This window comes from Hydrogenophaga sp. RWCD_12 (assembly GCF_046604225.1).
Taxonomy (GTDB): domain Bacteria; phylum Pseudomonadota; class Gammaproteobacteria; order Burkholderiales; family Burkholderiaceae_C; genus Hydrogenophaga.
Genome location: NZ_JBKIXC010000004.1, coordinates 489,899 through 599,103, shown reverse-complemented (window position 1 = coordinate 599,103; position 109,205 = coordinate 489,899). Strand labels below are relative to the sequence as shown.

Sequence of the window (109,205 nt, the reverse complement as noted above, 5' to 3'; positions counted from 1 at the left end):
GGTGGCCTGAGGTGCATTGGACGGGCCGGGTTTGAACCGGAGTTGAACGCCACATGAGCAAGGCCTGACGCCAACATGAACATCAGATGAAAAGCTCGCAGGGCAGGAGCGCTTGGCGACAATGCGGCCATGTTTCGATTTCGATTGGGTCTGGTGCTGCTGCTGTTGGCCGCAGCGGTGGTGCTGCAGGGCGTGGCGGCGGTCTTTGCCGTTCGCGAGGCCGAGCGGCAGGTGGTGCGCGGGCGGGTGGCGAGCGACATCCTGCAGCGCTTCGTGGAGCTGTCTGCGACCAAGCAGCGCCTGCGCGCGTGGGTCACGCAACACCAGATCGGGGCGGGCGGCCAGGTGGCGGAACGGGACGCGCTGGCGCAGCGGATGCAGACTCTGCTGGGCGAGTTGTCCGGTCTGACGCAGCGGGCCGAAGACATGGGGCTGGCCGCGGAGGCGCCGGCCGAGCACGCGCAGCGGCAGGACGCGCTGCGGGTGCTGACGCAAAGCGTGGCGACCCTGGGCACGGCGGTCAAGCAGCTGCAGCCTCTGTCTCCTGAGGTGCAGGCGAGTCAGGCCTGGGACGCTTTGACGGCGGTGTTCGAGCAGGCCGACGGACGCGACCTGCGCAAGATCGTGGCACAGAGCATCGACCGGGAAAAAGCGGCGATGGAGCGCGAGCGGGCGGCAGCGGATGCGTCGCTGGCGCAGATGCGCGCCCTGTGGATCGGCACCGCGCTGATGCTCGCACTGGGGGCGCTGGGTGCCACGGCCTACTTCGGGCGCGCGCTGCGTCGGCCGCTGCACGCGCTGACCGCCGGCGCGCAGGCGCTGCAGCAAGGCCAGCTGCAGCACCGCATCGACCTGACCGGCCGCGACGAGTTTGCCGAGGTAGCGCGCAGCATGAATGCGATGGCGGAAGAACTGGAGCGGCATCGCCGCGGCGAGGCCCAGCAGCGCCAGGTGTTGGAGGCGACGGTGCGCGAGCGCACGGCGGATCTGCACCAGGCCAATGCCTCGTTGCGGCGCACGGACGTGCGGCGGCGCCAGTTGCTGGCGGACATCAGCCATGAGCTGCGCACGCCCACCACCGCCATCCGCGGCGAGGCAGAAGTGACGCTGCGCGGGCCGGCCCGGCCGGCGGACGAGTACCGCGAGGCGCTCACCCGCATCGTCGAAATCTCCCGCCAGCAAGGCAAGGTGATCGACGACCTGCTGGCCATGGCCAGCACCGACATGGAGGCGTTCAGCCTGGAGCGGGAGCCCGTGGTGGTGCACCAGCCGCTGCTGGATGCACTGAGCCAGGCGGCCGCGCTGGCGGGCGAGCACGGGGTGCGCCTGCAGCCGGAAGGGCAACCGCCGGGGCAGACCAAGGTGTTTGGCGATGCGCAGCGGCTGACACAACTCTTCCTGATCTTGCTGGACAACGCAATCCGCTATTCGCATCCGGGCGGTGTCGTGCACTGGCGGCTGACGGTGCGCGGCGGTGCCGTCGAGCTGCAGGTGCGCGACGAAGGCATCGGCATTCCGGCCGACGAGCTGCAGCAGGTGTTCGAGCGGCATTTCCGGGGCGGTGCTGCCCGCCAGCACCGAGCCAGCGGCAGCGGGCTGGGCCTTCCGATCGCGCTGGCGCTGGCGCAGGCCCATGGCGGAACGCTGACGCTGCAAAGCCCTTGCGAGGAAGCTCCCGAGGGCCTACGCGGCACCTGCGCGGTGCTGAAGCTGCCGCAGTGGCACGATTCGGACCCGGTGCTGACCGGACTGGAACTGGGCCTAGGGAGCGCCACACAAAAATGAACATTCTGCTGGTAGAGGACGATCCGCGGATCGCTGATTTCCTTCTACGCGGCCTGAGGGCCGAAGGTCACCAGGTACAGCGCGCGGCCAACGGGCTGGAGGGGCTGGCGCTGGCGCAGGACACGGCGCGCCAGTCGCACCCCGGTGATGCGCCAACGGTGCTGGTGCTGGATCTGATGCTGCCGGGCATGAACGGCATGGAGATCTGCCAGACCTTGCGTGCCGCCGGGGTGGCGCTGCCGATCCTGATGCTCACGGCGCTGAGCACGCTGGAGGAGCGCGTTGCCGGGCTGCGCATGGGCGCGGACGACTATCTGTGCAAGCCCTTCGAATTCGAAGAGTTGCTGGCGCGGCTGGAAGCACTGGCCCGCCGCGCACGCCCGCTGCAACCCGGCCGTGCCTCGCGCCTGCAGGTGGACGACCTGGTGCTGGACCGCGAGAGCATGAAGGCCAGCCGCGCCGGTCAGCCACTGACGCTGACCGCGCGCGAGCTGGCGCTGCTGGAGCTGCTGATGAGCGCGCCGGGGCGGCTGTTCAGCCGGGAGCGCATTCTGGCCAGCGTGTGGGGACACAGCGAGGACCCTCTGACCAATGTGGTGGATGTCTACATCCGCCGCCTGCGCAGCAAGATCGACGAGGGGCACACGATGGCGCTGATCCAGACCGTGCGCGGACTGGGCTACCGGCTGGAAGCGTCGGCTCCGTCGACTGCCCCCTGAAGCGGCAGCGCCGAGGCGGGCAGGCCGAACACGGTGTCGAAAGCCAGGTTGAAGAGGAAAGCGTAGACAAGGAAGAACAGCGAGAGGCCGACGTCGAGCAGCAGCGCCTGCCCCAGGCCGATCTGCAGCCACCAGACGAACAGCGGCACGAGGCAGACGCTCAGGCCGAGTTCGAAGCCGATGGCGTGGGCGGCGCGGCGGCGGAAGCTGCGGCCGCGCACGGTCTGGCGCGATTCCCAGCGCTCGAAGGCGGTGTTGTAGGCGAGGTTCCAGAGCACGGCGATGACGGAGGATGCGACCGCAGCCACGCCGGCGTGCTCCAGGCTGCTGCCCGAGCCGGCGGACAGGCCGTTGCTGGTGACGGCGATGGCGATCGCTTCGAAGAGGGCGACGTAGACGATCTTGCGGCGAATGCCTTGCATGGGATGGGACAGTTCTCGGGCTCGGCGGTATGCTCCTGCGATTGTGATTGACGTCAGGAGCGCCGAGGATGTTGCGAGTGGTCTGTCTGTGTGCCGAGTGGTGCAGCGCCTGCCGGGCTTGGCGGCCCGAGTGGGACGCGATCGCGGCGCGCTACCCGCAGCTGCAATGGCAATGGCTGGACATCGAGGACGAGGTCGACCTGATGGACGAGGTCGGGCTGGACATCGAGACCTTCCCGACGGTGCTGATCGCGCGCGGTGACCGGGCGCTGTTCCTCAGTGCGATCCCGCCGCAACCCGCGTTCCTGGACAACCTGATCGCGCGCCTGAGCCCCGAAGGGGCGGCACCGCAGGGCGTGACACCCGAAGCCGTCGCGCTGGCACAGCGGCTGGCGGCGCGGGGCGGCTGAGCGCCCCTTTTTTCTTTCCCGCAGGCACCGGAACCGGGCGGCCCCATGGGCCGGATCGGGGCGCGCGGCCGCGTTCGCGTCCCGATGTGCACCGGACTGATGCGCGAATCTTGCATACAAGGCCTGTAAACCGGCTGGCACGGTTCTGGCAAGAGGGGTCGGCAACCACCCTTGCCCACCATGACCTCCAGCGACATCGCCGACCGCATAGTTGAAGCCATCCTGGCGCAGAAGCTCGCGCCGGGCGCGCGCCTGGGCGAGCAGGCGCTGTCGATGCTGTTCGACTGCAGCCGCACACTCGTGCGCGAGGCCATGATGCAGCTGGCCGCGCGCGGCATCGTCACCGTCAGCTCGCGCCGCGGCTGGTTCGTGGTCGAGCCGTCGGAGGCGGAAGCGCGCGAGGCCTTCGAGGCGCGGCGCGTGATCGAGACCGGGCTGATCCGCAGCGCCGCGCCGATGGACAAGGCCAAGCTGGACAAGCTCAAGCGCCACATCCGCGACGAGAAGCAGGCGCTCAAGGGCAGCGACGTGGGCCGGCGCAGCTACCTGCTGGGCGACTTTCATGTGTGTCTGGCCGAGTGCCTGGGCAATCAGCTGCTGGCCGACACGCTGCGCGACTTCACCGCGCGCACCACGCTGATTGCGATGCTCTACCAGAGCACGCACGACGCGGCGCATTCGTGCCAGGAGCACGTCGACATCGTCAAGGCGCTCGAAGCCGGCGACACCGCGCGCGCCGAGGCGCTGATGGCGCAGCACATCGGCCACGTGCAGCAGGCGCTGCGTCTCAACACCCCGGCGGCCGACCCGCTGGCCGGTCTGCGCGCGGCGCTGGCGCCCGTGTCGGGCCCGCGCGAGAACCCCGATTCCCCCACCTCTTCCACCTACCTAGGAGCTGTTCTATGAAGACCACCAAACGCCACCTGCTCGCCCTCTCGGCCGGCCTTGCCCTTGCTGCCCTCACCGGCGGCGCGCAGGCACAGACCGCGCTGGACGACGTCATGAAGGCCAAGGCGATCAAGATCGCGGTCCCGACCGACTTCCCGCCCTACGGCTTCGTCGGCACCGACCTGCAGCCGCAGGGCCTGGACGTGGACATGGCCAAGTACATCGCGATCAAGCTGGGCGCCAAGGTCGAGCTGGTGCCGGTGACCAGCGCCAACCGCATCCCCTACCTGCAGACCAAGAAGGCCGACCTCGTCATCTCGACGCTGGGCAAGAACCCCGAGCGCGAGAAGGTGATCGACTTCACCATCGCCTACTCACCCTTCTTCCAGGCGGTGTTCGCCGCCAAGTCGATGCCGCTCGCCTCGTTCGCCGATCTGGCGGGCAAGTCGGTCGGCGTCACGCGCGGCGCCATCGAAGACCAGGAGCTGAGCAAGGTCGCGCCGGCCACGGCCGACATCAAGCGCTTCGAAGACAACAACGCCACCGTCTCGGCCTTCGTGTCGGGCCAGGTGCAGGTGATCGCCACCGGCGCTTCGGTGGCCGGCAACATGATGGCGCGCAACCCGCAGCTGGGCACCGAATACAAGCTGCTGCTCAAGGACAGCCCGAACTTCATCGGCGTGGCCAAGGGCGAGGACGCGCTGCGCAGCAAGGTCAACGAGATCATCCTCGGCGCGAAGAAGGCTGGTGATCTGGATGCGATGGCGAAGAAGTGGCTCGGTCGCCCCGCAGGCACCTTGCCTGAATAAGCACTGCTGACGCACACGAAGGACAGGCGCCATGCGCATCGAGTTCGATTTCCCGGCCGTGCTGGCGCAGTGGCCGCTGCTGCTGCACGGCGTGGGCTGGACGCTGGGGTTGACGGCGGTGTCGGCCGTGTTGGGCGTAGCGCTGGGCGTGGCCTGCGCCTGGGCGCGCAGCCACGGACCGGTGTGGCTGCGCTGGGTGGCGGGCACGTATGTGGAGCTGATCCGCAACACGCCCTTCATCGTGCAGCTGTTCTTCGTGTTCTTCGGTCTGCCAGCTGCGGGCGTGAAGCTCACGCCCGAGATCGCCTCGGTGATCGCGATGGTGATCAACCTCGGGGCGTATGCGGCCGAGATCGTGCGCGCCGGCATCGAGGCCACGCCGAAGGGACAGTACGAAGCGGCGGCCAGCCTGGCGCTGACGCGGGCGCAGACCTTCATCCACGTGGTGCTGCCGCCAGCGCTGCGCAAGGTGTGGCCGGCGCTCACCAGCCAGATCATCATCGTGATGCTGGGCTCGGCGGTCTGCGGCCAGATCGCGACCGAGGAGCTGAGCTACGCGGCCAACCTGATCCAGAGCCGCAACTTCCGCGCCTTCGAGGCCTTCATCATCGCGACCGGCATCTACTTGCTGCTGGCGATCGGCGTGCGTGCGCTGCTCAACTGGGTCGGCCCGCGTTTCATCTTTGGCAAGGGAGGCGCCCGTGGTTGATTTTTCCCTCTGGGACATCCTGCGCAATCTGCTGCTGGCCGCGCGCTGGACGGTGGCGCTGTCTCTGATCGCCTTCATTGGCGGCGGCCTCGTGGGCCTGTTGCTGCTGGTGGCGCGCATGGCGCGCTGGCCGGGGGCGCAGCGTTTCGTCGCCGGCTACGTGCAGCTGTTTCAGGGCACGCCGCTGCTGATGCAGCTGTTCCTCGCGTACTTCGGTCTGGCGCTGTTCGGCGTCGACACCTCGGCCTGGGTCTCGGCGGCGCTGGCGCTCACGCTCTACACCAGCGCTTTCCTGTGCGAGATCTGGCGTGGCTGCGTGGCGGCCGTGCCCAAGGGCCAGTGGGAGGCTGCGCAGAGTCTGGCGCTGAGCTTTGCCGAGCAGCTGCGTTACGTGATCCTGCCGCAGGCCACGCGCATCGCCATCGCGCCGACCGTGGGCTTTCTGGTGCAGGTCATCAAGGGCACGGCGCTGGCCTCCGTCATCGGCTTTGTCGAGCTGACCAAGGCCGGCACGATGATCACCAACGCCACCTTCCAGCCCTTCCTGGTCTACAGCTGTGTGGCCATGATGTATTTCGCGCTGTGCTTCCCCGTGAGCCTGACCGCGCGCCGCCTCGAAAGGAAACTCAATGCCGTCCGCTGAGACCGCCACCCCCATCGTCGACATCCGGCAGCTGCGCAAGTCCTATGGCAGCAACGAGGTGCTCAAGGGCATCGACCTGCAGGTCAGGCCCGGCGAGGTGATCGCCATCATCGGCAAGAGCGGTTCGGGCAAGAGCACGCTGCTGCGCTGCATCAACGGGCTGGAAGAGTTCCAGTCGGGGGCGCTGACCGTCGACAGCCAGCCCCTGCTGCACGACAACGCCGCCGCCATGCGCGCGCTGCGCCAGCACGTGGGCATGATCTTCCAGCAGTTCAACCTGTTCCCGCACCTGAGCGTGGGTCGCAACGTGATGCTCGCGCCCGGGCTGGTGAAGAAGACCGCGAAGGACACGGGCGAGCAGCAGGCACGCAAGCTGCTGGAGCGCGTGGGCCTGGGCGAAAAATTCGACGCGTTCCCCGACCAGCTCTCGGGCGGTCAGCAGCAACGCGTGGCGATTGCGCGCGCACTGGCGATGGAGCCCAGCGTGCTGCTGTGCGACGAGATCACTTCGGCGCTCGACCCTGAGCTGGTGGGCGAGGTGCTGCGCGTGGTGGAGTCACTGGCCGACGAGGGCATGACGCTGCTGATGGTCACGCACGAAATGAACTTCGCGCGCAAGGTGAGCGACCGCGTGATCTTCATGCACCAGGGCCGGGTGCATGAGATGGGGCCGCCGGCGGAGCTGTTCGCGGCGCCGAGGACGCCTGAGCTGCAACAGTTCCTCGCGTCGATCCACTGAGCGGTCTTTCTTACCCTCGAAAATATAAAGCTATCTTTATATTCAACAAGGGCATATGATGCGGCGGTGAGCGAGGTTCGCTGGCATGCGCCAACCGAAGCCTCAAGGCTTGAAGACTCCCGTCTGCCAGCCCGTCTCCGTGTCATGTGCGGCCCTTGCGGCCCACGCGGCATCTGTCCTTGCGGCATCCCTTCGAGGCCGCTCCTCTCTGCGTCGCCGGGCAGTGTCCCGATCACGGCGCCATCTCTCTGAAAGGCTCGTCATGAGCACCAAACTGTACGTGGGCAACCTGCCCTATTCCGCCGACGACCACTCGTTGCGCAACAACTTTGCCGAATTCGGCGACGTGGCTTCGGCCAAGGTCATGATGGACCGCGACAGCGGCCGTTCCAAGGGCTTCGGCTTCGTGGAAATGGGCACTGCCGAGCAGGCAGAAGCCGCCATCAAGGGTCTGAACGGCATGTCCGTCGGCGGCCGCAACATCGTCGTCAACGTGTCGCGCCCGAAAGAGTCGACCGGCGGTGGCTACGGTGACCGTGGCGGACGCGGCGGCTACTAAGCCCTCACGCTCCTCGCGAAGAAGCCGGCCCTCTGGGCCGGTTTTTTTTCGTCTGGTCGCTGCGCCCGGATGTCAGTGAGTCAGGCCGAGGAAGCTGTCGAGGATGTGGAAGTGGTCGTCGTGGAAGCGGTCTTCCATGGCGGCCAGGTCGGCCATCGGCACCCACTGCGCCGAGCGCGCGTCGTCGCTGCCCTGCACCTCGGGCAGCGGGCGAGCGCCCAGGTCGAAGTAGTGGGCGTGGGTGATGACGCGACCGCGTGCGCTGCGGTCGGGGTGGTCGAACACGCGCACACCCTTGAGCGCGTGCGCGATGTCGCCGGGCAGCAGGTGCAGGCCGGTCTCTTCCTGAAGCTCGCGCAGGGCCGACTGGTAGACCGTTTCGCGCTGCTCCAGGAACCCGCCAGGCAGGGCATAGAGCCCTTGACCCGGTGCGCGGCCGCGCACGATCAGCAGCACGCGGTCGGCGCATTGAATCAACGCGTCGACCGTGACGAACACCGGCGCATACGGCGCGCTGGCCCACTGGGCCTTTTCGGCGCGCAGGCTGGCCCATTCGCCGGCCAGTTCCCGGTAGCAGGGCAGCTGGGCCCAGGCCCGCAGGAAGTGGATGGTTGAGGGCGGCACCTGGCTGACCAGCGCCGCGAGCGCGGGCTCCAGCGGGTGGCCGGCGGCGCTGAAGAGTGCGTCGCGCACGGCGCTCGAATGCAGCTCCCCCTGACTTCCCACGTCGTCGAACATCCAGCCGGGGAAGTCGTCGAGGTAGGTGCTGGTGGCGTCCTTGTGGTGACCGACCAGCACGGTCTGCCCCGGCGGCAGGGCGCCGACCTGCGCCTGCACACCGTCGCGCACGGCGTTCACCCAGCGCTGGCTGTCGAAGTAGTCGCGCACGGCCACGAACCGCACCCGCGCCTTCTCGTCGGCCGTCAGCGCCAGCCGGACCATCTCGACGCGTTCGGCCCAGGTGAACGGGTTTTTGGCGGTGCGCGCCTGATGGGCAGAGCCGATCACGATCACCACGCGCGGCGCGAGCGCGAGGGCGCGGTGGATGACCGCGAGCTGGCCCAGGTGCAGCCCCTGGAAGCGGCCGATGCAGACGGCGGCGGCGTAGGTCGGTGTGGTGGTGTTCATGGGGTTCAGAAGTGTTGGGCGGCAATGGGCATCTGGCGACCGGAGCCAAAGGCGCGCGCGCGCACGCGGATGATGGGCGGGGCCTGGCGGCGCTTGTATTCGCTGCGCGCGACCATGCGGCGCACGCGGTCCACCAGCGCCGCGCCTTCGGGCTGTTGCACCAGGCGGGCCACGAAAGCCTCGACATCGATGCGTTCCTCCCGCGCCAGGCCGTGGCCTTCGATCAGGTGCTTGAGCACCTCGTCGAGCACCTCGTAGGGCGGCAGGCTGTCGGTGTCCTTCTGGTCGGGCGCGAGTTCGGCGGACGGTGGCTTGTCAATGATGGCCTGCGGGATCACTTCGCGGCCGGCCGCTTCGTTGAGGTGGCGGGCCAGCGCGAAGACTTCGGTCTTGTAGAGGTCGCCGATCAGGCCCAGGCCGCCGTTGGTGTCGCCGTAGAGCGTGCAGTAACCGACCGACATCTCCGACTTGTTGCCGGTGGTCAGCAGCAGATGGCCCCAGGTGTTGGAGTACTCCATGAGGATGGTGCCGCGGATGCGCGCCTGCAGGTTCTCCAGCGACAGGCCTTGCAGCGGCGCGCCGAACGCGGATTCAAAGCCGGCGCCGTAGCCTTTCACCAGGTCGGCAATCGGGTGGCGGTGCAGGCGCACGCCCAGGCCGTCGCACAGGCGCTGAGAGTCGTCCACCGAACCGGCCGACGAAAACACCGAGGGCATGGTGATGGCGGCCACGCGTTCCGGGCCGAAGGCCTCGGCCGCCAGCGCGATGGTGATCGCGGAGTCGATGCCGCCGGACGAGCCGATCACCGCCTGCGTGAAGCCGCAGCGGCGCGCGTAGTCGCGCAGGCCCAGCACGATCTGCTGGCGGTAGAAGGCCATGGTGGACAGTCCCGCCGCGGGCACGGCGGGCAGTGCTTCATCGCGGGCGCCCCGAAAGCCGCTGGCGCCGATGCGCAGCGTCTTCACGTCTTCTTCGAAGCGGCGCGCTTCAAACACCACGCCGGCCCCGGGCTCGACCGCGAAGGAAGCGCCGTCGTAGACCAGCTGGTCGTGGCCGCCGACCTGGTTGACGTAAAGGATGGGCAGGCCGTGGCGGCGGCTGGCGGCGGCGAAGATCTGGTGGCGCTGCTCTCGCTTGCCGATGTTGGACGGGCTGGCGTTGATCGAGACCACGAGATCGGGCGCGGCGTCGCGCAGCCGGTCGAACGGGTTGACGGCGTAGTCGCTGCCGTCGTCGTTCCAGCCGTCTTCGCAGATCAGGAAGCCGACCTGCGCGGTGCCGATCCGCAATACCTTTGCCACGTCGGGGCCGGGTTCGAAGTGGCGCCGCTCGTTGAAGATGTTGTAGGTGGGCAGCAGCTGCTTGGCGTATTCGAGCAGCACCTCGCCGGCCTTGACCACGCGCAGCACGTTGCGCAGGGGTTTGCCCGGCCCGCGGTACGCGACCGGCATCCCCACCACCCAGTGCAGCGCAGGCATCTGCCGGGAGGCCTGGCACAGGGCCTCGAAGCCGGCGTCCACCCGGGCCATGAAGTGCGGTTCGTCCAGCAGGTCGCCGGGGTAGTAGCCGGTGAGCGAGAGTTCGGAGAAGACGACCAGATCGGCTCCGTCGTCGCGGGCGCGCTGCGCGGCGGTGACCATCTTGCGCACATTGCCGTCCATGTCGCCGATGGTGACGTTGAGCTGGGCCAGGGTGATGGTGATCATGTGGCCTCCGTGAGCACCGGAACGTTGAACACCTGGCGCAGGTAGGCCAGGAAGGTTTCGTCGTCGCACAGGGTCTTGCCCGGCGAGTCGGACAGTTTGGCCACCGGCTGGCCGTTGGCGCTGGTGAGCTTCATGACGATGTTCAGCGGCGTGAGGCCGACGTCGTTGGAGAGGTGCGTGCCGATGCCGAAGCCCAGCTGCGTGCGGTCGCCCAACGCACGGTAGAGCCCGATGGCCTTGGTCACGGTCAGGCCGTCGGAGAACACCAGGCGCTTGGTGTGCGGGTCGATGCGCAGCTTCTCGTAGTGCGCCAGCGCCTTGTTCGCCCAGACCAGCGGATCGCCCGAGTCGTGGCGCAGGCCGTCAAACAGCTTGGCGAAGTAGAGGTCGAAGTCCGACAGGAAGGCGTCCATGCCGACCACGTCGGTCAGCGCGATGCCGAGGTCGCCGCGGTATTCCTGCACCCAGTCTTCGAGCGCGGCCTTCTGCGAATCGCGCAGGCGCACCCCCAGCGCCTGGTAGGTCTGCAGGTATTCGTGCGCCATGGTGCCGATGGGCACCAGCCCCAGGTCGCGCGCCAGCAGCACGTTGGAGGTTCCCTTGAACACCTGGGGGATGCGCGCGCTGAAGGCCTGCACCACCTCGCGCTGCCAGGGCCGCGAGAAACGGCGGCGTACGCCGAAGTCGAACAGCTCGAAGGGGTGGCGCATTGCCGGCTGCTGCACGAAGGCTTCGATGTCGGCGATCTTGGCGTCCAGCCGGCGGCGCCCGCCGACTTCGGCGGCGGCGCGGTCGAAGCGGCGGAAGTACAGCTCGTTGACGATGGCGAGCACGAAGATCTCGAAGGCCATGACGTGGACCTGCGGCCCCTTGGCAACGATGCGCAGCTGGTCGCCGTCGGCGCGGGCCTCGATGAAGGCGCGCTGGAAGCTGAAGATGCGCAGGAAGTCGACGAAGTCGCTCTTGATGTAACGCAGGCCGCCGAGGTAGGCGAGCTCGTCTTCGCGGAAGCTCAGCGCGCACAGCGCGTCCAGCTCGGTGTTGACCTCGTCGAGCAACTGCGTCAGCGGATAGGCGGGCTGGTTGCGGCAGACGAAGCGGTACTCGGCCTGCGTCTGCGGGTGGCGGTGCAGCATGGTCTGCCACATCGTGAACTTGTAGAGGTCGGTGTCCAGCAGGCTGGTGATGACGGGTTCCATGGTGGCTCCGGGTTCAGGCGTCGGCCTGAAGAAGGGAAGGGACCTCGGCACAGGTGGTCAGGCGTGCACCTTGTCGCTGCAAGTTGTCCAGGAAGGCCCGGGCCTGCGCCTCGAAACCGGTGACCGGGCTCATCGCGTCGGTGACCAGCAGCAGCTTGTCGAGCCGGCGCGAGGGCAGGTGCTGCGCCAGGTGTTCGACGGTGGCCTTGACGCAGTGGCTGCTGGCTTCGCCCGCGATGACGATGCGGTCGGCCTGGTCGAGGCTGGCGATCAGCGAGCGGTTGAGCTGCGTGTCGTCGTCGGCCGGATCGGGCACCTCGGCCTGCAGGGCACTGTAGTGCTCGGTCCAGGGGTTGCTGCCCTTGGTGACCTTCTGCACCACGCCCAGGCGCCGGTCTTCCCAGCGGTTGTAGGCGGCCTTGACGGCAGGGTGCACGTTGTGGCCCCAGCTGCCGATCTCGCAGTGCACCGGCCAGACCATCAGGGTGTAGCGGCCGGCCTGTTCAAGTGTGTCGAGATAGGCGAGCGTGCGGGGCAGGGCGGCGGCGTCGCGCGGCCGGTAGGCGCCCGCACGCACCTGTGCCGCGGTGATGGCGGTGAACGGGCCCACATCCGTACCGTCGCCGGTCTGCCAGAAGGTGGGGTGGGCGATGTCGACGCGCTGGTGGGAATCGAGCGTGACGACGATGCGGCCGATGCCGTCGCCACCCGCGTCGATGAGCGCGGCCAGGCGCAGCATGTCGGCGTGGGCGCCGCCGACCGGCAGCGCCGGCGCCAGGCTGGCATTGCGCAGCGGATCGGTGCCGCGCCAGTCCTCGGGAAGGTCGCAGAAGTCGTTCTGCGGGTCGATGATCAACAGGGTGGTGCGGCTGCTCATGGTGTCCTCCAGGGTCGATGGTAGGCGAAGGATCTGCCTTCACCCGCCATGTAAGTTGCACTGTACAACTTACATGGGTTGTATAGTACAACTTAAATCCGGAGTGTCAAGTCATGTCCAACGCGCGTGTGGGTTCCAGGGGTCTGGGCTTCGAGCGGCCGCTGGTGACGGTCGATGTGGTCATCTTCACCGTCATCGAAGAAAAGCTGCATGTGCTGCTGGTGCGCCGGCCCGACGGCGAGCAGGAACCTTTCCCGGGGCGCTGGGCCCTGCCCGGTGGCTTTGTCGATGTGCAACAGGACGCCTCGCTGCTGGCCTGCGCCGAACGCAAGCTGCTGGCCAAGACCGGCGTGGCCACGCCCTACCTGGAGCAGCTTGGCAGCTGGGGCGACGCGAAACGCGATCCGCGCGGCTGGTCCAGCACCCATGCTTATTTCTCCCTGATTCCGCGGCCGGACACGGTCACCGATGGCCCGCTCGCGACCGAGTGGGTGACCTGCGAGCCCGCCATGCGCCGGCGCCTGGCCTTTGACCACAACACCATCCTGGGCGCGGCCATCGACCGTCTGCGCAGCAAGGTGGAATACACCTCGCTGCCTGCCTTCCTGCTGGCGGAGCCGTTCTCCCTGCCACAGCTACAGCGGGTGTACGAGATCGTGCTGGACCGCACGCTGGACAAGAGCGCGTTTCGCAAGCGCATGCTGGATGCGGCCTACCTCGAAGAAACCGGCATGGTCACCGGCGACCACGGCCGCCCGGCCATGGGCTACCGCCTGCGCGAGCGCGAGCACGCCACCGTGTTTCCGCGCACCTTCCGCTCGGGGGAGTGAACCTCAGGCCTGGACGGCCCGGTCCAGTGCCTGGTCGATGTCCCAGAGGATGTCGTCGATGTGTTCCAGGCCGACCGAAATGCGCACCATGTCCGGCGGCACGCCGGCCGCCAGCTGCTGGGCTTCGTCGAGCTGGCGGTGGGTGGTGCTGGCGGGGTGGCTGATCAGCGTGCGCGTATCGCCGATGTTGACCAGGTGGCTCATGAACTGGGCGCTCTCGATGAACTTCACGCCTTGCTCCATTCCGCCTTTGACGCCGAACGCGAGCAGACCGGAAGCGCCGCGCATCTGCTTTTTCATGAGCGCGTGCTGCGGGTGGCCGGGCAGGCCGGGGTAGTTGACCCAGCCCACGCGCGGGTCGTCTTTCAAATACTGCGCTACCGCCAGCGCGTTGGCACAGTGCCGCTCCATGCGCAGCGGCAGGGTCTCGACACCCTGCAGGATCTGCCAGGCGCTGGTGGGCGCGAGCGCGGCGCCGAACACGCGCAGGCCTTCCATGCGGCAGCGCATGGTGAAGCCGAAGTTGCCGAAGGTCTCGTAGAACTTCACGCCGTGGTAGCCGGGCGAGGGCTCGGTCATGCCGGGGAACTTGCCGTTGTCCCAGGGGAAGCTGCCGCTCTCGACCACGAGGCCGCCGAGCGTGGTGCCGTGGCCGGCGAGGTACTTGGTGGCACTGTGCACCACGATGTCGGCCCCGAACCGGATCGGGTTGCACAGGAAGGGACTGGGCACGGTGTTGTCCACCACCAGCGGCAGGCCGTGCGCGTGCGCCACGTCGGCAATGGCGGTGACGTCGAGCACCACCATGCTGGGGTTGCCCAGGGTTTCGGCAAACAGCGCACGCGTGTTGGGGCGGATGGCGGCGGCGAAGGCCTCCGGCTTCGTCGCATCGACAAACGTGGTCTCGATGCCGAACTTCTTCAGGTTGACGGCGAGCATGGTGACGCTGCCGCCGTAGAGCGCACCGGCCGCCACCACGTGGTCGCCCGCCTGCAGCAGCGTGGTCAGCGCGAGCGCCTCGGCCGCCATGCCGCTGGCCGTGGCCACGGCGGCGCGCCCGCCCTCGAGCGCGGCCACACGCTCCTCCAGCGCCGCCACCGTGGGGTTGGACAGGCGCGAATAGACGTTGCCGAAGGTCTGCAGGTTGAACAGGCTGGCGGCGTGGTCGGCGCTGTCGAACACGAAGCTGGTGGTCTGGTAGATCGGCAGGGCGCGCGCGCCGGTGGCGGCGTCGGGGATCTGGCCCGCGTGGATGGCGAGCGTCTCGGACTGGAAGTTGCGGTCGGCCATGTTGTCAGCCCTGCTTCGGTCGTTGCGAAGAAATGACCTTGGTGTTGACGCCGGCCCAGTTCAGGCCGCCGAACAGGCGCGCGTGTTCGATCTTCACGCAGCGGTCCCAGACCGAGTCCAGGCCCGCCTCGGTCGCGATGCGGTCGGCCTCTTCGCTCATCAGCCCCAGCTGTTGCCATAGCGACTTCGCGCCGATGGCGACCGCGCTTTTCGCAATCGCCGGAATCTCTTCGACCTTGCGGAACACGTCGACCATGTCGACCGGAAACGGAATGTCTTCCAGCCGCGCATAGCTGGTCTCGCCCAGGATGCTCGGATAGCGCGGATTGACCGGCACGATGCGGTAGCCGCGCTCCTGCATGTACTTGGCGGCGAAGTAGCTGGGGCGGTGCCATTCGGCCGAGAGACCGACCACGGCGATGGTGCGGTCGCGCGCCAGGATGCGGCGCAGGGTGGGGATGTCGTCTTGCATGCCCTCCACAATAGCGCCATGGCGACCGAACGCAAGGCATTGCCTGTCATCGACAAGACCCGCTGCACCGGCTGTGGCTGGTGCGTGGCGGTGTGCCCGCCACACGTCATGTCGCTCGACGTGGAGAACTGGAAGAAGTTCTCCCAGCTGCACGACGAGCCCGGCTGCACCGGTTGCGCCAAGTGCGCGGTGAAATGCCCGTTCGACGCGATCGCGATGCGGCGCGTTGGCGAGAAGCCCTAGTCGTCGCCCAGGTCCTTGCCACGGTTGCTGCGCCAGATCGCGCGCAGCAGGAACAGCGCGCCGAAAAAAGCACTGGCAAAGCCGATGAAACCGAAGGCCGGCAAGCCGAACAGCAGCGGCCCGCCCTGCACGGTCATGACGATGGACGAGCCGACGATCAGCGCGGCGATCAGCAGCGCCATCGCCAGCCGGTTCGCGGCGCGGTCGATCTGGTCGCCCACGCGCTTGAGGTGGGCGATGTCGATGCCCACATGCACCTTGCCGCGCCGCGCGTTGCGCAGCAGCCGCGTCAGGTCGTCGGGCAATTGCTCGGCCACCGAGAGCGCGCGCCGCAGCGTCTTCCACGCGCGGGTGGCCATGGCCTTGGGCTTGTACCGCGCGCGCACCACCTGCTTGAGCAGCGGCAACGCTTCGCCGGTCATGTGGAAGGCCGGATCGAGGCCGCGGCCCATGCCTTCGAGCGTGATGAAGGCCTTGATCAGCAGCGCCAGGTCGGACGGCAGGCCGAGCTGATGGCCGCGCAGGATGGCCGTCACGTCGCCCAGCATCTGACCCAGATTGAGTTCGGCCAACGGCGCGCCGTGGTACTGGTCGACGAAGGTCTCGATCTCGGTCTCCAGCGAGGAGAGGTTGGCGCTGTGCGCATCGCCGGCCCAGTCCAGCAGCACATCGGCCACCGTCTGGGGATCGCGCTCGACCAGTCCCATCAGCAGCTGCAGCAGTTCCTCGCGCCGCCGCGCCGAGAGCCGGCCGACCATGCCGAAGTCGATGAAGGCGATGCGGTTGCCGTCGAGGTAGATCACGTTGCCGGGGTGGGGGTCGGCGTGGAACAGACCGTCCTGCACGATCTGCTTGAGCACCGCCTGGGCGCCTCGACGAGCCAGCAGTGTCCGGTCCAGCCCCTGTTGGTCGAGTTTCGCGAGATCGTGGCCGGCGATGCCGGCGACATAGTCCTGCACGTTGACGCGCGCGTGCGTGAAGTCCCAGTACACCCGTGGCACCACGATCCAGGGCAGGCCGGCCATGTTGGCGGCGATGCGCTCGGCGTTGCGGCACTCGCTGGCCAGATCCAGCTCGCGGCGCAGCGACTGCGCCAGCTCGCGCACCAGCTGCTGCGGCCGGTAGGGCTTGAGCGCCGGCAGCTCGGACTCGGCCAACGCCGCCAGACGGCCCAGCAGGCGCAGATCGGACTCGATGATGCGGTCGATGTCGGGCCGGCGGATCTTCACTACCAACTCGGTGCCGTCGTGCAGCTGCGCACGGTGGACCTGCGCGATCGAGGCCGCCGCCAGCGGCTCGGTGTCGAAGCGGGCAAACACCACCTCGGGCTCGCCGCCGAGGTCCTCGCGCAACTGCGGCCGCAGCGCATCCAGCGGCAGCGCGGGCACATTGCTGTGCAATTTCTCGAACTCGGCGATGTACTCGGGCGGAAACAGGTCGGCGCGCCCCGCGAGGATCTGGCCGAGCTTGACGAAGGTCGGCCCCAGCTCTTCCAGCGCCAGCCGCAGCTGCACCGCTGGCTCCAGCTTCGCGAGGTCGGCCGCGTGCTCCCAGCGCAGCGCGTGACCGGCGCGCTCCAGCCGGTCGGCCAGGCCCAGACGGCGCACGCTGTCGCCAAAACCGTGGCGGATGAGCACGCCCAGAATCTGGTTGAGGCGGCCCATGTCGCGGGCCGAACCCAGGGTTTCGATCAGCATGCAGCCATCATAGGCTTGGCACGAAGCGCACGCACCAGCGGGAAGCCGCCTCCTGGACCAGCCCGGCATTCACCGGCAGAAACCGCTGGATCACGTCGAGGTTGGTGCGCAGATGCTCCGTCACCTCGCTGCAGGTGTAGGCCGCCGCCTGACCCGTCTGGTGCACCGCCAGCGCCCAGGGCAGGGCCAGCTGGTCCGCCAGGTGCGGCCCCGCCGCCGCCGTGCTGGCCTGGTAGGCCTGGACTTCACGCAGCAGGCGCATGGCCACCTGTTCCGAACTGACCGACTTCTCGCCGAAGGCCGTGAACACCTCGGTCACCTGCTCGTGCTCCAGCGTCGCCATCAGCGCATTGCCCGGGCCTTCGTTCTGCCGCACCACGGGCACCCGCAGCTGCTCGCCGGACCAGCCCAGCGCCGCCTGCAGCAGCGACAGCTCGCGCTCGGCCACGCGTCGCGGCACCGCCGCCACCAGCGACTCGGCAAACGAATCCGATACCGCCCCACGCTCCAGCAGATCGAACGGCCGCAGGCCGCCCACCACCGGTGTGATCACAGCCCGGATCTCGCCGCCGCCCGCGGGATAGAAGCCGTGGCGCCGCAACGTCGCCTCCACCTTCACGCCCAGGCGCGCGAGCAACGGCAGAAACGCCCGCTCAATGAAATGGAAGTTGGGCGCCAGCGGGTTGTGCGTGCCGCCCGACAGCGTGAGCCGGCTGGGCGCCGATGCCAGCATCAGCGCAGGCAGTACCGTCTGCAGCACCAGCAGGCAACTGCCTGCCGAGCCGATGGCAAAGCTGTGGTCACCGGGCCGCAAGGCGCCCGGTTCGAACACCAGTGCCTGCGAACCCAGCTCGGCGCCGCTGACCTGTGCGCCGCTCACCGCCTGCGCGGCCAGTACGCAGGCCAGGTGCTGGCGCATCAGACCGGGCTTGGGTCGCTTGGCACGGATGCGCTCGATGCGCACGGGCTGGCCCGTGATCATCGAAAGCGACAGGCTGGTGCGCAGGATCTGGCCACCGCCTTCGCCGGTGGAACCGTCGATAACAATCATCTTGTCCTATCCCTTCACACACAGCACCTGCTTGAGCGTGTACACCACCTCCACCAGGTCCTTCTGCGCTTCCATCACCGCGTCGATGTCCTTGTAGGCCATCGGGATCTCGTCGATCACGGCTTCGTCCTTGCGGCACTCCACGCCTTCGGTCGCCTTGATCTGATCCTCGACGGTGAACATCTTCTTGGCCTTGGTCCGGCTCATCACGCGGCCCGCGCCGTGGCTGCAGCTCTCGAAACTCTCGGGGTTGCCAAGGCCGCGCACGATGTAGCTGCGCGCCCCCATGCTCCCGGGGATGATGCCCAGCTCGCCCTTCTTGGCGCTCACCGCACCCTTGCGGGTCACGAAGACGTCTTCACCGAAGTGCGTTTCCTTCTGCACGTAGTTGTGGTGGCAGTTCACCGCCTCGACATGCGTCTCGAACGGCTTGGTGATCACCTGGCGCACGGTGGCGACCAGGTTCTTCATCATCACCTCGCGGTTCAGGCGAGCGAACTTCTGCGCCCAGCCCACGCCGCGCACGTAGTCGCCGAAGTACTGAGAGCCTTCCTCGAAGTACGCCAGGTCCTGGTCGGGCAGGTGAACGTTGTTGCGTTCGGCGTCCTTCTTCGCCAGTTCGATGAAGGTGGTGCCGATGGCATTCCCCACGCCACGCGAACCCGAGTGCAGCATGAACCACACAGCGCCGCCTTCGTCGAGGCAGACCTCGATGAAGTGGTTGCCCGTTCCGAGCGTTCCCAGGTGCTTGTGGTTGTTGGTGTTCTTCAGGCGCGGGTACTGCTCGCAGATCGCGTCGAACTCGTCCTTGAGCGTCGCCCAGGCCTGGTCCACCAGAGAAGGCGGGTTCTCCCAAGTTCCCTTGTCGCGCCCCGCACGCTGGCGGATCGGCGTCATGCCGTGCGGCACGGCCTTCTCGATCGCGGCGCGCAACGGCCCCAGGTTGTCGGGCAGGTCTTCGGCACGCAGCGTGGTCTTGCAGGCCATCATTCCGCAGCCGATGTCCACACCGACCGCCGCCGGAATGATCGCCTTGAAGGTCGGCACCACCGAGCCCACGGTCGCACCGATGCCCAGGTGCACGTCGGGCATGGCCGCGATGTGTTTGAACACGATGGGCAGGCGCGCGGTGTTGGCCAGCTGCTTCTTCGCTTCGTCTTCGACGGGCACGCCGCGCGTCCACATCTTGATGGGCACGCCGCCTTCGGGTTGTTCGGTGTTGTAGTTGTTCATGTTGTTCCTCGCATCTTGATCAAAAGGCATGTCCCCCGGCGACAAGGGTTGGTGAAACGTTTTCGTGCTCTACCTGACTGAGCTACGGCCCCCCAGTGATGGAGCCGACGGGATTCGAACCCGCGACATCGAGCGTTATAGGCTGTAGTTCCACCGGCATTCGCCGCGAGACATTCCAAAACAAAAGAGCGCGACGAGGGTTGACAAGACTCTGCCATGCCGGTTTCCCGGTTGAGGATTCGAACCCCCGGCGTACCGATGTAGTCCTGTCCGCATTCGCGCAAAAACACATCATTCGTTCAACGGCCCCCGCGTGGCGACCAACAGGTGGTGAGACGAGACAGTTTGGATGTAGTCCCACCGGCATTCGCCACGCGACGACGCATTCTTCGTTCTACTGCTGGACCAGCGAGACCTTCTCGATCTCACCCACCCAGTGGTCTGCGCCGGCGTTGCCCTTGGCAAACTGCGCCAGCATCGTGAACACCGCATCCGAGAAGCCGCCGACATTCAGGATGTCGGCACGCTCCACGGCCTGCGTAGTGCGGCAGGGCTGGATGTCGATGCACACCAGCTTGGCCTGTGGGCAGCGCTGCTTGAGCTTTTCCCACTCGATCAGCGTCTGGGTCGCACCACCGCGCCGCGCATCGACCCACGACTCGTTGTCCGAGACGAGGACCACCAGATCCACCTTCGCACGCTCCTTGTTCAGCAAGGCCAGCGGCGCGCTGCAGTTGGTGCCACCGCCGCCGATGGTGGCCAGCGCCTGGGCGTTGGCCATCACCGAGTCGCGGGGGTTCAGCGCAAGCTTCACCACATCGCGTTCGAACGGCAACACACGGGCCTGCGGGTTCTTTCGCAACACCGCCGCCGCCACGAGCGCCGCCACATCGATGCAACGCACCGACGAGGTGGCACCCACGCGGTGGCCGGTCACGGGCGAACCCATGGAGCCCGACACGTCGGGGCACACCACCACCTGGCCGGCCAACGCTGGCACGTTCACCAGCGCGGCTTCCATCGCGTCCTGCAGCGCTTCGCGCACCGCCGCCGGCACGCCCTCACCACAGGCCTTGAAGGCCGCCATCAACTGGTACGGGAATACCCGCGCCTTGGCCACCGCCACCGGATCGCGCAGCTTGGCCGCGACCGCTTCGGTCAGACCGGGCGGCTGGAACACGCCATGCCGCGCAAAGGTGTTCAGGTTCTGACGCACCATCTGCCACGAACCGGCGCGGGCGATCTGCGCCCACTGAGCGGCTTGCAACTCCAGCGCGGTCAGCATCTGGAACGGCACATCCGGCACCTCGATCACTTCACCCTGGGCCAGAGCGCGCTTGAAACGCTCGAAGGCTTGCGTGGCGGGCGGCAAGGCGGCTTCGTCGAACGGCTTGCCGATCAGCCAGGCGAACCAGGCCGCGCGCCAGGCTTCGGCGGGCTTGGGGTGCACCATCTTCACCACGTCGGCCAGCGAGGGCGTGTTGCCCACGGCGGCGTTGAGCAGCTGCTTCTCGGTGGCGTTCAGCAACCATTGCTGCACCAGCTTCTTGGGCCGGGTACCCAGGGACTTTCGACCCAGGGCACCGCTGCGCAGCATCTGCACGAAGCCGCGCAACGTCTTGCCGTTGTCCACCACGCGACCAAACACCTGCGACAGCAGGGTGACATCGCGCACCGCCAGCAGCGAAGCCAGCAGCACGGGCATGTCCTTCATGAAGGCAGCTTGGCGGGCGTACACAGCAGTCTTCGCCACGAACGCGGGCTCCACCTGTGCGGCCAGCACAGTCACGGCGTCGAGCTGCGACTGGGCGTCGGCATAGAAGGTCTGGCTCAGGCAACCAGTGGCAGCAATCTGCGCCAGCTGGTGCTTGGGGCTCAGGGCGTAGGCGGGTGCGCCCGCCTGGTTCTGGGCCGTGGCCTGAGGCAGCAGCTGGCCCTTGAGCGTTTGAAAGAGTTGGGTGTTGACCATGGGGTTCTCCGTGTGCATTCAACTTGTGTGCTCCTTCCTTTGCAACGGGTGTGCCAGGTCCAGAACGGATCAACCAGCTTTCCCTTACCCCATTGATTTCATTGGAAAACATCTACAGCGCAACTGGTTTTTCTCAACGACACCCGAACATAAACATTTCCATTGCTAGAATTTGAGCTAGCTATTTATCTGGCAAGCCATGTCCCTCAAAACCGTCGTCATCGGATTTCTCGGCACCCAGCTCGACAGCGGGCGCGGCGCGGGGCGCTGGGAGAAGTGGCGCCCCACGGTCTCGCTGGTGCAGCACGAGGACATGCAGGTGCACCGGCTGGAGCTGCTCTACACCCAGCCGCACCAGGCGCTGGCCGACCAGATGAAGCAGGACATCGAAACCGCCTCGCCCGAGACCGAGGTGCGGCTGGTGCTGCTGGCCATGGCCGACCCCTGGGACTTCGGTGAGGTCTACGGCGTGCTCTACGACTGGGTGAAGCAGTACCCCTTCCAGCCCGAGCAGGAGCGCTACTGGACGCACATCACCACCGGCACGCACGTCGCGCAGATCTGCATGTTCCTGCTCACGGAGGCGCGCCACATTCCCGGCGTGCTGCTGCAGACCTCGCCGCCGCGCAAGCAGCGGGCGGGCAACCCGGGCAGCTATGCGCTGATCGACCTGGACCTCTCGCGCTACGACACGCTCGCGCAGCGCTTCGAGCAGGCGCAGCGCGATGCGCTCGACTTCCTCAAGAACGGCATCGCCACGCGCAACCCGCACTTCAACGCGCTGATCGAGGAGATCGAGCGGGTGGCCCTGCGCTCGAAAGCGCCGATCCTGCTGACCGGGCCGACCGGCGCGGGCAAGTCGCACCTGGCACGGCGCATGTTCGAGCTCAAGAAGTCGCGCCACCAGGTGGCGGGCGATTTCGTGGAAGTGAACTGCGCCACGCTGCAGGGCGAGGGTGCGGCGTCCACGCTGTTCGGCCACAAGAAGGGCGCGTTCACCGGCGCCGTGAGTGACCGCGCCGGCCTGCTGCGCACCGCGCACGGCGGCGTGCTGTTCCTCGACGAGATCGGCGAACTGGGCCTGGACGAGCAGGCCATGCTGCTCAAGGCGGTGGAAGAGAAGCGCTTCTACCCCGTGGGCAGCGACCGCGAGGTGAGCAGCGACTTCCAGCTGATCGCCGGCACCAACCGCGACCTGCGGGTGGATGTGCGCGAAGGGCGCTTCCGCGAAGACCTGTATGCGCGGATCAACCTCTGGTCGTACACGCTGCCAGGGTTGGCGCAGCGGCCCGAAGACATCGAGCCCAATGTGGACCACCTGGTGACGCGCTGCGCCGCCGAGCTGGGCCGCGCCGTGCGCTTCAACGCCGAGGCCAAGGCGCTCTATCTGCGGTTCGCGCAATCGCCCGAGGCGCTGTGGAGCGGCAACTTCCGCGACCTGGCCGCGAGCGTGACGCGGCTGTGCACGCTGGCCGAAGGCGGGCGCATCGCGGCGCCGCTGGTGGAGGCCGAGCTGCAGCGCCTGCGGTGGCTCTGGCAGATGAATGGCGCGGAGGGCGCTGCCGCCGTGTCGGAAACCATCGACCTGTCCGATGTGATGGGCGCAGAGGCCCTGGACCAGCTCGACCTGTTCGACCGCCTGCAGCTGTCGGCCGTGGTGCAGGTCTGCCGCGCCTCGCGCACTTTGTCGGAGGCCGGGCGCACGCTGTTCCACCGCTCGCGCACCCAGCGCACCGTGGTCAACGACGCGGACCGGTTGCGCAAATACCTGCAGAAACACGGCCTGCGCTGGGACGACGTGTCGCGCTGAACCGGCGCACGCGTATACCCGATCCGCCGCCCGCGCGCTGCGGCTTCGGTACATGGGCGTTCCATTCCGGCCGTTCCGCCTGGGCGACATCGCGTCTTGCTGCGCTGCGGCATGATCCGCCCATGTGCCCGCACGGTGCGGGCATTCCCCCCCTTCCGGAGAACTGCATGAGCGACCTGTCGCAACCCCAAGCCCCCGTCCTGATCGACAAACTGCAATGGCGCTACGCCGCCAAGAAGATGGACCCGGCCAAGGCCGTGCCGCAAGAGAAGGTGGACCGCATCATCGAGGCCGCCCGCCTGGCGCCCACCTCCAGCGGCCTGCAGCCGTTCGAGATGATCGTGGTCACGAGCAAGGCCGTGCGCGAGCAGATCCAGCCGATCGCCTGGAACCAGGCACAGATCACCGATGGTTCGCACCTGCTGGTGTTCGCCGCCTGGGACAACTACACGGCCGAGCGCATCAACCACATGTTCGACCTGACCAACGAGCAGCGCGGCTTCACCAACGAAGGCTGGGAAAACTACCGCCAGATGCTGCTCAAGAGCTACCCGCAGCGCGACGCCGAGCTGAACTTCAACCACGCCGCCCGCCAGGCCTACATCGGCCTGGGCGCCGCGCTGATCGCCGCCGCGTTTGAAGAAGTCGACGCGACACCGATGGAAGGTTTCGACCCGGCCAAGCTGGACGAGATTCTCAAGTTGCGCGAGCGCGGCCTGCGCAGCGTCGCCATCGTGCCGCTGGGCTACCGCGCCGCCGAAGGCGACTGGCTGGTGAACCTGAAGAAGGTGCGCCGCCCGCTGGAGCAGTTCGTCACCGAAGTGAAGTGATGTGAACCGTCTGCGCCGCTGTCAGAGCGACAGGTCGGCGCAGACCGCGAAGTGGTCGCTGGGCATGACGCCGTGGGCGTCGGGCTGGTCCAGCACCACGGCCGCAGACCGCACCGCGACCGGCGGCGCCCCGTCTGCGGTGCGCACGAAGATGTGATCCAGGTTGCAGGCCACACCAGCTTCCGTGTGGTGCGTGACCTTGGGGCGGCCGGCGAACACATCGGCCAGCGGCCCGCGGGGTTGCAGCCAGAGCGCGATGTCCGCCTGCTCGGGCGAGGCATTGAAGTCGCCGCACAGCACCACCGGTAGCGTGCCCGCCCACCGGTCCACCCCGTCCAGAACCTCCTGAACCTGCGCGCGCCGCAAATCGGCACGGTCGGGCAGGTGCGTCAGGTGCAGGTTGACCAGCCACCAGTCACCGCCCTCTCCCGCTAGTCTCAAGCACTGCGCCACGCGCTCGCCGTCGCGCGCGTCCTGTGGCAACCCGATCACCCGCTGCTCCAGCACCGGCTGCCGGCTGAGCACCGCCAGGCCGGAAGTCGTCATGGTCCGGCGCATGCCAACATCCCGCGGCTTGGCCCGCGCCGGCACCCAGGCCAGGTGCATGGCCAGTGCCCGCCCCAACGCGAGCGCCGTGTGCGTCAGGCCGTCGGCGGTGCGCAAGTCTTCCTGCAGGGCGATCACGTCCGCAGACAGGGCCGCCAGCCCGTCGGCCATCGCGCGGACCCGGCGCGGGTAGTCGCCGTCCGCCTTCCAGGTATTGAGCGACACCAGCCTCATCGGGCAGTCACCGCCTCCGCACCGAACCGCAACTGCAGTGCCACGCGGAGCATGTCGACCGCGTCGCCGATGGGCCCGTCGTTGACGATGCGGATCGTGTCTTCGGGCAGCGCCAGATCGACGCCGCGGGCCAGCCGGTCGGAGATCGCCTGCACGCTTTCCCGCTGTCTGGCCCGCAGCCGCTGGAGCAACACGTCCGAAGGCGCGGTGAGGTGAACCACGGTGGCCTGGGGCCACTGCCTGAGCACCTGCGGCAGATAGGCCCGCGAGCCATTGACGAACACACATTGGCCGCTGGCGAGCGGGACGAGCTCGGTGCGGCGCACGCCGTACGAGAGCCCGTTGGCCTGCCAGGCCATGGCAAACGCCTGCGCCTGTTGCAGGCTCAGGAAGCCATCGTCGCTGACGCTTTCATGCGCCTCGCCCCCGGCCTGCGCGGCGCGGGTGATGGTGCGGCGTGCCCAGTGGGCCGGAGGCAGTCCGGCCCAGTCCGCGCGCAGACCGTGCAGCACGCTGTCCTTGCCGGCGCCCGAAGGCCCGACCACGTAAATGAGACGTTGGGTCATGCGCCCAGCTCCAGCTGTTCGAGCAGCACGAAGTCGGCGCCCGGGGTCGGTTCGATGAAGATCGAGAGACGGTCCAGCCGCCACGGTGGCAGACCTTCGAAGTGGGCGCTGGCCGCCTGTTGCAGCCGCTCCACCGCCCCGTCGGGAATGCCGCCGAGGGCACCGGTCAGCGAGAAATGGAACCGGAACCTGTGCAGCACCCACGGGTAGCCCCAGGCCAGCATCAGCGCGTCTTCCTCGGGGGTGAGCGGCGCACGGCGGCGGCGCACGAGTTCTGCATCGTCCAGCGGCGCGGCCAGCACCTGCAGGCGCTGCACGCAGTCGTCGGCCAGGGCGCCGAGCGCCGGCGGCGGAGCAGCCGGCCGCAGGGCCAGAAAGGACCCCAGGCGCGCCACCTGCAGATCGGGCAGGCCGAAGGGGCGGTGGTCGCGGCAGATCTCGGCCACCCGGTCGCGCAGCGCCTCCAGCCCGACGCCCGGCGCCAGACGGAACGGCGCCTTGAGCGTGGCATGCCAGCCATAGCGGCACGGGTCTGCAGTCACCCTGGTCTGCATCGAGGCGTCAACGCCATCGATCACCGGCTGGGGCAGGGCGAAGCGGCGCATGGCGCAGCGCCCCAGCCACGAACTGCCCTGCGCCCACCAGGCGGAGCGGGGATCGGGGGCCGCGTAGATCGCCACGCGGTGGGGCTGCAGCACATCAGCCGACATGGTCGTGGTCCACGGTGAGGGTGACGCGGTCGCCGGCGAACCAGGTGCAGGCGTACTCGATCGGTGTGCCAGCAGGGTCGACGTTGACGCTGCTGACATAGAGGGCCGGGCGCGCCGCCGGCTGCTTCAGGTGTGCGGCCACCTCGGCCTCGGGCAGGCGCGCCGAGATGCGGCTCTGGCGGCGCGTGTAGTCGGGCACGCCCAGCGCGGCAAAGGCCTGGGTGATGGAGCCGCTCTGCCGCACCAGTTCATCGAGACCCGCGAAGCGCGGGCAGGGGAAGTATCGGTCGCTGACGTGCAGCGGCTGACCACCACCGTCGCCCACCACCTGCAGATGCAGCACCGTGGCACCGGTGCGGATCTCGAGCGCCTTCGCCACATCGGCCGTCGCGCGCACGGTCTGCGCATCCAGCACCTGCATGCCGCCGGGCAGGCCGGCCTGCGCCAGGCTCTGGCGGTGCCGCGTGCGGCGGCCCAGCACGAGGTCGACCGCGAAGTCTTCGACGTAGGTACCGCTGCCCTGGCTCGATCGCACCAGGCCGATCTGGCCGAGCGAGGCGAGTGAACGGCGGATGGTGTGGCGGTTGACGCCGAACTGCTCGGCCAGCGAATGCTCCGACGGCAGGCGCTCTCCGGGGGCATAGATGCCACTGCCGATGGCGTCGGCCAGTTCGTGGGCGATGCGGGCCCAGAAGCTGTGTGCGGGGTCGGGCAACAGGAGCGCGGTGGTAGCGATGGTTCTTGTCATGAAAGGGACACAGGTGAAACCTAAGCTGGGTGGCGACAACAAGTTGTCTACACAGATTTCAGACTATCACCAAGATGTTTCACGCGTTTGACAACACAGGGCCGAACCGGCCCACACCACGCCCCGAATGGATGGCCCTGCTGTCGCGGGCGCCGCTGCCGCTGCTGGAACGCGCACTGGCCGATCAGACCGGCGCACCGCCGCAATGGCTGCGCAAGCCCGAGACCGGCCTGTACATGGTGCAGGGCCGCGCCGGTGGCACAGGCGAGCGCTTCAACCTGGGCGAGATCACGGTGACACGCTGCGCCCTGCGCGTGGGTGGCGAAGGCAGCGCCGTGGGGGTGTCTTATGTGATGGGCCGCAACCACCGCCAGGCGCAGCTCGCCGCCATCGCCGATGCGCTGCTGCAGGACCCGGCGCGGCACGGGGCGATCGACGACACCGTGCTGCAACCGGTGCGTCAGCACCTGGCACTGCAGCAGGCGCAGCAGGCGGCACGCGCGCAGTCAACCAGGGTGGACTTCTTCACCGTGGCGCGCGAGGCCGGCTCGCCCGACGAAGGAGAAGACGCATGAAGACCGACGAACTGCAACAGGTGCGTCCCGGATTTCACGACGCCGCGCTGGGCAGCCAGGCGGTGTTCCGCACCGCGCTGTCGGCGCTGTCGCACCCCGGCCGCGTGATCGAGATGCCCGAGGTCTCTGCCCTGCCGCGCCACGGCCACGGCGCCGCCGCAGCGCTGCTGCAGGCGCTGGTGGACAGCGACTGCAGCGTCTGGCTCTCGCCTTCGCTGGCCGGTACCGACGCCGCTGCGTGGCTGCGGTTCCACACCGGCTGCCGCTGGGCCGCGTCTCCGGCTACCGCGCGCTTTCTCTGGGTGGCAGAGGGCGACGCACTGCCCGCGCTGGCCTCGCTGGATGCCGGCACCGACGAGTACCCGGACCAGTCCGCAACCTGCGTGGTCGAGGTGGGTGCGCTGAACAGCCCCTGCGCGCTGGACATCGTTCTGACCGGCCCCGGCATTGCCGCCGAACAGACCTTGTCGGTGCACGGCCTGCCCGATGACTTCGCGACGCAATGGGACGCGAACCACGCCAGGTTCCCGCGCGGTGTCGACCTGTTCCTCGCCACCCCTACCCACATCGCGGGCCTGCCCCGCACCACGCGCGTTCGCGCCATGCAGGAAGCCTGAACATGTACGTGGCCGTCAAGGGCGGAGAGACCGCCATCCTCCACAGCTACCGGCTGCTGGCCGAACAGCGCCGCGGCGATCCCCGCGCCCCCGAACTGAGCGTGGACCAGATCCGCCAGCAGATGAAGCTGGCGGTGGACCGCGTGATGACCGAAGGCTCGGTCTACGACCCCGAGCTGGCCGCATTGGCGATCAAGCAGGCGGCGGGCGATCTGGTCGAGGCGATCTTCCTGCTGCGCGCCTACCGCGCCACGCTGCCGCGGCTGGGCACCACGCGGGCACTGTGCACCGAAGCCATGCGCCCCGACCGTCGCATCTCGGCCACCTTCAAGGACCTGCCCGGCGGCCAGATCCTGGGCCCGACCTACGACTACACCCAGCGCCTGCTGGACTTCACGCTGATGGCCAACGCGGCGGCGCCGGGCACCGACGCCGCGACCGCCGCCGTGCCCGCGCCAGCCCCGCGCGTGGTGGACCTGCTCAACCAGGAAGGCCTGATCGAGACCCACCCGGTGCCCGAGGGCGACCCCGAACCGGTGGACCTGACGCGCGAGCCGCTGCGCTTTCCGGCCGACCGCGCGACGCGCCTGCAGAACCTGGCGCGCGGCGACGAAGGCTTCCTGCTCGCGATGGCCTATTCGACCCAGCGCGGCTACTCGCACACCCACCCCTTCGTGGGCGAGGTGCGGCTGGGCCAGGTGGCGGTGGAGCTGACGCCGGAGGAGCTGGACTTTCCGATCTCCATCGGCGACATCGAGATCACCGAGTGCGAGATGGTCAACCAGTTCGCGGGCAGCAAGACCGAGCCGCCGAAGTTCACCCGCGGCTACGGTCTGGCCTTCGGCCACAGCGAGCGCAAGGCGATGGCGATGAGCCTGGTGGACCGCGCGCTGCGTGCGCCCGAACTGGGCGAGACGGTCGAGGCGCCCGCGCAGCAGCAGGAGTTCGTGCTCTCTCACAGCGACAGCCTGGAAGCCTCGGGCTTCGTGCAGCACCTGAAGCTGCCGCACTACGTCGACTTCCAGTCCGAACTGGAGCTGGTGCGCCGCATGCGCGCCGAGATCACCGAACAGGAGCGCGCATGAACGCCCCACTGCACCCAGAACTGCTGCATCCCGCAGCGCCCGCCACCGAACCCGGCGTGAATTTCGCCTACCTGGACGAGCGCACCAAGCGCATGATCCGCCGCGCCATCCTCAAGGCGGTCGCCATCCCCGGCTACCAGGTGCCGTTCGGCTCGCGCGAGATGCCGCTGCCCTACGGCTGGGGCACGGGCGGCATCCAGGTCACGGCCTCGGTGATCGGGCCTGAGGACACGCTCAAGGTGATCGACCAGGGCTCGGACGACACGGTCAACGCGGTCAACATCCGCCGCTTCTTCCAGCGGACCACCGGCGTCGACGTCACCACGCGCACGACCGAGGCCGACATCATCCAGACCCGTCACCGCATTCCCGAAACGCCGCTGCGCGAGGGCCAGGTGATCGTCTACCAGGTGCCGGTGCCCGAGCCGATGCAGCGGCTGGAGCCGCGCGAGACCGAGACGCGCACGCTGCACGCGCTCGCCGAGTACGGGCTGATGCACGTCAAGCTCTACGAAGATATCGCGCGCCACGGCCACATCGCCACCACCTACGACTACCCGGTGATGGTGAACGACCGCTACCTGATGGCGCCGTCGCCGATCCCGAAGTTCGACAACCCCAAGATGCACATGAACCCGGCCCTGCAGCTCTTCGGCGCGGGGCGCGAGAAGCGCATCTACGCCGTGCCGCCGTACACGAAGGTCGAAAGCCTGGGCTTCGAGGACCACCCGTTCGAGGTGCAGAAGTGGGACGCCGCCTGCGCCCTGTGTGGCGCGACCGACAGCTTCCTGGACGAGGTCATCACCGACGACCAGGGCGGCCGCATGCACGTCTGCTCCGACTCCGACCACTGCCAGGAGCGCCAGGAGCGCCAGGCCGCGCAGCTCGCCACGGCGGAGCGCGCGCATGACTGACCCGTTGGTGCTGCGCGAAGCGACGGCCGAGGATCTGCCGCAGGTGCTGGCGCTGTACGCGCAGCCGGGCCTGGACGACGGGAAGGTGCTCGACCTCCCGCGCGCCCGCGACATCCACGCGCAGTTCGCGCGCTATCCCAACTACCGTCTTTTCGTCGCCTGTGACGCCGACGACCGAGTGCTGGGCAGCTACGCCCTGCTGGTGATGCACAACCTCGCCCACATGGGCACGCCGTCCGCGATCGCCGAAGACGTGGTCGTGGACCAGAACCACCGCAGCCAGGGCATCGGCCAACAGATGATGGCGCACGCCCTGGGGCAGGCCCGCGCGGCCGGCTGCTACAAGTTCGCGCTCTCTTCCAACCAGAAGCGCGAGCGCGCACACGCCTTCTACGAATCGCTGGGCTTCCAGCGCCACGGCATCAGCTTCGTGACCACACCATGACCGCCTCTTCCACCCCCCTGCTGCGCGCGCAAGGCGTCAGCAAACGCTACGGCCAGCAGGTCGCCCTGCACGAGGCCTCGTTCGAACTCTGGCCCGGCGAGGTGCTGGCCATCGTCGGCGAATCCGGCTCGGGCAAGACCACGCTGCTCAACACGCTCGCCGCCCGCCTGCGCCCCGACGCCGGACAGATCCTGTTCCAGGGCCGCGACGGCCAGCTCGACGATGTGCACGCCATGAGCCAGACCCAGCAGCGCCTGCTCGCCCGCACCGACTGGGGCTTCGTGCACCAGCAGGCGGCCGACGGCCTGCGCATGGACGTCTCGGCCGGCGCCAACGTCTGCGAGCGCCTGATGGGCCTGGGCCAGCGCCACTACGGCGACCTGCGCACCCACGCCGAAGAATGGCTGCAGCGGGTGGAGATCGACCCGATCCGCATCGACGACGCGCCGCGCACGTTTTCCGGCGGCATGCGCCAGCGGCTGCAGATCGCGCGCAACCTGGTGACGCAGCCGCGCCTGGTCTTCATGGACGAGCCGACCTCGGGCCTGGACGTGTCGGTGCAGGCCCGGCTGCTGGACCTGCTGCGCCAGCTCACGCGGCAGATGCAGCTGGCCGTGGTGATCGTCACGCACGACCTCGCCGTGGCGCGCCTGCTGGCGCACCGCATGGTGGTGATGCAGCGCGGCCGCATCGTCGAGTCGGGCCTGACCGACCAGGTCCTCGACGACCCGCAACACCCCTACACCCAGCTGCTCGTCTCTTCCGTCCTCCAGCCATGAACACACCCGTCCTCACGCTGCAAGGCGTCTCCAAGCGCTTCACGCTGCACCACCAGCACGAGGCCCAGCTGCGCGTGCTCGACCAGGTCGACCTGGACCTGCACGCCGGCGAGTGCCTGGTGCTCGACGGCCCCTCGGGCATGGGCAAGAGCACCCTGCTCAAGCTGGTCTATGCCAACTACCGCGCCAGCAGCGGCCGCATCACGCTGCACCACGCGGGCGGCGACACGCTGGACATCACGCAGGCCTCCCCGCGCGAGCTGGTCACCATGCGCCGCGACAGCGTGGGTTACGTCAGCCAGTTCCTGCGCGTGATCCCGCGCGTGCCGGCACTGGACGTGGTGGCCGAACCGCTGCTGGGCGACGGCACGCCGTCGGCCGAGCAGGTCGGGGCCGCACGGCAGGAGGCCGGCGCCTGGCTCACGCGTCTGCGCATTCCCGAACGCCTGTGGCCGCTGCCGCCGGCCACGTTCTCAGGCGGCGAACAGCAGCGCATCAACATCGCGCGCAGCCTGATCAAGCCGCGTCCGCTGCTGCTGCTGGACGAACCCACCGCCTCGCTGGACAAGGCCAACACCCGCACCGTGATCGAACTCATCCACGACGCCGTCGCCCGCGGCGCCGCGCTGATGGGCATCTTCCACGACCCCGAGGTGGGGGCCGCCGTCGCCACCCGCCGCATCGACATCGCCCGCTTCCGGAGTGCTCCATGACCCCCACCGTGTTCCGCAACGCCCGCATCGTGCTGGGCGACGAAGTGGTCGAAGGCAGCCTCGCGGCGGCCGGCGGCACCATCGCCTCCATCGACCCCGGCCACCGCCAGGGCCACGTCGGCCTGGACCTCGAAGGCGACTACCTGCTGCCCGGCCTGGTCGAGATCCACACCGACAACTTCGAGCGCCACCTGATGCCGCGGCCCAAGGTGCAGTGGGCCGAAATGCCGGCCCTGCTGGCGCACGACGCCGAGGTGGCCGCCGCCGGCATCACCACCGTGTTCGACGCGCTGGGCGTGGGCGACGCCGACCCCGACAGCCTGCGCGGCAGCACCTGGCACGGCGTGGTCGACACCATCGACACCTGCGCCCGCGAGGGCCTGCTGCGCGCCGACCACCACCTGCACGTGCGCTGCGAACTGCCCGCGCCCAACACCATCGACCTGTTCGAACCCTTCCACGGCCACCATCGCCTGTCGCTGATCTCGCTGATGGACCACACCCCCGGCCAGCGCCAGTGGGAGAACATCGATGTGGCCAAGGTCTACTACACCGGCAAGAAGGGCTGGAGCCTGGAGAAGTTCCTGCGCCAGGTGGAGCACGCGGCCGAACTGCAGGCGCGCTACGCCGACCCGCACCGCCAGTACTTCGTGGACTACTGCCGCGCACACGGCATCGCGATGGCCAGCCACGACGACACCACCCTGGCCCATGTCGAGCAGGCACACGCCGAAGGCGCCAGCGTCTCCGAGTTCCCGACCACCGTGGTCGCCGCCCGCGCGGCGCACGAACGCGGCCTGCTGACGGTGATGGGCGGGCCGAACGTGGTGCGCGGCGGTTCGCACTCGGGCAACGTCGCTGCGGCCGAACTGGCGCGACAGGGTCTGCTGGACATCCTCTCGTCCGACTACGTGCCGGGCAGTCTGCTGAGCGCGGTGGTGCGGCTGGTGGACGACGGCATCCTGGACATGCCCACCGCAGTGTCCACGGTCACGCGCAACCCGGCGCAGGCCTGCGGCATGGACGACCGCGGCGAGATCGCGCCCGGCAAGCGGGCCGACCTGGTGCGCGTGAAGCTGGTCGACCTGCCCGACGGCCGGCGACAGGCCGTGGTGCGTGGTGTCTGGCGCGAAGGCGAACGCGTGCTCTGAGCCAGGCCGCCCTCCGCGCCATCAAAACTTCCCGCCGCCTTCAAACAGTTGTCACACAAGCCCGGGACACTGCGACTTGTCTAGATAACTTGCAGCACGGAGCAAGACCATGTCCTCAGCCCTTCGCATCCAGAACCTCAGCAAGCGCTTCGCCGGCTGCAAGCTCGCGCTCGACAACGTGAACCTTGACATCCGCCCCGGCGAAATGGTGGCGCTGATCGGTGCGTCCGGTTCGGGAAAGTCGACCCTGCTGCGCCACGTGGCCGGCCTGATGGCCGCCGACGGCACGCCCGGCTCGGTGATCGAGGTATCGGGCCAGTGTGTTCAGCGCGAAGGCCGCATCCAGCGCGATGTGCGCAAGATCCGTTCGCAGATCGGCTTCGTGTTCCAGCAGTTCAACCTGGTCGACCGCCTGCCGGTGATGGTCAATGTGCTGGTGGGTCGCCTGCATGGCATGCCCTGGTGGCGCGCCTGGACCCGCTGGTTCACCCCGCAGGAGCGTGCGCTGGCGATCGAGGCCCTGGGCCGGGTCGGCATCGCGGAGTGCCATGCGCAGCGCGCCTCCACGCTCTCGGGCGGCCAGCAGCAGCGCGCCGCGATCGCCCGCACCCTGGTGCAGGGCGCCAAGGTGGTGCTGGCCGACGAGCCAATTGCGTCGCTCGACCCCGAAGCCTCGCGCAAGGTGATGGAGATCCTCGCCCGCATCAACCGCGAGGACGGCAGCACTGTGGTGGTCTCGCTGCACCAGGTCGACATGGCCATGCGCTACTGCCCGCGCGTGATCGCCCTGCACCAAGGCCGCGTCGTGTTCGACGGCCCCTCGCGCGAACTGACTCCCGCCCTGCTGCGCAGCCTCTACGGCATGCAGGCCGACGAAATCCTCAACGGCAGCTCTTCGCTGCACACCTTGCCCTCGCCCGCACCGGCGCCCACCGTGGTGCCCTGGCCGGCCCCGCTCGCGCACGCCGCCTGAGCACCCTCTCCGTTTTTGCCTCCTCTCTTTCCGTTCCACCCCAAGGACCCACCCATGATCAAAAAGACCCTCGCCGCCGTCGCACTCGGCCTGACCCTGACCGCCTCCTGGGCGCAGGAAATCAACTTCGGGATCATCTCGACCGAGTCCTCGCAGAACCTCAAGTCCGACTGGCAGCCGCTGCTGGACGACATGGCCAAGCAGACCGGCCTGAAGGTCAAGGCCTTCTTCGCTTCCGACTACGCCGGCATCATCGAAGGCATGCGCTTCAACAAGGTGCAGGTCGCCTGGTTCGGCAACAAGTCGGCCATGGAAGCCGTGGACCGCGCCAACGGTGAAGTCTTTGCCCAGATGGTCAACGCCGACGGCACCCAGGGCTACTACTCACACCTGGTGGTGCACAAGGACAGCCCGATCCAGTCGGTCAACGACGTGCTCAAGGAAGGCAAGAACCTGGCCTTCGGCAACGGCGACCCGAACTCGACCTCGGGCTTCCTGGTGCCCGGCTACTACGTGTTCGGCAAGAACAAGATCGACCCCAAGAGCTTCTTCAAGGTCGTGCGCAACGCCAACCACGAAACCAACGCGCTCGCCGTGGCGAACAAGCAGGTCGACGTGGCCACCAACAACAGCGAGAACCTGGAAAAGCTCAAGGAACGCCAGCCCGAGAAGTTCAAGGAGCTGCGCGTGATCTGGACCTCGCCGCTGATCCCCCTGGATCCGCTGGTGATGAGCAAGGAAGTGCCGGCAGCCACCAAGGACAAGATCAAGAACTTCTTCTACAACTACGCCAAGACCGATGCGCGTGAGAAGGAGATCGTGATGAAGATCTCCAAGCTGTCGGGCTTCAAGCCGTCGACCAATGCGCAGCTGATCCCGATCCGCGAGCTGGACCTGTTCAGCAAGCGCAACAAGATCGACGCCGACACCACGCTGGCCGCCGCCGACAAGGCCGCCAAGCTGGCGGAGATCGACAAGCTGCTTGCCGGCCTGCAGTAATCGCCTCCTTCCAGGGCCCGCCTCACGGCGGGCCTTTTTGCGACCGGAGAGACCCATGACACCTGCTTCCACCCTTGCGACGTCCGCCGGGCTGAACGACGCCGCCCAGAAACACAGCCTGGCCTGGTACATCGGCTGGGCCGCGGTCCTGCTGGTGCTGGGCGCCTCCTGGGAAGGCGCCGACATGCGGCCGATGGACCTGCTGCGCGACTCGGGCAACATGGCCCGCTACGCCAGCGAGTTTTTCCCGCCCAACTTCGCCAGCTGGCGTTTCTATGTCGAAGAGATGGTGGTCACACTGCAGATCGCCGTCTGGGGAACGGCACTGGCCGTGGTCTCGGCGGTGCCGCTGGGACTGCTGGCGTCGTCGAACATCACGCCCTGGTGGATCTACCAGCCGGTGCGCCGCGTGCTCGATGCTTTCCGCGCCATCAACGAGATGGTGTTCGCGATGCTGTTCGTGGTCGCCGTTGGCCTGGGCCCGTTCGCGGGCGTGCTGGCACTGTGGATCCACACCGCCGGCACGCTGGCCAAGCTGTTCTCGGAAGCGGTCGAAGCAATCGATCCGCAGCCGGTCGAGGGCATCCGCTCCACCGGTGCGTCGGCGCTGCACGAGATCGTCTACGGCGTGATCCCGCAGGTGATGCCGCTGTGGATTTCCTACGCGCTGTACCGCTTCGAGGCCAATGTGCGCTCGGCCTCGGTGGTGGGCATGGTCGGTGCCGGCGGCATCGGCGTGGTGCTTTGGGAAATCATCCGCGGCTTCCAGTACGCCGAGACCGCCGCCGTGATGCTGATCATCATCGTGACCGTCACCGCGATCGACCTGGTTTCGGCACGCATCCGCAAATTCATGATCTGAGGAGACCCGCCATGTCCCTGACCCTTCAAGACATCCAGCACCTGCTCGGCGAGCGGGGTTCGCAACAGTACGGCCTCGAAGCGGTGAACCAGCGCGAGCACGCCCTGCAGTGCGCGCACCTGGCCGAGCTGGCCGGGGAATCCGATGAACTGGTCATCGCCTGTCTGCTGCACGACCTGGGGCACATGATCGATGCGCAAAAGGCCGGTACGATCGAAAGCGACATGAGCCGCGACGACCTGCACCAGTACAACTTGCTGCCCTTCCTGCGCGGCATCCTGCCCGACGCGGTGCTCGAACCCATCCGCCTGCACGTCGACGCCAAGCGCTATCTCTGCCAGGCCGAGGGTGGCTACTTCGCGGGGCTCTCGGCCGCGTCGGTGCACAGCCTGGCCCAACAGGGCGGCGCCTTCACCGAAGTGGAGTCGCGCGCCTTCCTGCGCCAGCCGCACGCCGCCGATGCGGTGCGGCTGCGGCGCTTTGACGACCTGGCGAAGACGCCGGGTCTGGTGGTTCCGTCGCTGGAGCACTACCTGCCCCGTCTGGAACAGCTGATGCTCCAGACCGCATGAGGTGAGAAGACCCGGCCAACGCGGTGTGGTGGCTGCCCTGGGCACCACGCAGACCCTGGCCTGGGCATCGTCGTACTACCTGCCTGCCCTTTTAGCGGCGCCGCTGGCCGCGGAACTGGGCATCCCCGTCACCCACGTGTTCGGCGCCTTCACGCTGGCGCTGGTGATCTCGGCCCTGGTCGGGCCACGCGCCGGCCGGGCGCTGGACGAGCATGGCGGCCGGACGGTCCTGCGTGTCACCAATCTGCTGTTCGCCGTCGGCCTGGCCGCACTCGGGCTCGCGCAGACCGAGTGGCAGGTCTGGGCCGCATGGTGCGTGATCGGAGTGGCCATGGGGAGCGGCCTGTACGACGCGGCCTTCGCCACGCTGGTGCGGCTCTACCCGGTCAGCGCCCGCAACGCGATCACCGGCATCACCCTGATCGCCGGCTTCGCCAGCACGGTTGGCTGGCCGCTCACGCAGTGGGGCCTCGGCGCGTTCGGCTGGCGCGGCACCTGCCTGGGCTGGGCCGCACTGCACATCGTGCTCGGCTTGCCGCTGCACAGCCTGCTGCCCAAAGGCCGTGTGGAAGAGCCACCGCCACCGCAAGCCGTGACCGCCGCCGACGCCACCTCCACGACGCCCCCGTCCGCGTCGCCAGCCGCTGCCGGCAACGGCGTCGCTGTCGTGCTCGCCGCCGTGTTCGCCATCGCCTGGTTCACCAGCACCGCCATGGCGGCCCACCTGCCGCTGCTGCTGCAGGCGCAGGGACTGTCGGCCCAGGCCGCGCTGGGCGTGGCCATGCTGGTCGGCCCGGCGCAGGTGGCGGGGCGTCTGCTGGAGTTCGGCTTTCTGCGCCGCGCGCACCCGCTGCTCTCGAGCCGCTTTGCGACCGCAGGGCACCCCATCGGCGTGCTGCTGCTCGCGCTGGGCGGTCCGCTGGGCGGCTGGCTGTTCGCGGTGATGCACGGCATGGGCAACGGCATCCTGACCATTGCCAAGGGCACGCTGCCGCTGGTGGTGTTCGGCGCCGCGGGTTATGGCGAGCGCCAGGGCTGGCTGATGGCGCCTGCGCGAGTGTCGCAGGCCTTTGCGCCGGTGCTGTTCGGCCTGGCGATGGCGCACTGGGGCGGGCACGCGCTCTGGCTCACCGCAGGCCTGGGCCTGGTCGCGCTGGGCCTGCTGCAGGGACTGGCGCTGCACATGGGGCGCACCGCGCGCGGCTGACCGGAGGCGGCTACTGGCCGACGGCCTGCCGTGCCAGCTTGAGGAAACGCGCGCGGTCGGCGTCGCTGAGCGAGAGCAGGATCTCGTCCTGCAGACCGCGCACCACCGGGACCAGCGCCTTGAGGATGCGCTGCCCTTCCGGGGTCAGCGACAGTTCACGCGCCCGGCGGTCCCGCTCACTGACGACGCGGCGCACCCAGCCCTTCTGCTCCAGCCGTTCGATGACCCCGCCAATCGTGGCGCGGTCGTAGGCAATCAGTTCGGCCACCGTCGCCTGGTCCGTGCCCGGCTGGTTGGAGATCGCGTCCAGCGCGGCGAACTGGATGGGCGTCAGGTCAAAACCCGCTTCCTGCGTGCGCTGGACGAACACCAGCGTCGACTGCTGGTGCAGGCGGCGGATCAGGTGCCCGGCCATGTCGAGTGAGTCCATGCTCGCGCTCCGTTTCAAACAATGATTGATAAGTATACGTACCGTCTTGACAGACATTAGTAAGCATAGATATCATTTGTTCACACACCAATCGTTCGTGGTGTCCGATCACCCAGGAGACAACCCATGCAGTTCTACAAAGACGGCTTCCGCGGCGGCAATCCCGACATCAAGGAGGCCGCGCCGGGCCGCCGCAACCGGGGCACCAACGAACCCCTGCCCGAGAAGGTCGACGTGCTGATCGCCGGCACCGGCCCGGCTGGCCTGTGCCTGGCCGCACAGCTGGCGCAGTTCCCGCAGATCGAGACCATGATCGTCGAGCGCATGCCCACGAACATCATCAAGGGCAAGGCCGACGGCATCAACACGCGCACCATGGAGATGTTCCAGGCCTTCGGTTTCGCCGACAAGGTCAAGCGCGAGACCTACTGGGTCAACCAGACCAACTTCTGGATGCCCGACCCCGTCAACCCGCAGCACATCCAACGCGTCGGCCGGGTCCAGGACGTGGCGGACGACAGCTCGGAGATGCCGCACATCCTGATCAACCAGGCGCGGCTGCACGAGCTGTTCCTTGAAGTCATGAAGAACTCGGCCTCGCGCCTGGAGCCGGACTACGGCTGGGAGATCGTGAGCCTGACGGTCGACCCGACCACCGACGACCACCCGGTGACCGTGACGCTCAAGGACGCCAGCGGCATCAACTGGTGGGCCACGCGCACGGTGCGGGCCAACTACGTGGTCGGCTGCGACGGCGCGCACTCGGCCGTGCGCAAGGCCATTGGCGGCGAACTGCACGGCGACGCGGCGCACCAGGCATGGGGCGTGATGGACATCCTGGCCAACACCGACTTCCCCGACGTGCGCCAGAAGTGCCTGATCTCCTCGGCCAACGAAGGCAACGTGCTGATCCTGCCCCGCGAAGGCGGCTACGTGTTCCGCATGTACGTCGAACTCGACAAGCTCAAGGACGGCGAGAAGGCCGCGAGCCGCAAGTTCACGCAGGACGACATGATCGCCGCCGCCAACCGCATCATCCGCCCGTACTCGATCGACGTGAAAGAGATCGTCTGGTGGTCGATCTACGACATTGGCCACAGCCTCACCGACAAGTTCGACGACGTGCCCGAGGGCTCGGACTGCGCCCCGCGCGTGTTCACCGCTGGCGACGCCTGCCACACCCACTCGCCCAAGGCCGGGCAGGGCATGAACGTCTCGATGCAGGACACCTTCAATCTCGGCTGGAAGCTGGTGCACGTGCTGCAGGGCCGCGCCGACGCCAGCCTGCTGCGCAGCTACTCGAAGGAGCGCCTGACCGAAGCCAAACGCCTGGTCGAGACCGACCACGAGTGGTCGCGCATCATGTCCGCGCCGACCACGCAGGCCGAACGCGACGGCACCGAAGAGCCGCGCATCATCCGCCAGTTCAAGGCCAACCTCGAGTTCACCGGCGGTACCGCGGTGAAGTACGACACCTCGGCCCTCTTCGCGCCCGGCACGCACCAGGCGCTCGCCAAGGGCGAAGAGATCGGTCGCCGCTTCCATTCGGCGCCCGTGGTGCGCCTGTCGGACGCGAAACAGATGCAGCTCGGCCACGCGGCCGAAGCCGACGCGCGCTGGCGCATCTACGCCTTCGCGGGCAAGGCCGACAGCTCCAACCCCGGCTCGGCGATCCACAAACTGGCCGACTGGCTGGAAACCAACGCGCAGTCACCGGTCGTGAAGCACACCCGAGAGGGAGAGGACATCGACGCCATCATTGACGTGCGCGCCGTGTTCCAGCAGACCTTCGACCAGTTGGCCTATGAGCGCATGCCTTCGCTGCTCAAGCCGAGGACTGGCAAGCTCGGCCTGCAGGACCACGAGAAGGTTTTCTGCGTGGACCACAAAGGCCTGGGCGACATCTACGACATGCGCGGGATCGACCGCGAACGCGGCTGCCTCATCGTCGTGCGCCCCGACCAGTACATCGCCAACGTGCTGCCGCTGGACGGGTTCGAGGAACTGTCGGCGTTTTTTGCCGGCGTGTTGTGCTGAGGTGACCCCGGGCTGCGCCGCTACTGCGGCACCAGCCCCGCCGACTTGACCAGCTCGGCATGCAGCTTGATGTCGGTCGCGATCAGGCGCTGGACTTCCTCGGGCGAGCTGGTCGCCACCTCGATGCCGCTCTCGGCCAGCTTGGCCTTGAGCTCCGGATCGAACGCGGCCTGCACGGCGCGGTTGAGCTGGTCGATGATGGGGCGCGGCGTCTTGGCGGGTGCCAGCAGCGCCATCCAGGCGGACAGATTCATGTCGGCCACGCCCGCTTCGCTCATGGTGGGCACCTGCGGCATCACCGGCGAGCGGGTGGGGCTCATCACGCCCAGCGCAAACAGCTTGCCCGACGACACGTGGGGCACCGCCTCGGGCATCACAGCGAACATCACGTCCACCGTACCGGCCAGCGTGTCGTTGATGGCCAGCGCCCCGCCCTTGTAGGGCACGTGCAGCATCTTGACCTTGGCGCGCGATTCGAACAGCACGCCACCCAGATGCTGCGGGCTGCCGTCGCCGGAAGAGGCGTAGGTGATGCTGCCCGGCTTGGCCTTTGCAGCTGCAATCAGCGCCGCGACCGTGGGGTACTTCTGCTTGTCCTTGACGATCAGCACCATGGGCTGGTTGACCAGCCGCGAGACGGGCATGAAGTCCGCCTCCGGGTCGTAGGGCAGGGACTTGAAGACGCTCTTGTTCGTGGTCAGGAACGAGGCCGGCGACACGGTGAGCGTGTAGCCGTCGGGCGCGGCCTTGGCCACCATCGGCATGCCGATCTGGCCCGATGCGCCGCCGCGGTTGTCCACGATGAACGGTACGCCGAGCGAGGCATTCAGCTTCTGGCCCAGCGCACGCGCGATCATGTCCACGCTGCCGCCGGCGGGCAGGGCGACGATGAGCTTGACGGTCTGGTCGGGGTACTTGCCCTGCGCGGCCGACAGACCGGAGAAGGACAGGGCGCCAAGGGCGGCAGCGCAGGCGAGGGTGGTGCGACGGGTGACCATGATGGAGTCTCCGAAAGAGTTGAAGGGCACGCACCGTGCCAGTGCGCGCAGGGGCGGGGCACCGGCTTCGAAGCAAGACACGCGCCTGCCTGGCGCTGGACGGGCGCGGCGGTCTAGGCCTGCGGCCTTGGCCTGGGGCTCAGCCCGAGCACCGCATCGCAGGCGGCCTCGACACCACCTCCTGTCGACAGCCTGCGCGCCACCTCGGCGCAACGTGCGCGCACCTCGTCGCTGCCCGTCAGGGATCGCAAAGCCGCCGCCGCGCTGTCCGGCCCGTAGCGCCGCGGCAGGATCTGCTGGGCCACGCCCAAGCGCTTCGCGCGCAATGCGTTGTCGAACTGGTCAAAGCCCATCGGACGGATCAGCTGCGGCACACCGGCCCGCATGGCGTGGCTGGTGGTGCCGATGCCGCCGTGGTGGATCAGCGCCGCCACCTTCGGCAACAAGGCCTGGAAGGGCACGTAGTGGAAGTGGGCCATTCCGGCGGGCAGGGTGGCCGGCAACTGCGCGGCGTCCTGCGTCAGCAGCAGGGCGCGCTGCCCCGACTGTTGGCAAGCCCGGATCGACGTGTCGAAGAACGCGCTCTGCGACTGGGTCGCGGTACCCGCGGTGACGAGTACCGGCGCTTCGCCCGCCGCGAGGAACGCCGACACCGCGTCGGGCAGCGGCGAATCGTGGCCGTGGTCGTACAAGGGAAACCCGGTCAGCTGCACCGGTGACGGCCAATCGGGCTGCGGTGCGGCGAACCACTCTGGAAACATGCCCAGGACGGCATCGGCCTGGTGGATCCACGCGTGAAAACTGCGCTGCACCGGCGCGAGCCCCAGCTCGGCCCGGAACTGGTTGAAGGGCGCCGTGAACAAGGGGTCGAGAAAGCGCTTGTCCATGCCCGCGAACAGCCAGCGCTTCATCCAACGCGGCGCACGCTCCAGATGCCCCAACGGCCCGAGGCTCGGAGCCACGTGCTCCGACCGGAACCACGAGGGCGCGAGGTGCACGACCGCCACCGGCGCGGCGTGCGTTTCCGACAGCAGGCGCGTCGCCCAGCCCAACGAGGTGCCCACCGCGATGGTGTTGCCTGGCTCGAACTCGCGACACAGCAGCGGATAGGTCTGGCGGATGCCCTGCATCACGACCCCGGCCATCAGAGACATGCCTTTCCTCGGATCCGCGGCGTCGCGGTCCTTCAGCAGCCGCGCGAGGTCGTCGGCCGCGCCCGTGGCGGAGAACGGCAGGCCCGCCTCCTGCGCCATCGTTTCGAAGGCCCCGTTGGCGAACAGGTGCGGGCGGTGACCCCGACGCAGCAACTCCCGCCCCATCGCGATCAGGGGCAGGACATCGCCATGGCTGCCCACGGCATTCAGCAAGATCTTCATGGCCGGATTCGATGTGTACGCTGTAAACTTTGCGCACTCTAGTTGGAGATGTGCACAGTGTCAACATCAAAACGCGGCGCTCCCAAGGCGTACCACCATGGCGATCTGAAGGCCGCCCTGCTGCAGGCGGCGGCCGCGCTGCTGGATGAAGGCGGCGAAGCCGCCGTCAGCGTTCGGGAAGTGGCGCGCAGGACCGGGGTGACCCCGACCGCGACCTACCGCCACTTCGAGAACAAGGAGGCGATGCTGGCCGCGCTCGCGACCCAGGGATTCGATGCGTTCACCCAGGCCATGCAGGAAGCCTCCACCGGCGCACCGCAACCCTTCACCGCCATGGGCATCGCCTACGTGCGCTTTGCGGCGGACCACCCCAACATGTTCCGACTCATGTTCGGCCCCGCAGTGGCCGACCGCAGCCGCAGCCCGGAACTCGTCGCGGCCATCGCCCGGGCCACCAGCGTGTTCGACCAGGGCATGCAGTCGCGCAGCGACGTGACGGCCGATGCCAGGGTGGCCGCGCTGCGCGCCTGGTCGCTGGTGCACGGCCTGGCGACACTGGTCCTCGACGGCATGTTGCCCGGCCAGGACCCCGAGGTGCTGGCCCGCGCGGTGCTGGACAGCAAGGGTGTGGTCAAGCGCAACCCCGGCGCGCGCTGACACGGGTCGTCACAACCGGCGCCCGTAGACGTGGCCGTTCGGTAGCATCCAGATGAACATCACGGCGTGCCCTCGAATCGACAGCCCCAGACTGGAGGCCGGGTCGTTGGGCAAGCTCCACACCTTGAGCACCTCCGTCTCGGATTGCGGCGCGCCCAGCACCGACCGCAGCGTCGCCTCCGCATTGGTGGCCGTCATGCCCTGAAGCCGGTCGAGCAGCGCGCGCTGGTCGGGCGTCATCGCTGCAAGCGCCTGGGCGTTGCGCGCCTCCATGGATGCTCTCGGGTCGACACCGTGGCGCCACTGGCTCAGCAGACCGTCCGAGCTCTCGATGCCAAAGATCTCCATGAGCTCGTCGAGGTACAGCAGGAACCGATCCTGGTCCTCGACCTCGGCGGTGTCGAACTTCTTCATCACCGGCTTAAACATGCCCAGCACGACCGGCTTCGTCTGCCTGGACGGCGCCAGCCGGCGCAACGCGTGCGCCAGCTGGTTCACCCAGGACTCGTACCGGAGGCGGTCTGGTTCGTCCAAGTCGACGGGATAGAACGGTTCCTTGACAAACTTCTTCTTCGCGATGAACCGGCCCAAGGCTTCGCGGCGCTCGTCGGGGGTCATACCCTGGCCTGCGGGCCTGGCCCATGCATTGAGGGACGCCGCACCCAGCAGTGTGGACAGGAGAAGGGCTCGGCGGGAGTGGGTGGGCATGTATCTGCGTGTGGATGAGCAGTCAGTGAAACGTTGATCTGCCGGTCGTGGAGGCTCCGCCACCTTCGCCGTAGCAATGCAACGCACGAAGCGCGCTGACGGCGTGGCGCCCCCAGTGACTGTCAAAGGTGAGCTTCCAGGTCCAGACGGCTGCCACCGCGTGACCATGCTCCAGAAGCCATAGCCCATCGACCAAATCCTTATAGATGTCTGCCAGGTCGTCTGCGACATCGCCCACGACCGGCCCCTCCATGCCTTCAATCGCCGGGTCAAAGACCTCGCGGTAGTAGCCGAACGGCAGCGTCCCAAAACTCTTGAACATGGCATCCCAGTCCGCCTTGGGCAAGTCCGGCGGATCTGGGTGATCGACAAACTCCACGTCAGGCAGCTCCAGCGCTGTCGCGCACAGGCGAGCGACGTGGCGCGTCGCCTCCCGCAGCAGTTGCATCGGATCGGTTGCCCGAGGCCCTTCGCACCAGGCGCGGTAGTCGCGGGCGACATCGGCGAAGGCACGAACGCAGAGGAGGTGAACCGGCAGGGTGTGCTCAGGTTGCATGGAATTCAGGTTGGGTTGGGACCGCTACGAACACACGCGTTCGAACCATTCGCACGCCAAAGCCGCAGTACGCCCCGTGCGCGCGGGGTCCGCCAGCAAGCCCATCCTCTCTGAAGCAATCTGATCGAGAAGGGCTGCGACCTCTTGTTGCGTGGCTCCTCCGGTCAGCTTGCCGACCACCAAGGGTACATATATGTCGTACTCGTCACGAGCATTCAACATGTCCGAAACACCGATGGGGTCCCATTGGTAGAACAGAACCTCACTGATCCGGTTGTTCAGCTCGCTGAGGGCGTCGGACTCAAAAAAAGACCCGGAAAGCACCTCTGCCTGAACTACCGGTTCCTCTTTGGTCAGTACCGACGCGCACTTGTCACGCCCAATCACGAGGTATTCGCGAACCCAGGACAAGCGTCCGGTGGTGAAGGACGGTCGGGTGCATTCAAAGTCTTTCCAACCTCCACAGGCCACTTCAAACAACCACCCATCTGCCAGGCAGCATCCCGAAAGATGCTCGGCCATGTCCAGTTCGTCGAGGACCCGAAACCCGTAGGTCTGAGCGAAAACAACTTTCGCACGCCAACGTGAACTGACCATAGTGAACGACAGCCCGTCGGGAGTGAAGCGAAGCGACTCCATATCGGTATCGTCATCCGGAGGGAACGAGGTTTGAACCACGTGACACTTTTGAGCGGCGCTTGACATTGCGGGATCCTGTCTTTCTCTTTAGTACCCCTGCATAACAAAGTCACTGCATGGTTGTAGTTCATGGTAGCCGCACCATGGACTCGAACATCGCTTGCCATTGCTTGGATTGACGTTCCCAGACTTCGGCCCACACCGAAGCATCCTTCACCCCAGCCGCGGCACAGTGAACACCCTGTTCCACCACCGTGTGCCCCCATGCCCATCACCTGCTTCATCCGCTACCAGATCGACCCGTTCCAGCGCGAGGCGTATCGCCGTTACGCCGAGGCCTGGGGTCGCATCATTCCCCGTTGCGGCGGCAACCTGCTCGGCTACTTCCTGCCGCACGAAGGCAGCAACGATATTGCCTGGGGCCTGATCGGCTTTGACGATCTGGCCGCCTACGAGCGCTACCGCGCCGTGCTGCGCGCCGACCCCGAAGGCCGCGCCAACTTCGAGCTGGCGCAGGCGCAGCGCTTCATCCTGCGCGAGGAGCGCAGCTGGCTCGAAGACGTGGCCGGCACGGTCCACCAGCCGCGGCAGGTGGCGCCGTGATCGCAGTCATCTTCGAGGTCGAGCCGCAGGAAGGCGCCGCGCCGCGTTACCTCGACATCGCGGCCAGCCTGCACCCCGAGCTGGAAGCCATCGACGGCTTCCTCTCGGTCGAACGCTTCGAAAGTCTGGCCCGACCGGGCCGCTATCTGTCGCTGAGCTTCTGGCGCGACGAGGCGGCTGTGCGAGCCTGGCGCAGCCAGGAACACCACCGCGCCGCGCAACAGGCCGGGCGGTCGGATGTCTTCGCGGGCTACCGCCTGCGGGTGGCTGAGGTACTGCGCGACTACGGCCTGCACGAGCGCACTCAGGCGCCCGAAGATTCGCGGGCTGCGCTACGCTGAGGGCCATGACCCGCACCCCGCACGAACCCCGCCTCGCCCGCGTGGCCGCCATGGTCGCCGACCCGGCGCGCTCGCGCATGCTGGCCTACCTGCTCAGCGGCGAATGCGCGAGCGCCAGCGAACTGGCCAAGGCCGCGTCCGTAACGCCCGCCACCGCCAGCGGTCATCTCAACCAATTGCTCGAAGCCCGCTTCGTGGTCTGCGAACCGCGCGGCCGCCACCGCTACTACCGGCTCGCCGACGCCGACGTGGCCCACGCGCTGGAAGCCCTGGCCGTGGTGGCCGAGCGCGGCGAACACGAGCAGCAGTGGGCCTCGCCCGAACGGGCGCGCCTGCGCGAAGCGCGCTGCTGCTACGGGCACCTGGCGGGGCGACTGGGGATTCAACTGTTCGACGGCTTGATGGCGGCCGACGGGCTGCAGCCGGTGAGCAGCGGCTACACGCTCACCGACAGCGGTCGCGCGTGGCTGCTGCGCCTCGGTTTCGAGGCGCCCGAGCCGGGCAAGAAGCGGCGCTACGCCTACCCCTGCCTGGACTGGTCCGAGCGGCGCGACCACCTGGCGGGTGAACTGGCCGACCAGCTGTACCTGCATCTGGTGGCGCAGGGCTGGGTGCGGCGTGGAGCGGGGCGGGATGTGGCAGTGACGCCGCTGGGGCAGAGGGGGTTGGCGCCACTTCTTGCTCAGAAGACATCTGCGCCTTTGGCTTAGCGCGAATCAGTTTTCGAGCGGCGCTGCACCAGTTTCGGAATCCAAACGAACCATTGCTTGTAGCCGAGAAATGCAAACACGGGCAACAGCGCCCCGACAGCCTCAAACGGCGTCGCAATGCCCGGTATCACCATCAGCACCCAAAGAGCGACCGGAACAATTCCAACCGGGAATGTGAGGACGGCAAGTGCCAACAATCCCCCGAGCGCCCTGACGAAATCGAGTGCCCCGCTTTCCAGCGCCGGGTAGTTCGCTAATTCCAACGCTGGCGGAACCAGCGAAGCCGCCACGCAAAGGAGAACGTACAGGGCGACACGCAGCCGACGCCCGGGCCGCTTGTCCGGCGCGACGAGCTGGTCGTTTTGGGGTGAGGTGTCGAGGGCTTTCATTCAGGTATCGGGCATGTGCCCGGGATCGCTCACACCGGGTAGTTCGTTGGAAGAATAGATGTGACCTTGATCGGATGCACCCGTGAATGAGGCGTCCGAAAGCGATGCTCCGTCAAATCTCGCACCATCGATGGCAGCGCCTTCAAATGACGCATCCAGAAGATTGGCTCCGGAGAAATCGCATGTCTTGACGTTCGCGTTTCTGAAACTGGCTCGCTGCAAGCTGGCGCCCCGGAAGTCTGCAACGATGAAGCACCCAGAAAAGTCGGCATCATCCAGCGTCGCGCCAGCCAGATCATGGGTCTCGTCGCCAAAGTCATCCGAGGCAAATGAGCGCTCGCCTTCGGCATACCGTTCAAGGACGGTGCTTGGGGGTTTCGGCGGATCTTCTTGCTGCATGTACTGCGCGAAGTTGCCGATGTAGTCATCGAGGTTCTCCTCGAGCATGGTCTGGTATTGCTCGACAAAGTACTTGACGGTCTCATTGCGCCTGGCCTTCATGTCTTCGACATTCTTGGCCCAGGTTGCTGCGTTCCATGCCTGGAACCTCGCGCAACCGTACATCAGCGATGCGCTGACCTTGCCTCGCCCGGTGTCGGCGCAGTGTTCGTTGGCCAGTCGGATGTGAGCATCCGCCCGATCAAAGAAGGTGGGATCTTTGTTGAGGTCGATACCCATTGGGTTCTCCTGTAGGGCGCTGAAGGATGTTCGGCGGGTTCTTGAAGGGGATGGAGAAGCGTGGCCTGGGCGTCAACGGTCGTCGAGCCACCCGAGAATCTCAAGCGCGAGTCCGGGAGACGACATTTGGAGGATGACCTCGGCCATTGCGTGCTGCCCCAGCGCGGCAGCGACGGCGGCCGTCGCACTGGCAACAAAGTCCGGTTCGTTGCGCCCGGGAACAGCTTCCGCCACCAGCGCCGGGAGGCGCTGCAGTGCTGCAAAGTAGGCGGCCGCCAAGTCGGTTGGAATCTGAGCCTCCTGTTTGACCCGGCAGATTTCCACCCAGGCGGGGAAGTGGAAGAACGATGCGTCGGCCTTCGCTGGCGCCGATGCCAAAGCGTCTACGACATGCGGAACCGCTGCGAACGACGCTGAGTAGACATCGCCCTGATGGGCCAGCGCACTCCACAGGGTGAACCACGGCTCCGACTCACCGATGGATGACGGCATATCACGAAGGCGCCGCAGAAGTGGCGGAATGTCGGAAGCGTGGCCGTATGCATGCTCAAGCTCCGACCATCGAGCGCTTTCCAGACTCAGCATCAAAAACGTCTCCCTTTGGGCATTCGAGTCGCCTGTCCACGGAGCACCACTGTCTGCGGTCACTGGACAAAGGCATTGTTTCTTCTGCCGACGATTATTGCCCCACACAGGTTGATGCTCGGGGCGAACGTCAACCCTTGTGTCAGTCCTTGGCCTTCGGTTTGAAGATGTGAATCGTCTCGCCGCGCGCCAGCATGTCCACCAGCTGCGCAATGCGGCGGGCGCGCGTCTCGGGCTTCACGGCGGTCTGGATGCGCCACAACACCGCGTAGCGGTTGCTGGCGTTGATCGTGGCGAAGAAGGCCTTGGCGGGCGGCTGCGCGTCCAGCGCCGCCTGCAGGTCGTCGGGCACCATCGACGTGCGTGCGCCGTCGTAGGCTCTCGCCCAGCGGCCGTCGGCCTTGGCCGCTTCGATCTGAGCGAGGCCCGGCGCCTGCATGCGCCCTGCGGCGATGAGTACCGCGACCTTCTCGACGTTGACCTTCGACCAGACGCTGCGCGCACGCCGCGGCGTGAAGCGCTGCAGAAAGTGCTGGTCGTCCAGCCCCTTCTTCTGTCCGTCGATCCAGCCCCAGCACAGCGCGATCTCCACCGCTTCGGCGTAGGTGACGCTGGGCTGATCCGCGCCCCGCTTGGCGATCTGGAGCCAGAGGCCGTCGGAACTGGCGTGGTGCTTCTTGAGCCAGGTCTCGAACGCCTTGGCGTTCTTGAACAGGCTTAGAGCAGGCAACGGCTGGTGGTCAGTTTCTCGGGTGCTCATCGCTGCGTGTGCGGCGCCTAGGCCGCGTGCGCGCGAAGCCAGGCCACGATGTCGGCGGTCACCTCGTCGCGGTTGGTCTCGTTCAGGATCTCGTGGCGGGCGCCGGGGTAGAGCTTCACGGTCACGTCGGCCAGGCCCGCATCGCGGTAACGCTGGCCCAGCAGCTGGATCAGCGCGCCGCCACCGGCCAGCGGATCGGCGTCGCCGGAAGCGATCAGCACCGGCAGGTCGCGGCGGATGCCGGCCAGCAGCGCGGGGTCGGCCACCCGGGGCGCGGGCGCGAACAGGGCGGGAATCACATCGGCCGGCACGTCCCAGCCGCACCAGGGGTTCGCCACGTAGGCGTCCACCTCGGCGGGGTCGCGCGACAGCCACTCGTAACCCGTGCGGTGCTCGAAACCCGCGTTGAAGGCTTCGAGGCCGGCGGGCCCGTCCGCGGGCGCGTTGGCCATGGCCGCGGCAAACGCGTCCAGCGCGGTCGAGCCGGACAGCACCACGCCCGACCAGGTGGACGAGTGGTCGAGCATCGCCGCCTGTGCGGCGAACGAGCCCATCGAATGTCCGACCAGGAACACCGGCAGGCCGCCGTGCTGCGCGCGCAGCGCGGCGCCGAACTGGGCCACGTCGGCGATCAGGCCACCGAACCCGGCGGCGCCGAAGTCGCCCAGCCGCCCGTTGGCGGTGCGCCCGTGCCCCCGGTGGTCGACCGCGTGGACCACGAAACCGGCCGCATTGAGCGCCCGGGCAAAGCGGTCGTAGCGTTCGCCGTGCTCGGCCAGCCCGTGGGCGATCTGCACCACGCCGGTGGGCGCGCCGGCCACGTCGGCCCAGGTGTAGGTGACGACCGGGGTGCGGTCGGCGTCGGAGAGGAAGGAGGAGGTTGAGGTGCTCATCGATTCATTCTCTCCCCGCAGGCGTTCGGCCCGACTTAGTGAAAACGGCAGGAAGTGCAGCCGCACGGGCTGGTGCACACCGGCCACCACTGGTACCTGGTGGCCTGGGACCCGGCGCGCGACGACTGGCGCACCTTCCGCATCGACCGCGTGCAGGGCACACCCCGCACCGGCGCGCACTTCGCGCCACGTCCGCCGCCACGCTGGAAGCGATCGACGACGCGCACTGCCTCATGCTCTGCGGCACGGGCCAGTTGGACTCGCTGGTCTACTGGCTAATGGCGCTGGACGTGAAGTTTGATGTGCTGGAGCCGCCCGTGCTGAAGGAGCGGCTGCGCAGGGCGAGTGAGCGGGTGGGGAGGAGCTTGGCGCGGGGTGGTGGGTGAGGCAGTTTTCGACCGGCGATGCACGAACTTCGGAGTTCACGCCACCCACTGCATTCAGACGAGAACAACAAGCATGGGCAACAGCACCCCAAAGGAATCAAGCGGCATCAAGAGACCCGTTCGGGCGCATGTACTGCTCGAAGTTGCCGATGTAGTCATCGAGGTTCTCCTCGAGCATGGCCTTGTATTGCTCGACAAAGTACTTGACGGTCTCATCGCGCCTGGCCTTCATGTCTTCGACATCTTCGGCCCAGGTCGCAGCATTCCATGCCTGAAACCTCGCGCTTCCGTACATCAGCGATGCGCTGACTTTGCCTCGCCCCGTGTCGGAGCAGTGTTCATTGGCAAGTTGGATGTGAGCATCCGCTCGATCAAAAAAGGTGGGATCTTTGTTGAGGTCGACACCCATCAGGTTCTCCCGTATGGCGCTGAAGGTGGTCCAGCGGGTTATTGAAGAGGATGAAAACACAGGGTAGCTTGGGCATCAACGGTCGTCGAGCCATTGAAGGACTTCAAGCGAGAGTCCGGGTGTCGACATTTCAAGAATGACCTCGGCCATCGCGTGCTGCCCCAACGTAGCTGCGATGGCAGCTGTTGCGCATGCAGCAAAGTCTGGATCGGTGCGCCCGGAAGCGGCTTCTGCCACTAGCGCAGGAAGGCGCTGAAGAGCTGCAAAGTAGCCGTCCGCCAAGTCAGGCGGAATTGGAGTCTCCTTCTTGGCCCGGCAGATTTCCACCCGCGCAGGGAAATGAAAAAGGACACATCGGCTTTTGCCGGTGCCGATGCCAGAGCGGCGATGACATGCGGGACCGCTGCGAACGAAGCTGAAAAGACATCGCCCTGATGGGCCAGAGCACTCCAAAGTGCTGAACCACGGCTCAGACTGCCCTACAGACCCTGGCAAATCCTGGAGTTGGCGAAGCAACGGCGGGATGTCGGAAGCGCGGCCGTAGGCATGTTCAAGCTCGGACCAACGAGCACTTTCAAGACTCAGCATCAAGGCATGCTCCATACGGCCAAGGTGTCACCATCAGTCCCACCACACGCGAACCCTGCGTCCATCCGCACCAAACTCATCCGCCTTCAACTCATCGACAAACACCTGACGCAGTTCCTCGACGAGCCTGTCGTTCTCGGCGTCTGTGATCCTGGTGCCTTGAACACTGGTGTCAGCCTCTTCACGCTGATGACTCCAGTGCGGCAGCTCGATATAGAGAACTGGCGAACCTTCACGGCCGAACTCCAAACCCGAAATCCGGCCTCGCAGCTTCTCGACCGCTGCTGCGACCCGCTCCCCGTTGAACCCGTTGTACTGCTTAATCAGCCGTATCAGCGGAACAGCTTGCGCTGTTCGAAGGCGAGGCGTCAAAAATTCATAGGATTGGAAGCGCTGGTCCTTTTTCAGTCCAAAGCCAATGCGAACGAAGGATTCAGCGACCTGAAGGTCCACCTCAAGCGGTAGCGTGAGATTGTGTCTGTCTGACGATTCCGCCGCAGCGGGGGGAACAGACTTCACTTCGACCAGGTACCCACCACCTTCAGTAGAGGCCCCCAGCAATAGCAGCGTGAAAAGCGCCATGATCGGCTTCATCGCTTTTCCCCGATTCCAACATTGAGTGGAAGACGACTGGATATCCTTCGCACGAGCGCTCCGTTCAGGTCGCAAGGAAACCCGCCACTTGTGCATCTTCCAGCAATGCGGTAGCAAAGACGGGCAGCCGCTCGTACTCCACAAAATCCAGCAGAAACAATTCTTCAGCTGCGTGGCCTGCCGGTGTGACGTATGCGTACTCGACCTCTAGTTGGAAGTTCTCCTGGATCTCAATTGGTTCGCGTTGCCCGTCAAAGTCGGCGGCGTACAGATTGTCAAATGAGCTGCAAACAACAACTGGGAAATCCAGAGTTGCCAACACTCGAGCTGACGATCTTTCGGGGCGACTTCCCTTCACCGGCTGCGTGCGAAGAGAAACGAGTCCATTGAGGGCCTGATTCAATGCCTTGTAGAACGGTTCGGCCTCTTGTCCGCGGTTGTTCGATGAAGTGAATAGCTTCGCGACTCGGTCACCAACAAGGTAGTGATGTTTGTTGGTGTACAGGTTGTTTGCCTTGAAGGGGCCGCTGTTGCATACGACGCGTTCAACTGCCGCCTTGTTCTTGCTGGTAAACCAGAAGACCGAATAGCCGGGGACAAACTTGCATTCGACGAAAAGACGGACGATAACGTCGCCAACCAGATCGCCAAAACTCCCCCGTACCGGCATCGATTTTTCGACAACAAGATCGAGTTCTCTGGCCTTTTGCTGAGTCTGGTCCATGTAGTAAGGGCTGACGCTGACCCTCCAGCCCTCTGCTATGAACCAACGAGCGACCTTGGCATGAAAGTTGTTGCCACTTCCATCGATCAGTTCTTGAACTTGTGTGGGGATTGACATTGATCCTTGCTCCCATGAAGCCAATCGCTTTGGCGTTGAGCACACAGGATATCAACACGCCCATGTTCAAGGCCCCATCAACGCGGCTGTTCGGTCAGCTGGCACGCGCCAACCACCCCCGCCAACTCCCCAGCTGAGTAATCTCGGTCCCACCCTCGACCCCAACCGCCTCGCACACAAACCCGCTGACCCACGTCCCATCGGCCAGCTTCACCTTGCCGATGCCCAGCGGCGCGGGGATGCCGTCGACGAAGCTGCCGAAGTGTTCGGCGGGCAGTTCCCAGACTTCCATGGCGATCGCGGCGCCGCCTTCGTTGACGCGCACCATGCCGGGCCGCTGGACCGGGCCGCCGGCGAGGGCGTAGAACTTGTATTCGGGTGCGGACTGCACCGCGCCGAGCAGGCGCGCGCCGCGTTGGGTGAGTTGCCAGTTGAGCGGCAGGCCGCTGAGGTGTGCGCCACAGACGGCGACCTTGACGGTGCCGGCGGTGTTGCTGCCTTTGGGCAGCCCGGTTCCGATGGCGGGGGTGTCGGCCAGCGTCGCGGCGGTGGCGCCGAGTGACAGCGCCGCCTGCGCGCGGTGGAAGCGGTCCGCCAGGCGCAGCAGGGGCACGTCCTTGAAGGCGGGCGCGGCCAGGGTCACGCCCCAGGGCAGGCCTTGCGCGTCGCCGCTGGCCTGGAAGCCCGCGGGCACCGCGACAGCGGCGTAGTCCAGCAGGTTCATGAAGTTGGTGTAGTAGCCGAGGTTGCTGTTCAGGCGGATCGGGTCGGCCTGCATGTCGGCGATGCGGTAGATCGTCCCTGCCGTCGGCGTGAGCAGGCAGTCCACGTCTTGCCACACGGCGTCGCACACGCGCTTGAGGGCCTTGAGCTTGTAGCTGGCGGCGAAGGCGTCGGCGGCGGTCTTGCTCTTGCCGCCTTCGATGATGGTGCGCACCGGCGGGAACACGGCCTCGGGCTGCGCTTCGATGAAGTCCTTGATCGCCACGTAGCGCTCGGCCACCCACGGGCCTTCGTAGAGCAGGCGCGCGGCGTCGAGGAAGGGCGTGAGGTCGATCTCGACCGCGGTGCCGCCGAGGGCGTGCAGGCGTTCGATGCTCTGCGCGAACAGCCCGATGGCAGCCTCGTTACCGAAGAAGTTGAGGTCCTGCGGGCGCGGCACGCCGAAGCGGAAGGGGCCGGCGGAGAAGTCCACGCCGAAGGGCTTGGCGGCGCGGCTGAAGGCGTCGGCTTCGTCGGGCACCGCAGCGACGGCCAGCACGGCCTGTGCGTCTGCGGCGGTGAGGGCGAAGATGGACACAGTGTCCACCGACCGGCAGGCTGGCACCACGCCGGTGGCCGAGAGCAGGCCGATGCTGGGCTTGAGGCCGATGAGGTTGTTGAAGCTGGCGGGCACACGGCCCGAGCCGGCCGTGTCGGTGCCCAGCGAGAAACTGACCCAGCCTTTGGCCATGCTCACGGCCGAGCCGGAGCTGGAGCCGCCCGAGACGAAGGCGGGGTTGAACGCGTTCTGGCACGCGCCGTAGGGCGAGCGCGTGCCGTTGAGGCCGGTGGCGAACTGGTCGAGGTTGGCCTTGCCCAGCGGCACCGCGCCGGCCGCGATGAGCTGCTGCACGAGGAAGGCGCTCTCGCCGGGCGTGTAGGCGTATTCGGGGCAGCCGGCGGTGGTGGGGATGTGCGCGAGGTCGATGTTGTCCTTGATCGCGAACGGCACGCCGTACAGCGGCAGGCTGGCCGGGTCCACGCCGTCGAGGTGGGCCACGTAGGGCTCGATCTCCGCGTCGGTCAGGCGGTGGATGAAGGCGTGGTTCGCGTCGGTGGCGCAGCGGCGCTGGGCCTCGGCGATGACGGCACGCACGGGGGTGCCGGCGGCGTAGGCGGCGCGCAGGCTGGCGAGGTCGAAAGACAGGGTGCTCAGGTCCATGAGGGCTCCGTGAAAGTTCTTTGAATCCCGGCCGTGTCAGGCCGCTTCGGCGTGGGTTTCGGCGTCGACCAGCACCAGCACGTTCTGGCCCGCCGACACCGGCGCGCCTTGCTGGCACATGAGCCGGTGCACGGTCGCGTCGGCCGGGGCGAGCAGGCTGAATTCCATCTTCATGGACTCGATCACCATCAGCACCTCGCCGGCTCGCACCTGCTGGCCTTCGGTCACCGCCACCTTCCACACGCTGCCGGGCACGCTGGTCGCCAGCGCGCGGCCGCCCGCGGGCAGGTCCAGCTCGCTCTCGGGGCCTGCGGCGGCCACGTCGGCGTCGCTGGCCACCACGTCCTGCCCGGCGGCGGCCCAGCGCTCGCGTTCGGCGTCGAAGGCGGCCTGCTGCTGCGCCTTGAAGGCGCCGATGCCGGTCGCGTTTTCTGCCAGGAAGGCGCGGTAGTCCTTCAGGCTGAACGTGCCCTCTTCCGTGCGCAGCGCATAGCCGCCGTGCGGGAAGGCGGCGCGGATGCGCAGCAGCTCGTCCTGGTTCACCGGCACGAAGCGGATCTGGTCGAAGAAGCGCAGCAGCCAGGGCTGCGTGAACACGCCTTCGCCGTGGCGCCAGCGGTTCCACATCTGCAGCGTGCGGCCGACGAACTGGTAGCCGCCCGGGCCTTCCATGCCGTAGACGCAGAGGTAGGCGCCGCCGATGCCGACGGCGTTTTCGGGGGTCCAGGTGCGCGCGGGGTTGTACTTGGTGGTCACGAGGCGGTGGCGCGGGTCCAGCGGCGTTGCGACCGGCGCGCCCAGGTACACGTCGCCCAGGCCCAGCACCAGGTAACGCGCGTCGAACACGGTGCGGAACACGTCGTCGATGCTGTCCAGCCCGTTGATGCGGCGGATGAACTCGATGTTGCTCGGGCACCAGGGCGCGTCGGGCCGCACCGACTGCATGTACTTCTCGATCGCCAGCCGGGTCTGCGGGTCGTCCCACGACAGCGGCAGGTAGACCGTGCGGCTGGGCACCACCATGTCGTCGACCGCGGGCAGCGCGGCCTCGGCCTCGATCAGCACGGCCAGCAGCGTTTCGCGCGAGACCTTGGCCGGGTCGAAGTGCAGCTGCAGCGAGCGGATGCCGGGCGTCATGTCGATGATGCCCGGCAGCGTGCCGGCGTCCATGCGCGAGCGCAGCGCCTGCATCAGCACGTGCACGCGCAGGCGCAGTTCAATGTCGAGCACCAGCGGCCCGAACTCGACCAGCAGGTAGCGGTCGCCGGCCTGGCGCACGACCATGGCGGGCACGCTGTCGTCTTCGCGCGCCGGGTCTTCGTGGATCACCGGCGAGGTGTGCGCGAGCGAATCGTCCACCGGCGCGGCGGGCAGGGCGCCGGCCAGCGTGGCGATGGCGGTTTCGACAGCGGCCTCGCGCGCGGCGGCCTGCGCCAGCGAGAGGCGGTGGAAGCGCACCGTGTCGCCCGGGCGCAGCTGGCCGAGCTTCCAGAGTTCGGCGTTGACCACCACGGCCGGGCAGACGAAGCCGCCCAGGCTGGGGCCGTCGGGGCCGAGGATCACCGGCATGTCACCGGTGAAGTCGATGGCGCCGATGGCGTAAGCGTTGTCGTGGATGTTGGACGGGTGCAGGCCCGCCTCGCCGCCGTCGGTGCGCGCCCACTGCGGACGCGGGCCGATCAGGCGCACGCCGGTGCGGCTGGAGTTGTAGTGCACTTCCCAGTCGGTGGCGAAGAAGGTGGCCACGTCGCCTTCCGTGAAGAAGTCGGGCGCGCCGTGCGGGCCGTAGAGCACGCCCACGTCCCAGTGGTGGGCGTGCGCGGGCACGAGGGCGGGCGGCAACGCAGCGGGTGCCGTAGTGGGCGCGGCGGACAGCAGGTGCAGCACGTCGCCGGTGCGCAGGTGGCGGCCGGCGTGGCCGCCGAACTGGCCCAGCGTGAAGGTGCTGCGGCTGCCGAGATACAGCGGCACGTCGAAGCCGCCGCCGACGGCCAGCGCCAGGCGGCAGCCCGCTTCGGCGCGGCCGATCGCGAGCACGCTGCCAGCGGCCACGCGGTGGCTCTGCCACATCGCCAGCGGCGCGCCGTCGAGCGTGACGGGCGCGGGCGCGCCGGTCACGGCGATCACTGCGTCGGCGTTGAAGCGCAGCGTAGGGCCGGAGAGCGTGATCTCCAGCGCGGCCGCGTCGTCGGCGTTGCCCACCAGGCGGTTGGCCATGCGGTGCGCGTAGGCGTCCATGGGGCCGCTGGGCGGCACGCCCACGTCCCAGTGGCCCAGGCGGCCCGGCCAGTCCTGCACGCTGGTCTGCACGCCGGGCTCGACCACCTCGACGGTCGCGGGGCGAAAGTGGAAGCTGTTGAGAAAACGCGTGACCTGCCGGCCTTCGCGGAACACCGGGTCGCGCACCACCTGGCGCAGGTAGCCCAGGTTGGTTTCGATGCCGGCCAGGCGCGTGGCGGCCAATGCGTCGTCGAGTTTCTGCAAGGCCTGTTCGCGGTCGGGCGCGGTGACGATGAGCTTGGCCAGCATGGGGTCGTACCAGGCGGGCACCTCGGTGCCGCGTTCGACCCAGCCGTCAACGCGGGCGTCTGATGGAAAGAACACTTCGGTCAGTAAACCGGCGCTCGGCTGGAAGTTCTTCGCCGGGTCTTCGGCGTACAGCCGCACCTGGATGGACGCGCCCTGCGGCGTGGGCGCCAGCGTGGCCAGCGGCGGCAGATCGCCCGCGGCGAGTTGCACCATCCACGCCACCAGATCGACGCCGGTGACCTGCTCGGTCACGCCGTGTTCCACCTGCAGGCGGGTGTTGACTTCGAGGAAGTAGAACTGGCCGGTGGCCGCGTCGCAGACGAATTCCACCGTGCCGGCCGAGCGGTAGTTCACCGCCTGCGCGAGGCGTACCGCGGTGGCGTGCAGTTCGCTGCGCTGCGCATCGGTCAGGCCCGGCGCGGGCGTCTCTTCGATCACCTTCTGGTTGCGGCGCTGCACCGAGCAGTCGCGCTCGCCCAGCGCGAGCACCGTGCCCGCGCCGTCGCCGAACACCTGCACCTCGATGTGGCGCGCCTGCTCGACGTACTTTTCCAGGAAGAGGCCGGCGTCCTTGAAGTTGGCGCTGGCCAGGCGCTGCACCGAAGCGAAGGCGTCGCTGAGTTCGTCTTCGCTCCACACCAGGCGCATGCCGATGCCGCCGCCGCCGGCCGTGCTCTTGAGCATGACCGGGTAACCGATGCGCAGCGCCTCGGCGCGGGCCTGCGCCGCGTCGGCCAGCAGGCCGGTGCCGGGCAGCAGCGGCACGCCGCGCTGTTCGGCCAGGTCGCGCGCCGTGTGCTTGAGGCCGAAGGCGCGCATCTGCTCGGGCGTGGGGCCGATGAAGGCGATGTCCGCGTCTTCGCAGGCCTGGGCAAAGCCCGGGTTCTCCGACAGGAAGCCGTAGCCGGGGTGGATGGCCTCGGCGCCGCAGTCTTTGGCAATCTGCAGGATGCGGTCGGCCCTGAGGTAGCTCTCGGCCGCGGGTGCGGGGCCGAGCAAATAGGCCTCGTCGGCCTCGCGCACGTGGCGGGCCTGCGCGTCGGCTTCGGAATACACGGCCACGCTCTGCACGCCAAGGGCTTTGAGCGTGCGGATGATGCGGCAGGCGATGGCGCCGCGGTTGGCGATCAGGACCTTGCGGAACATGGGCTCTCCGGTGGCAGGCCGTCCTGCCGAGGGGTGTCGCGCAGCAGGCCGTCCTGCTGGCCGGTTTCACAAGGGTTCGGTCAGGCGGGGTCCCAGACGATCAATTGAATGGGCGTCGGGTTGTAAGCGTTGCAGGGGTTGTTGAGCTGCGGGCAGTTGCTGATGAGCACCCACAGGTCCATCTCGGCGCGCATCTCGACGTACTTGCCCGGGCCGGACACGCCGTCGTCGAACTTCAGCGCGCCTTCGCCGGTCACCGGCACGTTCATGAAGAAGTTGATGTTGGGCACCAGATCGCGCTTGGTCAGGCCCATGTCGGCGCGCTGCAGGGCGATCAGGTAGTTGTCGCGGCAGCTGTGCATGAACTTCTTCTGCAGCGCGTAACGCACGGTGTTGCTCTCGGCCGCACAGGCGCCGCCGAGGGTGTCGTGGCGGCCGCAGGTGTCGGCGACGATGGTGAGCATGGGCCGCGCGTCGTTGCTGCGGATCACCGAGCCGGTGGTGAGGTAGATGCCGCCCTGGTGCAGCATGGTGTCGGTCGCGCTGTAGTGCTCGGCCAGGTCGTCGCGGTTGTAGAAGATCACGTCGGCGGCCTGGTTGCCCTCGAGGTCGACGATGCGCAGCGTCTGTCCCTTGTTGACGGCGAACAGGATGGGCTCGCCCGCGGGGTGGCGCTGATTCATCACGGCAGCGGCCGGATCGAGCGAGCTTTCCTGGATGCGGATGTCGGTGGCGGTGATGGCGTTCATGTCGGTCTCCTCGCTCACAGGTAAAGCATGTCGCTGTTGTGCAGGGCGCGCGCGTTCTCGGGGCGGAAGGCACGGCAGGCGTCGTTGGCCGGCGCGGCGCCGCAGCGCCAGGCCAGCAGGCCGACCTTCTTCGGCGCCCACTCGGTCGACGGGTCCAGCGGGTGCGGCGCGCTGGAGACCGCGACGATCACGTCCATGTCGAAGCGCAGCTCGACGAAGTCGCCCGCGCGGCTGTGGTCCTTCGCGAAGTGGAATCGGCCCTGCTCGTCGACGCTGACCTTGCTGAACAGGTTGACCGGTGCGACGAGGTCGCGCCTGGTGAGGCCGTACTTGCCGATCTCGATCAGCAGCCCGTCCTTGCCCGAGCGGTGCATGGCGTTGCGCGCCTGCTCGTAGGGCAGCGCGCCGTACTTGGCGTCCATCAGCTCGTTGTCGAGCAGCGCGCCCAGCGGGTCGTGCCAGCCCAGGCTGTCGGCGGTGACGCTGGCCATGCTGCGGCCCATGTCGCTCATCAGCACATGGCCCTTGCCGTAGTGCGCGGTGTGCTGCGCCTTGAGGCTGTCGGGCATGTTGTAGCGCTCGAGTTTTTCCAGCGCCGAGTACATGACGAGACTGACGTTGGCGCCGGCCTCGAGCGCGACGAAGCGGATCGCGCTGCCGCGCGGCATGCGCCAGCTCCAGTGGCTGCCGCCGGGCATGACTTCGCTCCACATCGCGTGGCCGGTGTGCACCCCCGCCAGCGCGGCCTGCGGAAAGCGCTGCCACAGCGCGGGCGCGTCGACCGGCATCGCGGCCGGCGGGTTGGACGGGATCACGCTCAGCGGGTCGCTGAGTGTCTCGGGAACGGGGTAGGTGCTGGTGGGGCTCATGGAGTGTCTCCGCGGGTGGTCACACGGTTTCGGCGGTCAGGCCGGAGAGGCGTTGCAGCTGTTCGAGATCGGTCTTCATGCCCGAGGTCTCGCGGATGCGTTCGAGGATCTCGCGCTTGAGCGCGAGGAACTCGGGCGCGTGCTTGAGGTCCTGCGTGCGCTGGTCGCCGAACGGCACGTCGTAGACGGTGTCGATGCGGCCCGGTCGCGGCGCCATCAGCACCACGCGGCCGCCGAGGTAGATCGCTTCCTCGACGTCGTGGGTGACGAAGACGATGGTCGCGCGTTCGAGCTTGTGCACGTGGCGGATCAGGTCGTGCATCACCTCGCGCGTCTGCGCGTCCAGCGCTCCGAAGGGCTCGTCCATCAGCAGGATGCCGGGCCGGCCCATGAGTGCCCGCGCGATCGCCACGCGCTGCTGCATGCCGCCCGAGAGCTGGTTGGGCCAGGCGTCGGCCGAGGCCTGCAGACCCATCAGCCGCAGCAGCGCGTCGGCGCGGCCCGAGGCCGCTTCGACATCGGCCGAGCTGCGGTTCTTCGTGTGCGCGGCGAGCTGGCGACAGAAGCGGATGTTGTCGAGCACCGACATCCAGGGGTAGAGGCTGTAGTGCTGGAACACCATCGCGCGGTCGATGTCGGGGCCGGCCACCGGCTTGCCGTCCACCAGCAGTTCGCCGCTGGTGTGCGTCTCCAGCCCGCCGATGGTGCGCAGCAGCGTGCTCTTGCCGCAGCCCGAGGCGCCGACGAAGGTGACGAACTCGTTGGGCAGGATGTCGAGATTGATGTGCTCCAGCGCATTCAGCGGCGCGCCGTCGAAGCGCTTGAACAGCTCGCGGATCGCGATCTTGGGTTTGGTGGGGTCGTAGGCAGGAAAGCGCATGGCGGTCAGCCTTTCAGGTAGAGCCACGGAAAGGCGCGGCGGTGCAGCCAGCGGAAGGCCTGGTCGGTCGCCAGGCCGATCAGGCCGATGACGATGATCCCGGCGAAGATGGTGTCGGTCTGCAGGAAGCGCTGCGCGCGCAGGATGGCGTAGCCCAGGCCCGAGTTCGCCGCCACCAGCTCGGCCACCACCAGGTAGGTCCAGGCCCAGCCCATGGTGATGCGCAGCGTGTCCAGCAGCGCCGGCTTGGCGCTGGGCAGGATGACTTTCTCGATCAGCTCGGCGCGGTTGGCGCCCATGGTCTGCGCGGCCTCGACCTGCGCGGCCGGCACGCGCCGCACGTCCTCGGCCACCATCAGCACCATCTGGAAGAAGGTGCCGATGAAGATGATCGCGATCTTGGAACCCTCGTCGATGCCGATCCACAGCATCACCAGCGGAATGAAGGCCACTGCCGGCATGTAGCGGATGAAGTCGGTCAGCGGCTCCAGCAGCGCCTGCACCGAGCGGTAGGAACCGATCAGCAGGCCCAGCGGCAGCGCAAACACCGCCGACAGCACGAAGCCCGCCACCACGCGGTAGATGCTGATGCCCATGTCGCGCATCAGGTCGTTCTCGGTCAGCCAGATCCAGGTCTTGGACAGCACCGACGCGGGCGCCGGAAGGAAGGTCGGGTCCAGCCCGCCCCAGGCCGCCAGCATCGCCCAGCCCAGCAGCGGCGCGATCAGGCCGGTGAGCGCGAGCACCCAGTAGGCGCGGCGGTTGATCGGCGCACGCACCGTCCAGAGCGACGACAGCGGACGGCGCGGCGGTGGCGGAATCACCAGCGGCAGCGAAGGGGGCGACGTGGACATGCGCGGGCTCCTGTTCCGGGGGGACGACGGCCAGAGAGGCTCGCGCACACGCCGCAGCGCGTACCAGCTTCTCCCGGGCTTTTGTCCCTCCGTGGAGCCACACGATCGTGGCCGACCGCTCTCGGACCAGGCGGCGCTGCGGACGACATATATATGTGTGCAGCGCCCGGAACCCTAGCGGTCATTCAAGGCTGCGAGTCACGGTTTTGGTGCACTCGCCTCTCTGTGCTTGGGTTAAAGCAGGTTTGGTGCCAGGACACCGAGCTGCCTCTTTTGAGAGCGTTCCCAGAGGCCTACTTGAAGAAAGTTACTGTGCCCAAGAACCACCAAGAACTTTCATCAAATTTTGAGGTTGGTCCGGAATTCGCCCATTTCCGCAAGTTCTCCGCCCATTGCTTCATCATATCGGTTCGTTCGCTATCCGGCACCAAATCATAAATTCGCAGCACCTCGCGTTGCAGCTCGATATATTTTTTTCTATCTCGACTCCAATCCAACGCTCCCGCGTAAAGAGTTAGGGCCGACAAATAGAGTTCTCTGGAGGTTCGATTCATTCTTCCGCGTTTTTCAATAGCTTGAAATTCTTTCAAGCTAGTCTCAACAAGCAACGGATCCTCCTTTATTCTACTATTTCCTAGAAATGCTAAAGCCATCGCTCCGTATGCAGAACACTTCTCCACTGTCGCCTTGTACCCAGCGCAGCGCATCATCCTACTGCGTAGCAAATCAGAATAGTAAAGCAGTCCACCGCCCTGACGAACAACTAAGTCGCTAACAATCAGACCAGTAATTGAATAAATAATGTCATCAACGTTCTCTGGGCTCCAAGGGCGCATCTCAAATATCAAATCTGAGTATGAAAAGTGCTCCAAATACCTTTCCCAAGCAGAACGATCATAAGCAGAACATTGCAACACAAGCTTTAGAAGTCTCTTTTTTCTAAGTACAGGGACCAGCCCGTCATTTCCCTGCGCAATTTGTGATTCGACCGTTCTCAATGCACTTAAAACAATCGGCTCAGATTTCTCACATCCACCCAAATAGAAAGTCGCCCTAGCATTTAGCTCGAGAGGTTCAGAAGCATCAACATAAACCCCCATTGCGGAAAGTTTGCCAACAGCCGCACTCCACTTAACCGCAGTTTCATTTGCATTTACATAGTCCCCAGCCCTTAGCTGTCTATAACCCTTCTCTGACAAGAGGTGCCCAAGAGACTCAAAGTATTTTGTAGACCCAGATTCTGAGTTAAGCTGGGCCATTGTTTCTTCTGCCCTACGAAAGAAAACTTCGGACTCTTTTTCATGTCCGAACCGGGAATACTCCCGAGCCAAAGAAATGAGTAAATCCACGTGATCAAACTCATATCCTTTCGTGCGCTCAATGGCAGTGGAGACCGCCAGCGATGTTCCAACAAGTTTTGCCCTTGCGTCAGCACCCCCCCGTTCAATCTGCAAGCTAGACAAACTTTCTAGCTCCAGTCCAGCGATATCGATGTTCTTCTCGGTCGAGAACACACCAGAATCAAGTCCGGATCTCAGGTGAGCCACAGCTTTAGAAAGATATTCCCTCTGGGCAGCCTCATCCCCATTAATAGCATTGCTCCGAGCAATGCTGACCAATTGCAACTGCCTCAAGTTAAACCAGACAGTACTGGGGAGGTCTTTTCGAATGATGATTTGCTGAGCACGATCAAATGCTGTCTTTGCAGTATTTGTGTCGCCCACCAAATAAGCCATCGGAACAAGCGCCAAATTGTACCCAGCAACAGTGCTAATAAAGAGATAACAGTTCTTACAATCATCAAAAGCATAGTCGACTGTTGACATCGAGCGTTTAAGCGACTCATAGTCATACAGGTATTTACCACGACCATTCTCAGTCATCATATTCAATTGAAGCTTAAGTATCTGCTCCAGATTCGAATACTCCGAATATCCTCTTGCTTTTGCAAAAGCAGAGAACTCAAGACCCCGATTAATAGTTTCAACTGCCAAGTCGCGTCGCCCTGATTTTATGAGCGCACCAATTGCATATACAAACGAAGCAGTTACCAGACTATCTACCTCTTCTGCCGAATCTTTACTTGCGGCAGCAAGCCAATTGCGATCATGCAGATTCTTGACAAGCTCGATGACATCCTCAATACGTCCCATACTTGTCAACAGGTGAACAGCCAATGCAGAGGCCGGCAAATTCTGAGGGTCAAGCTTGAGTGACGAATCCAAATGCCCCATTGCTTTCGTGGGATTTGAATCAGCGATCGTTAAAGCAAGTTCGAATTCCGCCTTCGAAATTGCTTGATTCAGTTTCTCCGATCTCTTTACCAGCTCCTGAATTGACTTTTCAAGATATTCAGAAGCAGCACTCGAGTTACCTGCCAGATACTTTTCTCGAATCTCCGCGGGTAGCGATTCCACAAACTCCTGGCGGGAGCGTCGAATGATCTTTTCTTCACTACCAAACGATAAACGGGAAATCTCTGCAAGAAATGCGCTCTTCTCTTCTTCGAGTTTAAGAATTCTCCTTTGATCCTCCCTGCTTGATAAGTTATAGATCTTTTTGGATGCATCCAAGTAGACCCGGGCACCATTGTTCGCATTAATCGCAATGCCGGCACCTTCAACTGAGGCTTTCTGCTCAGACTGAGCAAGTACAGTGCGGCAAAAAAGAAGCATCAAAAAGGTAACGACGACCCTAAAAAGCATGCTCATCGTCCAATAGACACCGATGCACCATTGTTCGAGTTCGCTGCAGTTCCATCGCCCTGGACTGTTGCATTCTGTGTAACACCGGACGATGCTCCTGGGGCAGGGTTTGTCGCCGAATCGGCCCTTCCCTTATTAGACTCAATCTCTACAACATTTCCCAGTTTGAACTTTCCGCCGTGTTCGAGGAGCACATAGCCACCTAAAACTCCAAAGGCCAAGATAAGAAACAAAGCCACCTTGCTGTTCATTACACCTCTCCAATTAGGGTTAGATGGCCATTTTTACTACATGCTGATCAAAAAGTCCATCCACTATTCTTGAGAGAATTGTTAATTAAAATACCTAAGACATGAGGGCTGCTTCTATGAAACGCAGCAGCAAACTACACTTCGGATGTCCCACAGCTTTCAACCTCTGGAATTGGGGAGCCATCCCGCCCAAAAGAGAGCTCCATTAATCTATGACCCCCTGGCAACTCCAGCAAATGATCAAAGCCTCCGGCTGGCCCCTGGCCGCGGAGCATCTCGCGCCCGGCGCCGACTTCAACGCGCGGCTGAAGGGCGGGCTGGTGCCGCTGCACTGGGCCTGTGCGGGCGGCAAGGCGGGGGTGGTCAAGCACATGATCGAGCACGGCGCGGACGTGCTGGACGCGGCGGCCGACGGGCAGACGCCGTTGACGATGGCGGTCGGTACGGGCAGCTTTCAGGTGGTGATGCTGGTGATCGACCGGCTCAAGGCGCTGGGCGCACCGCCGCCGGACGAGGCGCTGCGCCGCCGGCTGGCCGAGACCTTTGGCCAGAGCCACACCGACGCGAAGAACCGTCTGCTGCAGACCCTGAAAGACTGGGACCGGCTCGCGAAGAAGCAGCGTCCCCCGGCGACCTGAGTGCCGGGCCGGCCAGGCCGTCAGGCCCTGGTCACACGCCCGCGCCGTCACGGCCCAGCAGGCGCTGCACCCTCGTTTCCTCGTCGACGGCGCGATCGAACTGGTCCAGCCCGATCAGGTTCAGCACCCGCTTGAACTGCGAGGCCACCTCGGGCTGGAGGTCCGCCACGCGCCGGGCCGCGGCGAGGGACACCGCATCCAGCTCGTCCGCCGGCACGCAGCGGTAGACCAGCCCCCAGGCCAGCGCCTGCGCCGCGTCGAACGGCTCGCCCAGCAGCGTCAGCGCCTTGGCGCGCATCGGCCCGATGGCCGAGGGAAGCGTGGTCACCAGACCACCCGTGACGAAGACGCCGAGCGAGGCCTCGGGCAGCTTGAACTTGGTGTCGGCGGCGGCATAGACGATGTCGGCGTTCATCATCCACTCGAAGCCGGCGCCGACGGTCCAGCCGTGCACGGCGGCGATGACCGGGCAGCGGTGCGCAACGATGGCGCGCGAGACGGCTTGCACCAGTTCGAGGTCTTTGTCGGTGGGCGCGGCGCCGACGTCGCGGCCGGCGCAGAAGGCGCGGCCGTTGCCGCGCAGGCGGATGGCACGCACCTCGGGATCGGCGGCTGCGGTGTCGAGTGCGTCGAGCAGGGCTTCGGCCATCTGATTGTCGATGGCGTTGAGTTTGTCGGGGCGATTCAGCGTCAGGGTCAGGACGCCGGCCCCGGATTCCAGCAGGAGTTTGGGTGTGGAAGGCATGGCGCAGGCTAGCAGGTATCCCCGCCCGGCCGCCAGCGCTCAGACCCCGAGGTAGCGCCCCGGCCGGTGGTTGAGCGCGAGGATGGCGCCGATGGCGATGGCGCCCACGACGGACTGCGCGACCTGCAGCGGCGGCAGCACCCACAGTGCCGCGAGGACGACGACGAGATCGACCGACATCTGCACCTTGCCGGCGCTGAAGCCCCGGGACTGCTGCAGCCACTGCGCGAGGATGTTGACGCCGCCCACACTGGCCTGGTGGCGCAGCAGGGCGAGCAGGCCGAAGCCGATCAGGAAACCGCCGAGCACCGACGCGACCCAGGGGTTGAGCAGCTCGAAGCGCACCACCTTGGGCGCCAGCGTGGTGCAGAGCGACACGAGCGCGACGGCGCCGAAGCTCTTGAAGGTGAAGGCCGGGCCGAGCCGGTACCACGAGAGCACGAAGAACGGCAGGCTCAGCAGGAAGAAGAACAGGCCGAAGGGCAAACCGCTGGCGTAGCTGGCGAGAAAGGCGACGCCCGCCACGCCGCCGGTGAGCAGCCCGGCGTGGCCGAACATGGTCATGCCCAGCGCGACGAAGAGCGAGCCGGCGACCAGCGCGTGGGTGTCGTCGAACCAGGAATGGGCGGTGGGGGCGGGAGCGGTCGGGGCGGCGGGGTCCATGCGGGGGGACTAGCACAGGGCGTGCCGCCAGACACATCACAAACATAGATGTTGGTGAACGTGCGTTTATCAACTATCTATGAATATGCTTGTCAACCCGATCCGGGCCGCTCCGCCACAGTCTGTGTTGACCAAGGGTGTCGATTGGCACAGAATATCCATAGATTTTTGTTTTTTAAGCGTCATAGAAACTCTATAAATGCCAAGGCAGAACATCAGCCCCAGCGACTACCCGCAGGCCGTGCGCCAGGAAATCGAGCGGCTGGCGCAGCACATCGTGGTCGCCCGCAAGCGGCGCGGCGAGACGCAGGCGCAATGGGCGCGCAAGCTGGGGGTGTCGCAGCCGACCATGGCCCGCATCGAGCGCGGCGACCCGTCGGTGGCGATGGCGTCGTATGTGATGTGCCTGTGGCTGATCAACCCGTCGCTGGGTCTGGCGGACCTGATCGCCCCGGAGAACGACCACGCGGCGCTGGAGCGGGAGGTCGCCCAGGTGCGCCAGAAACTGCGGCCCCGCAAGGCCGCGGCGGCCTCGCCAGCCCGGCCAACGGTGGCGGGCGCGGGTCATCCGACCGCGTCAGGGCTGGCGTCGCTGCTCGCGGCAACGGAAAAGAAGCCGGCATGACGGCGGCATCCATCACCGCGGCCAGCTATGTTCCCCAGGACACCCTCTACGTCTGGGCCCTGGTCAACCCGGCGGCACCGACCCTCGTGGGCGAGCTGCAGCTTTCGCCGCTGGTGCCCGACTGCGCGACCTTTGCCTACGACGCCGCGTGGTGGAACTTCCCGCTGAGCGAGGACCTGCCGCTGGTGCCGGGCCAGGTGTTTTCTGCGAACGAGAAGGGCAGCGCGCCCGGCGCGATCGACGACGCACGGCCGGACCGCTGGGGCGAACGCATCATCCGTCAGATCGAGCGGCCAGCTCGGCTGTCGGTGCTGGAGATGCTGCTGTTCGCGGGCGACGACCGATTCGGCGCGCTCGGGGTCTCGGTGTCGGCCGAGCGCTATCTCCCGCGCCGCCTGGGGCCTTACCCGGTGCTCGGCGACCTCGCCCGGCTCAGCGCGGCCGTCGAAGACGTGCAGACCCAGGCGCCGATCACGGCAGAGGTGCAGCGCCTGATCCAGCCCGGCGTGACCCTGGGCGGCGCGCGCCCCAAGGCCCTGCTGCAGACCGATGCCGGCTCTTGCGTGGTGAAGTTCAGCGAACTGGACGACGTGGTGGACACGCCGCTGGTGGAGCACGCGACCATGACTCTGGCCGCGGTGGCGGGCATGCAGGTCGCGACCACCGGCGTGCTGCCGCTGCCGTCGCGCCACGGTAAGGCGCGGCACGGGCTGACCATCGAGCGGTTTGACCGCCTGGGCGCCTACCGCCTGCACTGCCTGTCGGCAAAGACGCTGCTGCGCGCCGCGCGCCTGCCGGAGAGCTACGGCGCGCTCGCCACGGTGCTGCTGCGGCTGGCGCACCCGGACCGCCAGGCCGCCATGCGCGAAGAACTGTTCCGGCGCATGGTGTTCAACATCCTGATGGACAACACCGACGACCACGAGCGCAACCACAGCGTGCGGCTGGCGTTCGACGGCTACCACGAGCTGACCCCGGCCTACGACGTGGTGCCCTCGCTGCAGAACCTGGGCTATCAGGCGATGGCGGTGGGCCGCGAAGGCTCGGTGTCCAACCTGGACAACGCGCTGTCGGAGCTCAGCGAGTTCGGTCTGAAGCGGGCTCGCGCCATCGAGCTGATCCGGCAGGTGGCGCGGGTGGTGGACGGGTGGGCAGGGCACTTCGAGCAGATGGGCGTGAGCGCGGCCGACCGCGATCTGCTGCGCGCCAGCATCGACCGCGATGCCCTTCGATTGCAGCGGCAGGCGTATCTCTGACGGCGGCTCAGGCTGCGCGGCCCGAAGCTGCCTGCGCATCCAGATAGGCGCGCACCAGCTCGCGCAGCCGATCGCGCCCGAAGCTCGGGTCGTGGCCGGCGTGCACGACGTCGACGGGCAGCGACAGCAGCCGCTCCATGGTGCGCGCGTAGGCCGCGCGGTCGGAGTGGTGCAGGTTGTCGAGCAGCGGGCCGTCGTAGATCGCGTCGCCGGAAAACAGCGTGCGCGTCTTCGCTTCCCAGAGGCCGATGCTGCCGGGAGAGTGCCCGGGCAGGTGCAGCACCTCGAAGTGGCGGTTGCCCAGGTCGATGGTGTCGCCGTCTTCCAGCTCGCGCGTGACCGTGGCCTGCCGGATCTGCCAGGCCGAGAGGTCGTAGTCGGGCGCCGGCAGGGCGGTGAGCGCAGGGCCGCCGGTCTCGTAGCCGGGCACGTCGATCTCGACCTTGCTCAGGTCGAAGCCGGCGAGTGTGTAGTCCGGGTCGGCGCGGCGCAGGCCGGGCGCTTCGAGGCGGTGGCACCAGCACTCGGCGAACTCGTGGTGGCCGCCGACGTGGTCGAGATGCACATGGGTGGCGAGCGCGGCGACGCGCTGGCCGAACAGGTGGCGCGAGGCCTGGTAGAGGCTGCTCACGCCCAGGCCGGTGTCGACCACCAAGTCGGTCTCGCGGCCGCGGATGTGCCAGATGTTGCAGCGCAGCAGCGGAATGACGTGCGGCTCGGTGACCAGCGTGATGCCGTCGCCGAGGTATTTGAACTCGAACCAGTCGCGGGTGACGGTGGGCAATGGGGCCATCGGTTTCAGCGCGCCGCCCAGCCGCCACTGACCGGGAACACCTGGCCCACGAAGCAGTCGGCCGCGGGGCTGCAGAGGTAGGCGGCGAACAGCGCATCTTCGCGCGCGCGCACCAGCCGGCCCAGCGGCACTTCGCGCGCGAGCCGTTCCTGAAAGCGCGGGTTGGCCTGCACCTCGGGAGGGAAGTAAGTCGGGTTGTCGACGAAGTTCTGCGCGATGGCATTGATCTGCATGTTCTGCGGCGCCAGTTCGACGCCCACGGCTTGAACCCAGGCGAGCTGCGCGCCGCGCGCCGCGCTGTAGGTGGACGCGCGCTTCATGCCGCGCAGGGCCGAGGCGCTGCCCATCACGAGAAACTTGCCGGACCGGCGCGCAATCATGTCGGGCGCCGCTGCCTGCAGCAGCCGCGGCAGCGGATCGACCAGCACCTCGAACACGCGCTGCCACTCTTCTTCATCGACCTGCACCGCCGGGGTCGACGGCGCTTCAAGCGCGAGGTTGGCGACCAGCGCATCGATGTGCCCGGCCTCGCGCACGATCTGTGCGGCGGCGCCGGGCGCGGTCAGGTCGGTGGTGCTGGCGATGACGGTGGCGCCCTGCTCGGCAAACACTTCGCAGAGCGCCGGGCCCATGAAGGCGTCGGCCTGGGTGATGAGGATGCGTTGCCCGCTCAGCAGTTGCTGCATGGTGGTTTCCTGGTCGTGGGACGTGGAAACAGTGTGCCCCTGCGGCGCGGTTTGCACAGCCCGGGCAAGCCCGGATCAGGCGTGCATCGTGCGATCGACCTGGCGGTGCCGCCGCAGCGTGTGCGAGGGGCATTCGCCAAACAGTGCCTGGTAGTCGCCCGAGAAGTGGCCGAAGTGCCAGAAGCCGAACTCGGTCGCGGCTTCGGTGACCGAGCCGGCGCTCTTGAGGCGGCGGCGCACGGCGTTCAGCCGCATGGTGGTCAGCCAGGCCAGCGGCCCCATGCCCCAGGTGATCTGGAAAGCGCTCTGCAGCGTGCGCCGGCTCACGCCCAGCGCCTCGCACATCTCGCCGACGGAAGGCGGATCGCCGAGCCGGTGGGCGACATATTCGGTGGCGCGCACCACGAGGGCGCTCTGCCCGGAGGTGGCACGGGCATGACCCTCGGCCGTCAGCGCGTCGCGCGGTGCCATCGCCAGTGCGATGCGGTCGAGCAGCTGGGTGCGCACCTGCTTGCGCAGCGGCGCGTGGCCGTGGCTGCCGCGGTCTTCGACGATCGGGCCGGCGCTCTGGAACAGGTCGACGAGAAAGCGGCGCAGTTCGCCGAGTACGGCGGGGTCGGCGTGGTGCAGCCCTGCGCGGTCGGCGCGGGCTTGTTCACCGGCGGCGGGTGCGACGTGTGCCTCGAACAGCGGGCGGTCCATCTCGATGCCGATCATGACGTGGCGCTGCGGCGAGAGGAACTCGAAGCCGTCGCGGCCGGAGAACACATGCAGGGTCTCGCCGCTGGCGGCGCTGCCGCAGAAGCGCGCGTCGCCCTGCAGCGCGAGCGGCACGCCGATGGCGAACACGTCGTCGCGCACCCAGCCGGTCTGGTGCACCGACTGGTGCAGGTCTTCGATGAAGAGGCCCACGCCGTCGAGCTGCATCCGCTGCACGGTGCCGTCGAAGCGGCCGCGCGAGAGTTGCAGGTAGCGCTGGTTCCATCCTTGCAGCGCCGCGGCCTGCTCGTCGATGTCGCCAAAGCGCGCGACCGACGCACGGCCGAGCGCCGCCTCGTGCAGCGGAACGCGCTGCACCGGAATGGGGGGCATGGCAGGGACCATGGGCGGTATTAGCAATCGCTGTGCCACAAAGGGTGCTTGCCGAAACGGGATAGCGGGCGATCGGCAAGGGTGCTCGAATGCGCCCGTATTCAACTCCCAGGAGAAGCCTGTGTCCAGTGAAACCCACGCGCACCACGACGACGATTTGAAAGTGCTCCACAGCATGGGCTATGCCCAGGAGCTGGCCCGCAACATGAAGGGCTTCCAGAATTTCGCGATCTCGTTCTCCATCATCTGCATCCTTTCGGGCGGCATCAACTCGCTGGGCCAGGGCATCAGCGGCGTCGGCGGCGCCGCCATCGGCATCGGCTGGCTGCTCGGCTGCGCGGTGAGCTTCGTGTTCGCGCTGGGCATGGCGCAGATCGGCTCGGCCTACCCGACCGCCGGCGGCCTCTACCACTGGGGCTCGATCCTCGGCGGCCGCGGCTACGGCTGGCTCACCGCCTGGCTCAACCTGCTGGGCCTGGTGACCGTGCTGGGCGCCATCAACGTTGGCACCTACAACTTCTTCCTCGGCGCCTTCGGCAGCACGCTGGGACTGGAAGGCAGCTTCGGTCTGCAGGCGGCCTTCGTGATCGGCATCACCGCGGTGCAGGCCATCGTCAACCACGTCGGCATCAAGGCCACGGCCAAGCTGACCGACCTGTCGGGCTACCTGATCTTCCTCGTGGCGGTGGTGCTCACCGTCGCGCTGCTGGCGTATGCCCCGAGCTGGGACTTCTCGCGCCTGTGGACCTTCAAGAACTACAGCGGCCCGGTGGGCGGCGACGTGTGGCCGCAGACCGACAGCATGCTGTTGCTGTTCGGCCTGGGCCTGCTGCTGCCGATCTACACCATCACCGGCTTCGACGCCTCGGCCCACACCGCCGAAGAGACGCAGAACGCCGCCAGCGCCGTGCCCAAGGGCATCATCAGCTCGGTGCTGTGGTCGGCCCTGTTCGGCTACCTGATGCTGGTGGCCTTCGTGCTGGCGATTCCCGACATGGACAAGGCCGCCGCCAGCGGCTGGGGCGTGTTCTTCACCACGCTGGACGCGGTGCTGCCCGGCGGCCTGAAGCAGACGCTGTACATCGGCATCTTCATCAGCCAGTTCATCTGCGGCCTGGCCACGGTGACCTCGGCCTCGCGCATGATCTTTGCCTTCGCACGCGACGGCGGCCTGCCGGCCTCTTCGGCGCTCAAGCGCGTGCACCCGGGCTTCCGCACCCCGGTGGCCGCGATCTGGACGGCCGCCATCATCTCGGTGCTGTTCACCCTCTACACCCCGGCCTACACCACCATCGTGTCGGTCACGGTGATCTTCCTGTTCCTGTCGTACGGCATGCCCATCGTGGCCGGCCTCTTTGCCTACGGCGGCCGCTGGACCAAGATGGGTCCGTGGGACATGGGCCCGGTCTACCGCGTGGTCGCCGTGCTGGTGGCCCTGTCGGTGGCGCTGATCTTCTACCTGGGCGTGCAGCCGCCCAATGACGCCGCGCTCAAGATCACGCTGGCCTTCCTGGCGCTGACCGCCGTGGTGTGGTTCGGTTTCGAGCGCCGCCGCTTCAAGGGCCCGCCGGTGGGCGACGAAGTGAGCAAGCGCCAGGCGCAGATTGCTGCCGCTGAAAAGGCCCTCGACACGGCCGCCTGAGCGGCCCGGCCACGACACAGGGAGAACGCGATGGGAGAACGCCTGAAGGGCAAGGTGGCGCTGGTCTCGGGCGGCGCCACCGGCGTCGGCGGCGCCGCCTCGACGCTGTTCGCGGCCGAAGGCGCCTGCGTCGCGGTGCTCGACATCAACGCCGAAGCGGCCGAGGCCACGGCGCAGGCGATCCGCAACGCGGGCGGCGATGCGCTGGCCGTGGTGGCCGACGTGTCGCAGGCCGCGTTGGTGGACGCGGCGGTGGGCCAGGTGCTCCAGCACTACGGCCGCATTGACGTGCTCTTCAACCACGCGGGAAGCATTGTGGTCAAACCCTTCCTGGAGACCACCGAGGAAGAGTGGGACCGGCTGATGGCGGTGAACGTGAAGAGCATGTACCTCGTCACGCGCGCGGTGCTGCCGGGCATGCTGGCGCGCGGCAAGGGCGCCATCGTCTGCACCTCGTCGATCTCGGCCGTGGCGGGCACGCCGATGGAGGTGCTGTACGACACCACCAAGGGCGCCTGCCACATGTTCGCGCGCGCCATCGCGGTCGAGTACCGCGACCGCGGCATCCGCTGCAACGCGGTCTGCCCGGGCTTCATTCGCACGCCACATGGCCTGCGCGAGGTGGACGCGCTGCAGAAGCTGGGCGTGGACGTGTCGGAGGCGGCGCTGGCGGTGGCGCAGGGGCGCATCTGCGAGCCGGAGGAGGTCGCCGCCGCCGCGCTGTTCCTGGTCAGCGACGAAGCCAGTTTTGTGAACGGCACGCACCTGTTTGTGGACAATGGCTTCACCGCCGTCTGATCCCGGGGACCATGACCTACAGCCACACTGTCAACGCCCAGCGCCACACCTTCGTCGACCTGCGCGACCTGATGGCGCGCGCCACGCCGCTGCGCTCGGGCGACCGGCTGGCGGGGGTCGCCGCGGACAGCGCGGCCGAGCGCATGGCGGCGCAGATGGCGCTGGCCGACCTGCCACTGCGCACCTTTCTCAGCGAAGCGGTGGTGCCCTACGAAAGCGACGCGGTGACGCGCCTGATCGTGGACACGCACGACGCCGCGGCCTTCGCGCCGGTCGCGCACCTCACGGTCGGCGACTTCCGCAACTGGCTGCTCTCCGACGCTGCGACCAGTGAGTCACTGGCCGCACTCGCTCCCGGGCTCACGCCCGAGATGGTGGCCGCGGTCTCCAAGATCTGCCGGCTGCAGGACCTGGCGCTGATCGCGCGCAAGTGCCGCGTGGTCACGCGCTTTCGCGGCACCATCGGCCTTCAGGGCCGCATGGCGACACGCCTGCAGCCCAACCACCCGACCGACGCCGCCTCGGGCATCGCCGCCAGCCTGCTCGACGGCCTGCTGCACGGCAGCGGCGACGCGGTGATCGGCATCAACCCCGCGACCGACAACGTGCCGCAGGTGGTGCGCCTGCTGCAGATGCTTGACGGCGTCATCAGCCGCTACGGCATTCCCACTCAGAGCTGCGTGCTGACCCACGTGACCAACACCATCCAGGCGATCGAGCGCGGCGCGCCGGTCGATCTGGTGTTCCAGTCCATCGGCGGCACCGAGGGCACGAACAAGAGCTTCGGCATCGACCTCGCGGTGCTCGGTGAAGCGCGCGAAGCGGCCTTGTCGCTCCAGCGCGGATCGGTGTTTGAGGACGGGACGCGCGGCGACAACGTGATGTATTTCGAGACCGGCCAGGGCAGCGCGCTCTCGGCCGGCGCCAACCACGGCTGCGACCAGCAGACCATCGAGGCCCGGGCCTACGCGGTGGCGCGGCACTTCAAGCCGCTGCTGGTGAACACGGTGGTCGGCTTCATCGGGCCGGAGTATCTGTTCGACGGCAAGCAGATCATCCGCGCCGGCCTCGAAGACCACTTCTGCGGCAAGCTGCTGGGCGTGCCCATGGGCTGCGACATCTGCTACACCAACCACGCGGAGGCCGACAGCGACGACATGGACGCGCTGATGACCCTGCTGGGCGCGGCGGGTTGCAGCTTCATCATGGGCATCCCGGGCTCGGACGACATCATGCTGAACTACCAGAGCACGTCATTCCACGACGCGATGGTGCTGCGCGACCTGCTGGGCCTGCGCGCCTCGCCCGAGTTCGAGGCCTGGCTGCAGAAAATGGGTGTGTTCGAACCGGGTGAAGGCTCGCGCCTGGCGCGCGCACTGCCCGAGGCCTTTGCACCGGTGCTGGCGCGGCTGGAGTCGGCATGAACGACAACGCCCGACCGCTGATCCACCCCGACGAAGTGCCGCACGTCACGCCCGCCGGCTGGGGCACGCTGCGCCGCTTCACCGACGCCCGCATCGCGCTCGGCCGCGCCGGCCACAGCCAGCCCACCGCGCCGCATCTCGCTTTCCAGCTGGCGCACGCGCTGGCGCGCGACGCCGTGCACCTGCCCTTCGACGCACACGGTGTGGCGGCGGGTGTGCAGGCGCTGGGCCTGGAGGCGATCCAGCTGCACAGCGCGGCGGCCGACCGCGCGACCTACCTGCAGCGACCCGACCTCGGGCGCCGGCTCGACGAAGCGTCGCGCAACACGCTGCAGCAGCGCGACGCCACGCCCGTGGACCTTGCCTTCGTGGTCGGCGACGGCCTGTCGGCGCTCGCGATCCACCAGAACGCCGTGCCCCTGATCGCGTCCACGCTGGCGCGGCTGCAGGCCGACGCCAACTCCTGGACCATCGGCCCGGTCGCCATCGTCGAGCAGGCGCGCGTGGCGGTGGGCGACGAAACCGGTGCGGGGCTGAAGGCCCGCTGCGTGGTGGTGCTGATCGGTGAACGGCCGGGCCTGAGCTCGCCCGACAGCATGGGCCTGTACCTGACCTGGGCGCCACAAGCGGGTCTGACCGACGCGAACCGCAACTGCATCTCCAACGTGCGCCCCGCGGGTCTGGCGATCGAGGCAGCGGCCGCCAAGCTGGTGCACCTGCTGGGGGCGGCGCGCACCGGGCAGATCAGCGGCGTGGGTCTGAAGGACGACCACGACGACCAGTCCGCCGCGCTCGGCGGCGGCAACGACCCGTCGCACAACTTCCTGCTCGGGCACTGACGCGCGCCCTGGCCGCGCCTCCATTGCATGGAGGACCGGGTCCCTTGCTTTGTTGATGTGCGCCGGTGCCGGCGTTCCTAGCATGGCCTCTCCGCGGCATCCAGCCGCTTTCAGGAGAGCACCATGGGCATCGACATTTCCAGCGTCCTCGACAAAGCCTCGCTGTCGGACCTGACGGCCTTGAAACTGCACGAGAAGTACCTGATCGGGCCGCACATCCTCGGCATCGAGGTGACACAGGGCATCCAGTACTTCCGCGCTTCCCGCCACCTGACGGATCCTGCCGACCGCGGACCGGACAACTCGCTGCAGTTGGTGGCCTACAAGACCGCCTGGGTGCGGGTGTATGTGCGCGCCGGCTGGGGCGGCGCGGTCAACCTGAGCGGCAACCTGGAAATCCGCGCCATGCGCAACAAGCGGTGGCTGCCGGTGTGGGTCGATGTCGGCACGCTGACGCCGCAGACCCCAGGGACGGTGACCGCACAGACGCTGCCCGACTACGCGGCCGAACGCGGCAACATCACGGCCACGCTCAACTTCATCGTGCCCGCCGAAGACATGGCGGGCCACATGTCGTTCAAGGCGAACATCTGGCGCAGCAACGACGCCACGTCGGCCATCGTGGACAGCGAAACCTTGGAGGCCGACGTCTCGCTGCTGCAGACCCTGCGCGTGCGCGGCCTGATGGTGGCCTACAACGGCAGCAACGCGGCGGGCAACGGCAACCTCAACATCGCCGCGCCGACGGTCGGCGACCTGCAGACCACCGCCGCCTGGTCCCACACGGTGTTTCCGGTGCAGGCCGATGGCGTGTTCTCCAGCGCCGGCACCGTGACGCTCACGGTGCCGCTCACCGGCGCGGCGACCGCGCCCGGCGGCTGCTCACCCGGCTGGTTCACGCTCAACGGACAGCTCGCGGCCGCCAAGGCCAACGACGGCAACCGCACCGACGTCGTCTACTACGGCCTGCTGCCCAACGGCGTGCCGATGGGGCCGGTGATCGGCTGCGCCAGCAACGGCGTCACCTCGGGCGGGATCGGCAACGGCGTGACCATGGCGCACGAGCTCGGCCACTTCGCCGGCCTGCCCCACGCGCCCTGCGGCACGCCCGGCAACCCCAACTACCCGGCCTACGAACCCTACGACCCGGCCGCCACGCCCACCGCATCGATCGGCGAGTACGGCCTGGACATCAACGACGGCAGCATCCACCCGCCCGCCCAGAAGGACTTCATGTCCTACTGCAGCCCGCGCTGGACCTCGATCTACACCCACCAGCGCCTGACCAACAATGCGATCTTCGCGCCCACCTCCGTGTACCCGCGCATCCGCATTCCGGAGCTGGTCGACCCCTGGCTCTGGCCGTGGGAATACATTCCCGACCCGGCACCCGAGCCGTGGGACATCTGGAAGAACCGCATCGAGGAGCTGCGCATGCGCCCCGTCATCACCCTGATCGGCACCTTCGAGCGCGACGCCTCGATCACGATGCAGCACGTGATGCGCGTCGATGCCCAGTCGACCATCGCCACCGGCGTGCCCACAAAGATGGTGGCCGAGCTGCTCGGGGCCAACGGAGAGGTGCTCGCCAGCGCGCCGGTCATGCGCATCCCGGCCGATGCACACGGTGAAGGCGGTTGCGGCTGTGGCGGCGGGTGCGGCGACGGCGAACCCGCGGTGTTCGGCTTCCAGGCCATGGTCCCCAACGTCGGGCGCGGCGAAGCCTTGCGCATCGTGCACGTCGGTGCGCTGGACGATGCCGACGGCAAGCTGCGCCGTCCGCTCACCGTCGCCTGGGAGCGCAAGGCGTCGCGGCGCCCGCTGAAGCTGGGCGACATCGCGGTGAAGGCCAGCGCGCGCGGCGTGACGCTGGCCTGGAAGGTCGAAGGCGAGGGTGCGGACGGAGCGCCGGTGAGCTGCTCGGTGCAGTTCAGCAAGGACGGTGGCCGCTCGTGGAACGGTGCGGCCGTGGGCATCGAGGGCGGCAAGGTGCAGCTCTCTCCCGATGCCTTGCCCAGCGGCAAGCTGATCTTCCGCGTGCTCGCGCACGACGGCTTCGACACCACGACGCGCGAATCGGACGCGGTGGAACTGGCGGTGCGCGCGCCCAGCGTGGCGGTCATGAGCCCGGTCGCGGGCGCCCGCGTCGAGGCCGGTGCACCGATGCGCTTGTGGGGCAGCGCCCAGAGCTCCAGCGGTGAGCGCATCGACAGCGAGCACTTCGAGTGGCTGCTGGACGGCAAGGTCGTCGGACGCGGCCGCGAGGTCTGGATCAACGCTCCCAAGCCGGGCCGGCACGAAGCAAGACTGGTGGTCACCGACGGCCGCGCCGAAGGAGACGCTTCGGCCGGCTTCACCACCCACGACCCGGACCACGAAGAACAAGCCCCGCGCTGATCCCGGTTCTGGCATTCTGCTGGTGGTGTGCGGCGACGACGCGGAGGTGCTGGGTGCACCGACGGCTTCCGCACCCCACCCGCCGAACTTGTCCATGAACACCAACACCACCAGCACCGACCGCCTGAGAACCCTGCCCCGCGCCGAGGTCCATGTGCACCTCGAAGGTTGCTTCGAGGCAGCGATGCTGGAGCAGTGGGCGACCCGTTTCGGGGAACCGCTGCCGCGACCGCGTGAGCGCCTGTTCCAGTTTGAAGGCCTGGCCGACTTCCTGCACTTTCTGGACTGGGCCTGTGGCCTGGTGCGCACCCGCGAGGAGCTGGCCGAGTCGGCCTACGCGTTCAGCCAGCGGCTGGCGGCCAGCGGCACCGGCTATGCCGACCTGATCTTCAACCCCACGCACTGGAGCCACTGGCACGGGCGCCTGCCGGCCATGGTGGATGCGCTGGACGCAGGCTTTCGCGCCGCCGAGCAGGACGGCCTGCCGCCGGTGGGGCTGTGCGTGAGCCTGCTGCGCACCCAGTCGGCAGACGCGGCGGCCGAACTGGTGGACGGGCTGCTGCAAATGAAACACCCCCGCGTGGTCGCGCTGTCGATCGACGGCAACGAAGCGGCCGCTGGGCGCACCGGGCCCCGCTTTGCCGAGGCCTTCCGCCGCGCCGGCGCGGCGGGGCTCAGGCGCACGGTGCATGCGGGCGAGTCCAGCGGGCCGGAGGGCGTGCGCGACGCCATCGAGCTGCTGGGTGCCGACCGGATCGACCACGGGGTGCGCGCGGTGGAAGACGCTGCGGTGGTGCAACTGCTGGCGGACCGGCAGATCCCGCTGGGCATCTGCCCCAGCTCCAACCTGGCCCTGGGCGTGTGTCCGTCGATGGCGGAACACCCCATCGAGCCGCTGCGGCGCGCCGGTGTGCCGGTGTCGGTCAACACCGACGACCCGGCGCTGCTGGGCACCTGCCTGGAGCACGAGTACGCAATGTGCGCCGACACGTTCGGCTGGACCGACGCGGAGTTGCGCGCGGTGGCACGCACCTCGATCGACGCGAGCTTTGCGAACGACGACGTGAAGGCCTCGCTGCGCGAGGCACTCGCGTGCTGGTGAACCTGGGGGCCAATGTCAGGTCGGTACCGGCCGGCCTTCGTCGCTCCACTCCAGCACCTGCCACTCACCCGCGAGCAGCCCACGGTCCACCCGGGCGCGCACCGCGTCGAGCCGGTGCAGCGCGCAGGGCACGGTCTGCCCTTCGAGCGCGGGCCGGGTTGCCCGCTCGACCGTCCACTCTCCATGCTCGAAACGACCGAAGGCGAAATCGACGTCGAGCAGGGCGTCGGCGTGTTCCGGGTGGCGCTGCAACACGTCCGCCAGGGTTTCGTCGGGTTGGAGATCTGCGGGCCAGCTCGCCGTGCGCGGACGGTGGTGCATCAGGTAGTCGCCCGCGACCAGCAGCCGTTCGGCGGTGGGCTGGCCACCGGCGTCCAGGCGCGCGAGCGCCACGCGGCGCCCCAGCGAACCGGGCAGGCGCTCCCACACTTCAAGGTAGTGGCCATGGATGCCGGTCTCGATCACGCGGTCCGGCGTCTCGAACACCATGTGGCCTTCGTCGGGCGTGCTGCGCGGCGGCTGGAAATCGATGCATCGCTGCCAGGTACAGACCTCGGGTTGCGCAGGGTCTGGCCGGGTGATGCACGTGGTGCCGGCGAAGCCCTGCTGCCGCGCGAGTCCCTCCGGTGTGCGGCGGTCGGCGTCGGCGGGCACGCGCAGGTCACCGTGCCAGAGGCCAGTCTGCAGCCAGCGTACCCAGGTCGTGGTGTCGCGCCCCTCGGGCGTCTCCAGCAGGGTGCGCGCCCACACGCCGTGGTAACGCGCGGGTACTGCAGTCATGCGGCCGCCAGCTGCGCCGGGCGCAGCGCTTCGACGGCTTCGTCGGTGCTGCAGACGCGGCCGAAGATGCCGCCTTCGACACCGATCATGGCCATCGCGGGTGCGTGCAGCTCGGCCTGGCTGGCGGCGGTGGCGTCGCCCACGGTGGTGCACACGAAGCCGCGATCGACCGCCTCACGCAGCGTGGAGTGCACACAGACTTCGGCCGTGACGCCGCAGAGGATGAGCTGGCGGATGCCGAAGGCGCCGAGCACCGGGCCGAGCGTGGTCTTGTGGAACGCGCCGTAGCCGGGCTTGTCGATCACGTGTTCGCTCGCCAGCGGCCGCAGCGCGGGCACGAAATCGTGGCCCTGTTCGCCGCGCACCAGCAGGCGCCCGAGCGGGCCGGCACTGCCGATCGGCGCCCCGGCCGCGATGCTGCGCGCGAGTTTGGCGGGCGGACAGTCGGACAGGTCGGGCAGGTGGCCTTCGCGGGTGTGCACCACCATGAGGCCGGCGGCGCGCGCGGCGGCCAGCAGGCGCTGCACCTGCGGCACCACGGCCTGCATGGGCGCGATGTCCAGCCCGGCCTGCTGGGCGTAACCGCCGGGGCTGCAGAAGTCGCGCTGCATGTCGATGACGATCAGCGCCGTCAGCGCGGGGTCGAAGACAGGGAGCGTGCTCATGGGGCAGGACGTGTGAAACCGGTGGTGATGGCCTCGGCCATGCGGCGCGCCACTTCGTCGGCCAGCAGTTTGCCTTTGACCGCATCCGAGCCTTTGGCCGACGACAGCACGCCCGAGGGCGGCACCCAGTCGGTGCGGCTCGGGTACATGTCGTAGGGCGGGAAGTCGGCCGGGCCGTCGTCGGGCAGCAGGTCCATGCGCACCAGCGCGGGGTGGTAGTGCAGCATCATGGACGTCTCCAGCACGGCGGCGTGCTCCAGCGCGAAGCCGGGAAAGCCGTCGGGGAACACGTCGCCCAGCGTCTGCGGCGTCATGAAGTCCCAGTACTCCAGGCGCATCACCTGCAGCGCGCAGGCCGGGTCGGCGGCCTTCGCATCGCGCAGGCCGAGGTCGATGCCTTCGATCAGGAACCACTGGTTTTCGTAGTGGCCGTTGACGACTACCAGCTTGTCCACGCCGTGGCGCGCGAACTCGCGCACCGCGTCGCGGATCTGGCCGATCAGCGTGGCGGCGTCGACGCTGGTGGTGCCGCAGAAGTGTTGCCCGCCGCCGCACTTGGGCTGCGACTTGTAGCCGTAGCTCAGCGTGGGCGCGACCAGGCCGCTCACCAGCGCCGCCGCATCGGCCGCCACCGAGCAGGACAGCAGGCCGTCGGTGCCCAGCGGCAGGTGCGGGCCGTGCTGTTCGAGCGCACCCACCGGCAGCATCACGGGCGGGTGGTCGGTGCGGATGCGCTGCTGGTAATCGACCCAGGACAGCTGGTTCATCCAGACGGTGCTGGACACGGGTGGTGCGGTGCTCATGGCGTGCGGACTCCGGTGACAGGAACGGAAGCGGACGGTGTCTCTTCGGCGGGGCTGGCCATGGCCTCGGCCAGCGCGGCGACGGCGATCAGCGCCCCGCCGGCCCAGCCCATGGGACTCAGGCTCTCGCCACCGAACGCAAGCGCCGTGCCCACCGACACCACCAGCTCGGCCAGCAGGATCACGCCGGCGCGGCTGCTCTCCAGGTGGCTCACGCCGTACTGCCAGGTCACCGTGGCCAGCAGCATCCAGCCAAAGCCGTAGGCCAGCAGCGCCAGCACCACCCAGCCCGACATCGCCGGCGGGGACTGCCCCGTCAGGCCGCTGGCCAGCGCCGACAGCAGGCCGCAGCCGATGAAGACGCAGAAGGTCTTGGTGCGCAGCGGCACCGCGTGGGCGGCGCGCGCGATCACGTTGTTGGCCGCGAAGGCCAAGCCGGCAGACAGCGACAGCGCATCGACCCAGCTGAAGGCCAGCGCTTCACCAGCGCCCATGCCCGGCCCGCCAAGCACCAGCCACAGGCCGACGATGGCCGCGCCCACCGCCGCCCAGCGCGTGGGCGGGATGCGCTCCTTGAGGAACAATCTGCCGCCCAGCACCGACCACACAGGCGAGAGATAGAACAGGAACATCACGCGCACCACGTCGCCCAGCATCAGTGCGTTGACGAACGAAGTGTTGGCCCAGCCGCCCACCAGCGTGAGCGCCAGCACCAGCACCCACTGCGCGCGCCAGGCCGCACGGTCGCGCCAGAGCAGCCACACCGCGAGGACACCCACCGATCCATAGGTGAACAGCGCAATCAGCGGGCCCGACAGCCCCTGCGCGATGAAGCCCTTGAGCGGCATCCACGACAGCCCCCAGAGCGAGGCCGAGAACAGCAGCACACCGGTGGCGACGCGGTCGCTGGGGCGGGCCGGCAACAGATTCATGGCATGACCGAACCGCCGTTCGGGCCCAGCACCTGTCCGGTGTAGAAGCCCGAGAGGTCGCTGGCGAGAAACAGGGCGGTGGCAGCGATGTCCTCCGGCGCACCGAGCCGGTGCTGCGGGATCGCGAGTTCCTTCTCGACCCACTCGGCACTCATGTGTTCGAGCGAGACCATGGCGGTGGCCACCGGGCCGGGCGCGATCGCGTTGACGCGGATCTGCTGCGGCGCGAACTCGCGCGCCAGCGACTTGGTCAGGCCGATCACCCCTGCCTTGGCCGCGCAGTAGGACGCGTAGCGCTCGCGGCCCAGGATGCCGAGGTCGGACGCGATGTTGACGATGCTGCCCTGCCCCTTGTCGAGCATGCCGGGGATGAACGCGCGGCAGACCAGGAACACGGCCTTGAGGTCCACGCCCAGCATGCGGTCCCAGTCGGCCTCCGTGGTCTCCAGGAAGGCCTTCTCCTGGATGATGCCGGCGTTGTTGACCAGCACCTCCACGGCGCCCACGGCGTCGGCCATGGCCCGCACCGCGGCGGCGTCGCTCACATCGGCTTCGTGCGCCTGCGCGTCTCCGCCGTCGGCGCGGATCTGGGACACCAGGGCCAGCGCTTCGTCGGCCTGCTGCCAATGGTTGACCACCACGCGCGCACCCGCCTGCGCGAACATCAGCGCCGTCGCTCGGCCGATGCCGGTGGCGGCGCCGGTGACGAGGGCCGTGCGTCCCTGCAGTGAAAGGATCGGCGTCACAGCATCACCTCGCCGTGGCTGGGCGAAAGGCACTGGCCGGTGAGCGCGGCCGAACCGTCGCTGGCCAGGAAGAGAAAAGTGTCGGCCAGGTCCTCGGGCGTGAGCATGACCGGCACGGCCTGGCGCGAGAGGATTTCGCGCTCTATCTCGGCCTCGCTCTTCCCCTGCTCCTGCGCCATGGCCGCGAGCGATCGCATCGCGGCTGCCGTACGCACCCAGCCGGGGCAGACCGCGTTGACGCGAATGCCGCGCGGCCCGAGCTCCAGCGCCAGCGACCGCGTGAGGCCGACCACGGCGTGTTTGCTCGCGCTGTAGGCCGAGAAGCCCGCGACGCCGATGCGGCCCCAGATCGACGACTGGTGGATCACGCTGGCGCCGCGCGGCAGGTATGGCAGCAACGCGCGCGTGAGCCGCCACATGCCGCTGACGTTGTTGTCCAGCAGAGCGGCCCAGCGCAAGTTGGCGTCGGCCGACGGATCGTCGACGGGGGTCGGGTATTCGGTGCCGGCGTTGTGCACCAGCACATCGAGCCGGCCCCAGAGCGCATCCACCTGCGTCGCGGCGGCGGTGACGCTGGCGTCATCGCCCAGCTGGCAGACCACCGCGTGCGCGTCGGCGCCTTGCGCACGAAGCTGGTCCACCAGCAGCTGCAGCGGCTCCGCCGCCCGGTCCAGCAGCATCAGGCGCGCGCCCTGCGCCGCGAAGCCGCGCGCGAGCGCCTGCCCGATGCCACCGGCCGCGCCGGTGAGGAGCACCGTGCGGCCTTCGAGGCCGTAGCGGATGGTCATACCGCAGTCAGGAACGAAACACCCACGGCGCCGATGAAACCGTCGGCCCGGTGCGGCGTGCCGGGCGGCAAGACCTCGCCGTAGTCCTTGGCGAGCACGCGCGTGACACGGTGGCGGTGGTAGGCGCGCAGCAGCTCGCCCACGGTCACGACCTGCGGGCTCTTGTCGGCATAGAGCTGCTGGTGGAGCGCCGGTAGCTGGTGCCAGGGGGCCACCGGCCGTTCGTGGTGCGCGTTGTGGAAGCCGAAGTTCAGCCACACCAGGTTGAGCCACTTGGCATCCAGCCCGACCACGTCGCTGTAGGTGTTGGCCTGCTCGTAGACCCGGTCGCGCACCTTGTCCTGCGGGATCGGCGTCTCGTCCAGGATCGGGTAGGCGTCGTAGGTGTGCTGGAAGCAGTCGGCAAACCGCAGCAGGTGCACGAACAGCAGGTAGGCCAGCGCGTACAGCGCGAGTGTCTTGAGCGACCACCAGCCCAGCAGCGCCCAGGCCGACAGCCGCACGATGGCCACGCCGATCACGCGGCCGCGCGCCGCCTTCTTGCGCTCGCCCATGAAAGGCAGGGCGATCACGAAGCCGCGCATCACGAACTCCACTGCCGGAATGTGCAGCCACTCCAGCGCCAGCACCGTGCGCCGCACCAGCGGATGCGCGCGCAGGAAGGCCTGGTGATCGAAGGTGATGACGTCGGCCCGTTCGACGTGGTGCCGCATGTGCTTGCGGCGCAGGTCGTCGAAGCTGGCGTAGGCGCTGCCGTTGATCCAGCTCATCAGCTTGCCCCAGCGCTCGTTGGCCAGGGGCGTCTTGAAGATGGCCTGGTGGGCAAACTCGTGGATGAAATAGGCCGACCAGGTCAGCGCCAGTGCGACCAGCAGCACGCCGGCCACATTGAGCAGCCACAGCGGCTGGCCGAGCATCCAGATGCCGGCCGGCCATCCGAGCACCGTCACGCCCAGCGCGACGGTGTTGGGCAGCACGCCGTCGGCGTGCCGGAACAGGGCGGTCATGGCGTGCCGTCCGCCTTACTTGGCCAGGGTCTTGACGATGGACGCGTCGAAGGTGGCTTCGGGTGCCGGCAGGGTCGTGATCTGGCCCTTGGCCTTGAGCAGCTGGCCGATCACTTCGCCGCTGGCGTAGTAGGAGGTGGTTTCCTTGGCCGGCAGGAAGGCCTTGGGCATCTCGGCCAGCGGGATGTTGTAGACGCCGCTCATCTGTTCCTTGGCTTCCTTGGCGGAGACGCCCATGAACTTGCCGATGATCTTGGCCGCGTCGTCCGGCTTGGACTTCATGTAGGCCATGCCGTCGAGGTAAGCCTTGATGATGCCGCTGATCTCGGTCGGCTTGGCCTTGATGGCCTTGTCGTCGAACACCAGCACGTCGGCGATCAGGCCGGGCGCGTCCTTGGAGGAAAACACCACCTTGAACTTCTTGCCGCCGCCCTGGCCGAGGATCTGCGACAGGCTGGGCTCGTAGGTCACGCCGATCGGCAGCTGGCCCGAGGCCATCGCGGCCGGCACCGCTTCTGGCGTCATGCTGACCGGGCTGATGTCCTTCTCGGTCAGGCCGTTGACCTTGAGCGCGTAGGACAGCAGGAAGTCGCTGGGAGAGAGCGGGTTGTAGCCGATCTTCTTGCCCTTGAAGTCCTTCACCGACTTGATCGTGCCGTCGGCCACGATCGCATCACCGCCGTTGGAGTAGTCGATGGGCATGACCACCTTCATGCTCTTGCCCGCGGCGACCTGGCCGACCACCTGGTCGTAGGTCAGCATGCCGCCGTCGACCGCGCCCGAGGAGATGGCGGGCGGAATCAGAGCGGGGTCGGTGAAGACCTGCAGCGAGACCTTGAGGTTGTATTTCTTGAACAGGTCCAGCGACTCGGCGACGTAGAACGGGCCGTAGCCGATCCACACGACGGTGGCGATCTTCATGTTGGTGGGACCGGCCGCGAAGCTGGTCGCGGTCGCCAGCGCCAGGGCGGCACCGACGGCGGGCTTGAACAGCCGGCCGAGCAGGGAAGAAGAGGAGGAGGAAGACGCTGCGGGAGAAGAGAACAGACCAGCCAGTTTCATGATGAAGCTCCATGGGTGAGGGATGGGCGCAGGAGAACCGATCTGACGTCGTTCTCCCGGGCTTTTGTCCCTCCGTGGAGCCTGCGATGAGGCCGGTCCACTCTCGGACCAGACCCTGCGTCGCCGCAGACGGAACCCTAGTGGACCTACGCACGAGCGCTGACACCGTGTGCAGACCGCTCTCCATGCTGATGTCCACCATTGCATGGAGCGTGCCAGGCTGATTGCCGCGCAAGGTCGTCGTTCGGGGTCCCGAGATGCACCAAAGCGCGGCAACGGCGCGGTCTCTTGCCAGCGGCTGTGCCGATGTTGGTGCACGGCGGTTGCGCCGCCGGCACCCACCAACAAGGTTTATATTGTTGTCATACAAGCTAGACGAAGAGTTCGACATGACTGCCGCAGGAGACCGCTTTTTCCCGCTCGACAACGTGCCTTCTCTGAGGGTCGGTGCGCGCCTGTCCGAGCAGCTGGCGGACGCGCTGGCCGTGGGTATCCGCGACGGGCAGCTGACCGCCGGACAGAAACTGCCCACCGAGCAGGCGCTGGTGGAACGGTTCTCGGTCAGCCGCACCGTGGTGCGCGAAGCCATGTCCCGGTTGAAGACGCTGGGCCTGATCGAGACCCGCCAGGGCTCTGGTGCCTTTGTCAAGGCCGCGCCCGGCCCTGCGCTCGAACAACTTTTGCTGGAGCCCGACGGCTCGCTGGACGCGGTGATCCAGATGGTGGAGGTTCGCCGGGCGCTGGAAGCCGAATCGGCCGCCCTTGCCGCTGCACGCCGCAGCCCGCAATCGCTCAAGCAGATCAAGCAGGCGCTGCAGACACTGGGCAAGGCGGTCAAGGCCGGAGGCGACGGCGTGCAGGAGGACGTCGCGTTTCACACCGCCATCGCGCAGGCCTCGCGCAACCCGTTTCTGCTCGCGACGCTGGGCTACCTCAACCGCTTCCTGCTGGACGCCACGCGGGTCACCCGCGCCAACGAAGCCACGCGCGCCGATCTCGAGGCCGCGGTGCACGCCGAGCACAGCGCCATCGTCGAGGCCATCGAAGCCGGCGATGTGTCCGCGGCCCGCCAGGCAGGAGCGACCCACATGGTCAATGCCGCCCGCCGCATCGGCCAGGCCGACCCCGCTTTCTGGGCACAACACGGTCAGCAGCTGGCCGATCACCTGCGCGCCGAGCTCGGCCAGCAGCAGGGCAAAGCGCCCGTCTCCCGTCGCCGCTGAAATCCTTTCCGGGTAAACCCCGACTGGAGTCTGCGATGGCTCGACCTAGAATTTGTATGACAACCTGATAACTCTACAAGTACGAAGGTTGTGCCATCCATCCCATTCCGTAGGAGACATCGATGTCCAAGCCCTCCCTCAAGCTCATCGGCGCCGCTGTGACCAGCGCGCTCCTGTTCGCCGCCACCCCCGCCCAGGCGCAGACCGTCCTGAAGATCGGCCACGTGCTCGCCAAGGGCTCGCACTACGACGTCGGCGCCGTCAAGTTCTGCGAGGACATCGACAAGGGCACAGCCGGACGCTACAAGTGCCAGGTGTTCCCGGCCAGCGCCCTGGGCGGTGAACGCGAACAGATCGAAGCGGTGCAGCTGGGCACGCAGGACTTCGTGCTGACCTCCACCGGCCCGGTGGGCAACTTCGTACCCGAGATCAAGATCGTGGACGTGCCCTTCCTGTTCCGCGACTATGACCACGCCCGCAAGGTGCTGGACGGCCAGATCGGGCAGGACATGCTGTCCAAGTTCCAGTCGCACGGCCTGGTGGCCCTTGCCTGGAGCGAGAACGGCTTTCGCCACATGACCAACAACAAGCGTCCCATCGTGAGCGCCGCCGATGCCGCCGGCCTGAAGATGCGCACGATGGAGAACAAGGTGCACATGGAGGGCTACCGCACCTTCGGCATCCTGCCCACGCCCATGGCCTTCCCCGAGGTGTTCGGCGCGCTGCAGCAGGGCGTGGTCGATGGTCAGGAGAACCCCATCCCGGTGATCCTCGCTTCCAAGTTCTCGCAGGTGCAGAAGCACCTCTCGCTGACGGGCCATGTGTATTCGCCCGCCCTGCTGATCACCTCGCCGCGGGTCTGGAACAAGCTCAGCGACGCCGACAAGAAGGTGTTCTCCGACGCCGCCAAGGCCAGCGTGGCCGCCACCCGCAAGAAGGTGAACGACGACGAGGCCAACGGCATCGCCCAGCTGGAAAAGGAAGGCATGCAGGTTGTCAGGCAGGTCAATGGCGCGAGCTTCCGCGACGCGACCAAACCGGCCTACGCGAACTACGCCAAAGAATTCGGCGCCGACCGGATCGCGGCCATTCAGGCCGTCAAGTAATCCCGCTGTGCCACCGGCTGGCCCCCTCCCGGTGGGCCGGTCGGCGCGCGCCCCCCCATCCACACAACCCGAGGCGAGAGCCATGGAAACCTTCGAAACCGCCCTGATGCGGGTCAACCGCGGTGCGCTGGTGCTGCTGCTGGCCGCCATGGCTCTCATCATCTTCGCCAACGTGGTGCTGCGCTACACCACCAGCGAGTCCATCGAATGGGCTGAGGAGGTGGCGCGCTACCTCATGGTCTGGCTGACCTTCCTGGGCGCGGGCCCGGTGCTGCGCTACGGCGGCCACATCGCAGTCGAGAACCTGCAGGACGCCCTGCCGGCGCAAGCGGCCGTGGCATTGCGCGGCCTGATCGCGCTGATCCTGTTCGCCTTCTTTGGCTTCATGGTCTGGTTCGGCGTGCTCTACGTCGAGCGCGCGCAGTTCCAGATGACGCCCACCACCCAGATATCCATGGCGTGGGTCTATGCGGCCATTCCGGTCGGCGGCCTGCTGCTGGCCCTGCACATGGCCCTGGTGCTGCGCGGCTACCTGCAGTCGCGCAGCTTCGCTTCCGACGACCACTTTGACGCCAACGCGAGCGCCTCCCTATGAGCATGAGTCTGATCCTGTTGCTGAGCGCCTGTGCCTTCCTGGCGATCGGCATGCCCGTGGCCTTTGCGCTGGGTATCTCCACACTGACCGCCGTGATGCTGGGCAGCGACTTCCCCTTGATGGCCATGCTCAAGCAGACCTATGAGGGCGTCGACAGCTTTCCTCTGATGGCGGTGCCGTTCTTCATCCTGGCGGCCGAGCTGATGAGCGGCGGCTCACTCACCGAGGTGCTGCTGAAGTTCGCGGCCCAGTTCGTGGGCCACAAGCGCGGCGGCCTGGGCTACACCAACGTGGTGTCACTGACATTCTTTTCGGGTATTTCCGGCTCGGCCCTGGCCGACGCGGCCGGCCCGGGCTCGATGATGATCCGCATGATGGACAAGGCCGGCTACGACCGCGCGTACGCCGCCGCGCTGACGGCGGCCACCGCCATCGTCGGACCCATCATCCCGCCGTCCATCATCATGATCATCTACGCGCTGCAGGACGAGCGCGTGTCGGTCGGCGCGCTGTTCGTTGCGGGCTTCATCCCCGGCATCCTGATCGCAGCGGGCATGGCGGTGGTCAACTGGCGCGTCGCCACGCAGCGCAACTACCGGGGTGCCGACGACGTGGCGACCTGGCAGGACAAGCTGGAGACCAGCTGGCGCGCGCTGCCCGCGCTGATGCTGCCGGTGATCATCCTGGGCGGCATGCGGGCCGGCTGGTTCACTCCGACCGAGGCCTCGGTGGTGGCAGTGTTCTACGCCCTGGTGTGCGGCAAGTGGATCTACCGCACGCTGCGCTGGCAGGCCCTGCCCGACATCCTCTCGCGCTCGGCCCTGCTCACCGCATCGGTGCTGATCATCATCGGCATGTCCAACGCCTTCGCCTGGGTGCTGACCGTGGACGGTCTGCCACTGACCCTGGCCGAGTGGATGGCCGCGCAGAACTTCAACGCGGTGAGCTTCCTGATCGCGGTGAACATCTTCCTGCTGATCTTCGGCATCTTCATCGAGCCGCTGCCCGGCGTGATGGTGCTGGTGCCGATCCTGGCGCCCGTGGCGGCCAAGCTGGGCATCGACCCGATCCATTTCGCCATGGTAGTGATCTTCAACCTCACGCTCGGGATGATCACGCCACCCGTCGGTGGCCTGCTGTTCGTCACCTCCAACGTGGCCAAGGTCCCGCTGGCGGCTCTGACGCGCGAACTCAAGCCTTTCCTGGTCGCACACGGCGTGATCCTGCTGCTGCTGACCTTCTGGCCCGCACTGAGCACCTGGGCGCCACACGCCCTGGGCTTCAAGTGACCCTTCCGGAGAAACACATGACAGACAAAAACATGGGCGCCAGCATTGGGGTGATCGGCCTGGGTGCGATGGGCCGTGGCATCGCTGCTTCCCTGCGCCGCGCCGGATGGAACGTGCACGTGTGCGACGTGCGCATGGAAGCCGCACAGGCCTTCGCGGCCGACGGCGGTGTGGCCTGCGCCAGCCCTGCCGAGCTGGCCGCGCACTGCGAGGTGATCGTCAGCGTGGTGGTGAACGCCGCGCAGACCGAAGCTGTGCTGTTCGACGACGGCGGTGCGGCAGCGGCCATGCGGCCGGGCAGCCTGTTCATCATGTGCTCCACCGTGGACCCGAACGTCTCGGTGCAGTTCGAGCAGCGCCTGGCGGCGCTGGGCCTGCTGTACCTGGACGCACCCATCTCCGGTGGCGCCGCCAAGGCGGCGTCGGGCGAAATGACCATGATGACCTCAGGCACCCCTGCCGCCTACGCCAAGGCCAACGGCGCGCTCGAGGCCATGGCCGCGAAGGTCTACCGGCTGGGCGACAAGGCGGGCAACGGCAGCAAGGTCAAGATCATCAACCAGCTGCTGGCGGGCGTGCACATCGCCGCCGCGGCCGAAGCCATGGCCCTGGGCCTGCGCGAAGGCGTGAAGGCCGAGGACATTTACGAAGTCATCACCCACAGCGCCGGCAACAGCTGGATGTTCGAAAACCGCATGGCCCACGTGCTCGCGGCGGACTACACGCCGCTGTCGGCGGTGGACATCTTCGTCAAGGACCTGGGCCTGGTGCTCGACACCGCGCGCGCCAGCAAGTTCCCGCTGCCGCTGTCGGCCACGGCGCACCAGATGTTCATGCAGGCCTCGACTGCCGGCTATGCCAAGGAAGACGACTCGGCCGTGATCAAGATCTTCCCGGGCATCACCCTGCCTTCGCCCGCCGGAGCCTGAGATGCGCATTCTGATCACCGGTGGCAGTGGCTTCCTAGGCGCGCGGCTGGCCCGTGAGCTGCTGAGCCTTCCCCACCTGACGCTGGCTGGTGGCGCGCCGCAGGCCGTTGAGCAGCTCTGGCTCACCGACCTGGTCCCACCGCCGGCCGACCTGGCGGCCGATGCCCGCGTGCACGTCCTCGCCGGCGACCTACTCAACCTGCTGGCCAGCGGCACGCTGGCGCTCGGTGGCATCGATGCCGTGGTGCATCTGGCGGCGGCCGTGAGCGGCGACTGCGAACGCGACCTCGACCTGGGCCTGCGCAGCAACATCGACACCACGCGCGCCCTGCTGCAGGCCGCGCGTGCTGCAGGCCACGCACCGCTGTTCGTCTACGCCAGCTCGGTGGCGGTGTTCGGTGGCATGTCGGGCCTGCCCATGCCTGCCTTGATCGCCGACGACACCCTGCCCGCACCCCAGGGCAGCTACGGCATCCAGAAATTCGTGGGCGAGCTGCTGGTGGCCGACTTCGGCCGCCGCGGCCTGGTGCGGGCGCGCAATCTGCGCCTGATGACCGTGGCCATCCGGCCGGGCCGGCCCAACGGAGCGGCCTCGGGCTTCCTGAGCGGCATGGTGCGCGAGCCTTTGGCCGGCCAACGCGCCACTGTGCCGGTGTCCGCCGACACGGCGGTGGCGCTGGCCTCGCCCGGCAACACCATCGCCGGCCTCATGGCCGCACTGACCACCAGCGGCGAGGCCTGGGGACCACGCACCGCGCTCAACCTGCCCGCCCTGAGCACCACCGTCGGCCAAATCGCCGCTGCCCTGGGGCGCGTGGCGGGCGTGGCAGCCCTTGCACTGCTGGACTGGCGGCCCGACGAACGCATCGCCGCCATCGTCGGCGCCTGGCCCAGCCGCTTCGATGCCGCCCGTGCCCGCGGCATGGGCCTGTTGCCCGACGAATCGGTGGACGCGCTGGTGGCGCAGTACGTGACCGAGCACCGCGCCGCCATCACCCTGCCCCTGAAATGAGAGACACCGCATGAACCGCCCCCTGATCGGCTGCATCGCCGACGATTTCACCGGCGCCACCGACCTGGCCAACAACCTGGTGCGCGCCGGCATGCGCTGCGTGCAGACCATCGGCGTGCCTGGCGACGGTGCGGTCGTGCAGGCCGACGCCATCGTGGTCGCGCTCAAGTCGCGCACCGTGCCCGCGGCTGAGGCCGTCGAACAGTCCCTCGCCGCGATGCGCTGGCTGCAGGCCCAGGGCGTGCAGCAGATCTACTTCAAGTACTGCTCCACGTTCGACTCCACCCCTGAAGGCAATATCGGCCCGGTCACCGAAGCGCTGCTCGACGCGCTGCACGGCCCCGGTCAGGGCTTCACCATCGCCTGCCCGGCCTTTCCTGTGAACCAGCGCACGGTGTTCAAGGGCCACCTGTTCGTGGGCGACGTGCTGCTGTCCGACAGCGGCATGCGTCACCATCCGCTCACCCCCATGACCGACGCCAACCTGGTGCGCGTGATGCAGGCACAGACCCGGCGCAAGGTGGGCCTGGTGGCGCAGGACGCGGTGGCCGCCGGCCCGCAGGCGATCCGCGAGCGCTTTGCCGCGCTGCAGGCCGAAGGCGTGGGTGTGGCGGTGGTGGACGCCGTGAGCAATGAAGACCTGATGTCGATCGGCAAGGCGCTGGCGGGCATGCTGCTGGTGACCGCCGGCTCTGGCATCGCCATCGGCCTGCCGCAGAACTGGCCGCAACTGCAGACCCGCGGAGCCGAGGTGCGCGCCGACGCGCTGCCGCCTGCGCGTGGTCTGCAGGCCGTGGTGTCGGGCAGCTGCTCGGTGGCCACCAACACGCAGGTGCTGCACTTCAAGCAGAGCGGCCGGCCCAGCCTGGCTATCGACCCGCTGACCATCGCCGCCGGTGAAGACGTGGCCGCCCAGGCCCTGGCCTGGGCCGAACCGCTGCTGGCCAGCGGCCCGGTACTGCTCTACGCCACCGCCGAACCTTCCGCCGTGCGCGCAGTGCAGGAAAAGCTGGGGGTGACCCAGGCGGGCGAGATGGTCGAACACACGCTCTCGCGCATCGCGTCCGGCCTGGTGCAGCGCGGCGTGCGCCAGCTGCTGGTGGCTGGGGGCGAAACCTCAGGCGCGGTGGTACAGGCTCTGGGCGTGCAGCGGATGGCGATCGGCCCGCAGATCGACCCTGGCGTGCCCTGGACCGCGGTGGATACGCCGCTGTGCCCCGGCGAGCCGGTGCACGTGGCCCTGAAATCGGGCAACTTCGGCAGCACCGACTTTTTCACCAAAGCGTTTGCGCAGCTATCGTCGCAGCCATGACCGAACTCGATCTGCGCGATGAGATCTGCCGCGTCGGCGCCTCGCTGTTCGCCCGCGGCTATGTGCACGCCACGGCCGGCAACATCAGCGTGCGGCTGCCGGACGGCGGTTACCTGATCACGCCCACCGACGCCTGTCTGGGCACGCTGGACCCGGCGCGCCTGGCCAAGGTGGACGAAGACGGCGTGCAGACCAGCGGCGACCGGGCCTCCAAGACGCTCACGCTGCACCGGCGCATCTACGGCGCCGATGCGCTGGCGCGCTGCGTGATCCACACCCATTCCACGCACCTAGTGGCGGTGTCGCTGGGTCAGGGCTTGGGCTCTGAGGATCCGGCCTGTGACGATCTGCTGCCGCCCATCACGCCGTACTTCGTGATGAAGGTTGGGCATGTACCGCTCATCCCGTACCACCGCCCCGGCGACCCGGTGGTGGGTGAGCGCGTGGCCCGGCGCATCGCGCAGATGCAGTCGGCTGGCACACCGATCCGCGCGGTGATGCTGGACCGCCTAGGCCCCAATGTGTGGCACCGTTCGCCGGCCGAGGCCAGCGCCGTGCTCGAAGAGCTGGAAGAAACCGCGCGCCTGTGGCTGCTGACCCGTGCCGCACCTCTTAGTCCCGATCAGATCGCCGAGCTGCGCGAGCAGTTCGGCGCCGCCTGGTGACGCCTTTTTTTGCCGAACGAGAACCCCATGCCCCGCTTCGCCGCCAACCTCACCATGCTCTACAACGAGCACGCCTTTTTGGACCGTTTCGCCGCCGCCGCGACCGACGGCTTCAAAGGGGTGGAGTACCTGTTTCCCTATGCGTTTGCGGCCAGCGACATCGCGCAGCGCCTGAAGGACCACGGCTTGCAGCAGGTGCTGTTCAACGCGCCACCGGGCGACTGGGACGCGGGCGAGCGCGGCCTGGCCTGCCTGCCTGGCCGCGAGACTGAATTCCGCGCCGGCTTCGCGCAGGCGCTGGACTACGCGCTCGCCCTCGACTGTCCGCGTGTCCACGTCATGGCTGGCCTGGCGCCCGCCGGGGCCGAGCGCGCCGCGCTGCAGGCCACCTACGAAGGCAACCTCGCGTGGGCGGCCGAGATGGCGCAGGGCGCCGGGCGTGACGTGCTCATCGAACCCATCAACACCCGCGACATCCCGGGCTTCTTCCTGAACCGCCAGGACGAGGCGCACCGCATCGTGCAGGCCATCGGTGCGCCCAACCTCAAGGTGCAGTTCGACCTGTACCACTGCCAGATCGTCGAAGGCGATGTGGCGATGAAGATCCGCCAATACCTGCCCAACGGTCGCGTGGGCCACTTCCAGATCGCCGGAGTGCCTATGCGCCACGAGCCCGACCTGGGCGAGCTGAACCACCCCTACCTGTTCGAGGTGATCGACGAGGTGGCCGCTGCCTGCGGCTGGCAGGGCTGGGTGGGGTGTGAATACCGGCCGGCGCGCGGCGCGGTCCCGCGCGGCACCTCGGACGGTCTGGGCTGGCGACCAGCCGCCTGAGGAGCGCCCGAGCACCCGGGGCTCACCGCAGCGCCAGCGAGTCGCGCTTCCATGCCGGGTCAGGCCAGCGGCTGAACGGGCCGAGGGCTTCGGCGTCGAACGCGGTGCGCTCGGGGGTGAGCGTCGCGACGTTGACCACTTCGAAGCGGCGGATGGTCTTGCCTTCGGCCATCGCTTCGCGCGCCACCAGCAGGCGCTGGCCGCCCGGCTCCCAGCCCGCGAACTCGGCGTAGCCCGTGCCCGGCTGCAACGCGGCCGGCGGCAGCACCTGCACGTTCCAGCCACTGGCGTCCTTGCGGAACACCCAGAGCTCGCGCCAGCCATCGACCGGCTGCACCGCCAGGGCCAGTGCCGTGCCTTCGCGGTTGGGCGCGGCCGAGGCGGCCCAGACCTGGCCCCAGCTGCAGCGCTCGGTCAGTGCGGGAGTGTCGGCCTTCGCCTTCGGGTCGCGCAGACTCACACAGGTCTGACCGTCGTCGGCACGGCGCGTGGTGACGGTCAGGCGACCAGCCGAGGTCACCGCAGGCACCGCAGCCCAGCGAACGGCGTTGACACGCACGGCGGCGGCGTGGAACCGGTTCAGGTCGTCGTCGACCAGCTCGGCCTTGTCGTTGCGGCCGATGGCGTCGATCGCACGCTGGGCGGCGCCGCGCGCGGTGTCGGTGCTGCCACGCTGGGCGCGGGCGTAGGCGATGCGGCTCCAGACCTCGGCCTGGCGTGTCGCCAGGCGGGCGCGCCAGTGGGCGGGCAGCGCAGGCACATCGGCGCGGGCCAGCAGGTCGGCCAGGCCTTCGTCCAGCGCCTCGCGTTCGGCGGCGCGGGCCGGCGTTTCCAGACACTCGGCACGGGTCAGCGCAAGCGCGGCGCGCGCCTTCTGTTCGGCGCTGGCGGCGGACATGGCGAGCAGGCGGCGGTACGCATCGCCTTCGTAGCAGACGGTCATGCGGCCGTCGGCCTCGCGCGTGATCATTTGAATGCCGTGGCGGCGCGCCACGTCCAGATGCGCGGTCAGCAACGGCTCGTCGGCGCGGCCGGTGCCGCCGCTGGCGCGTTCGGCCAGCCGCTCGGCCTGGCGGCCAATGGCGTCCATCACCGCAGCGCCCTGTGGCCCCTGGAGCGCAGCGGCGGGCAAGGCCTGGATGCCGGCGGCGGCCAGTGCCAGGCCCAGCGGCTCCGAGCCCGGCTGCTCGCTCACGAAGGCCAGCAAGGCCAGCAGTTGCGGCGCTTCTGCGGCGTCGGTCGACACGCGCATCAGCTGCGTGGCGCGCACGTAGCCGCCGCGTTCGCGGTGGTGGTCCCAGACCTGCAGAAAGTCGCCCTTGGTGGCGCGAATTTCCAGCGCCTCGCCGCGCCAGAGCAGGGTCTGGCTGGCGGCGCTGTCGCGGGGGGCTGCGCGCAACGCCACCTTGTCGCGCGTCACGATCCCCACGGCTACAGCCGGTGCCGTCGCCGCTGAAGCCGGCGCGGTCGCGGCGCGCGCCGTGGCGGTGTAGAGCGTGGCGACCAGCACGATGGCCAGGGTACCGGCCCAGAGATAGCGGGCCCAGCGGGTTCTCGGTTGGTAGCGCATCTCACTGCTCCCCGTTGTCGCCGGACATCTCGGTGTCGCGACCCGCTTCGCGCGGGGCCGCGGCCACGTTGCCCAGCAGGTTGTTGCCGATGAAGCCGTTGGTGTGGGGCGGCGCGATGATGACCTGCACCTTGTCGCTCAGGCGGTCGGCCATGGTCTTCTGGATCAGCAGCGGGTGCTTGGTGATCAGCGCGCCTTCGAGCGCCATCTGTTCGGCATTGACCTTGCCGATGTTCTTGAGCCGGTAGGCTTCTGCGTCGGCCAGCTTCTGCCGGGCTTCGGCTTCGCCGGTCGCTTCGATGCGGCGCGCCTGGGCCTCGCCTTCGGCCTGCTTGACGCGGGCCACGCGGGTGGCCTCGGCTTCGAGCTGGCGCTGTTCGATCTGGCGCTGCTTGAGCGGCAGCACGTGTTTCATCGCCTCTTCCTGCGCCTTCGCGGCGATCACCTGTTCGCGCCCGGCGGCTTCGGCCGCGACTTCGCGGCGGGCCTTCTCGGCTTCGGCGGTCAGCGTGCTCTCCTTGACCTGCTTCTCGCGCAGTTCCAGCGTGTAACGCATCTTCTCGGCCGACAGGCCTTCGGTCAGCAGCACCTCCATGCCGCGGCGGTAGTCTTCCGGCAGGTCGATCTGGCCGATGTGCACCGAGCGCAGCACCAGGCCGTCGGCCTGCAGGCGTTCGCGGATCTGGGTTTCGATGTCCTGTTCAATCTGGGCGCGCTGCGACGAGAAGATCTCGCGCACCGTGTGCCGCGCGACGATCTTGTAGACCGTGGCCTGCACGGCGGGTTCGACGATCTGGCTGTCGATGTCGGCCGGCAGGGCCAGCGCCTTCGCGCCGCCGATCCGGGCCGGGTCGATCGCGTAACGCACCCGCAGGTCCATGCCGATCGACAGCCCCTCGACCGTCTGCGCCGGCGAGGGGCCCTTGGCCGTGGCCATCGATGCCGCGACCCAGGTGCGGTCCTTGAGCGACCAGACGCTCACCTCGTGCAGGCCGGGCACGCGCCACACCGGGCCTTCGCGCCAGACGCTGGTGCTGCCCGTGAGCTGGTTGGTGCGCACCGCCAGGTGGCCGGGCTCCAGCGGCTGCACCGGCGGGTGCTGGATCAGCACATAGCCGGCACCGGCGGCGATGGCGGCGGTGCCCAGGGTCAGCACGACCGGGCGCCATGGGAAGGGCTTGCGCGGGGCGCGGAACACGGCTTCGGTCCCGGCCATGTCGTCGCCCGCGACCGGCGCGGCGGCCGGCGCGCGGCGCAGCCATTGGGCCAGGGCCAGGCGGGTGGATCGGGTCAGGGTCTTCAGACGCAGCAGCATGGATTTCTCCGGGGTGTTGGGCCAACCCAACCGCGGGTTCGCCATGCCCTGCATCGTTCCGGGAAGGCGCGGAAGTCTCAATGCGGTCGCCGGGCGGGAATGGCGCCGGCCCCGGAAGAAAAACTCACAGGGCTTGCGCCGGCCGGCCTTCGATAATGGGCGCCATGCAAAAAGTCGCCGTCATCGAGGACGACCGCCCGACCAGCAACCAGCTGGCCGGCTGGATCCAGGCCGCCCGCCCCGAGCTGGAGATCCACCAGTGGTTCGACCGCGACAGCGCCGAAGCCGCGCTGGCGCGCGAGCGCTACGACCTGGTGGTGCTGGACATCGAGCTGGGCCGCGAGCGGCACGCGGGCGTGGCGATCATCAACACCATCAACAAGCTGCACCAGGGCACTCCGGTGCTGGTGGTCTCGGCCATGCCGGCGGCGATCTACCGCAGCATCATGAAGGCGCTGGACGCATGGGACTACCTGCAGAAGACCACCTTCGACGAGGCCGAATTTGTCGAAACCTTTCTCGACATCCTGCGCAGTGCGCGCGCACAGAAAGGCGCTGAGCCCGCGCCAGCGGCCGACGAGGAACTGAGCCTGGACCCGCTGTGGCAGCGCAGCCCAACCTGGCGCGGGCAGCGCATCAACCTGCCGCTGACCGCACAGCGCATCCTGGCGGTGCTGGTGCAGCACAAGGGTCAGACCGTGAGCTACGAAGACCTGTTCGAGGTGGTCAAGAGCGGGCGCAACCGCGACAACGTGCGCAAGCACGTGAGCGCGATCCGCGACGCCTTCCGCGACCTCGACCCGAGCTTCGACGCGATCGAGAACGTGCCCATGCGCGGCTTTCGCTGGGCCCGCCCTTGAAGTTCGGTCCGCTCGATCTCCCGTCGCTGCCGGCGCTGACGCTGCCGAGGCTGCCGCTGTCGGCGTTCCGGCGGCGCATCGTGTTCCACGGTGTGTTCCTGTTGCTGGCGCTGGCCGTGGTGGTGCTGGCGCTGACCTTGCTGGCGGAAGAGAAGCAGCGCAGCCGCGAGCGCTATGAGGCCGGATTCAAGCAGACCGTGTCGACCATGGCGGCGCAGCTTCGGCACCCGACCGGGCAGCTCGCGCTGATCAATGCCGACGCCGTCGCACCCTCAGCCAAGGGCCTGGCACCCGTCGTCCTGCCGTTCTCGGCGCTGGACTATTCGGACCCGTTCAAGGCGCGGCAGGCGGTGGAGATGAGTGGCTGCGCGGTGCACTGGCCGGACGATGGCGGGCAGCTCTGTGTGGGCGTGGGCAACAGCGCCTACGCAGGCGGCGTGGTCTACCTGGTGGCCGACCTGGTGCTGCCGCCGGCCGTGGCACGCGAGCCGGGCACGCTGGACCTGGCGCCGGTGAGCCACGCGGTGGTGCGCGCCGAAACAGCGGGTGGCGCCGAGCAGTGGGTGGCACCCTTCGAGGCCCCGGGGGATGCACCCGCCGACCTCGGCGACGGCGGCCTGCGCGGCCGCGTGACGGGCTTTGCGGGTGAAGGCAATGCCCTGGTCAAGGGTTCGCTGCCGGTGCGCGATTTCCGCGGCTGGCTGTGGCAGGAGCCCGGTTGCGCCCAGCCCGACCAGGTGCTGCCCGGCTGCGCGCGCCGCTCGCTGCTGTCGCTGCGGGTGCCGATCGAGGCCTGGCGCGCCGCGCTGTTCGCCAGTCCCGCACGCACATGGCCGCCGGCCGACCTTGGCCGGACCACGCTGCGCCTGCAGTGGATCGGACCGGAAGGTGCGGTCCAGTTCGACAGCGCGCGCGCCGGCGCTGTGCAGCCGTTTTCGCTGCAGCACCTGGCGACCACGCTGTCCGCTGGCGAGGTGCTGCGCATCCAGCGCCTGGGCGGCGATGCGGCGCGGCTGGTGACGCAGCTGCGCGGACAGGCGCAGGGCGACGAGGTCGCCGCGCCCTGGCTGACGCGCCTGATCCTGCGCCTGCCCTCGGACGACACCCGCACCCAGGTGCAGGCCAGTGAAACCATCACCAGCTCCAGCGGCCGCTACCGCCTGACGCTGACCGGCGACCTGGCCAGCGTGGACCGCCAGCTGAGTGCGACCGCGACCCGCATGAGCTGGTACGTGGGCGCGATGCTGGGCGCGATCGTCCTGGCCTGGCTGTTCATCGAGCTGGGCCTGATCCGGCCGGTGGCGCTGCTGACCAAGCGCGCGGCGGCACTGAACTACAACATGCAGGATCCACAGGTCGAGCGCCGGCTGGGTGAGCTGGATGTGAGCGACATGGCCGGGCGCGACGAGATGGGCATTCTGGCGAGCACGCTGGCGGCGCTGCTGCAGCGGGTGAAAGAGGGCGTGCGGCGCGAACACCTGCGCAACGAGCAGGAGCGCGACATGTGGCACGCCGTGGGCCACGAGATCATGTCACCGCTGCAGTCGCTGATGGTGCTGCACGGCCAGCCGCAGGACCCGAGCCACCGCTATGTGCACCGCATGCAGCAGGCCGTGCGCGTGCTCTACGGCACCGCATCCCCCAGCGAGGCCATCACCTCGGCCACGGTCGAGGTCGACGCGCTGGACATCGACAACTTCCTGCGCCACGTGGCCGAGAACGCGCCATACGCGGGCATCGCGGACGTGGTCTACACGCCAGCCGGGGCGCCGGTCTGGGTGCAGGCCGACGAACACTCGCTGGAGGATGTGGTGACGCATGTGCTGCGCAACGCCGACCGTTACCGCCCCGTAGGTTCGGCCATCACGCTGGCCCTGTCGGCCGACGAGACCATGGCCACCTTGCGCATCCACAACTTCGGTCCGGCGATTGCCGAAGAATTGCTGGACAAGATCTTCGAGTACGGTGTGAGCGACGGCGCGGCCGGCGCGCAAGGCGAGGGCCGCGGCCAGGGCCTGTTCGTCGCGCGCACCTACATGGCCAAGATGGGTGGCACCATCACCGCCACCAATACCGAAGGCGGTGTCGCCTTCCTTCTGCGCCTGCCGCGCGCCACCGCCAGATCCCCCGCATGAGCCGCATTGCCGTCATCGACTTCGAAACCACGGGCACCTCGCCCGGCCTGGGCGACCGCGCGACCGAGGTCGCGATCGTGATGACCGAAGGCGGGCGCGTGGTCGACCGATACCAGAGCCTGATGAATGCGGGCGTGACCATCCCGGGCTTCATCACGCAGCTGACCGGCATCACCAACGCGATGGTGCAGGCGGCGCCACCGGCGTCGCAGGTGATGGCCGAGGCGGCGCGGTTTGTCGGCGATGCGCCGATGGTGGCGCACAACGCGTCGTTCGACCGGCGCTACTGGCAGGCGGAGCTGGCGCTGTGTGGCCTGCCCGCGATGCAGCCCTACGCCTGCACGGTGCTGCTGTCACGCCGGCTGTATCCGGAGGCGCCGAGCCACAAGCTGGGCTCGCTGGTGGACTGGTTCGGCCTGCCGCGAACAGGGAAGGCACACCGGGCGCTGGCGGATGCGGAGATGGCGACGGAGCTGCTGGGGCGCATCCGGCACGACCTGCTGCTCAAACACGGTGTCGCACGTCCCGACCACGCGTTTCTCTGTGCCTTGCAGTCTTGCACCAAGGCTTCGCTGCCGAAGTTCTTTGCGCGTCAGCTGGTATCGCCAGTCTGAGCCCCGGGAGTCTCAGTCCTTCAGCAACCCCGCCAGGGACAGCGTCACCGCGACGGCGGGCAGAGAAGGCGCCTGCCACGAAAGGCCCGCCTCCCGCGCCCAAGCCTGCAACTCGCCCGAATCCGAAGCGCGCGCCACCACCCGGTCTACCACGGCCAGCAGATCGGTCTTCGACGACAGCGCCACCCAGCCCAGATTGATCCCCAGGGGCTTCGCCGGCCCTGCCTGCAAGGTCGCGCCCGGCTTGCGCACCCGGTAGGCGTCGAACGCCGCCGATGGCACCATCATCGCGTCCACCTGGCCGCCCTCCAGCGCTGCCCAGAAGTCGTCGCGCTGACCGAGCGACACCATCTGTTTCGCGAGCGCACCGCCCCCGTACATCGCCACCAGCGTGCCTTCAAGCGTGCCCGCCACCGCACCGATCCTGCGGCCTTTGAGTTCGCCCAGCGACGACACCGGCGGTTCGCCGGCGCGCTGCACGATCACCAGCGCCGTGCCCTGGTACGGCTGGCTCGGCACCAGATTGCCCAGGGTGATCCAGGGCCGCTCGCGCGGCGGCTTCGCACCCGGATGGTCCGGTGTCTTGAAGCGCTCGCGCGATGGCGGCCCGAGATCGGAAGCCAGCAGCGGGAAGCCGCTGGCCAGGTCACACAGCCCGGCCGACAGCATCGCGTTGACCTCGTGGGTCAGCATCGATTCCTTCTCGACCTCGGGCTCGAACGGCACCAGCTTGAGCTCCCGCCCCAGCTCGCGCGCCACCGCCTCGGCGACCTTCACGTCGAAGCCCGTGACCTTGCCCTTGCGCGCCATTGAAAACGGCGGGTTGTCTTCCGCCATGCAGACGGTCAGCGGCGCCGCCTGCGCGAAGGCCACCACCGGTCCGAACAGCAGCGACGCCATCAACGCGCGAGTAAGGCTCACAGTTCCTTGCCTCCTCTTGTGGCCACGTAGTTCCACAGCATCTCGATCGTCTCCGGCTCCAGCGCGCCCTTGAACGAAGGCATGTTGCCCTTGCCGTTGGTCACCGAGTTGTAGAAACGCTCGCGCTGCTCGGTCGGGAACTTGCGCAGGTCGTACACCGTCGTGCCCGAGTTGACCATGTTGCGGCCGTGGCACTGCGCACAGGTGCGGTGGAACTGCTCACGCCCCTTCTCCACCGCCTCGGCGGTGAAGGGTGTGGACAGCGGCATCGGCACCGGCACCGCTTCGGCCGGCACCGTGTTGGATTGTGCGAGCGCCGCCCCCGTGAGGGCGAGCGCGCACACCAGTGGTTCTCTCCAACGCATGCTCACTCCAGTGCAAACGTCCAGACAGAACCACCAGCAGGGACCTGCGACATGCGTTCGTCGCCCAGCAGCGCCCAGACGCCGCCCGCGCCCGAGACGATGGTCACGTACTGCTTGCCCTTGTGCTCGAAGGTCACGGGCAGGCCGATGATGCCGCTGCTGGTCTGGAACTCGTAGAGCTTCTTGCCCTTGACCGCGTCGACGGCGATGAACTCGCCTGTGGCCGCGCCGGTGAAGACCAGGTCGCCGGCGGTCGAGAGCGTGCCGGCCATGCTCGGCTGGCCCGGCCACGGCAGCTGCCACTTGCTCTTGCCAGTCATCGGGTCGATCGCGCTGAGGTAGCCGTGCGGTTCGTTCTTGGGCATGTTGACGCCGCGGAAATTCACCCCCAGGTACCACTCGCCCTTCTTGTATTCGGGCTTGGCCAGCTGGTAGGGCCAGCTGATGTTGAGCGTGTTGGCATAGGCCAGCCCGGTGGCCGGGTTCCAGGACATGGGGTTCCAGTTCTTGCCGCCGACCACGCTGGGGAAGATCTCGACGTCCTCACCGGCACGCGCCTTCCTGTCGGTCTCGCTGTGCACCGGACGGCCGGTCTTGAGGTCGATGCGGTCGGCCCAGTTGACCTTCACGTACGGGTTGGCCGCGAGCAGCTCGCCGTTGGCGCGGTCGAGCACGTAGAAGAAGCCGTTGCGGTTGGCCTGCGCCAGCACCTTGCGGTCCTTGCCGCCGATCTTCATGTCGACCAGCATGCCGACTTCGGTGGCGTCGTAGTCGTACGGGTCGTTCGGGCTGAACTGGTAGTGCCAGACCAGCTCGCCGGTCTTGGGCCGGATCGCCACGACCGACGCGATGTAGAGGTTGTCGCCCTGACGCGCGTTCGGGTTCCACGGGCCGCCGTTGCCGGTGCCCCAGTAGACGATGTCGAGGTCGGGGTCGTAGGCGCCGGTCAGCCAGGTCGGGGCACCACCCTTGGCGTGCGAGTCGCCGGACCAGGTGTCGCCGCCCTTCTGGTCGGGCGCGGCCGTGGTGTAGAACTTCCACAGGTGCTTGCCGGTGGCCGGATCCCAGCCGTCGATGAAGCCGCGCGTGCCGTACTCGCCGCCGGCGATGCCGGTGATCACGACGCCGTTGGCGATCAGCGGCGCGCTGGTCATGGCCTGGCCGTTGGCGTAGTCGGCGGCCTTGCTTTTCCACAGCTGCTTGCCGGTCTTGGCGTCCAGCGCGATGACGTGGGCATCGAGGGTGGCGCGGTAGAGCTTGCCGTCGTAGATCGCGGCGCCGCGGTTGAGGATGCCGCAGCAGGCCATCTTGAACACGTCCTGCGGCAGTTCGATGTCCTGCTTCCAGATCTGCTTGCCGGTCGCGGGGTCGAGCGCGACGGTCGCGTTGTGCGTGGTCACGTACATCACGCCGTTGTGCACGATGGGCTGCGACTCCTGGCCCTGCGGGTTGTTCAGGCTGTAGGCCCAGACCGGGCGCAGCTTGCCGGCGTTCTTGGCGTTGATCTGCTTGAGCGGGCTGTAGCGCTGGTTGTTGTAGCCCATGCCGTAGGTGAGCACGTCGCCGGGGGTCGCGTTGTCGCGCTTGAGGTCGTCCAGGCTCTGCGCCTGCACGCCGCCGAGCAGCAGCGACAGCGCCGCGCCACCCAGCCAGAGGTTGGTCTTGTTCATGTCTCGTCTCCTGTGGTGAGGGATGCCCCTCGTTGTTGTCTCCTGCGCTTTTCATTGTGGGAATTCGGGGGCTGTCGATCACGCCCGGGTTTTCCCGGTGGGAAAAGTGTTCTGCGGTGGAACACCCGGGCGCGACAGCTTCTCGGGTTTTCCCGCTTGTTGCCGAAGGTGGCACTGCCGAAGCTGCGGGTTCCCTTCAACGCGACCACATGCGTTCCCCGATCCGCAATCTGTCCACCCAGGACCTGCCCGCGCAGCCCTTCTTCCAGACGCCCGATCAACGGGCGGCGCTGGCGCGCCAGCGTTTCTTCGAGGAGCAGCAGCACCCTGCCGGCCTGGTGAGCGAAGCGGTGATCCGCTCCTGGAGCCGCAGCCGCGCGCAGGGCCACACGGCGCACAAGATGCCTGCGCTGGACCCGGTCAACCGCAGCGCGCTGAGCGCCACGCTGGCGCGCAACCGGCGCCTGCTTGCCGCGGCCCATGGCGACCTGCAGCAACTCGAGGCCACTCTCGCCGGCACCGCCAGCCGCCTGATGCTGACCGACGCAGCCGGCGTGATCGTGCACGTGTCCCGCGGCTCAGGGGACCCGCAGCAGAAGGTGCTCGACGCCGCGACGCGCGTGGGCGTGAATCTGGCCGAGGGCGTGCTGGGCACCACCGCCCCCGGCATCGTGGTGCACACCGGCATGGCCTGCACGGTGCAGGGCTGCGAACACTTCTACGACCTGTTCGGCGGGGTGCGCTGCGCGGCCGCGCCGATCCGCGACATGCACGGCCGACTGGTCGGCGTGCTCGACGTCTCGACCGAAGCGCGGGGCTTCGGTTTCGATGCCGCGGCCGTGGTCGGCGTGTACGCGACCTCGATCGAAAACCGGCTGCTGCAGGCCCAGTCGGACGAACACCTGGTGCTGCACTTCCAGGCCGCGCCCTCGCTGCTGGGCACTCCAATGGAGGGCCTGGCTGGCGTGGACAGCCACGGGCAGGTGGTCTGGCTCAATGCCACCGGACACAGTCTGTTGGGACGCCCTGCGCGACAGGCCATCGGCAGCGTCGACGAATTCTTCGGTGCCGACCTGGGCCAGTTGCTGTCGCTCTGTGGTGCCAGTGAGGCGCAGCGCCTGCAGTTGCCCAGCGGCCTGGGCATCTGGGTGCGTGCCACGCTGGGTCTGCGCGACGGCATCAACATGCAGCACGCGGTGGCGTGGTCGGCCGCACCCGAGCCGGCCGCTGCCCCGGAGGCCGCGCCACTGGTCGAACCCGAGCCGCCTGCGCCACCCGAAGCGACCTCGCTCGCCGCCACCCAGCAACGCCTGGTCGAGGAAACGCTGCAGGCCAACGGCGGCAACGTCGCGCGCACCGCGCGGCAGCTCGGAGTTTCGCGCGGCCTGGTCTATCGGCATCTGAAGAAATAGAGTCCGCACGCTCCCCGGCGACAATCGGCGCATGAGCGCCCACGTCCCCACCACCCCCGCCCTCTCCACCCACGACACCACCCGCGTCGACGATCTGCGCATCGGCGCGGTGCGGCCGCTGATCACGCCCGCGCTGCTGCAGGAATGGCTGCCCACGCCGCCGGCCGCGCAGGCCCTGGTCGAGTCCAGCCGCGCCGCGCTCTCGTGCGTGCTGCACGGCCAGGACGACCGCCTGATCGTCGTCGTCGGCCCCTGCTCGATCCACGACCACGACCAGGCCATGGACTACGCGCGGCGCCTGAAGGCGCAGGCCGATGCGCTCAAGGACGAGCTGCTGGTCGTCATGCGCGTGTACTTCGAGAAGCCGCGCACCACCGTGGGCTGGAAGGGCTACATCAACGACCCGCACCTGGACGGCAGCTTCGCGATCAACGAAGGGCTGGAAATGGCACGCAAGCTGTTGCTGGATGTGCTGGAGGTCGGCCTGCCGGTCGGCACCGAGTTCCTCGACCTGCTGTCGCCGCAGTTCATCAGCGACCTGGTGAGCTGGGGCGCGATCGGCGCGCGCACGACGGAGAGCCAGAGCCACCGCCAGCTGGCCTCGGGCCTGTCGTGTCCGGTCGGGTTCAAGAACGGCACCGACGGCGGCATCAAGGTGGCCAGCGACGCGATCCAGGCCGCGCAGGCATCGCACGCCTTCATGGGCATGACCAAGATGGGCCAGGCCGCGATCTTCGAGACCCGCGGCAACCAGGACTGCCACGTGATCCTGCGCGGCGGCAAGGCGCCCAACTACGGCAAGGCCGATGTGGACTCAGCTTGCGGGCTGCTGAAGTCGGCCGGACTGCGCGAGCAGGTGATGGTCGACGTCTCGCACGCCAACAGCAGCAAGCAGCACCGCCGGCAGATCGAGGTGGCGGCTGCGGTGGGTGAGCAGATCGCCGCGGGCGACGCACGCATCACCGGCGTGATGATCGAGAGCCACCTCGAAGAAGGCCGGCAGGACATCGTGGCCGGTCAGCCGCTGCAGCACGGCGTGAGCGTGACCGACGCCTGCATCGGCTGGGACCAGACGGTGCCGGTGCTGCAGGGGTTGGCGGCCGCGGTGCGGGCCCGGCGAAAAAACGCGGGCTGATTGCTACACTGCCTCCGGTGTTCTGAACACTTTTTCATCACTACTCACCGGAGGGAGTCCCCACATGAACCATTTCATCAGCGTCTGGAAAAACAGCTTCAACTATGGCGGGCGCGCGCGGCGCAAGGAGTACTGGATGTTCGCGCTGTTCAACATGATTGCTGTGGTGTTTCTCTCCGTGCTAGGTTCCCTGATTCCCGGTGGTAGTTCGCAACCCGTACTTTGGTTGACCGCCTGGCTACCCATGATCTACATGATCGCCAGCATGATCCCAACGCTGGCCGTCAGCGTGCGCCGCATGCACGACACCAGCCGCTCGGGCTGGTGGCTGCTGATCAACTTCGTGCCCCTGATCGGTGGCATCTGGTTCTTCGTGCTGACCGTGCTCGACAGCAAGCCCGAAACCAACGACTGGGGTGCTTCGCCCAAGTACAACGGCGTCGCGGTGGTCTGAGCATCACCATGGAAGAGACGCTCAACCCCGCCGCTCCCGCGGCGGCGGAGTCCGCGCCTGCGCCAGGCCCGGTCACCGTGATGCCCTACCGGCACGAAGACCCGCTGTTCTGGATCAGCACTTATGTCGCCTGCAGCATCTGGCTGGTGCTGCTGGTCCTGACCGTCGGGCTCATCATCCCCATCATGCTGTTCCTGGGTCTGCTGGGCCTGTTCACGCGTTCGCTGCTGGTCAGCTGGGTGCGTGGCAATGCGCTCAAGGTCGGTGCCGAACAGTTCCCCGACCTGCATGCGCTGTTCCAGCAGAGCTGCCAGCGCCTGGGCGTGCAGCGCGCGCCCGAGCTCTACCTGTGCCAGGCCGACGGCATGCTCAACGCGCTGGCCGTGCGCTTCATGCGCCGGGACTATGTGGTGTTGCTCAGCAGCGTGGTCGATGCGCTCAAGGACCGGCCGGAGGCGATCAAGTTCTACATGGGCCACGAACTGGCGCACATCCAGCGCAAGCACCTGACGCGGCACTGGTGGCTGGCGCCAGCGGGCCTCACGCCGCTGCTGGCACCCGCGTATTCGCGCGCCTGCGAGTACACCTGCGACCGCCACGGCCTGGCCTGCTGCAACAACCTGGAGGATGCGCAGCGCGCGCTGGTGGTGCTGGCCGCCGGCAGCGAACGCTGGAAGGCCGTCAACCTGGCGGCCTTTGAAGCACAGGCGCAGGACACCGGCCGCTTCTGGATGGCGGTCAACGAACTGACCGCCGACTACCCCTGGCTGTGCAAGCGGCTGGTGCGACTGAAGGACCGCGACGCCAGCTTCCCGCGCCGCAGTGCCTGGGCCTGGCTGATCGCGGCCCTGTCGCCGCGGCTGGGCTACGGTGGTGCGGTGGTGGGATTCCTCTACCTGCTCATCATGGGCGGCGTGATCCTCGCGATGGTGCTGGCACTGGCGTTCTCCGGCAGCGGCCTGGCCGCGAAGCTGGAGGGCTTCGGGCGCCAGGTGGTCGGCGAACTGGGCCTGCCGGTGCCGCACGACGAGGCATCGGCCGAGTCCGAATCCGAAAGGGAGGCCAGCGCCAGCACCGAGGTGAACGCCACACCAGCCAGCGCGGCCGACATGCACCGCGCGGGGCAGATGGTGGCCGAAGCCATCGATGCCCACGCGCAGGCCGCGAAAGGCAAGTTCCCCGAAGGACTGGGCGAGCTCGACGGACTCGCCGACCGCCTGACGGCGACCATGGACAACCGTTGGGAAGTCATCGAGTTCGACTACACCATGCCAGCCGACAGCAAGTCGCGTCTGGCCGAACTGGCGCTCTCGGCCAGTTGCGCCGAGTGTGGCGACCAGCCCCTGGGCCTGCGTTATCAGCGCACGGCTGCCGGCGCGTGGAAGTGCACGGTGACCGCGGCGGTGGACGGCGTGTCGGTCGAAGGCTGCGCCGCCGCGCGCTGACCTGACAGACCTCACAGGTCGGCACGCCAGCCGCGGCGTGTGACGGACTAGATTGGACCAGG

Annotated in this window: 112 protein-coding genes, 1 pseudogene and 2 riboswitches; of the genes and pseudogenes, 57 read left to right on the top strand and 56 right to left on the bottom strand. The window is 67.7% G+C overall.

Translation table 11 applies throughout. The annotated features are described in order from the left end of the window. Positions 1-129 precede the first annotated feature (129 nt). Positions 130-1,785, top strand: a complete 1,656-nt coding sequence (locus ACLIJ1_RS18395) for an ATP-binding protein (RefSeq protein ID WP_411366992.1) — start codon at positions 130-132, stop codon at positions 1,783-1,785. Continuing rightward, complete coding sequence (locus tag ACLIJ1_RS18390; protein WP_411366991.1) at positions 1,782-2,504, top strand: response regulator transcription factor; 723 nt, start codon at positions 1,782-1,784, stop codon at positions 2,502-2,504. The genes ACLIJ1_RS18395 and ACLIJ1_RS18390 overlap by 4 nt, the downstream gene beginning before the upstream one ends. Here the strand turns inward: ACLIJ1_RS18390 and ACLIJ1_RS18385 are convergent. After that, positions 2,465-2,926, bottom strand: a complete 462-nt coding sequence (locus ACLIJ1_RS18385) for a PACE efflux transporter (protein WP_411366990.1) — start codon at positions 2,924-2,926, stop codon at positions 2,465-2,467. The genes ACLIJ1_RS18390 and ACLIJ1_RS18385 overlap by 40 nt on opposite strands. A 68-nt stretch (positions 2,927-2,994) precedes the next feature. Between ACLIJ1_RS18385 and ACLIJ1_RS18380 the strand changes: the two genes are divergently transcribed. From ACLIJ1_RS18380 to ACLIJ1_RS18350, 7 genes are all read left to right on the top strand, one after another. After that, positions 2,995-3,336 (top strand): thioredoxin family protein, encoded by a 342-nt coding sequence (locus ACLIJ1_RS18380; RefSeq protein WP_411366989.1) that lies wholly within the window; start codon positions 2,995-2,997, stop codon positions 3,334-3,336. Between the two features lie 180 nt (positions 3,337-3,516). Beyond that, positions 3,517-4,242 carry a GntR family transcriptional regulator gene (locus ACLIJ1_RS18375; protein ID WP_411366988.1) on the top strand — a complete coding sequence of 242 codons (726 nt, stop codon included), beginning with the start codon at positions 3,517-3,519 and terminating at the stop codon, positions 4,240-4,242. Next, positions 4,239-5,033, top strand: coding sequence for a transporter substrate-binding domain-containing protein (locus tag ACLIJ1_RS18370; RefSeq protein ID WP_411366987.1), 795 nt, complete (start codon positions 4,239-4,241; stop codon positions 5,031-5,033). The genes ACLIJ1_RS18375 and ACLIJ1_RS18370 overlap by 4 nt, the downstream gene beginning before the upstream one ends. A 31-nt stretch (positions 5,034-5,064) precedes the next feature. Further along, positions 5,065-5,742: an amino acid ABC transporter permease gene (locus tag ACLIJ1_RS18365; protein WP_411366986.1), complete on the top strand. Its 678-nt coding sequence runs from the start codon at positions 5,065-5,067 to the stop codon at positions 5,740-5,742. Then, a complete protein-coding gene (locus tag ACLIJ1_RS18360) occupies positions 5,735-6,385 on the top strand; it encodes an amino acid ABC transporter permease (RefSeq protein WP_411366985.1) in 651 nt (216 codons plus the stop codon). Before ACLIJ1_RS18365 ends, ACLIJ1_RS18360 begins: the two co-directional genes overlap by 8 nt. Then, positions 6,372-7,124, top strand: a complete 753-nt coding sequence (locus ACLIJ1_RS18355; protein WP_411366984.1) for an amino acid ABC transporter ATP-binding protein — start codon at positions 6,372-6,374, stop codon at positions 7,122-7,124. Before ACLIJ1_RS18360 ends, ACLIJ1_RS18355 begins: the two co-directional genes overlap by 14 nt. A 262-nt stretch (positions 7,125-7,386) precedes the next feature. Further along, positions 7,387-7,683: an RNA recognition motif domain-containing protein gene (locus ACLIJ1_RS18350; RefSeq protein WP_411366983.1), complete on the top strand. Its 297-nt coding sequence runs from the start codon at positions 7,387-7,389 to the stop codon at positions 7,681-7,683. A 72-nt stretch (positions 7,684-7,755) separates the two neighbouring features. On the opposite strand, the gene ACLIJ1_RS18345 is transcribed toward ACLIJ1_RS18350, so the two are convergent. From ACLIJ1_RS18345 to ACLIJ1_RS18330, 4 genes are read right to left on the bottom strand one after another with little or no spacing between them, the layout of a single operon-like run. After that, a complete protein-coding gene (locus ACLIJ1_RS18345) occupies positions 7,756-8,811 on the bottom strand; it encodes a bifunctional nicotinamide-nucleotide adenylyltransferase/Nudix hydroxylase (protein WP_411366982.1) in 1,056 nt (351 codons plus the stop codon). A 5-nt stretch (positions 8,812-8,816) separates the two neighbouring features. After that, the gene (locus ACLIJ1_RS18340) at positions 8,817-10,517 is read right to left on the bottom strand and encodes an NAD+ synthase (RefSeq protein ID WP_411366981.1); all 1,701 of its coding nucleotides are present in this window, start codon (positions 10,515-10,517) and stop codon (positions 8,817-8,819) included. Next, a complete protein-coding gene (gene pncB / locus ACLIJ1_RS18335; protein WP_411366980.1) occupies positions 10,514-11,716 on the bottom strand; it encodes a nicotinate phosphoribosyltransferase in 1,203 nt (400 codons plus the stop codon). Before pncB ends, ACLIJ1_RS18340 begins: the two co-directional genes overlap by 4 nt. A 13-nt stretch (positions 11,717-11,729) precedes the next feature. After that, positions 11,730-12,593 (bottom strand): cysteine hydrolase, encoded by an 864-nt coding sequence (locus tag ACLIJ1_RS18330; RefSeq protein ID WP_411366979.1) that lies wholly within the window; start codon positions 12,591-12,593, stop codon positions 11,730-11,732. Between the two features lie 113 nt (positions 12,594-12,706). On the opposite strand from ACLIJ1_RS18330, the gene ACLIJ1_RS18325 reads away from it, so the two are divergent. Further along, a complete protein-coding gene (locus ACLIJ1_RS18325; RefSeq protein ID WP_411366978.1) occupies positions 12,707-13,423 on the top strand; it encodes an NUDIX hydrolase in 717 nt (238 codons plus the stop codon). Between the two features lie 3 nt (positions 13,424-13,426). Here ACLIJ1_RS18325 and ACLIJ1_RS18320 read toward each other — a convergent pair whose 3' ends face one another. Continuing rightward, positions 13,427-14,713: an O-acetylhomoserine aminocarboxypropyltransferase/cysteine synthase family protein gene (locus ACLIJ1_RS18320; RefSeq protein WP_411366977.1), complete on the bottom strand. Its 1,287-nt coding sequence runs from the start codon at positions 14,711-14,713 to the stop codon at positions 13,427-13,429. Between the two features lie 4 nt (positions 14,714-14,717). Continuing rightward, a complete protein-coding gene (locus ACLIJ1_RS18315) occupies positions 14,718-15,185 on the bottom strand; it encodes a CoA-binding protein (RefSeq protein ID WP_411366976.1) in 468 nt (155 codons plus the stop codon). An 18-nt stretch (positions 15,186-15,203) separates the two neighbouring features. Between ACLIJ1_RS18315 and ACLIJ1_RS18310 the strand changes: the two genes are divergently transcribed. Next, a complete protein-coding gene (locus ACLIJ1_RS18310) occupies positions 15,204-15,428 on the top strand; it encodes an ATP-binding protein (protein ID WP_411366975.1) in 225 nt (74 codons plus the stop codon). Here the strand turns inward: ACLIJ1_RS18310 and ACLIJ1_RS18305 are convergent. From ACLIJ1_RS18305 to ACLIJ1_RS18290, 4 genes are all read right to left on the bottom strand, one after another. After that, positions 15,425-17,125, bottom strand: coding sequence for an ABC1 kinase family protein (locus ACLIJ1_RS18305; RefSeq protein ID WP_411366974.1), 1,701 nt, complete (start codon positions 17,123-17,125; stop codon positions 15,425-15,427). The two genes, ACLIJ1_RS18310 and ACLIJ1_RS18305, sit on opposite strands and share 4 nt — an antisense overlap. Before the next feature lie 7 nt (positions 17,126-17,132). After that, the gene (gene rtcA, locus ACLIJ1_RS18300) at positions 17,133-18,176 is read right to left on the bottom strand and encodes an RNA 3'-terminal phosphate cyclase (protein ID WP_411366973.1); all 1,044 of its coding nucleotides are present in this window, start codon (positions 18,174-18,176) and stop codon (positions 17,133-17,135) included. A 6-nt stretch (positions 18,177-18,182) separates the two neighbouring features. Beyond that, complete coding sequence (locus ACLIJ1_RS18295) at positions 18,183-19,409, bottom strand: RtcB family protein (RefSeq protein ID WP_411366972.1); 1,227 nt, start codon at positions 19,407-19,409, stop codon at positions 18,183-18,185. A gap of 394 nt (positions 19,410-19,803) precedes the next feature. Continuing rightward, the gene (locus tag ACLIJ1_RS18290; RefSeq protein ID WP_411366971.1) at positions 19,804-21,378 is read right to left on the bottom strand and encodes an RNA-binding protein; all 1,575 of its coding nucleotides are present in this window, start codon (positions 21,376-21,378) and stop codon (positions 19,804-19,806) included. Between the two features lie 199 nt (positions 21,379-21,577). Here ACLIJ1_RS18290 and rtcR point away from each other — a divergent pair, with 199 nt between their 5' ends. Further along, a complete protein-coding gene (gene rtcR, locus ACLIJ1_RS18285) occupies positions 21,578-23,188 on the top strand; it encodes an RNA repair transcriptional activator RtcR (protein ID WP_411366970.1) in 1,611 nt (536 codons plus the stop codon). A gap of 167 nt (positions 23,189-23,355) precedes the next feature. Further along, positions 23,356-24,018: an NAD(P)H-dependent oxidoreductase gene (locus ACLIJ1_RS18280; RefSeq protein ID WP_411366969.1), complete on the top strand. Its 663-nt coding sequence runs from the start codon at positions 23,356-23,358 to the stop codon at positions 24,016-24,018. A 21-nt stretch (positions 24,019-24,039) separates the two neighbouring features. Here ACLIJ1_RS18280 and ACLIJ1_RS18275 read toward each other — a convergent pair whose 3' ends face one another. The 4 genes from ACLIJ1_RS18275 to phnF are packed head-to-tail and all read right to left on the bottom strand — an operon-like array spanning position 24,040 to position 26,822. Next, positions 24,040-24,798, bottom strand: coding sequence for an endonuclease/exonuclease/phosphatase family protein (locus ACLIJ1_RS18275; RefSeq protein ID WP_411366968.1), 759 nt, complete (start codon positions 24,796-24,798; stop codon positions 24,040-24,042). Beyond that, positions 24,795-25,364 (bottom strand): phosphonate metabolism protein/1,5-bisphosphokinase (PRPP-forming) PhnN, encoded by a 570-nt coding sequence (gene phnN / locus ACLIJ1_RS18270; RefSeq protein WP_411366967.1) that lies wholly within the window; start codon positions 25,362-25,364, stop codon positions 24,795-24,797. Before phnN ends, ACLIJ1_RS18275 begins: the two co-directional genes overlap by 4 nt. After that, positions 25,361-26,074: a DUF1045 domain-containing protein gene (locus ACLIJ1_RS18265; protein ID WP_411366966.1), complete on the bottom strand. Its 714-nt coding sequence runs from the start codon at positions 26,072-26,074 to the stop codon at positions 25,361-25,363. Before ACLIJ1_RS18265 ends, phnN begins: the two co-directional genes overlap by 4 nt. After that, entirely contained in the window at positions 26,064-26,822 is a 759-nt protein-coding gene (gene phnF, locus ACLIJ1_RS18260) for a phosphonate metabolism transcriptional regulator PhnF (RefSeq protein WP_411366965.1), read from the bottom strand. The genes ACLIJ1_RS18265 and phnF overlap by 11 nt, the downstream gene beginning before the upstream one ends. A 74-nt stretch (positions 26,823-26,896) precedes the next feature. Between phnF and phnG the strand changes: the two genes are divergently transcribed. The 13 genes from phnG to ACLIJ1_RS18195 all read left to right on the top strand — a co-directional run bounded on the left by phnG (position 26,897) and on the right by ACLIJ1_RS18195 (position 37,714). Further along, positions 26,897-27,397, top strand: coding sequence for a phosphonate C-P lyase system protein PhnG (gene phnG / locus ACLIJ1_RS18255; protein WP_411366964.1), 501 nt, complete (start codon positions 26,897-26,899; stop codon positions 27,395-27,397). Continuing rightward, the gene (gene phnH, locus ACLIJ1_RS18250; protein WP_411366963.1) at positions 27,394-28,014 is read left to right on the top strand and encodes a phosphonate C-P lyase system protein PhnH; all 621 of its coding nucleotides are present in this window, start codon (positions 27,394-27,396) and stop codon (positions 28,012-28,014) included. Before phnG ends, phnH begins: the two co-directional genes overlap by 4 nt. 2 nt (positions 28,015-28,016) lie before the next feature. Further along, positions 28,017-29,099: a carbon-phosphorus lyase complex subunit PhnI gene (locus tag ACLIJ1_RS18245; protein ID WP_411366962.1), complete on the top strand. Its 1,083-nt coding sequence runs from the start codon at positions 28,017-28,019 to the stop codon at positions 29,097-29,099. Then, the gene (locus tag ACLIJ1_RS18240) at positions 29,096-30,013 is read left to right on the top strand and encodes an alpha-D-ribose 1-methylphosphonate 5-phosphate C-P-lyase PhnJ (RefSeq protein WP_411366961.1); all 918 of its coding nucleotides are present in this window, start codon (positions 29,096-29,098) and stop codon (positions 30,011-30,013) included. Before ACLIJ1_RS18245 ends, ACLIJ1_RS18240 begins: the two co-directional genes overlap by 4 nt. Continuing rightward, positions 30,006-30,458: an N-acetyltransferase family protein gene (locus tag ACLIJ1_RS18235; RefSeq protein ID WP_411366960.1), complete on the top strand. Its 453-nt coding sequence runs from the start codon at positions 30,006-30,008 to the stop codon at positions 30,456-30,458. Before ACLIJ1_RS18240 ends, ACLIJ1_RS18235 begins: the two co-directional genes overlap by 8 nt. Beyond that, positions 30,455-31,237, top strand: coding sequence for a phosphonate C-P lyase system protein PhnK (gene phnK / locus ACLIJ1_RS18230; protein WP_411366959.1), 783 nt, complete (start codon positions 30,455-30,457; stop codon positions 31,235-31,237). The genes ACLIJ1_RS18235 and phnK overlap by 4 nt, the downstream gene beginning before the upstream one ends. Further along, entirely contained in the window at positions 31,234-31,950 is a 717-nt protein-coding gene (gene phnL, locus ACLIJ1_RS18225; RefSeq protein WP_411366958.1) for a phosphonate C-P lyase system protein PhnL, read from the top strand. Before phnK ends, phnL begins: the two co-directional genes overlap by 4 nt. Further along, complete coding sequence (locus ACLIJ1_RS18220; protein ID WP_411366957.1) at positions 31,947-33,101, top strand: alpha-D-ribose 1-methylphosphonate 5-triphosphate diphosphatase; 1,155 nt, start codon at positions 31,947-31,949, stop codon at positions 33,099-33,101. Before phnL ends, ACLIJ1_RS18220 begins: the two co-directional genes overlap by 4 nt. A gap of 109 nt (positions 33,102-33,210) precedes the next feature. Then, a complete protein-coding gene (gene phnC / locus ACLIJ1_RS18215) occupies positions 33,211-34,074 on the top strand; it encodes a phosphonate ABC transporter ATP-binding protein (RefSeq protein ID WP_411366956.1) in 864 nt (287 codons plus the stop codon). A gap of 54 nt (positions 34,075-34,128) precedes the next feature. Then, positions 34,129-35,073 carry a phosphonate ABC transporter substrate-binding protein gene (gene phnD / locus ACLIJ1_RS18210; RefSeq protein ID WP_411366955.1) on the top strand — a complete coding sequence of 315 codons (945 nt, stop codon included), beginning with the start codon at positions 34,129-34,131 and terminating at the stop codon, positions 35,071-35,073. A 55-nt stretch (positions 35,074-35,128) separates the two neighbouring features. Continuing rightward, on the top strand, positions 35,129-35,935 hold the full coding sequence (gene phnE, locus ACLIJ1_RS18205; RefSeq protein ID WP_411366954.1) for a phosphonate ABC transporter, permease protein PhnE: 807 nt from the start codon (positions 35,129-35,131) through the stop codon (positions 35,933-35,935). Positions 35,936-35,946: 11 nt separating this feature from the next. Further along, positions 35,947-36,507 (top strand): phosphonate degradation HD-domain oxygenase, encoded by a 561-nt coding sequence (locus tag ACLIJ1_RS18200; protein ID WP_411366953.1) that lies wholly within the window; start codon positions 35,947-35,949, stop codon positions 36,505-36,507. 1 nt (position 36,508) lies between these two features. Further along, positions 36,509-37,714, top strand: coding sequence for an MFS transporter (locus ACLIJ1_RS18195; protein ID WP_411366952.1), 1,206 nt, complete (start codon positions 36,509-36,511; stop codon positions 37,712-37,714). A 10-nt stretch (positions 37,715-37,724) separates the two neighbouring features. Here ACLIJ1_RS18195 and ACLIJ1_RS18190 read toward each other — a convergent pair whose 3' ends face one another. Next, positions 37,725-38,144 (bottom strand): MarR family winged helix-turn-helix transcriptional regulator, encoded by a 420-nt coding sequence (locus ACLIJ1_RS18190; protein ID WP_411366951.1) that lies wholly within the window; start codon positions 38,142-38,144, stop codon positions 37,725-37,727. Between the two features lie 126 nt (positions 38,145-38,270). Between ACLIJ1_RS18190 and ACLIJ1_RS18185 the strand changes: the two genes are divergently transcribed. Then, on the top strand, positions 38,271-40,181 hold the full coding sequence (locus ACLIJ1_RS18185; protein WP_411366950.1) for an FAD-dependent monooxygenase: 1,911 nt from the start codon (positions 38,271-38,273) through the stop codon (positions 40,179-40,181). 20 nt (positions 40,182-40,201) lie between these two features. Here ACLIJ1_RS18185 and ACLIJ1_RS18180 read toward each other — a convergent pair whose 3' ends face one another. Continuing rightward, positions 40,202-41,179 (bottom strand): Bug family tripartite tricarboxylate transporter substrate binding protein, encoded by a 978-nt coding sequence (locus tag ACLIJ1_RS18180; RefSeq protein ID WP_411366949.1) that lies wholly within the window; start codon positions 41,177-41,179, stop codon positions 40,202-40,204. Positions 41,180-41,292: 113 nt separating this feature from the next. Continuing rightward, on the bottom strand, positions 41,293-42,555 hold the full coding sequence (locus ACLIJ1_RS18175; RefSeq protein WP_411366948.1) for a glycosyltransferase: 1,263 nt from the start codon (positions 42,553-42,555) through the stop codon (positions 41,293-41,295). A 57-nt stretch (positions 42,556-42,612) separates the two neighbouring features. Here ACLIJ1_RS18175 and ACLIJ1_RS18170 point away from each other — a divergent pair, with 57 nt between their 5' ends. Further along, a complete protein-coding gene (locus tag ACLIJ1_RS18170; protein ID WP_411366947.1) occupies positions 42,613-43,212 on the top strand; it encodes a TetR/AcrR family transcriptional regulator in 600 nt (199 codons plus the stop codon). 9 nt (positions 43,213-43,221) lie between these two features. Here ACLIJ1_RS18170 and ACLIJ1_RS18165 read toward each other — a convergent pair whose 3' ends face one another. The 3 genes from ACLIJ1_RS18165 to ACLIJ1_RS18155 are packed head-to-tail and all read right to left on the bottom strand — an operon-like array spanning position 43,222 to position 45,181. Continuing rightward, entirely contained in the window at positions 43,222-43,920 is a 699-nt protein-coding gene (locus ACLIJ1_RS18165; RefSeq protein WP_411366946.1) for a DUF4844 domain-containing protein, read from the bottom strand. A 22-nt stretch (positions 43,921-43,942) separates the two neighbouring features. Then, positions 43,943-44,476, bottom strand: coding sequence for a DUF5063 domain-containing protein (locus ACLIJ1_RS18160; RefSeq protein WP_411366945.1), 534 nt, complete (start codon positions 44,474-44,476; stop codon positions 43,943-43,945). A 24-nt stretch (positions 44,477-44,500) separates the two neighbouring features. Then, a complete protein-coding gene (locus ACLIJ1_RS18155) occupies positions 44,501-45,181 on the bottom strand; it encodes a hypothetical protein (RefSeq protein WP_411366944.1) in 681 nt (226 codons plus the stop codon). A gap of 198 nt (positions 45,182-45,379) precedes the next feature. On the opposite strand from ACLIJ1_RS18155, the gene ACLIJ1_RS18150 reads away from it, so the two are divergent. The 3 genes from ACLIJ1_RS18150 to ACLIJ1_RS18140 are packed head-to-tail and all read left to right on the top strand — an operon-like array spanning position 45,380 to position 46,769. Further along, complete coding sequence (locus ACLIJ1_RS18150; RefSeq protein WP_411366943.1) at positions 45,380-45,718, top strand: NIPSNAP family protein; 339 nt, start codon at positions 45,380-45,382, stop codon at positions 45,716-45,718. After that, positions 45,715-46,059, top strand: coding sequence for an antibiotic biosynthesis monooxygenase family protein (locus ACLIJ1_RS18145; protein ID WP_411366942.1), 345 nt, complete (start codon positions 45,715-45,717; stop codon positions 46,057-46,059). Before ACLIJ1_RS18150 ends, ACLIJ1_RS18145 begins: the two co-directional genes overlap by 4 nt. Positions 46,060-46,064: 5 nt before the next feature. Beyond that, on the top strand, positions 46,065-46,769 hold the full coding sequence (locus tag ACLIJ1_RS18140; protein WP_411366941.1) for an ArsR/SmtB family transcription factor: 705 nt from the start codon (positions 46,065-46,067) through the stop codon (positions 46,767-46,769). On the opposite strand, the gene ACLIJ1_RS18135 is transcribed toward ACLIJ1_RS18140, so the two are convergent. The 5 genes from ACLIJ1_RS18135 to ACLIJ1_RS18115 all read right to left on the bottom strand — a co-directional run bounded on the left by ACLIJ1_RS18135 (position 46,766) and on the right by ACLIJ1_RS18115 (position 50,074). After that, positions 46,766-47,158 (bottom strand): hypothetical protein, encoded by a 393-nt coding sequence (locus tag ACLIJ1_RS18135; protein ID WP_411366940.1) that lies wholly within the window; start codon positions 47,156-47,158, stop codon positions 46,766-46,768. The two genes, ACLIJ1_RS18140 and ACLIJ1_RS18135, sit on opposite strands and share 4 nt — an antisense overlap. After that, a complete protein-coding gene (locus ACLIJ1_RS18130) occupies positions 47,159-47,836 on the bottom strand; it encodes a DUF3144 domain-containing protein (RefSeq protein WP_411366939.1) in 678 nt (225 codons plus the stop codon). Between the two features lie 72 nt (positions 47,837-47,908). Beyond that, the gene (locus tag ACLIJ1_RS18125; protein ID WP_411366938.1) at positions 47,909-48,421 is read right to left on the bottom strand and encodes a hypothetical protein; all 513 of its coding nucleotides are present in this window, start codon (positions 48,419-48,421) and stop codon (positions 47,909-47,911) included. A 142-nt stretch (positions 48,422-48,563) separates the two neighbouring features. Then, positions 48,564-49,181: a YdeI/OmpD-associated family protein gene (locus ACLIJ1_RS18120; protein ID WP_411366937.1), complete on the bottom strand. Its 618-nt coding sequence runs from the start codon at positions 49,179-49,181 to the stop codon at positions 48,564-48,566. Positions 49,182-49,198: 17 nt separating this feature from the next. Next, a complete protein-coding gene (locus ACLIJ1_RS18115) occupies positions 49,199-50,074 on the bottom strand; it encodes an alpha/beta fold hydrolase (RefSeq protein ID WP_411366936.1) in 876 nt (291 codons plus the stop codon). Between the two features lie 54 nt (positions 50,075-50,128). Between ACLIJ1_RS18115 and ACLIJ1_RS18110 the strand changes: the two are divergent. Then, positions 50,129-50,460, top strand: a pseudogene (locus ACLIJ1_RS18110) (helix-turn-helix transcriptional regulator); the annotation flags it as partial. Positions 50,461-50,557: 97 nt separating this feature from the next. Here the strand turns inward: ACLIJ1_RS18110 and ACLIJ1_RS18105 are convergent. The 12 genes from ACLIJ1_RS18105 to ACLIJ1_RS18050 all read right to left on the bottom strand — a co-directional run bounded on the left by ACLIJ1_RS18105 (position 50,558) and on the right by ACLIJ1_RS18050 (position 64,799). Beyond that, on the bottom strand, positions 50,558-50,869 hold the full coding sequence (locus ACLIJ1_RS18105) for a DUF3144 domain-containing protein (RefSeq protein WP_411366935.1): 312 nt from the start codon (positions 50,867-50,869) through the stop codon (positions 50,558-50,560). 75 nt (positions 50,870-50,944) lie between these two features. Continuing rightward, the gene (locus tag ACLIJ1_RS18100) at positions 50,945-51,457 is read right to left on the bottom strand and encodes a hypothetical protein (RefSeq protein ID WP_411366934.1); all 513 of its coding nucleotides are present in this window, start codon (positions 51,455-51,457) and stop codon (positions 50,945-50,947) included. Between the two features lie 33 nt (positions 51,458-51,490). Continuing rightward, on the bottom strand, positions 51,491-52,051 hold the full coding sequence (locus ACLIJ1_RS18095) for a hypothetical protein (protein WP_411366933.1): 561 nt from the start codon (positions 52,049-52,051) through the stop codon (positions 51,491-51,493). 64 nt (positions 52,052-52,115) lie between these two features. Continuing rightward, complete coding sequence (locus ACLIJ1_RS18090) at positions 52,116-52,892, bottom strand: hypothetical protein (protein WP_411366932.1); 777 nt, start codon at positions 52,890-52,892, stop codon at positions 52,116-52,118. Positions 52,893-52,986: 94 nt separating this feature from the next. Beyond that, positions 52,987-54,816: an allophanate hydrolase gene (atzF, locus tag ACLIJ1_RS18085; protein WP_411366931.1), complete on the bottom strand. Its 1,830-nt coding sequence runs from the start codon at positions 54,814-54,816 to the stop codon at positions 52,987-52,989. 36 nt (positions 54,817-54,852) lie between these two features. Then, on the bottom strand, positions 54,853-58,491 hold the full coding sequence (uca, locus tag ACLIJ1_RS18080) for an urea carboxylase (protein ID WP_411366930.1): 3,639 nt from the start codon (positions 58,489-58,491) through the stop codon (positions 54,853-54,855). 80 nt (positions 58,492-58,571) lie between these two features. Next, positions 58,572-59,240: an urea amidolyase associated protein UAAP2 gene (locus tag ACLIJ1_RS18075; protein WP_411366929.1), complete on the bottom strand. Its 669-nt coding sequence runs from the start codon at positions 59,238-59,240 to the stop codon at positions 58,572-58,574. Between the two features lie 14 nt (positions 59,241-59,254). After that, positions 59,255-59,953 carry an urea amidolyase associated protein UAAP1 gene (locus ACLIJ1_RS18070; RefSeq protein WP_411367034.1) on the bottom strand — a complete coding sequence of 233 codons (699 nt, stop codon included), beginning with the start codon at positions 59,951-59,953 and terminating at the stop codon, positions 59,255-59,257. 175 nt (positions 59,954-60,128) lie between these two features. Further along, a complete protein-coding gene (locus tag ACLIJ1_RS18065; RefSeq protein ID WP_411366928.1) occupies positions 60,129-60,989 on the bottom strand; it encodes an ABC transporter ATP-binding protein in 861 nt (286 codons plus the stop codon). A gap of 5 nt (positions 60,990-60,994) precedes the next feature. After that, entirely contained in the window at positions 60,995-61,843 is an 849-nt protein-coding gene (locus ACLIJ1_RS18060) for an ABC transporter permease (protein ID WP_411366927.1), read from the bottom strand. 68 nt (positions 61,844-61,911) lie between these two features. Beyond that, positions 61,912-62,032, bottom strand: a riboswitch (guanidine-I (ykkC/yxkD leader). Between the two features lie 104 nt (positions 62,033-62,136). Next, the gene (locus ACLIJ1_RS18055) at positions 62,137-64,554 is read right to left on the bottom strand and encodes a hypothetical protein (protein WP_411366926.1); all 2,418 of its coding nucleotides are present in this window, start codon (positions 64,552-64,554) and stop codon (positions 62,137-62,139) included. After that, the gene (locus ACLIJ1_RS18050) at positions 64,551-64,799 is read right to left on the bottom strand and encodes a hypothetical protein (RefSeq protein ID WP_411366925.1); all 249 of its coding nucleotides are present in this window, start codon (positions 64,797-64,799) and stop codon (positions 64,551-64,553) included. The genes ACLIJ1_RS18055 and ACLIJ1_RS18050 overlap by 4 nt, the downstream gene beginning before the upstream one ends. 236 nt (positions 64,800-65,035) lie before the next feature. Between ACLIJ1_RS18050 and ACLIJ1_RS18045 the strand changes: the two genes are divergently transcribed. Then, positions 65,036-65,437, top strand: coding sequence for an ankyrin repeat domain-containing protein (locus ACLIJ1_RS18045; RefSeq protein ID WP_411366924.1), 402 nt, complete (start codon positions 65,036-65,038; stop codon positions 65,435-65,437). Between the two features lie 31 nt (positions 65,438-65,468). Here ACLIJ1_RS18045 and ACLIJ1_RS18040 read toward each other — a convergent pair whose 3' ends face one another. Next, a complete protein-coding gene (locus tag ACLIJ1_RS18040) occupies positions 65,469-66,182 on the bottom strand; it encodes an enoyl-CoA hydratase/isomerase family protein (protein ID WP_411366923.1) in 714 nt (237 codons plus the stop codon). A gap of 39 nt (positions 66,183-66,221) precedes the next feature. Then, entirely contained in the window at positions 66,222-66,845 is a 624-nt protein-coding gene (locus ACLIJ1_RS18035; protein WP_411366922.1) for a YitT family protein, read from the bottom strand. Between the two features lie 199 nt (positions 66,846-67,044). Here ACLIJ1_RS18035 and ACLIJ1_RS18030 point away from each other — a divergent pair, with 199 nt between their 5' ends. After that, on the top strand, positions 67,045-67,470 hold the full coding sequence (locus ACLIJ1_RS18030; protein ID WP_411366921.1) for a helix-turn-helix transcriptional regulator: 426 nt from the start codon (positions 67,045-67,047) through the stop codon (positions 67,468-67,470). Beyond that, complete coding sequence (locus ACLIJ1_RS18025; RefSeq protein ID WP_411366920.1) at positions 67,467-68,726, top strand: type II toxin-antitoxin system HipA family toxin; 1,260 nt, start codon at positions 67,467-67,469, stop codon at positions 68,724-68,726. Before ACLIJ1_RS18030 ends, ACLIJ1_RS18025 begins: the two co-directional genes overlap by 4 nt. A 7-nt stretch (positions 68,727-68,733) precedes the next feature. Here the strand turns inward: ACLIJ1_RS18025 and ACLIJ1_RS18020 are convergent, their stop codons facing one another. The 3 genes from ACLIJ1_RS18020 to ACLIJ1_RS18010 all read right to left on the bottom strand — a co-directional run bounded on the left by ACLIJ1_RS18020 (position 68,734) and on the right by ACLIJ1_RS18010 (position 71,297). Further along, the gene (locus tag ACLIJ1_RS18020; protein ID WP_411366919.1) at positions 68,734-69,519 is read right to left on the bottom strand and encodes an MBL fold metallo-hydrolase; all 786 of its coding nucleotides are present in this window, start codon (positions 69,517-69,519) and stop codon (positions 68,734-68,736) included. Between the two features lie 5 nt (positions 69,520-69,524). Further along, on the bottom strand, positions 69,525-70,205 hold the full coding sequence (locus tag ACLIJ1_RS18015; protein WP_411366918.1) for an SDR family oxidoreductase: 681 nt from the start codon (positions 70,203-70,205) through the stop codon (positions 69,525-69,527). Between the two features lie 75 nt (positions 70,206-70,280). Beyond that, entirely contained in the window at positions 70,281-71,297 is a 1,017-nt protein-coding gene (locus ACLIJ1_RS18010; RefSeq protein ID WP_411366917.1) for a helix-turn-helix domain-containing protein, read from the bottom strand. A gap of 121 nt (positions 71,298-71,418) precedes the next feature. Here ACLIJ1_RS18010 and ACLIJ1_RS18005 point away from each other — a divergent pair, with 121 nt between their 5' ends. From ACLIJ1_RS18005 to add, 6 genes are all read left to right on the top strand, one after another. Continuing rightward, positions 71,419-72,939 (top strand): amino acid permease, encoded by a 1,521-nt coding sequence (locus ACLIJ1_RS18005; RefSeq protein ID WP_411366916.1) that lies wholly within the window; start codon positions 71,419-71,421, stop codon positions 72,937-72,939. 30 nt (positions 72,940-72,969) lie between these two features. After that, the gene (locus tag ACLIJ1_RS18000; RefSeq protein WP_411366915.1) at positions 72,970-73,737 is read left to right on the top strand and encodes an SDR family NAD(P)-dependent oxidoreductase; all 768 of its coding nucleotides are present in this window, start codon (positions 72,970-72,972) and stop codon (positions 73,735-73,737) included. Positions 73,738-73,748: 11 nt separating this feature from the next. Next, positions 73,749-75,161, top strand: coding sequence for an ethanolamine ammonia-lyase subunit EutB (locus tag ACLIJ1_RS17995; RefSeq protein WP_411366914.1), 1,413 nt, complete (start codon positions 73,749-73,751; stop codon positions 75,159-75,161). Beyond that, positions 75,158-76,000 carry an ethanolamine ammonia-lyase subunit EutC gene (eutC, locus tag ACLIJ1_RS17990; protein ID WP_411366913.1) on the top strand — a complete coding sequence of 281 codons (843 nt, stop codon included), beginning with the start codon at positions 75,158-75,160 and terminating at the stop codon, positions 75,998-76,000. Before ACLIJ1_RS17995 ends, eutC begins: the two co-directional genes overlap by 4 nt. Before the next feature lie 123 nt (positions 76,001-76,123). Next, positions 76,124-78,397, top strand: coding sequence for a hypothetical protein (locus tag ACLIJ1_RS17985; protein WP_411366912.1), 2,274 nt, complete (start codon positions 76,124-76,126; stop codon positions 78,395-78,397). 94 nt (positions 78,398-78,491) lie between these two features. Beyond that, the gene (gene add / locus ACLIJ1_RS17980) at positions 78,492-79,499 is read left to right on the top strand and encodes an adenosine deaminase (protein ID WP_411366911.1); all 1,008 of its coding nucleotides are present in this window, start codon (positions 78,492-78,494) and stop codon (positions 79,497-79,499) included. Positions 79,500-79,514: 15 nt separating this feature from the next. On the opposite strand, the gene ACLIJ1_RS17975 is transcribed toward add, so the two are convergent. From ACLIJ1_RS17975 to ACLIJ1_RS17940, 8 genes are read right to left on the bottom strand one after another with little or no spacing between them, the layout of a single operon-like run. After that, the gene (locus tag ACLIJ1_RS17975; protein ID WP_411366910.1) at positions 79,515-80,279 is read right to left on the bottom strand and encodes a hypothetical protein; all 765 of its coding nucleotides are present in this window, start codon (positions 80,277-80,279) and stop codon (positions 79,515-79,517) included. Beyond that, on the bottom strand, positions 80,276-80,944 hold the full coding sequence (locus ACLIJ1_RS17970; RefSeq protein WP_411366909.1) for a cysteine hydrolase family protein: 669 nt from the start codon (positions 80,942-80,944) through the stop codon (positions 80,276-80,278). Before ACLIJ1_RS17970 ends, ACLIJ1_RS17975 begins: the two co-directional genes overlap by 4 nt. After that, positions 80,941-81,747 carry a creatininase gene (locus tag ACLIJ1_RS17965; RefSeq protein WP_411366908.1) on the bottom strand — a complete coding sequence of 269 codons (807 nt, stop codon included), beginning with the start codon at positions 81,745-81,747 and terminating at the stop codon, positions 80,941-80,943. Before ACLIJ1_RS17965 ends, ACLIJ1_RS17970 begins: the two co-directional genes overlap by 4 nt. After that, positions 81,744-82,679: a DMT family transporter gene (locus ACLIJ1_RS17960; protein ID WP_411366907.1), complete on the bottom strand. Its 936-nt coding sequence runs from the start codon at positions 82,677-82,679 to the stop codon at positions 81,744-81,746. Before ACLIJ1_RS17960 ends, ACLIJ1_RS17965 begins: the two co-directional genes overlap by 4 nt. Next, a complete protein-coding gene (locus tag ACLIJ1_RS17955) occupies positions 82,676-83,425 on the bottom strand; it encodes an SDR family NAD(P)-dependent oxidoreductase (RefSeq protein ID WP_411366906.1) in 750 nt (249 codons plus the stop codon). The genes ACLIJ1_RS17960 and ACLIJ1_RS17955 overlap by 4 nt, the downstream gene beginning before the upstream one ends. Continuing rightward, positions 83,422-84,213: an SDR family NAD(P)-dependent oxidoreductase gene (locus ACLIJ1_RS17950; protein WP_411366905.1), complete on the bottom strand. Its 792-nt coding sequence runs from the start codon at positions 84,211-84,213 to the stop codon at positions 83,422-83,424. The genes ACLIJ1_RS17955 and ACLIJ1_RS17950 overlap by 4 nt, the downstream gene beginning before the upstream one ends. Further along, positions 84,210-85,220: a fatty acid desaturase family protein gene (locus ACLIJ1_RS17945; protein ID WP_411366904.1), complete on the bottom strand. Its 1,011-nt coding sequence runs from the start codon at positions 85,218-85,220 to the stop codon at positions 84,210-84,212. Before ACLIJ1_RS17945 ends, ACLIJ1_RS17950 begins: the two co-directional genes overlap by 4 nt. 15 nt (positions 85,221-85,235) lie before the next feature. Next, complete coding sequence (locus ACLIJ1_RS17940; RefSeq protein WP_411366903.1) at positions 85,236-86,282, bottom strand: ABC transporter substrate-binding protein; 1,047 nt, start codon at positions 86,280-86,282, stop codon at positions 85,236-85,238. Positions 86,283-86,333: 51 nt separating this feature from the next. Continuing rightward, positions 86,334-86,434, bottom strand: a riboswitch (guanidine-I (ykkC/yxkD leader). A gap of 237 nt (positions 86,435-86,671) precedes the next feature. Between ACLIJ1_RS17940 and ACLIJ1_RS17935 the strand changes: the two genes are divergently transcribed. The 9 genes from ACLIJ1_RS17935 (at position 86,672) to otnI (ending at position 95,247) form a co-directional block, all read left to right on the top strand. After that, entirely contained in the window at positions 86,672-87,505 is an 834-nt protein-coding gene (locus ACLIJ1_RS17935; RefSeq protein ID WP_411366902.1) for a FadR/GntR family transcriptional regulator, read from the top strand. Between the two features lie 122 nt (positions 87,506-87,627). Then, positions 87,628-88,611 (top strand): TRAP transporter substrate-binding protein, encoded by a 984-nt coding sequence (locus ACLIJ1_RS17930; protein WP_411366901.1) that lies wholly within the window; start codon positions 87,628-87,630, stop codon positions 88,609-88,611. 82 nt (positions 88,612-88,693) lie between these two features. Beyond that, positions 88,694-89,206: a TRAP transporter small permease gene (locus ACLIJ1_RS17925; RefSeq protein WP_411366900.1), complete on the top strand. Its 513-nt coding sequence runs from the start codon at positions 88,694-88,696 to the stop codon at positions 89,204-89,206. A 2-nt stretch (positions 89,207-89,208) separates the two neighbouring features. Beyond that, positions 89,209-90,495: a TRAP transporter large permease gene (locus ACLIJ1_RS17920; RefSeq protein WP_411366899.1), complete on the top strand. Its 1,287-nt coding sequence runs from the start codon at positions 89,209-89,211 to the stop codon at positions 90,493-90,495. 17 nt (positions 90,496-90,512) lie between these two features. Further along, complete coding sequence (gene ltnD / locus ACLIJ1_RS17915; RefSeq protein ID WP_411366898.1) at positions 90,513-91,424, top strand: L-threonate dehydrogenase; 912 nt, start codon at positions 90,513-90,515, stop codon at positions 91,422-91,424. Between the two features lies 1 nt (position 91,425). Further along, positions 91,426-92,436, top strand: a complete 1,011-nt coding sequence (denD, locus tag ACLIJ1_RS17910) for a D-erythronate dehydrogenase (protein ID WP_411366897.1) — start codon at positions 91,426-91,428, stop codon at positions 92,434-92,436. Between the two features lie 10 nt (positions 92,437-92,446). Further along, a complete protein-coding gene (otnK, locus tag ACLIJ1_RS17905) occupies positions 92,447-93,748 on the top strand; it encodes a 3-oxo-tetronate kinase (RefSeq protein WP_411366896.1) in 1,302 nt (433 codons plus the stop codon). Further along, on the top strand, positions 93,745-94,413 hold the full coding sequence (locus ACLIJ1_RS17900) for an aldolase (RefSeq protein WP_411366895.1): 669 nt from the start codon (positions 93,745-93,747) through the stop codon (positions 94,411-94,413). The genes otnK and ACLIJ1_RS17900 overlap by 4 nt, the downstream gene beginning before the upstream one ends. A 27-nt stretch (positions 94,414-94,440) precedes the next feature. Then, positions 94,441-95,247 carry a 2-oxo-tetronate isomerase gene (gene otnI / locus ACLIJ1_RS17895; RefSeq protein WP_411366894.1) on the top strand — a complete coding sequence of 269 codons (807 nt, stop codon included), beginning with the start codon at positions 94,441-94,443 and terminating at the stop codon, positions 95,245-95,247. Positions 95,248-95,269: 22 nt separating this feature from the next. Here otnI and ACLIJ1_RS17890 read toward each other — a convergent pair whose 3' ends face one another. Together ACLIJ1_RS17890 and ACLIJ1_RS17885 are read right to left on the bottom strand one after the other, a co-directional pair. Next, entirely contained in the window at positions 95,270-96,817 is a 1,548-nt protein-coding gene (locus tag ACLIJ1_RS17890) for a hypothetical protein (RefSeq protein ID WP_411366893.1), read from the bottom strand. Between the two features lies 1 nt (position 96,818). Continuing rightward, a complete protein-coding gene (locus tag ACLIJ1_RS17885; RefSeq protein ID WP_411366892.1) occupies positions 96,819-98,132 on the bottom strand; it encodes an SPFH domain-containing protein in 1,314 nt (437 codons plus the stop codon). Positions 98,133-98,296: 164 nt separating this feature from the next. Between ACLIJ1_RS17885 and ACLIJ1_RS17880 the strand changes: the two genes are divergently transcribed. Genes ACLIJ1_RS17880 through ACLIJ1_RS17870 form a run of 3 tightly spaced genes read left to right on the top strand, consistent with a single transcriptional unit; the run spans position 98,297 to position 101,741 of the window. Then, positions 98,297-98,992 carry a response regulator transcription factor gene (locus ACLIJ1_RS17880; RefSeq protein WP_411366891.1) on the top strand — a complete coding sequence of 232 codons (696 nt, stop codon included), beginning with the start codon at positions 98,297-98,299 and terminating at the stop codon, positions 98,990-98,992. Beyond that, positions 98,989-101,127: an ATP-binding protein gene (locus ACLIJ1_RS17875; protein ID WP_411366890.1), complete on the top strand. Its 2,139-nt coding sequence runs from the start codon at positions 98,989-98,991 to the stop codon at positions 101,125-101,127. The genes ACLIJ1_RS17880 and ACLIJ1_RS17875 overlap by 4 nt, the downstream gene beginning before the upstream one ends. Next, positions 101,124-101,741 carry a PolC-type DNA polymerase III gene (locus ACLIJ1_RS17870; protein ID WP_411366889.1) on the top strand — a complete coding sequence of 206 codons (618 nt, stop codon included), beginning with the start codon at positions 101,124-101,126 and terminating at the stop codon, positions 101,739-101,741. The genes ACLIJ1_RS17875 and ACLIJ1_RS17870 overlap by 4 nt, the downstream gene beginning before the upstream one ends. 12 nt (positions 101,742-101,753) lie before the next feature. On the opposite strand, the gene ACLIJ1_RS17865 is transcribed toward ACLIJ1_RS17870, so the two are convergent. From ACLIJ1_RS17865 to ACLIJ1_RS17855, 3 genes are read right to left on the bottom strand one after another with little or no spacing between them, the layout of a single operon-like run. Next, entirely contained in the window at positions 101,754-102,662 is a 909-nt protein-coding gene (locus tag ACLIJ1_RS17865) for a substrate-binding periplasmic protein (protein ID WP_411366888.1), read from the bottom strand. Further along, the gene (locus ACLIJ1_RS17860) at positions 102,659-103,027 is read right to left on the bottom strand and encodes a c-type cytochrome (protein ID WP_411366887.1); all 369 of its coding nucleotides are present in this window, start codon (positions 103,025-103,027) and stop codon (positions 102,659-102,661) included. Before ACLIJ1_RS17860 ends, ACLIJ1_RS17865 begins: the two co-directional genes overlap by 4 nt. A 2-nt stretch (positions 103,028-103,029) precedes the next feature. Beyond that, on the bottom strand, positions 103,030-104,697 hold the full coding sequence (locus ACLIJ1_RS17855; RefSeq protein WP_411366886.1) for a PQQ-dependent dehydrogenase, methanol/ethanol family: 1,668 nt from the start codon (positions 104,695-104,697) through the stop codon (positions 103,030-103,032). 209 nt (positions 104,698-104,906) lie between these two features. Here ACLIJ1_RS17855 and ACLIJ1_RS17850 point away from each other — a divergent pair, with 209 nt between their 5' ends. The 4 genes from ACLIJ1_RS17850 to ACLIJ1_RS17835 all read left to right on the top strand — a co-directional run bounded on the left by ACLIJ1_RS17850 (position 104,907) and on the right by ACLIJ1_RS17835 (position 109,143). Then, on the top strand, positions 104,907-106,109 hold the full coding sequence (locus ACLIJ1_RS17850) for a helix-turn-helix domain-containing protein (RefSeq protein WP_411366885.1): 1,203 nt from the start codon (positions 104,907-104,909) through the stop codon (positions 106,107-106,109). Positions 106,110-106,140: 31 nt separating this feature from the next. Beyond that, positions 106,141-107,244, top strand: coding sequence for a 3-deoxy-7-phosphoheptulonate synthase (locus tag ACLIJ1_RS17845; protein ID WP_411366884.1), 1,104 nt, complete (start codon positions 106,141-106,143; stop codon positions 107,242-107,244). Positions 107,245-107,308: 64 nt separating this feature from the next. After that, the gene (locus ACLIJ1_RS17840) at positions 107,309-107,698 is read left to right on the top strand and encodes a DUF805 domain-containing protein (RefSeq protein WP_411366883.1); all 390 of its coding nucleotides are present in this window, start codon (positions 107,309-107,311) and stop codon (positions 107,696-107,698) included. 8 nt (positions 107,699-107,706) lie between these two features. Then, positions 107,707-109,143, top strand: a complete 1,437-nt coding sequence (locus ACLIJ1_RS17835) for a M48 family metallopeptidase (RefSeq protein WP_411366882.1) — start codon at positions 107,707-107,709, stop codon at positions 109,141-109,143. Positions 109,144-109,205 lie beyond the last annotated feature (62 nt).

Bases quoted from the DNA above. Each gene is read 5' to 3' on its own strand.
- ACLIJ1_RS18395 (WP_411366992.1), top strand. From the start codon at position 130: ATGTTTCGATTTCGATTGGGTCTGGTGCTGCTGCTGTTGGCCGCAGCG.
- ACLIJ1_RS18390 (WP_411366991.1), top strand. From the start codon at position 1,782: ATGAACATTCTGCTGGTAGAGGACGATCCGCGGATCGCTGATTTCCTT.
- ACLIJ1_RS18385 (WP_411366990.1), bottom strand. From the start codon at position 2,926: ATGCAAGGCATTCGCCGCAAGATCGTCTACGTCGCCCTCTTCGAAGCG.
- ACLIJ1_RS18380 (WP_411366989.1), top strand. From the start codon at position 2,995: ATGTTGCGAGTGGTCTGTCTGTGTGCCGAGTGGTGCAGCGCCTGCCGG.
- ACLIJ1_RS18375 (WP_411366988.1), top strand. From the start codon at position 3,517: ATGACCTCCAGCGACATCGCCGACCGCATAGTTGAAGCCATCCTGGCG.
- ACLIJ1_RS18370 (WP_411366987.1), top strand. From the start codon at position 4,239: ATGAAGACCACCAAACGCCACCTGCTCGCCCTCTCGGCCGGCCTTGCC.
- ACLIJ1_RS18365 (WP_411366986.1), top strand. From the start codon at position 5,065: ATGCGCATCGAGTTCGATTTCCCGGCCGTGCTGGCGCAGTGGCCGCTG.
- ACLIJ1_RS18355 (WP_411366984.1), top strand. From the start codon at position 6,372: ATGCCGTCCGCTGAGACCGCCACCCCCATCGTCGACATCCGGCAGCTG.
- ACLIJ1_RS18350 (WP_411366983.1), top strand. From the start codon at position 7,387: ATGAGCACCAAACTGTACGTGGGCAACCTGCCCTATTCCGCCGACGAC.
- ACLIJ1_RS18345 (WP_411366982.1), bottom strand. From the start codon at position 8,811: ATGAACACCACCACACCGACCTACGCCGCCGCCGTCTGCATCGGCCGC.
- ACLIJ1_RS18340 (WP_411366981.1), bottom strand. From the start codon at position 10,517: ATGATCACCATCACCCTGGCCCAGCTCAACGTCACCATCGGCGACATG.
- pncB (WP_411366980.1), bottom strand. From the start codon at position 11,716: ATGGAACCCGTCATCACCAGCCTGCTGGACACCGACCTCTACAAGTTC.
- ACLIJ1_RS18330 (WP_411366979.1), bottom strand. From the start codon at position 12,593: ATGAGCAGCCGCACCACCCTGTTGATCATCGACCCGCAGAACGACTTC.
- ACLIJ1_RS18325 (WP_411366978.1), top strand. From the start codon at position 12,707: ATGTCCAACGCGCGTGTGGGTTCCAGGGGTCTGGGCTTCGAGCGGCCG.
- ACLIJ1_RS18320 (WP_411366977.1), bottom strand. From the start codon at position 14,713: ATGGCCGACCGCAACTTCCAGTCCGAGACGCTCGCCATCCACGCGGGC.
- ACLIJ1_RS18315 (WP_411366976.1), bottom strand. From the start codon at position 15,185: ATGCAAGACGACATCCCCACCCTGCGCCGCATCCTGGCGCGCGACCGC.
- ACLIJ1_RS18310 (WP_411366975.1), top strand. From the start codon at position 15,204: ATGGCGACCGAACGCAAGGCATTGCCTGTCATCGACAAGACCCGCTGC.
- ACLIJ1_RS18305 (WP_411366974.1), bottom strand. From the start codon at position 17,125: ATGCTGATCGAAACCCTGGGTTCGGCCCGCGACATGGGCCGCCTCAAC.
- rtcA (WP_411366973.1), bottom strand. From the start codon at position 18,176: ATGATTGTTATCGACGGTTCCACCGGCGAAGGCGGTGGCCAGATCCTG.
- ACLIJ1_RS18295 (WP_411366972.1), bottom strand. From the start codon at position 19,409: ATGAACAACTACAACACCGAACAACCCGAAGGCGGCGTGCCCATCAAG.
- ACLIJ1_RS18290 (WP_411366971.1), bottom strand. From the start codon at position 21,378: ATGGTCAACACCCAACTCTTTCAAACGCTCAAGGGCCAGCTGCTGCCT.
- rtcR (WP_411366970.1), top strand. From the start codon at position 21,578: ATGTCCCTCAAAACCGTCGTCATCGGATTTCTCGGCACCCAGCTCGAC.
- ACLIJ1_RS18280 (WP_411366969.1), top strand. From the start codon at position 23,356: ATGAGCGACCTGTCGCAACCCCAAGCCCCCGTCCTGATCGACAAACTG.
- ACLIJ1_RS18275 (WP_411366968.1), bottom strand. From the start codon at position 24,798: ATGAGGCTGGTGTCGCTCAATACCTGGAAGGCGGACGGCGACTACCCG.
- phnN (WP_411366967.1), bottom strand. From the start codon at position 25,364: ATGACCCAACGTCTCATTTACGTGGTCGGGCCTTCGGGCGCCGGCAAG.
- ACLIJ1_RS18265 (WP_411366966.1), bottom strand. From the start codon at position 26,074: ATGTCGGCTGATGTGCTGCAGCCCCACCGCGTGGCGATCTACGCGGCC.
- phnF (WP_411366965.1), bottom strand. From the start codon at position 26,822: ATGACAAGAACCATCGCTACCACCGCGCTCCTGTTGCCCGACCCCGCA.
- phnG (WP_411366964.1), top strand. From the start codon at position 26,897: ATGTTTCACGCGTTTGACAACACAGGGCCGAACCGGCCCACACCACGC.
- phnH (WP_411366963.1), top strand. From the start codon at position 27,394: ATGAAGACCGACGAACTGCAACAGGTGCGTCCCGGATTTCACGACGCC.
- ACLIJ1_RS18245 (WP_411366962.1), top strand. From the start codon at position 28,017: ATGTACGTGGCCGTCAAGGGCGGAGAGACCGCCATCCTCCACAGCTAC.
- ACLIJ1_RS18240 (WP_411366961.1), top strand. From the start codon at position 29,096: ATGAACGCCCCACTGCACCCAGAACTGCTGCATCCCGCAGCGCCCGCC.
- ACLIJ1_RS18235 (WP_411366960.1), top strand. From the start codon at position 30,006: ATGACTGACCCGTTGGTGCTGCGCGAAGCGACGGCCGAGGATCTGCCG.
- phnK (WP_411366959.1), top strand. From the start codon at position 30,455: ATGACCGCCTCTTCCACCCCCCTGCTGCGCGCGCAAGGCGTCAGCAAA.
- phnL (WP_411366958.1), top strand. From the start codon at position 31,234: ATGAACACACCCGTCCTCACGCTGCAAGGCGTCTCCAAGCGCTTCACG.
- ACLIJ1_RS18220 (WP_411366957.1), top strand. From the start codon at position 31,947: ATGACCCCCACCGTGTTCCGCAACGCCCGCATCGTGCTGGGCGACGAA.
- phnC (WP_411366956.1), top strand. From the start codon at position 33,211: ATGTCCTCAGCCCTTCGCATCCAGAACCTCAGCAAGCGCTTCGCCGGC.
- phnD (WP_411366955.1), top strand. From the start codon at position 34,129: ATGATCAAAAAGACCCTCGCCGCCGTCGCACTCGGCCTGACCCTGACC.
- phnE (WP_411366954.1), top strand. From the start codon at position 35,129: ATGACACCTGCTTCCACCCTTGCGACGTCCGCCGGGCTGAACGACGCC.
- ACLIJ1_RS18200 (WP_411366953.1), top strand. From the start codon at position 35,947: ATGTCCCTGACCCTTCAAGACATCCAGCACCTGCTCGGCGAGCGGGGT.
- ACLIJ1_RS18190 (WP_411366951.1), bottom strand. From the start codon at position 38,144: ATGGACTCACTCGACATGGCCGGGCACCTGATCCGCCGCCTGCACCAG.
- ACLIJ1_RS18185 (WP_411366950.1), top strand. From the start codon at position 38,271: ATGCAGTTCTACAAAGACGGCTTCCGCGGCGGCAATCCCGACATCAAG.
- ACLIJ1_RS18180 (WP_411366949.1), bottom strand. From the start codon at position 41,179: ATGGTCACCCGTCGCACCACCCTCGCCTGCGCTGCCGCCCTTGGCGCC.
- ACLIJ1_RS18175 (WP_411366948.1), bottom strand. From the start codon at position 42,555: ATGAAGATCTTGCTGAATGCCGTGGGCAGCCATGGCGATGTCCTGCCC.
- ACLIJ1_RS18165 (WP_411366946.1), bottom strand. From the start codon at position 43,920: ATGCCCACCCACTCCCGCCGAGCCCTTCTCCTGTCCACACTGCTGGGT.
- ACLIJ1_RS18160 (WP_411366945.1), bottom strand. From the start codon at position 44,476: ATGCAACCTGAGCACACCCTGCCGGTTCACCTCCTCTGCGTTCGTGCC.
- ACLIJ1_RS18155 (WP_411366944.1), bottom strand. From the start codon at position 45,181: ATGTCAAGCGCCGCTCAAAAGTGTCACGTGGTTCAAACCTCGTTCCCT.
- ACLIJ1_RS18150 (WP_411366943.1), top strand. From the start codon at position 45,380: ATGCCCATCACCTGCTTCATCCGCTACCAGATCGACCCGTTCCAGCGC.
- ACLIJ1_RS18140 (WP_411366941.1), top strand. From the start codon at position 46,065: ATGACCCGCACCCCGCACGAACCCCGCCTCGCCCGCGTGGCCGCCATG.
- ACLIJ1_RS18135 (WP_411366940.1), bottom strand. From the start codon at position 47,158: ATGAAAGCCCTCGACACCTCACCCCAAAACGACCAGCTCGTCGCGCCG.
- ACLIJ1_RS18130 (WP_411366939.1), bottom strand. From the start codon at position 47,836: ATGGGTATCGACCTCAACAAAGATCCCACCTTCTTTGATCGGGCGGAT.
- ACLIJ1_RS18125 (WP_411366938.1), bottom strand. From the start codon at position 48,421: ATGCTGAGTCTGGAAAGCGCTCGATGGTCGGAGCTTGAGCATGCATAC.
- ACLIJ1_RS18120 (WP_411366937.1), bottom strand. From the start codon at position 49,181: ATGAGCACCCGAGAAACTGACCACCAGCCGTTGCCTGCTCTAAGCCTG.
- ACLIJ1_RS18115 (WP_411366936.1), bottom strand. From the start codon at position 50,074: ATGAGCACCTCAACCTCCTCCTTCCTCTCCGACGCCGACCGCACCCCG.
- ACLIJ1_RS18105 (WP_411366935.1), bottom strand. From the start codon at position 50,869: ATGGGTGTCGACCTCAACAAAGATCCCACCTTTTTTGATCGAGCGGAT.
- ACLIJ1_RS18100 (WP_411366934.1), bottom strand. From the start codon at position 51,457: ATGCTGAGTCTTGAAAGTGCTCGTTGGTCCGAGCTTGAACATGCCTAC.
- ACLIJ1_RS18095 (WP_411366933.1), bottom strand. From the start codon at position 52,051: ATGAAGCCGATCATGGCGCTTTTCACGCTGCTATTGCTGGGGGCCTCT.
- ACLIJ1_RS18090 (WP_411366932.1), bottom strand. From the start codon at position 52,892: ATGTCAATCCCCACACAAGTTCAAGAACTGATCGATGGAAGTGGCAAC.
- atzF (WP_411366931.1), bottom strand. From the start codon at position 54,816: ATGGACCTGAGCACCCTGTCTTTCGACCTCGCCAGCCTGCGCGCCGCC.
- uca (WP_411366930.1), bottom strand. From the start codon at position 58,491: ATGTTCCGCAAGGTCCTGATCGCCAACCGCGGCGCCATCGCCTGCCGC.
- ACLIJ1_RS18075 (WP_411366929.1), bottom strand. From the start codon at position 59,240: ATGAACGCCATCACCGCCACCGACATCCGCATCCAGGAAAGCTCGCTC.
- ACLIJ1_RS18070 (WP_411367034.1), bottom strand. From the start codon at position 59,953: ATGTGGAGCGAAGTCATGCCCGGCGGCAGCCACTGGAGCTGGCGCATG.
- ACLIJ1_RS18065 (WP_411366928.1), bottom strand. From the start codon at position 60,989: ATGCGCTTTCCTGCCTACGACCCCACCAAACCCAAGATCGCGATCCGC.
- ACLIJ1_RS18060 (WP_411366927.1), bottom strand. From the start codon at position 61,843: ATGTCCACGTCGCCCCCTTCGCTGCCGCTGGTGATTCCGCCACCGCCG.
- ACLIJ1_RS18055 (WP_411366926.1), bottom strand. From the start codon at position 64,554: ATGAGCATGCTTTTTAGGGTCGTCGTTACCTTTTTGATGCTTCTTTTT.
- ACLIJ1_RS18050 (WP_411366925.1), bottom strand. From the start codon at position 64,799: ATGAACAGCAAGGTGGCTTTGTTTCTTATCTTGGCCTTTGGAGTTTTA.
- ACLIJ1_RS18045 (WP_411366924.1), top strand. From the start codon at position 65,036: ATGATCAAAGCCTCCGGCTGGCCCCTGGCCGCGGAGCATCTCGCGCCC.
- ACLIJ1_RS18040 (WP_411366923.1), bottom strand. From the start codon at position 66,182: ATGCCTTCCACACCCAAACTCCTGCTGGAATCCGGGGCCGGCGTCCTG.
- ACLIJ1_RS18035 (WP_411366922.1), bottom strand. From the start codon at position 66,845: ATGGACCCCGCCGCCCCGACCGCTCCCGCCCCCACCGCCCATTCCTGG.
- ACLIJ1_RS18030 (WP_411366921.1), top strand. From the start codon at position 67,045: ATGCCAAGGCAGAACATCAGCCCCAGCGACTACCCGCAGGCCGTGCGC.
- ACLIJ1_RS18025 (WP_411366920.1), top strand. From the start codon at position 67,467: ATGACGGCGGCATCCATCACCGCGGCCAGCTATGTTCCCCAGGACACC.
- ACLIJ1_RS18020 (WP_411366919.1), bottom strand. From the start codon at position 69,519: ATGGCCCCATTGCCCACCGTCACCCGCGACTGGTTCGAGTTCAAATAC.
- ACLIJ1_RS18015 (WP_411366918.1), bottom strand. From the start codon at position 70,205: ATGCAGCAACTGCTGAGCGGGCAACGCATCCTCATCACCCAGGCCGAC.
- ACLIJ1_RS18010 (WP_411366917.1), bottom strand. From the start codon at position 71,297: ATGCCCCCCATTCCGGTGCAGCGCGTTCCGCTGCACGAGGCGGCGCTC.
- ACLIJ1_RS18000 (WP_411366915.1), top strand. From the start codon at position 72,970: ATGGGAGAACGCCTGAAGGGCAAGGTGGCGCTGGTCTCGGGCGGCGCC.
- ACLIJ1_RS17995 (WP_411366914.1), top strand. From the start codon at position 73,749: ATGACCTACAGCCACACTGTCAACGCCCAGCGCCACACCTTCGTCGAC.
- eutC (WP_411366913.1), top strand. From the start codon at position 75,158: ATGAACGACAACGCCCGACCGCTGATCCACCCCGACGAAGTGCCGCAC.
- ACLIJ1_RS17985 (WP_411366912.1), top strand. From the start codon at position 76,124: ATGGGCATCGACATTTCCAGCGTCCTCGACAAAGCCTCGCTGTCGGAC.
- add (WP_411366911.1), top strand. From the start codon at position 78,492: ATGAACACCAACACCACCAGCACCGACCGCCTGAGAACCCTGCCCCGC.
- ACLIJ1_RS17975 (WP_411366910.1), bottom strand. From the start codon at position 80,279: ATGACTGCAGTACCCGCGCGTTACCACGGCGTGTGGGCGCGCACCCTG.
- ACLIJ1_RS17970 (WP_411366909.1), bottom strand. From the start codon at position 80,944: ATGAGCACGCTCCCTGTCTTCGACCCCGCGCTGACGGCGCTGATCGTC.
- ACLIJ1_RS17965 (WP_411366908.1), bottom strand. From the start codon at position 81,747: ATGAGCACCGCACCACCCGTGTCCAGCACCGTCTGGATGAACCAGCTG.
- ACLIJ1_RS17960 (WP_411366907.1), bottom strand. From the start codon at position 82,679: ATGAATCTGTTGCCGGCCCGCCCCAGCGACCGCGTCGCCACCGGTGTG.
- ACLIJ1_RS17950 (WP_411366905.1), bottom strand. From the start codon at position 84,213: ATGACCATCCGCTACGGCCTCGAAGGCCGCACGGTGCTCCTCACCGGC.
- ACLIJ1_RS17945 (WP_411366904.1), bottom strand. From the start codon at position 85,220: ATGACCGCCCTGTTCCGGCACGCCGACGGCGTGCTGCCCAACACCGTC.
- ACLIJ1_RS17940 (WP_411366903.1), bottom strand. From the start codon at position 86,282: ATGAAACTGGCTGGTCTGTTCTCTTCTCCCGCAGCGTCTTCCTCCTCC.
- ACLIJ1_RS17935 (WP_411366902.1), top strand. From the start codon at position 86,672: ATGACTGCCGCAGGAGACCGCTTTTTCCCGCTCGACAACGTGCCTTCT.
- ACLIJ1_RS17930 (WP_411366901.1), top strand. From the start codon at position 87,628: ATGTCCAAGCCCTCCCTCAAGCTCATCGGCGCCGCTGTGACCAGCGCG.
- ACLIJ1_RS17925 (WP_411366900.1), top strand. From the start codon at position 88,694: ATGGAAACCTTCGAAACCGCCCTGATGCGGGTCAACCGCGGTGCGCTG.
- ACLIJ1_RS17920 (WP_411366899.1), top strand. From the start codon at position 89,209: ATGAGTCTGATCCTGTTGCTGAGCGCCTGTGCCTTCCTGGCGATCGGC.
- ltnD (WP_411366898.1), top strand. From the start codon at position 90,513: ATGACAGACAAAAACATGGGCGCCAGCATTGGGGTGATCGGCCTGGGT.
- denD (WP_411366897.1), top strand. From the start codon at position 91,426: ATGCGCATTCTGATCACCGGTGGCAGTGGCTTCCTAGGCGCGCGGCTG.
- otnK (WP_411366896.1), top strand. From the start codon at position 92,447: ATGAACCGCCCCCTGATCGGCTGCATCGCCGACGATTTCACCGGCGCC.
- ACLIJ1_RS17900 (WP_411366895.1), top strand. From the start codon at position 93,745: ATGACCGAACTCGATCTGCGCGATGAGATCTGCCGCGTCGGCGCCTCG.
- otnI (WP_411366894.1), top strand. From the start codon at position 94,441: ATGCCCCGCTTCGCCGCCAACCTCACCATGCTCTACAACGAGCACGCC.
- ACLIJ1_RS17890 (WP_411366893.1), bottom strand. From the start codon at position 96,817: ATGCGCTACCAACCGAGAACCCGCTGGGCCCGCTATCTCTGGGCCGGT.
- ACLIJ1_RS17885 (WP_411366892.1), bottom strand. From the start codon at position 98,132: ATGCTGCTGCGTCTGAAGACCCTGACCCGATCCACCCGCCTGGCCCTG.
- ACLIJ1_RS17880 (WP_411366891.1), top strand. From the start codon at position 98,297: ATGCAAAAAGTCGCCGTCATCGAGGACGACCGCCCGACCAGCAACCAG.
- ACLIJ1_RS17870 (WP_411366889.1), top strand. From the start codon at position 101,124: ATGAGCCGCATTGCCGTCATCGACTTCGAAACCACGGGCACCTCGCCC.
- ACLIJ1_RS17860 (WP_411366887.1), bottom strand. From the start codon at position 103,027: ATGCGTTGGAGAGAACCACTGGTGTGCGCGCTCGCCCTCACGGGGGCG.
- ACLIJ1_RS17855 (WP_411366886.1), bottom strand. From the start codon at position 104,697: ATGAACAAGACCAACCTCTGGCTGGGTGGCGCGGCGCTGTCGCTGCTG.
- ACLIJ1_RS17850 (WP_411366885.1), top strand. From the start codon at position 104,907: ATGCGTTCCCCGATCCGCAATCTGTCCACCCAGGACCTGCCCGCGCAG.
- ACLIJ1_RS17845 (WP_411366884.1), top strand. From the start codon at position 106,141: ATGAGCGCCCACGTCCCCACCACCCCCGCCCTCTCCACCCACGACACC.
- ACLIJ1_RS17840 (WP_411366883.1), top strand. From the start codon at position 107,309: ATGAACCATTTCATCAGCGTCTGGAAAAACAGCTTCAACTATGGCGGG.
- ACLIJ1_RS17835 (WP_411366882.1), top strand. From the start codon at position 107,707: ATGGAAGAGACGCTCAACCCCGCCGCTCCCGCGGCGGCGGAGTCCGCG.